This is a genomic window from Sphingobacterium sp. SGG-5, from assembly GCF_011043525.1.
Taxonomy (GTDB): Bacteria; Bacteroidota; Bacteroidia; order Sphingobacteriales; family Sphingobacteriaceae; genus Sphingobacterium.
This window is the reverse complement of the sequence record NZ_JAAKGO010000010.1, coordinates 1-115,343: the sequence shown is the minus strand read 5'-3', so window position 1 is coordinate 115,343 and position 115,343 is coordinate 1. Positions and strand designations below refer to the sequence as shown.

89 protein-coding genes and 1 tRNA gene (1 of these 90 running past the window's edge) are annotated in these 115,343 nt (G+C 44.9%); 45 read left to right on the top strand and 45 right to left on the bottom strand.

Features of this window, described 5'->3' with window-relative positions:
* The 5 genes in view from G5B30_RS15120 to G5B30_RS15100 are tightly spaced (at most 34 nt apart) and all read right to left on the bottom strand, a layout consistent with a single transcriptional unit that may run on beyond the window.
* Positions 1–595: the 5' portion of a lipopolysaccharide biosynthesis protein gene (locus G5B30_RS15120; protein ID WP_165320837.1), read on the bottom strand. It extends 851 nt beyond the left edge of the window; only the first 595 of its 1,446 coding nucleotides appear in the window; its start codon is at positions 593–595; its stop codon lies off the left edge, out of view.
* A 13-nt stretch (positions 596–608) separates the two neighbouring features.
* Complete coding sequence (locus G5B30_RS15115; RefSeq protein ID WP_165320836.1) at positions 609–1,352, bottom strand: hypothetical protein; 744 nt, start codon at positions 1,350–1,352, stop codon at positions 609–611.
* Between the two features lie 34 nt (positions 1,353–1,386).
* Positions 1,387–2,112 carry a YebC/PmpR family DNA-binding transcriptional regulator gene (locus G5B30_RS15110; protein WP_165320835.1) on the bottom strand — a complete coding sequence of 242 codons (726 nt, stop codon included), beginning with the start codon at positions 2,110–2,112 and terminating at the stop codon, positions 1,387–1,389.
* A 3-nt stretch (positions 2,113–2,115) separates the two neighbouring features.
* Complete coding sequence (locus tag G5B30_RS15105; RefSeq protein ID WP_165320834.1) at positions 2,116–3,066, bottom strand: NAD-dependent epimerase/dehydratase family protein; 951 nt, start codon at positions 3,064–3,066, stop codon at positions 2,116–2,118.
* 26 nt (positions 3,067–3,092) lie between these two features.
* Positions 3,093–4,007 carry a lamin tail domain-containing protein gene (locus tag G5B30_RS15100; protein WP_165320833.1) on the bottom strand — a complete coding sequence of 305 codons (915 nt, stop codon included), beginning with the start codon at positions 4,005–4,007 and terminating at the stop codon, positions 3,093–3,095.
* Positions 4,008–4,323: 316 nt separating this feature from the next.
* Here G5B30_RS15100 and G5B30_RS15095 point away from each other — a divergent pair, with 316 nt between their 5' ends.
* Positions 4,324–5,313, top strand: coding sequence for an aspartate-semialdehyde dehydrogenase (locus G5B30_RS15095; protein WP_165320832.1), 990 nt, complete (start codon positions 4,324–4,326; stop codon positions 5,311–5,313).
* A gap of 80 nt (positions 5,314–5,393) precedes the next feature.
* Here the strand turns inward: G5B30_RS15095 and G5B30_RS15090 are convergent, their stop codons facing one another.
* Complete coding sequence (locus G5B30_RS15090; RefSeq protein WP_165320831.1) at positions 5,394–6,392, bottom strand: Kelch repeat-containing protein; 999 nt, start codon at positions 6,390–6,392, stop codon at positions 5,394–5,396.
* 3 nt (positions 6,393–6,395) lie between these two features.
* Complete coding sequence (locus tag G5B30_RS15085; protein WP_165320830.1) at positions 6,396–7,766, bottom strand: DUF4270 family protein; 1,371 nt, start codon at positions 7,764–7,766, stop codon at positions 6,396–6,398.
* 116 nt (positions 7,767–7,882) lie between these two features.
* Between G5B30_RS15085 and G5B30_RS15080 the strand changes: the two genes are divergently transcribed.
* The gene (locus tag G5B30_RS15080; RefSeq protein WP_165320829.1) at positions 7,883–9,292 is read left to right on the top strand and encodes a sensor histidine kinase; all 1,410 of its coding nucleotides are present in this window, start codon (positions 7,883–7,885) and stop codon (positions 9,290–9,292) included.
* Positions 9,289–9,960 (top strand): response regulator transcription factor, encoded by a 672-nt coding sequence (locus G5B30_RS15075; protein ID WP_165320828.1) that lies wholly within the window; start codon positions 9,289–9,291, stop codon positions 9,958–9,960. The genes G5B30_RS15080 and G5B30_RS15075 overlap by 4 nt, the downstream gene beginning before the upstream one ends.
* 16 nt (positions 9,961–9,976) lie before the next feature.
* Here the strand turns inward: G5B30_RS15075 and G5B30_RS17575 are convergent, their stop codons facing one another.
* Positions 9,977–12,652, bottom strand: a complete 2,676-nt coding sequence (locus G5B30_RS17575; RefSeq protein WP_317164354.1) for an outer membrane beta-barrel protein — start codon at positions 12,650–12,652, stop codon at positions 9,977–9,979.
* Positions 12,653–12,894: 242 nt separating this feature from the next.
* On the opposite strand from G5B30_RS17575, the gene G5B30_RS15065 reads away from it, so the two are divergent.
* Genes G5B30_RS15065 through G5B30_RS15050 form a run of 4 tightly spaced genes read left to right on the top strand, consistent with a single transcriptional unit; the run spans position 12,895 to position 17,463 of the window.
* Complete coding sequence (locus G5B30_RS15065; protein WP_165320827.1) at positions 12,895–13,437, top strand: TetR/AcrR family transcriptional regulator; 543 nt, start codon at positions 12,895–12,897, stop codon at positions 13,435–13,437.
* Positions 13,438–13,461: 24 nt separating this feature from the next.
* Entirely contained in the window at positions 13,462–15,165 is a 1,704-nt protein-coding gene (locus G5B30_RS15060) for a glycoside hydrolase family 3 protein (RefSeq protein WP_206367155.1), read from the top strand.
* An 8-nt stretch (positions 15,166–15,173) separates the two neighbouring features.
* Positions 15,174–16,601, top strand: coding sequence for an L-serine ammonia-lyase (locus tag G5B30_RS15055; RefSeq protein WP_165320826.1), 1,428 nt, complete (start codon positions 15,174–15,176; stop codon positions 16,599–16,601).
* 31 nt (positions 16,602–16,632) lie between these two features.
* A complete protein-coding gene (locus tag G5B30_RS15050; RefSeq protein ID WP_165320825.1) occupies positions 16,633–17,463 on the top strand; it encodes an MBL fold metallo-hydrolase in 831 nt (276 codons plus the stop codon).
* Positions 17,464–17,472: 9 nt separating this feature from the next.
* On the opposite strand, the gene G5B30_RS15045 is transcribed toward G5B30_RS15050, so the two are convergent.
* The 8 genes from G5B30_RS15045 to G5B30_RS15010 all read right to left on the bottom strand — a co-directional run bounded on the left by G5B30_RS15045 (position 17,473) and on the right by G5B30_RS15010 (position 28,354).
* The gene (locus tag G5B30_RS15045) at positions 17,473–18,054 is read right to left on the bottom strand and encodes a helix-turn-helix domain-containing protein (protein ID WP_206367154.1); all 582 of its coding nucleotides are present in this window, start codon (positions 18,052–18,054) and stop codon (positions 17,473–17,475) included.
* A 122-nt stretch (positions 18,055–18,176) separates the two neighbouring features.
* Positions 18,177–19,439 carry a sialidase family protein gene (locus G5B30_RS15040; RefSeq protein ID WP_206367153.1) on the bottom strand — a complete coding sequence of 421 codons (1,263 nt, stop codon included), beginning with the start codon at positions 19,437–19,439 and terminating at the stop codon, positions 18,177–18,179.
* 9 nt (positions 19,440–19,448) lie between these two features.
* Positions 19,449–20,444 (bottom strand): metallophosphoesterase family protein, encoded by a 996-nt coding sequence (locus G5B30_RS15035; RefSeq protein WP_165320824.1) that lies wholly within the window; start codon positions 20,442–20,444, stop codon positions 19,449–19,451.
* A 28-nt stretch (positions 20,445–20,472) separates the two neighbouring features.
* The gene (locus tag G5B30_RS15030) at positions 20,473–21,387 is read right to left on the bottom strand and encodes an endonuclease/exonuclease/phosphatase family protein (protein ID WP_165320823.1); all 915 of its coding nucleotides are present in this window, start codon (positions 21,385–21,387) and stop codon (positions 20,473–20,475) included.
* A gap of 11 nt (positions 21,388–21,398) precedes the next feature.
* Positions 21,399–22,340, bottom strand: coding sequence for a DUF5017 domain-containing protein (locus G5B30_RS15025; protein WP_165320822.1), 942 nt, complete (start codon positions 22,338–22,340; stop codon positions 21,399–21,401).
* 16 nt (positions 22,341–22,356) lie between these two features.
* Positions 22,357–23,379 carry a DUF5017 domain-containing protein gene (locus G5B30_RS15020; protein ID WP_165320821.1) on the bottom strand — a complete coding sequence of 341 codons (1,023 nt, stop codon included), beginning with the start codon at positions 23,377–23,379 and terminating at the stop codon, positions 22,357–22,359.
* A 59-nt stretch (positions 23,380–23,438) separates the two neighbouring features.
* Complete coding sequence (locus tag G5B30_RS15015; RefSeq protein WP_165320820.1) at positions 23,439–25,019, bottom strand: RagB/SusD family nutrient uptake outer membrane protein; 1,581 nt, start codon at positions 25,017–25,019, stop codon at positions 23,439–23,441.
* Between the two features lie 47 nt (positions 25,020–25,066).
* Positions 25,067–28,354, bottom strand: coding sequence for a SusC/RagA family TonB-linked outer membrane protein (locus G5B30_RS15010; RefSeq protein WP_240903232.1), 3,288 nt, complete (start codon positions 28,352–28,354; stop codon positions 25,067–25,069).
* 543 nt (positions 28,355–28,897) lie between these two features.
* On the opposite strand from G5B30_RS15010, the gene G5B30_RS15005 reads away from it, so the two are divergent.
* The 5 genes from G5B30_RS15005 (at position 28,898) to phnY (ending at position 36,602) form a co-directional block, all read left to right on the top strand.
* A complete protein-coding gene (locus G5B30_RS15005) occupies positions 28,898–31,444 on the top strand; it encodes a phosphocholine-specific phospholipase C (RefSeq protein ID WP_165320818.1) in 2,547 nt (848 codons plus the stop codon).
* A gap of 41 nt (positions 31,445–31,485) precedes the next feature.
* Entirely contained in the window at positions 31,486–32,574 is a 1,089-nt protein-coding gene (locus G5B30_RS15000) for a zinc-binding dehydrogenase (RefSeq protein ID WP_165320817.1), read from the top strand.
* A 15-nt stretch (positions 32,575–32,589) separates the two neighbouring features.
* On the top strand, positions 32,590–33,843 hold the full coding sequence (locus tag G5B30_RS14995) for an MFS transporter (RefSeq protein ID WP_317164353.1): 1,254 nt from the start codon (positions 32,590–32,592) through the stop codon (positions 33,841–33,843).
* A gap of 68 nt (positions 33,844–33,911) precedes the next feature.
* A complete protein-coding gene (gene phnA, locus G5B30_RS14990; RefSeq protein ID WP_165320816.1) occupies positions 33,912–35,153 on the top strand; it encodes a phosphonoacetate hydrolase in 1,242 nt (413 codons plus the stop codon).
* A 12-nt stretch (positions 35,154–35,165) separates the two neighbouring features.
* Positions 35,166–36,602, top strand: coding sequence for a phosphonoacetaldehyde dehydrogenase (gene phnY / locus G5B30_RS14985; protein ID WP_165320815.1), 1,437 nt, complete (start codon positions 35,166–35,168; stop codon positions 36,600–36,602).
* An 81-nt stretch (positions 36,603–36,683) separates the two neighbouring features.
* On the opposite strand, the gene G5B30_RS14980 is transcribed toward phnY, so the two are convergent.
* Positions 36,684–38,552: a M1 family metallopeptidase gene (locus tag G5B30_RS14980; protein ID WP_165320814.1), complete on the bottom strand. Its 1,869-nt coding sequence runs from the start codon at positions 38,550–38,552 to the stop codon at positions 36,684–36,686.
* A gap of 180 nt (positions 38,553–38,732) precedes the next feature.
* On the opposite strand from G5B30_RS14980, the gene G5B30_RS14975 reads away from it, so the two are divergent.
* A complete protein-coding gene (locus tag G5B30_RS14975; RefSeq protein ID WP_165320813.1) occupies positions 38,733–40,250 on the top strand; it encodes a sulfatase in 1,518 nt (505 codons plus the stop codon).
* 3 nt (positions 40,251–40,253) lie between these two features.
* Here G5B30_RS14975 and G5B30_RS14970 read toward each other — a convergent pair whose 3' ends face one another.
* Genes G5B30_RS14970 through G5B30_RS14935 form a run of 8 tightly spaced genes read right to left on the bottom strand, consistent with a single transcriptional unit; the run spans position 40,254 to position 53,753 of the window.
* Positions 40,254–41,186 (bottom strand): DUF6528 family protein, encoded by a 933-nt coding sequence (locus G5B30_RS14970; protein WP_165320812.1) that lies wholly within the window; start codon positions 41,184–41,186, stop codon positions 40,254–40,256.
* 6 nt (positions 41,187–41,192) lie between these two features.
* Positions 41,193–42,617, bottom strand: coding sequence for an FAD-dependent oxidoreductase (locus G5B30_RS14965; RefSeq protein WP_165320811.1), 1,425 nt, complete (start codon positions 42,615–42,617; stop codon positions 41,193–41,195).
* A gap of 45 nt (positions 42,618–42,662) precedes the next feature.
* On the bottom strand, positions 42,663–43,895 hold the full coding sequence (locus G5B30_RS14960; RefSeq protein WP_165320810.1) for an MFS transporter: 1,233 nt from the start codon (positions 43,893–43,895) through the stop codon (positions 42,663–42,665).
* Positions 43,896–43,904: 9 nt separating this feature from the next.
* Positions 43,905–46,481 (bottom strand): phosphocholine-specific phospholipase C, encoded by a 2,577-nt coding sequence (locus G5B30_RS14955; RefSeq protein ID WP_165320809.1) that lies wholly within the window; start codon positions 46,479–46,481, stop codon positions 43,905–43,907.
* Positions 46,482–46,517: 36 nt separating this feature from the next.
* Positions 46,518–47,420 (bottom strand): hypothetical protein, encoded by a 903-nt coding sequence (locus tag G5B30_RS14950; RefSeq protein ID WP_165320808.1) that lies wholly within the window; start codon positions 47,418–47,420, stop codon positions 46,518–46,520.
* A 25-nt stretch (positions 47,421–47,445) separates the two neighbouring features.
* A complete protein-coding gene (locus G5B30_RS14945; protein ID WP_165320807.1) occupies positions 47,446–49,086 on the bottom strand; it encodes a DUF5689 domain-containing protein in 1,641 nt (546 codons plus the stop codon).
* A gap of 12 nt (positions 49,087–49,098) precedes the next feature.
* Positions 49,099–50,535 carry a SusD/RagB family nutrient-binding outer membrane lipoprotein gene (locus G5B30_RS14940; protein WP_165320806.1) on the bottom strand — a complete coding sequence of 479 codons (1,437 nt, stop codon included), beginning with the start codon at positions 50,533–50,535 and terminating at the stop codon, positions 49,099–49,101.
* Between the two features lie 20 nt (positions 50,536–50,555).
* The gene (locus tag G5B30_RS14935; RefSeq protein WP_165320805.1) at positions 50,556–53,753 is read right to left on the bottom strand and encodes a SusC/RagA family TonB-linked outer membrane protein; all 3,198 of its coding nucleotides are present in this window, start codon (positions 53,751–53,753) and stop codon (positions 50,556–50,558) included.
* A 241-nt stretch (positions 53,754–53,994) separates the two neighbouring features.
* On the opposite strand from G5B30_RS14935, the gene G5B30_RS14930 reads away from it, so the two are divergent.
* On the top strand, positions 53,995–55,170 hold the full coding sequence (locus G5B30_RS14930) for a LacI family DNA-binding transcriptional regulator (protein ID WP_165320804.1): 1,176 nt from the start codon (positions 53,995–53,997) through the stop codon (positions 55,168–55,170).
* On the opposite strand, the gene G5B30_RS14925 is transcribed toward G5B30_RS14930, so the two are convergent.
* Both G5B30_RS14925 and G5B30_RS14920 read right to left on the bottom strand, forming a co-directional pair.
* Positions 55,158–55,544 (bottom strand): hypothetical protein, encoded by a 387-nt coding sequence (locus G5B30_RS14925; RefSeq protein WP_165320803.1) that lies wholly within the window; start codon positions 55,542–55,544, stop codon positions 55,158–55,160. The two genes, G5B30_RS14930 and G5B30_RS14925, sit on opposite strands and share 13 nt — an antisense overlap.
* A 45-nt stretch (positions 55,545–55,589) precedes the next feature.
* Positions 55,590–56,441 (bottom strand): M23 family metallopeptidase, encoded by an 852-nt coding sequence (locus G5B30_RS14920; protein ID WP_165320802.1) that lies wholly within the window; start codon positions 56,439–56,441, stop codon positions 55,590–55,592.
* Between the two features lie 129 nt (positions 56,442–56,570).
* Between G5B30_RS14920 and mutY the strand changes: the two genes are divergently transcribed.
* From mutY to groL, 16 genes are all read left to right on the top strand, one after another.
* Positions 56,571–57,620, top strand: a complete 1,050-nt coding sequence (mutY, locus tag G5B30_RS14915) for an A/G-specific adenine glycosylase (RefSeq protein ID WP_165320801.1) — start codon at positions 56,571–56,573, stop codon at positions 57,618–57,620.
* A gap of 15 nt (positions 57,621–57,635) precedes the next feature.
* Positions 57,636–58,085 (top strand): single-stranded DNA-binding protein, encoded by a 450-nt coding sequence (locus tag G5B30_RS14910; protein WP_165320800.1) that lies wholly within the window; start codon positions 57,636–57,638, stop codon positions 58,083–58,085.
* 30 nt (positions 58,086–58,115) lie between these two features.
* Positions 58,116–59,153, top strand: a complete 1,038-nt coding sequence (gene pheS, locus G5B30_RS14905; RefSeq protein ID WP_165320799.1) for a phenylalanine--tRNA ligase subunit alpha — start codon at positions 58,116–58,118, stop codon at positions 59,151–59,153.
* Complete coding sequence (locus tag G5B30_RS14900) at positions 59,150–59,557, top strand: hypothetical protein (RefSeq protein WP_165320798.1); 408 nt, start codon at positions 59,150–59,152, stop codon at positions 59,555–59,557. The genes pheS and G5B30_RS14900 overlap by 4 nt, the downstream gene beginning before the upstream one ends.
* A 3-nt stretch (positions 59,558–59,560) precedes the next feature.
* Positions 59,561–60,136 (top strand): TetR/AcrR family transcriptional regulator, encoded by a 576-nt coding sequence (locus G5B30_RS14895; RefSeq protein ID WP_165320797.1) that lies wholly within the window; start codon positions 59,561–59,563, stop codon positions 60,134–60,136.
* Between the two features lie 574 nt (positions 60,137–60,710).
* Complete coding sequence (gene rlmD / locus G5B30_RS14890) at positions 60,711–62,120, top strand: 23S rRNA (uracil(1939)-C(5))-methyltransferase RlmD (protein ID WP_165320796.1); 1,410 nt, start codon at positions 60,711–60,713, stop codon at positions 62,118–62,120.
* Positions 62,121–62,125: 5 nt separating this feature from the next.
* The gene (locus G5B30_RS14885) at positions 62,126–62,527 is read left to right on the top strand and encodes a hypothetical protein (protein WP_165320795.1); all 402 of its coding nucleotides are present in this window, start codon (positions 62,126–62,128) and stop codon (positions 62,525–62,527) included.
* Positions 62,528–62,590: 63 nt separating this feature from the next.
* The gene (locus G5B30_RS14880) at positions 62,591–63,346 is read left to right on the top strand and encodes a hypothetical protein (RefSeq protein WP_165320794.1); all 756 of its coding nucleotides are present in this window, start codon (positions 62,591–62,593) and stop codon (positions 63,344–63,346) included.
* A 106-nt stretch (positions 63,347–63,452) separates the two neighbouring features.
* The gene (locus G5B30_RS14875) at positions 63,453–64,142 is read left to right on the top strand and encodes an OmpA family protein (protein ID WP_317164352.1); all 690 of its coding nucleotides are present in this window, start codon (positions 63,453–63,455) and stop codon (positions 64,140–64,142) included.
* Positions 64,143–64,556: 414 nt separating this feature from the next.
* Positions 64,557–65,990 carry a tRNA (N6-isopentenyl adenosine(37)-C2)-methylthiotransferase MiaB gene (gene miaB, locus G5B30_RS14870; protein ID WP_165320792.1) on the top strand — a complete coding sequence of 478 codons (1,434 nt, stop codon included), beginning with the start codon at positions 64,557–64,559 and terminating at the stop codon, positions 65,988–65,990.
* Positions 65,991–66,047: 57 nt separating this feature from the next.
* Positions 66,048–67,310: a sigma-54 interaction domain-containing protein gene (locus G5B30_RS14865; RefSeq protein WP_165320791.1), complete on the top strand. Its 1,263-nt coding sequence runs from the start codon at positions 66,048–66,050 to the stop codon at positions 67,308–67,310.
* The gene (locus G5B30_RS14860; RefSeq protein WP_240903231.1) at positions 67,311–67,850 is read left to right on the top strand and encodes an LptE family protein; all 540 of its coding nucleotides are present in this window, start codon (positions 67,311–67,313) and stop codon (positions 67,848–67,850) included. It begins immediately after the preceding gene.
* 6 nt (positions 67,851–67,856) lie between these two features.
* On the top strand, positions 67,857–68,840 hold the full coding sequence (locus tag G5B30_RS14855; protein WP_165320790.1) for a hypothetical protein: 984 nt from the start codon (positions 67,857–67,859) through the stop codon (positions 68,838–68,840).
* A gap of 17 nt (positions 68,841–68,857) precedes the next feature.
* The gene (gene secG / locus G5B30_RS14850) at positions 68,858–69,208 is read left to right on the top strand and encodes a preprotein translocase subunit SecG (protein WP_165320789.1); all 351 of its coding nucleotides are present in this window, start codon (positions 68,858–68,860) and stop codon (positions 69,206–69,208) included.
* A 211-nt stretch (positions 69,209–69,419) separates the two neighbouring features.
* On the top strand, positions 69,420–69,695 hold the full coding sequence (groES, locus tag G5B30_RS14845) for a co-chaperone GroES (RefSeq protein ID WP_165320788.1): 276 nt from the start codon (positions 69,420–69,422) through the stop codon (positions 69,693–69,695).
* Between the two features lie 137 nt (positions 69,696–69,832).
* Entirely contained in the window at positions 69,833–71,470 is a 1,638-nt protein-coding gene (groL, locus tag G5B30_RS14840) for a chaperonin GroEL (protein ID WP_165320787.1), read from the top strand.
* A 58-nt stretch (positions 71,471–71,528) separates the two neighbouring features.
* Here the strand turns inward: groL and G5B30_RS14835 are convergent, their stop codons facing one another.
* Both G5B30_RS14835 and G5B30_RS14830 read right to left on the bottom strand, forming a co-directional pair.
* Positions 71,529–72,140: a response regulator gene (locus G5B30_RS14835; RefSeq protein WP_165320786.1), complete on the bottom strand. Its 612-nt coding sequence runs from the start codon at positions 72,138–72,140 to the stop codon at positions 71,529–71,531.
* A complete protein-coding gene (locus G5B30_RS14830) occupies positions 72,133–74,070 on the bottom strand; it encodes a tetratricopeptide repeat protein (protein ID WP_165320785.1) in 1,938 nt (645 codons plus the stop codon). Before G5B30_RS14830 ends, G5B30_RS14835 begins: the two co-directional genes overlap by 8 nt.
* A gap of 198 nt (positions 74,071–74,268) precedes the next feature.
* Between G5B30_RS14830 and G5B30_RS14825 the strand changes: the two genes are divergently transcribed.
* Both G5B30_RS14825 and G5B30_RS14820 read left to right on the top strand, forming a co-directional pair.
* A complete protein-coding gene (locus G5B30_RS14825; protein ID WP_165320784.1) occupies positions 74,269–75,426 on the top strand; it encodes a hypothetical protein in 1,158 nt (385 codons plus the stop codon).
* 46 nt (positions 75,427–75,472) lie between these two features.
* Positions 75,473–76,012: a hypothetical protein gene (locus G5B30_RS14820; RefSeq protein WP_165320783.1), complete on the top strand. Its 540-nt coding sequence runs from the start codon at positions 75,473–75,475 to the stop codon at positions 76,010–76,012.
* Here the strand turns inward: G5B30_RS14820 and G5B30_RS14815 are convergent.
* From G5B30_RS14815 to G5B30_RS14790, 6 genes are all read right to left on the bottom strand, one after another.
* Entirely contained in the window at positions 76,002–77,705 is a 1,704-nt protein-coding gene (locus tag G5B30_RS14815; RefSeq protein ID WP_165320782.1) for a sodium:solute symporter, read from the bottom strand. The genes G5B30_RS14820 and G5B30_RS14815 overlap by 11 nt on opposite strands.
* 111 nt (positions 77,706–77,816) lie before the next feature.
* A complete protein-coding gene (locus G5B30_RS14810; protein WP_165320781.1) occupies positions 77,817–78,014 on the bottom strand; it encodes a hypothetical protein in 198 nt (65 codons plus the stop codon).
* A 15-nt stretch (positions 78,015–78,029) separates the two neighbouring features.
* Positions 78,030–80,462 (bottom strand): PIG-L family deacetylase, encoded by a 2,433-nt coding sequence (locus tag G5B30_RS14805; RefSeq protein ID WP_165320780.1) that lies wholly within the window; start codon positions 80,460–80,462, stop codon positions 78,030–78,032.
* Between the two features lie 301 nt (positions 80,463–80,763).
* Positions 80,764–81,024, bottom strand: a complete 261-nt coding sequence (locus G5B30_RS14800; protein WP_165320779.1) for a DUF6952 family protein — start codon at positions 81,022–81,024, stop codon at positions 80,764–80,766.
* Complete coding sequence (locus tag G5B30_RS14795; RefSeq protein WP_165320778.1) at positions 81,005–81,319, bottom strand: thioredoxin family protein; 315 nt, start codon at positions 81,317–81,319, stop codon at positions 81,005–81,007. Before G5B30_RS14795 ends, G5B30_RS14800 begins: the two co-directional genes overlap by 20 nt.
* A gap of 63 nt (positions 81,320–81,382) precedes the next feature.
* The gene (locus G5B30_RS14790; RefSeq protein WP_165320777.1) at positions 81,383–82,015 is read right to left on the bottom strand and encodes a peroxiredoxin; all 633 of its coding nucleotides are present in this window, start codon (positions 82,013–82,015) and stop codon (positions 81,383–81,385) included.
* Positions 82,016–82,214: 199 nt separating this feature from the next.
* Between G5B30_RS14790 and G5B30_RS14785 the strand changes: the two genes are divergently transcribed.
* Positions 82,215–82,286 (top strand) — tRNA-Arg (locus G5B30_RS14785).
* Here G5B30_RS14785 and G5B30_RS14780 read toward each other — a convergent pair.
* From G5B30_RS14780 to G5B30_RS14740, 9 genes are all read right to left on the bottom strand, one after another.
* Positions 82,284–83,618 carry a GH1 family beta-glucosidase gene (locus G5B30_RS14780; protein WP_165320776.1) on the bottom strand — a complete coding sequence of 445 codons (1,335 nt, stop codon included), beginning with the start codon at positions 83,616–83,618 and terminating at the stop codon, positions 82,284–82,286. The genes G5B30_RS14785 and G5B30_RS14780 overlap by 3 nt on opposite strands.
* Positions 83,619–83,636: 18 nt before the next feature.
* The gene (locus G5B30_RS14775; protein WP_165320775.1) at positions 83,637–84,488 is read right to left on the bottom strand and encodes a UDP-2,3-diacylglucosamine diphosphatase; all 852 of its coding nucleotides are present in this window, start codon (positions 84,486–84,488) and stop codon (positions 83,637–83,639) included.
* A gap of 224 nt (positions 84,489–84,712) precedes the next feature.
* Positions 84,713–86,386 carry a hypothetical protein gene (locus G5B30_RS14770; protein ID WP_206367152.1) on the bottom strand — a complete coding sequence of 558 codons (1,674 nt, stop codon included), beginning with the start codon at positions 86,384–86,386 and terminating at the stop codon, positions 84,713–84,715.
* 79 nt (positions 86,387–86,465) lie between these two features.
* Positions 86,466–88,340, bottom strand: a complete 1,875-nt coding sequence (locus tag G5B30_RS14765; protein ID WP_165320774.1) for a hypothetical protein — start codon at positions 88,338–88,340, stop codon at positions 86,466–86,468.
* Between the two features lie 3 nt (positions 88,341–88,343).
* Positions 88,344–89,801 (bottom strand): DUF3823 domain-containing protein, encoded by a 1,458-nt coding sequence (locus tag G5B30_RS14760; protein ID WP_206367151.1) that lies wholly within the window; start codon positions 89,799–89,801, stop codon positions 88,344–88,346.
* Positions 89,802–89,831: 30 nt separating this feature from the next.
* Positions 89,832–91,682: a RagB/SusD family nutrient uptake outer membrane protein gene (locus G5B30_RS14755; RefSeq protein WP_165320772.1), complete on the bottom strand. Its 1,851-nt coding sequence runs from the start codon at positions 91,680–91,682 to the stop codon at positions 89,832–89,834.
* 4 nt (positions 91,683–91,686) lie between these two features.
* Positions 91,687–95,061 (bottom strand): TonB-dependent receptor, encoded by a 3,375-nt coding sequence (locus G5B30_RS14750; RefSeq protein ID WP_165320771.1) that lies wholly within the window; start codon positions 95,059–95,061, stop codon positions 91,687–91,689.
* A gap of 220 nt (positions 95,062–95,281) precedes the next feature.
* A complete protein-coding gene (locus G5B30_RS14745) occupies positions 95,282–96,283 on the bottom strand; it encodes a FecR family protein (protein ID WP_165320770.1) in 1,002 nt (333 codons plus the stop codon).
* A gap of 73 nt (positions 96,284–96,356) precedes the next feature.
* The gene (locus G5B30_RS14740) at positions 96,357–96,923 is read right to left on the bottom strand and encodes an RNA polymerase sigma factor (protein WP_165320769.1); all 567 of its coding nucleotides are present in this window, start codon (positions 96,921–96,923) and stop codon (positions 96,357–96,359) included.
* 157 nt (positions 96,924–97,080) lie between these two features.
* Here G5B30_RS14740 and G5B30_RS14735 point away from each other — a divergent pair, with 157 nt between their 5' ends.
* Complete coding sequence (locus G5B30_RS14735; RefSeq protein WP_206367150.1) at positions 97,081–98,049, top strand: D-2-hydroxyacid dehydrogenase; 969 nt, start codon at positions 97,081–97,083, stop codon at positions 98,047–98,049.
* Positions 98,050–98,067: 18 nt separating this feature from the next.
* Here G5B30_RS14735 and rsgA read toward each other — a convergent pair whose 3' ends face one another.
* Entirely contained in the window at positions 98,068–98,988 is a 921-nt protein-coding gene (rsgA, locus tag G5B30_RS14730; protein WP_165320768.1) for a ribosome small subunit-dependent GTPase A, read from the bottom strand.
* Between the two features lie 166 nt (positions 98,989–99,154).
* Here rsgA and G5B30_RS14725 point away from each other — a divergent pair, with 166 nt between their 5' ends.
* The 11 genes from G5B30_RS14725 to G5B30_RS14675 all read left to right on the top strand — a co-directional run.
* Positions 99,155–99,553, top strand: coding sequence for a RidA family protein (locus G5B30_RS14725; RefSeq protein WP_165320767.1), 399 nt, complete (start codon positions 99,155–99,157; stop codon positions 99,551–99,553).
* Complete coding sequence (locus G5B30_RS14720) at positions 99,546–100,550, top strand: 3-hydroxyacyl-CoA dehydrogenase family protein (RefSeq protein WP_165320766.1); 1,005 nt, start codon at positions 99,546–99,548, stop codon at positions 100,548–100,550. The genes G5B30_RS14725 and G5B30_RS14720 overlap by 8 nt, the downstream gene beginning before the upstream one ends.
* On the top strand, positions 100,522–101,829 hold the full coding sequence (locus G5B30_RS14715) for an aspartate aminotransferase family protein (RefSeq protein WP_165320765.1): 1,308 nt from the start codon (positions 100,522–100,524) through the stop codon (positions 101,827–101,829). The genes G5B30_RS14720 and G5B30_RS14715 overlap by 29 nt, the downstream gene beginning before the upstream one ends.
* A gap of 5 nt (positions 101,830–101,834) precedes the next feature.
* Complete coding sequence (locus tag G5B30_RS14710) at positions 101,835–102,767, top strand: 3-hydroxyacyl-CoA dehydrogenase NAD-binding domain-containing protein (protein WP_165320764.1); 933 nt, start codon at positions 101,835–101,837, stop codon at positions 102,765–102,767.
* A complete protein-coding gene (locus tag G5B30_RS14705; RefSeq protein WP_165320763.1) occupies positions 102,748–103,824 on the top strand; it encodes a dipeptidase in 1,077 nt (358 codons plus the stop codon). The genes G5B30_RS14710 and G5B30_RS14705 overlap by 20 nt, the downstream gene beginning before the upstream one ends.
* A 606-nt stretch (positions 103,825–104,430) precedes the next feature.
* Entirely contained in the window at positions 104,431–105,525 is a 1,095-nt protein-coding gene (locus G5B30_RS14700) for a D-TA family PLP-dependent enzyme (protein WP_165320762.1), read from the top strand.
* A gap of 632 nt (positions 105,526–106,157) precedes the next feature.
* Positions 106,158–108,299, top strand: coding sequence for a carboxy terminal-processing peptidase (locus tag G5B30_RS14695; protein ID WP_165320761.1), 2,142 nt, complete (start codon positions 106,158–106,160; stop codon positions 108,297–108,299).
* Positions 108,300–108,315: 16 nt separating this feature from the next.
* A complete protein-coding gene (locus G5B30_RS14690) occupies positions 108,316–108,849 on the top strand; it encodes a 3'-5' exonuclease (protein ID WP_165320760.1) in 534 nt (177 codons plus the stop codon).
* A gap of 8 nt (positions 108,850–108,857) precedes the next feature.
* The gene (locus tag G5B30_RS14685) at positions 108,858–109,847 is read left to right on the top strand and encodes a mannose-1-phosphate guanylyltransferase (RefSeq protein WP_165320759.1); all 990 of its coding nucleotides are present in this window, start codon (positions 108,858–108,860) and stop codon (positions 109,845–109,847) included.
* A gap of 3 nt (positions 109,848–109,850) precedes the next feature.
* Entirely contained in the window at positions 109,851–110,705 is an 855-nt protein-coding gene (gene rfbD / locus G5B30_RS14680; protein ID WP_165320758.1) for a dTDP-4-dehydrorhamnose reductase, read from the top strand.
* Between the two features lie 123 nt (positions 110,706–110,828).
* A partial coding sequence (locus tag G5B30_RS14675) for a LamG-like jellyroll fold domain-containing protein (protein ID WP_317164351.1) occupies positions 110,829–115,343 on the top strand: 4,515 nt, incomplete at its 3' end.

The following is a 115,343-nucleotide window of genomic DNA, read 5'->3' as shown; positions in this document are numbered from 1 at the left end:
ATGGCCTAAAACCTGAAAAGAAAAAGCAAAAGATCGAGAAGCTTAAACTATATAAGACAGATTGAGCGACCAAGCTCCAGTAAGCGAAGTTGTAATAGACGAGGATAACTGCCGTAATCCCTGAGATAAGAACACTTAATGTCGTGGATAAATAACGTTCTTTAACCTTTAAGTTTCTAAAAAGATAAGCATTGTGAGCTATTCCAAAACTGCTACACACGAAACTTAAGAATAAGAATCTTGCTAAAAGAGTTAATTCGGGCATTTGAAAAAAAAGGCTAAGCAGCGGTGCTGTCAAGAATAAAATGAGGTATAACGCGAAGCTAATTAACAAGCTCGCCCAAAATACAGCATTGTAATCTTTAAATTCAACATTCTTTTTATTCGCCAATGCGGTTATGAAACCCGCTTCTTGGGTAGATGAGGCTATGAGTGAAAAGATGGCCAACACTCCCACTAAACCATAATCTTCGGCTGAAAGATTACGCGACAGGTATATGCCGAAAATCAATCCTAATAACTGTTGAACTCCTGTAGCGGCTCCCCCCCACAATATCCCTTTTACCGTTTTCGATTTTAGTGATTCGTTTGTCATTTAGATCAACATATTAATCCGACGAATCGCCATCTCCCTGATCATTTTTCGTTATTTTTGTTTTGAATCTTGGCGTAAAGCCCGTTGGTTTATTTTCTGTTGGAGAGCGCTCTTCTGATTTTTTATCTGTGTCTACTTCTGTTGCAGAATTCTCAGTTTTAGTTACTCCGGCCTTGAAGCGGGGTTTAAATCCAGCAGGTTTATTAGAGACTTCCTGATCAATAGGTGTTGTCTGCTGTGGTGTATTAGAGTTTGTATTTTCTGTTTTTGTCACTCCCGTTTTGAATCGTGGCTTGAACCCCGCCGGTTTGCTCGTGTTTTCTTCGGTTGTAGACGTCTCCGGTGGAGTTTTGGAGCCTGGATCTGCGGTTTTTGTTACCCCAGCTTTGAATCGTGGCTTGAAGCCAGTAGGTTTATTCTCTTGGGTAGATGCCGTTGGTTCCTTCTCGGTCTCCACATTTGCGTTTTCTGGCGTCGCCGGTGGAGTATTCGTTTTAAATTTGGACTTGAAGCCCAACGAAGCCGATACAGATGTTGGTTTTGCGGTACTATCTGTTTTCTCTACAGTTAGTTCGGGCTCATTTAATTTGTAGCTCTTCCGCAGCCTGTTGAACCAGAACTTTTTGGTATGGTCAAAACTTTTTTCACCCATAGCATAATAATGCGAATGGAACTCTGTATATAGTTCCGGCTTATCACGCTGTAGCGCTTGAAGGTCTATTTTCTTCTTTGCAAAAAAATCCTCAAAAGTCACCATATACAAACATAGGCAAAATTGCTTTATATTACTATTACTCCATATTATGGTACACGGCCTGGACGTCGTCGTCTTCTTCGATCTTGTCGACCATTTTCAATACATCAGCTGCCTGCTCTTCACTTAGAGGGGTGTGAGATAACGCAATGCGCTCCAACTTTGCGGAAGTTGTCTCTACGCCCTTTTCCTCCAGAAGACGTTGCATATTTCCAAAATCTTCAAATGAAGTTTGGACGACGACCTGATCGTTCCCTTCTTCGTCTGCCTCTACATATAACTCCTCCAAACCTCCATCAATCAGCTCTAGCTCCAGTTCGTCCATGTCGATCCCGTCATTTGCCGGAAAACGAAAGATAGACTTCCGTTGAAAAATAAAATCTAGGGATCCAGTTTTCCCCAGCGATCCGCCCGCTTTTGTGAAATAACTACGGATATTTGCTACAGTACGGTTTGTGTTGTCTGTCGCGGTTTCGATAAGTACCGGTACACCATGTGGGCCGTAACCTTCATATACATATTCCTCATATCCTTTCGCGTCTTTCTCCGATGCTCTTTTTATCGCTGCTTCTACCCGGTCTTTTGGCATATTGACCGCTTTGGCATTTTGTATAGCTGTGCGTAGACGGGAATTGTTTTCCGGGTGAGGGCCACCTTCTTTTACCGCTATTGCGATTTCTTTTCCTAAACGCGTGAACTGGACCGCCATTTTGGCCCAGCGTTTAAATTTTCTTTCTTTCCTGAATTCAAAAGCTCTACCCATTGTTTATGCCTGTTTATTTTTAAGATTATCAATCATATCTTTCGTCATCGTGGGTAGATCAAACGTTAAAGACCAATTCCAATCCTTACGGGCATATTCGTCATTGATGCTTTGCGGCCATGAGTCCGCTATAGCTTGTCGTGGATCTCCTTCGATGTAAGACATCTCAAAATTAGGAAGAATTTTTTTAATTTCTTGGGCCAACATCGCCGGAGTGAATGAAACTCCTGCTAAATTATAGCTGGAACGTATGGTAATATTTTCGCTGGGAGCATCCATTAACTGTATCGTTGCACGGACCGCATCTTCCATGTACATCATCGGTAGGGCTGTATCTGCCGAAAGGAAAGAGCTATATTGGCCTTTGGCCAGCGCTTCAAAAAAAATGTGAACCGCATAATCCGTTGTTCCACCACCCGGAACGGTTTTCCAGGAGATTACTCCCGGATAACGTATACTGCGAATATCCAGCCCGTATTTCGTATGGTAATATTCGCACAACCTTTCACCCGCCAATTTACTTATGCCATAAATACTATTGGGGTCCATAATACAATGCTGCGGAGTATCTGATTTTGGAGAATGTGGCCCGAACACGGCAATGGAGCTTGGCCAGAAGACTTTCTTTATCCCCAGGACCAGACAAAGATCCAATACATTCAGGAGACCATTCATATTCAGATCCCAGGCCTTTTGAGGATACTGTTCTCCTACAGCTGAAAGCATGGCTGCTAACAAATAGATTTGCGTCGGTTGGTGTTTCACAAAAAGTGATTTCAGCCCCTCCTTATCCAATACGTTAACCTGTTCGAATATTTCGTCGCTTTGAAGATTTTCCGGCTTTCTGATGTCCGAAGTAATCACGCTGGAAGCGCCGAATTTCTTACGTAAAGCTATAGCTAATTCGGTTCCGATCTGGCCATTTGATCCAATGATTAGTATTGTCTCTTTCATAGAGGCAAAGATAGGCTATTTCATTTCTATTTGTCAATAGATAATGGTGCTCCGGCAATCACAAAAGCACCCTTATAAAGCTCTCTGTCACCTTTCCCGTTATAAATTTCAGTTAGAAAAATGTAAATACCGTTAGGAGCTACGACACCATTTTCACCTCGACAATCCCAGATGATTTTCCCCGATGAACCTGCACTTTGATGCCGAATCAATCGGTTGACTGGTCGACCATTTTCAGCAAAGATAGAGACGCTCATCTGGTAATCCGGCTGTGAAAATTCATAATTTATCTCCAAAAAATCTTCAAATCCGTCCTGATTGGGCGAGACAGTTTTTGAGGTCAAAAAAAAGTTATTTTTTTTGCGGAGTATATCTTTTTGTATGGAATTTTTATATCCAGGAGTCGCCCCTCCGCTCCATGTTGACGCAGAAAGAAAATTATCTGGGCTATTGGTCGGTTCGTCCGGAGATAGCCTTTCGAGTGAAATTCCTTTTGTATTCTTGAGAAGAGGCATGTGCATCCCTGCATAGTAGTACAGTGAATCCATTCTTCCTTCCGGAGAAAATAACGTGACTGCCCCTTGTTCATTTGGATACGCAGGTAAACGATCCATGGCATGGATACATTGATTTTCTCCTTTTTTATATTGTCTATATAAAGCGTTTGGGTCGGTTGTTAGTGCCAGATATTGCCCCGCTTCTAAAAGAAGAACCTCACTGCTGATTGGGTACTTGCCTAACTTCCAATGCTGCAGGTTGATGGGATGTCCACTTCGGTTGTATATTTCCACAAAGTCTACACCGCCTTTCACCGGATTAAAAAGAACTTCATTGATAATAACATCCGTTTGAGCCATTAGAAACGACATGGGCCAAAAACAGGCTATGCAACAGACGACAGTAGATATAGAAAGGTGACTTAATATGTATAGAATTTTCATATATCAAAAATAATAAAATTTCTTTAAAAATAAAATTAATATTGTTTAGATATAATTTTTATACAGATAACATAGGGCGTCATTTTACTCGGGAGCTTAGGTCGTCAAAATTCTTATCTCTAAATGACAGAAGTTATTAATTGATTATTGACAAAATCATAAAAAAATCACTTAATCTGACAGTATTAAAGTCAAAATGGTGTTATTATTTTAAAAATTTTCAAAATAATGCAATAATGAACCGATAAATTTGCTATGTTTGGCATCTCATAAAGGAGTAAAAAGTAAAAATGAATTTTAAATTAATTTTAGTACAATGAAAGTAGCAGTAGTAGGCGCGACAGGTCTTGTCGGGTCAGAAATGTTGAATGTATTAGCGGAACGTAATTTCCCAGTAACCGAATTAATTCCTGTTGCGTCAGAACGTAGCAAGGGAAAAGAAATCGAGTTTAAAGGAAAGAAGTTCAAGGTTGTTACTCCTACGGAAGCTATTGCCATGAAACCGGATGTTGCGTTATTCTCTGCTGGGGGAGGTACTTCGACAGCATATGCTCCTTTGTTTGCAGAGGCAGGAATTACTGTCATCGACAATTCATCGGCTTGGCGGATGGATCCGACAAAAAAGCTCGTCGTACCCGAGGTAAATGGCGATGTATTAACCGCAGAAGACAAAATCATTGCAAATCCCAACTGTTCGACCGTTCAGATGGTCGTCGTGTTGAAGCCTTTGCATGACAAATATAAAATCAAACGTGTTGTTGTTTCTACCTATCAGTCGGTCACGGGTACAGGTGTTAAGGCCGTACAGCAGTTGAACGACGAACGGGCAGGAGTAGAGGGAGAGAAAGCATATCCTTATCCGATTGATCTGAATGTTATCCCACATATTGACGTATTCCAGGACAATGGATATACGAAAGAAGAGATGAAGATGATCTTAGAGACGAATAAGATCATGCAAGATGACAGCATTAAGGTCACAGCGACGACAGTGCGTATTCCGGTGATAGGTGGGCATTCCGAGTCGGTGAACATTGAATTTGAGCATGATTTCGATCTGGATGAACTTCGCCAAGTGTTGGGAAGCCAGGAAGGGCTTGTTGTTGTCGACAATCCTGCTAATCTCGAATACCCGATGCCAAAAGATGCACATGGTAAAGACGAGGTATTCGTCGGTCGTATTCGTAGAGATGAGACACAGCCGAATACGGTCAACCTGTGGATTGTAGCCGACAACCTAAGAAAGGGAGCAGCGACAAATGCAGTACAAGTGGCTGAATTGTTGAATAAGAAATCCCTTATTTAGTCGAGTACGGATTATATGAAAAAGAGAGCGGCTTTGAAATTTTCAAAGCCGCTCTCTTTTTGTATAATACTATCTGTCGACTAGCGTACTGGCGTAAACACCCAGTTGTCGTCATATCTAGCTGTGTTATTCTTTCCTGTTGCGACATAACCTTTTCCACCAATTGAGAATGCTACAGCACCATCACGGTACGAACCTTGGAATACTTGATGTTTGTTTGTCCAGCTATCCGAAGCCGGCTCATATTTCCAAACCGTACCTAATGCAACGCCTTTGTTACCAACAGCGACATAACCATAATCGCCGATAGCAAATGCGGCAGCACTTTGGCGCGTAACGTCATACGTGTAGCTGTCATCATTCCTGTTGATGGTATTCAATTCCTTCCAGTTTTCGCCGTCGAAAGAATAGAAATCATCTGGATACTGGCTATTGTCAAATCCTCCACCGATATATGCTTTACTGCCAATAACAAAAGCGAAAGCATTTACACGTTTTGACTTGAACTGAGCAGGTACTGGAGTCCAGCTCCCGTCGGCAGGGTCAAATTCGTAGAAATCACTTAAATTTTTGGCGTTTGCCGTTGCGCCTAATCCAACATACCCATGACCATTCAAAGCAAAAGCTACAGCACCGGAACGAGCTGCGTTCGTTGGGAGTGTTTCTGTAAGTTCTGTCCAAGTATCATCTGATGGATCGTATTCCCAAAAATCACTCAATGCATCAGTGCCGTTGTGGCCCAAGCCCACATATCCTTTACCATCTACGGAGAAGCCTACCGCACTATAGCGTGCTTCACCCGGAAACTCAGCAATAGAAGTCCATTGTGCATCAGAGAAAGACCAGGCATCCTTTAATGCCGTGTTATTTTTAAGTAGACCACCTACGATATAGCCTGTCTCTCCAATCTGGAAAGAGGCTGCATTGCTTCTTGGGTCCCCAGTAAAGACAGTAGACTTTACCCATTCTGTAGGTCCCGTATCCGTTGTGGAGTCCGTATCCTCACTTTTCTTACATGCATTGAACGTCAAAGTAAACGCACAGGCTAAAAAAAGAAATAGCCAATTTTTCTTGTTCATAAATTATTTAAATTTAGTATATAGAATGTTTAATTTTATTTTGGGTTGATTAAATTCATCTTTCGCAATCACTGCCATATCTGTTGTTCCGAACAGACTAGGAGAAGAGGCCGCAAGATATAAACACGTTTCGGCATAAGCTGCATCATTAATCGTTTTTATATAGTCGATCAGATTAAAAGTGTATTTCGTCTTTTTCCCGAAGGCATCTCCCGGAACCATCGTGGCCGTCTGAATACTCGTCGATAGCGGCGAACGAACGAACGAAATAGGAACACCCGTATACTTATTGGCGATGAACAGCATCAAGGCATTGGGGTTTGGAAAAACACCGTAATTATATCCTGTAGTCTCTATTTCCAATTCAATCTTGTTAATGGCCATATTAGGCTCGTTTAAAAACTGTCTTAACGAAGTAAACTCCAATTTTGCTACAACCCCTGCCCCTGCCTGAAGAAAAATATCGCCGTTGGTACTGCTACTTTTCAGTTCCCTATTGTCCCGATCCAATGCCTCAAAAGCGGTTCCTGATCTATCGTACTCGATGTTGTTGTATTGATAAGCGCTGGAGCCCGTTGTTATCGTCTTCTTACCCGTTTTAGTAAAACCATCACTTCCAGGATAGGTGTAGTTCAGGTTTACATATACGGTATCATTTAGTCCGAGTATAGCCGTATTATCCACATCCGGTACGACCACCAGCCCTTTTAGATATCGTTGAAAGTTATCGTTCGATAACACGGCGGGGTCTCCCGATTGAATTTTCTCGAATAAATCTTCTCCAAAAGCATAATCCAAGGGAATGCGAATGGTATCTCCAGAATTTACCCGGGGATTGAAAGCTAAAGTCCCCAATGCGATTGCGTCATAACCAAACTCCTGATCCGAAAAGATGGTAGCCCCCGTTACATATACCGGTGTGTTAACGATGCCCGGTATAGTAGGGATAGTTTTTGTCTCTATGGTTTCCGTCACCTCATGTACATGGAATGTCTGAGGCTGCAAGGTATCTCCATAGTAGTATTTTGACGCATGTGGGGTTAAGACTAAGTCAACAGACTCAAATTCGGCATTTTCTGGAATATCATTCGTAAAGGAGGTTAATGCTAGTCTGAAATAGGTCGAAGCAATTGTTTCGCCAATAACAGGTTGGTTAGTTTTACCTACCAGCAAGACACCCGTATTAGCCGTAGGGAGGTATTCCAGCTGTACTGTCGATGTACTTATAGAAAGCGAATCCACCAAGGTGACACTCAGATTTTCATCCGGATTACCGAGCGACATACCCATCTCCTTATTACAGCTACTGAAGGTAAGAACCAAAAGCCCTAAGAAAGAAAACAGAATATAGCTAAGTCGTGTTAATTGCTTCATAAATTTTTGCTATCTGCAAATGTAGTTAATCCACACTGTTAATATGTGTTATAATATGTTAAAAGTCACTAAAACAGTGCGCGGTGCAAATCTAACAATTTAAATTTGTTTTAATCATGTTAAAAAAGTATAAAATACTGACAGCACTGATCGTACTGATATGGCTTGGAATCGTCGTCGTCATATCCATATGGTTATATGGTATTTACAAAACCAAACAAGAGGCTCTTGTATCTGACGTGGAAAGATCTCTGTTTAATACCGTTCAGTCTTACCTACAGTCCGAAGAAAGGATAAAAGAAAATAATAGCCGACCCTTCGATCGGGACGGAACAGTCTTCATTACAGAAGTACATAAATATTATCCAAATGTCGATCAGCAGAAGCTAAAAACAGTGTGGGATAGCTTGCGCAATGAAAGAAAAGGGTATTGGAGTAAGCGATTTAAAGGCCGTGAAAAGGGAAGGACACCTTTTTTCATGTTACAGAATTTGGATTTTGGTGAAAGCGACCGGGCGGAAATTGCCGCACAGCTTGATACATCTCTTAAGGTGAAAGGTATGATCGCCAAAGTGAATGTCAATATGGTAACGGTCGACGACGATACGGTTGGAGTTGGGCGTAGACGGTATGAGGTTATGCCCGATGGAGATATCCAGACACGACCTATATTAATCAATCCGGACGAAAATCTGCTGTTATTTGCGACCATCAAACGGCCTTTTATCGACGTGATATGGCGAATGGCACTACAGGCGACTATGTCCGCTATATTGATCCTGGCGTTGATAGCCATATTCGGCTACCTACTTTACACCATCAATAGACAAAATAAGATGGCCGTCTTGCGGAAATCTTTCGTCAATAATATGACGCATGAGCTCAAGACGCCCGTAGCCACGGTCATGGCAGCCATTGAAGCCGTGCAGCGTTATGGTGCCAGGGATGACAAGGAGAAAATGGCCCGGTATCTGGCCATATCCCACCGAGAACTGGAACATCTGTCAAGATTGATCGAACGCGTATTGCAGTTGGATATGGATGGTGTCCATAACCTTGTATTGGATAAGGTAAAATTCGATCTTACCCTTTTGATGCAGCAATGCATAGATACGGCAAGGCTGAGTTGTCCTAAACAGATGTCAATTGATTTGATTGCCGATAATCCTATATCTTATTTTGGCGATCGCTCGCATATCAAAAATGTATTCAGCAACCTGTTGGACAATGCTATAAAATATTCACCCGAAGAAGTAGATATCATCGTTCATATCCAAGAGACGGAAGATAAAATAACGGTTACCGTTAAAGATCATGGGCTGGGAATTGCAGAAAAATACAAAAATGATATATTTGATATGTTTTTTCGGGTCCCAGCAGGAAATTTACATCCTGTGAAGGGATTTGGGTTGGGGTTGTCTTATGTGCGACTCATCGTTGATAAACATAGTGGAAGTATCGCCGTGCAAAGTAAACCGGGAGCAGGATCGACTTTTAAAATTACATTACCAAAATTGTCTGTATGATCAAGGTGTTATATGTCGAAGACGAGCAAAGTCTTGCGCTGATTGTCGCAGACAGCCTGGAAGACTATGGCTTCGAGGTTATACACCGTGAGAATGGCCAGGATGCGCTGGCCCTATTCCGAAAAGATAAAGCCGATATTCTGGTGATCGATATCATGATGCCACTGATGGACGGCTTTACGCTTGCTGCTGAAATTCGAAAGATTGATATGCAAGTGCCCATTCTCTTTCTCTCGGCGATGACGCAGACGGAAGATGTTGTCAAGGGATTCCATCTGGGTGCTAATGATTATGTACGAAAACCCTTTAAAATCGAAGAGCTCATTGTCCGTATTGAGGCGCTGACTAAGAGAACACGAAAAATAGGTCCCCAGATACTCCAGATTGGAAACTACATATTGGACACCAACCGAAATACCCTTACTTTCGACGGCAAAAAGGAAAGTCTTTCCTTTCGGGAATGCGAATTAATGCGGCGGCTGTTTGAAAATAAGGATACCGTAGTGGCACGGGAAGATATCGTCCGGGCATATTGGAGCGACGATACCTATTTTACGGGGAGGAGTCTCGATGTATTTATCAGCCGTATCCGTAAATACCTGGCGCAGGACGAAAGGATCAAAATCACCAATGTACGCGGTATAGGATATACGATGAGTATACGATAGGAAAAGCTACTCCTATCTACTTTCCTTTTCTATTTTGAGCACCGCCAAACTGTCTCAGGTTGTAGGAAAAAGATAGGATGAAATAACGAGTTAACGTATTGGAAACTATATCGGTGACAGCATCATTATTGACGCTCCTTCTTACATTCTGGGCATTATTTAACAGATCAAATCCCCTAATAGCAAGCTCAGCATTCTGTTTCCTGAACAACTTGTATCCTATAGAAGCACTCCACAATGCCATTTTAATAGGCTTGCTTTCCTCAAAACCGGTATCAAAAAAGTAAGAAAAATTAGAACTGACCACAAATCTCTTCGGTAACTCAATCGTTGTATTATTCGTGACACGGTGTACGTACACGTTGTATTTTGTCACCCGTGCAGCCATATTTTCATAATAATTAGCATTGATATGATAACTCAGTCCAATAACGTATTTCTTCTTGATATTTGAATTAAAGCCAAAACTTTGTGAGAACCCGTAGGAGAGGTCTTTCAGCAATTCCTCGTTGAGGATGACATAGTTATTGTTATAGAATACATTCGTATTAAAATTGAGGTTCAATTTCCATTTCTTTATCGGCAGCCCATAGCTGTTGCGTGCCCGAAAGGTATAGGCTCCATCTTGATTCTCTGGTGCTATAAATCTTCCGCCCTCCCGAAGGGTAATTTTGGGGGTTGTTTCTGTTTCCGGGAAAAGTACCGTGTCCTTATCGGGTCTTAGAATAGAGTTGATGATTTTATTATTGAAGTAGTCAAATTGTATGTTCGTATGGAGACTTCTGCCCGTCTTCTTGTTAACATCTCTGTATTGAAATTTGACCAAATGTGCGTATTCCTGGTTCAAGTTGGGATTTCCATTGGTGATGTTTAGCTCATTCGCATTATTGATAAAATCCTGCAGCTGACCGATGGTGGGTGTTCGCGTTTCCGTATGATAGTTGATCTCCAGATTTTTTGCCTTCGAGAAGTGATAGACCAAGGTAAGACTTGGCAGAAAGCTATCGAAGTCAGCCTTGGTATAGATGGGGTAGGGTACGGTCCTGTCATTTTTTCGCACGCCCTGCTCATAGTTGATCCCCGCCTGTACACGTATCTTGTCCTTTTTGTTGTAGATATATGCAAGACCGCCTCCATGATAAATATAATCGTTTCTGAACGCGTTTGACAGTCGATCCCTCAACTCCCCCAACTGTCCCGTTTCTGCCAGAAATTCATACGTCTCCCGATTCGAATAGCTTACCGTATTTCTGAGCGAATAATTTGCTTGTAAGCGACTAGCTCTGGAAAGCGTTTCTGTAAAGGCCAGGCGGCTACGGAGCCCCGATCCATAGCCGTCTGTCAGACTCTGGTTATTGTTGGTATCTCTACGAGAAATAACCTCATTTTTGTAATAAGAGGTCACAGCCAGGTTAAGGGACTCCGCCTCATTATTGCTCGCGTTGCCCGACATACTCAATGAAATAGTCCTTCCCTGTTTCTTAAAACGGTGCATATAGGTCAGGGATCCGCCGAAATTAAAATTTGACGTGTTACTGTGGCTTGACCGGTCGGAGCTATTTAGCGTATCCACCTCTTTTAACGTTATGAAATCCGTGATGATTTCCCTGTCATTTGCCCGATATCGAATATTAGGTGCAATATCTAAGCGGTTGTCCGCGTCTATTTTCCACCTTAGGCGGGCATTAAGTTTGTGGTCGCTTTGCAATATATCCGAAAACTGGTTCTGATCTCTAAACTGATTAACCTTTTTGGTGGAGATGTATTCAATATTGGATAAAGATGTGGTTGCCGTAGACAGTGAGCGATAATTATAATCTGCACTTAGTTCCAGATTTTTGTCCAAATATGTGTTTGTAAAGTTGACTGCTGCAGCATACGTATCCGATAGCCCCCTATCCGTATTGCTGTTGCCCCGACGTACGCCTCCCCTTCCTTGTTCGGCAAAATTTGTTTCGTTGATGTTGTTCGCCATCGTGTTGATTGCTAACTTTTTGTCGCCGGCAAACTGATTGACATTTGCATTCAAACCAAACTTTTCTGCTGCCCCCACACCGGCATTAGCCTTTCCAAAGTATCCATGCCGTCGTTCGGGTTTCGTGACGATATTGATGACCTTATTCCGTGTCCCATCGTCAAAGCCCGAAAATCGTGCTTGTTCGCTCTTTTCATCAATAATCTGGATTTTCGATATGATTTCGGCTGGAAGTGATTTAAGCGCGATGCGCGGATCGCTACTGAAGAATTCTTTACCATCCACAACAATTTTAGTGACCTGCTCTCCATGTGCCGACACATTGCCGTCTTCATCGATCATTACACCTGGCACTTGTGCGATTAACTCATCCGCATCGGCAAACTCACGTGTCGAGAAGTTTTTCGCGTCGAACTCCATTGTATCCTCTCGCAATGAAACCATCTGCGGAGCTGTAATATCGACCTCTTCCAATGCAATTTCCGAAGGTTCCAGTCTGAAAAGCACATGCACAGGTTTTCCCGCGAAAGTTATCTGTCTCATCTCGGCCTTGTAGCCGATAAACGCACTGCCTATTGTATAGCGCCCGGCTTTGATATTTGCCCGGTTGAAAACCCCTTTTGCATTGGATGACATCACATACTTTGCTGAATCCGTCAGGCTTTCGACAACGATAGTGACCCCTTGGATGGGTGTAGCCGTCGTCTTGTCAATCACATGACCAGATAGGTTATTTTGCCCATAAAGGTGATGTTTACAACATAAAAGGACAATACATAATATAGATATACGGTAAAAATGTGTCACACGCTCGGATAATATTAGCTTGTAAGTATAATAAATTTATACAATTACCGCACATATATGTCGAAAATGATACAAAGTAAATATCACGTCATTATCATTATATTGTATATAAAAGGAAGTTTATCTAAGTTTGTTCCTTATAAGGAGGAGGTATGAAAGAGGATACATATAGTCGAAAAGAAAAAATTTTACAATCCGCGTTGAATTTATTTGCAGAGAAGGGTTTTTCGGATACCTCAACAAAAGAAATTGCTGTTCATGCCAGTGTATCCGAGGCTTTGATTTTCAAGCACTTTGGCAATAAGGATGCCTTATTGACACATTTAATCAAGGCGGGATATAGGCGTGTTTTACAGCAGCATCGCGGTATGATCACCTACAAAAATGCAAAAGATTTTTTGAGAAATATGATTTCATTGCCGCACAAGCTTGTCACCGAAGAACCTACATTCTGGAAGATGCAGCGGCGTCTTGCGCACATGCCTTTTTCAAAACTACAGCACGATCAATTTATCAAGCCCGTGCAGCCTGTGCTTTTGAGAGCTTTCACCGAGCTGGGATACAGTAAGCCTGAAATGGAAACGGAGTTTCTGCTGCTTGTCATTGACATGCTTTGGAAGAAAGAAGCTTGTGGTGAGTTGGACCATCCAAAAGAAATGGTATCCTTATTGGAGGGAAAGTATAATCTCCAGTAAACGAGGATTTTTTATATAAAAATTATGCATAGAATATTCCTGATAGCTGTACTGTATATCCTGCTTGGCGGGCATGCAGAAGCACAAAATAAACCTGATTTTGTCCCTTTTATCCATCAGCAGCACCGTTGGGTCGACTCCGTATTTTCATCGCTTTCTGCAAAAGAACGTATAGCGCAGCTTTTCTTAGTAAGAGCCCATACCAATTTAGGGGAAAAATATATAGACTCCGTAGCAAAGGTTATTGCAAACGAGCAGCTGGGAGGTTTGGTTGTTTTTCAGGGTGGACCAGTGCGCCACGTCGATATGTTCAACCGTTACCAGAAACTGGCCAAGGTTCCTTTGCTGATTACCTGTGATGGCGAGTGGGGGTTGGGCATGCGCCTGCCGGATTCTACCCTTTCGTTTCCCTATCAGATGACCTTGGGTGCCATACAGGACAATCGTCTGTTGTACGACATGGGACGGGAGGTAGCTAAAGACTTTTTACGAATGGGCATGCATTTTAACTTTGCTCCGGTCGTTGATATTAACAATAACCCTAAAAATCCAGTTATCAATTTCCGTTCTTTTGGTGACAATAAATTCAACGTGACCAATAAAGGCAGGATGTATATGAAAGGCATGCTCGACGGTGGGATTATTGCCTCGCTAAAACATTTTCCGGGGCATGGCGACACCGATGTGGACTCGCATTATGATCTTCCGCAGCTCAACTTTTCACGGGAAAGACTGGAATCATTGGAGATGTATCCCTTCAAAGAGCTGATCCAATCCGGTGCCCCGGCAGTTATGGTGGCCCATATGCATATTCCCGCACTCGATGCCACGAAGAATATCCCTTCATCGATTTCGAAGAAGGTCGTTACTGATATATTGCGGGGTGAAATGGGCTTCAAAGGGCTTGCAGTCACCGATGCCATGAATATGAAAGGGGTGACAAAATTCTTTCCCCGTGGTGAAGCGGATATTAAAGCCATTGAAGCAGGAAACGATCTGTTGGAACTTTCGGAAAACAGTGCCCGGGCGATCGCATTGGTCGAGCAATCGATAAAAGCCGGACGTCTCAAGCAAAGTGACATCGATGCCCGCGTAAAAAAGATATTGGCGACAAAATATTGGTTGGGACTTCATCAGTATAAGCCCGTCAATAGAAATCGTCTGATTGAAGATCTCAACCGGCCATCGACAAAATCTTTAATCCAACGGATGGCCGATGCTGCTGTTACTTTACTTCGTTCGGACAAAGGTATACTGCGCTTCAATACACAGCACAATACCGCTGTAGTAAGCGTCGGTATCTCGAAGCCTCAAGCCTTTGAAGACGGCCTGGCTTTACAGCTGCGAGATTCAAAAAATTTTTATGTCACAGGAGTAGAAACGGAGGAGCAACTCAAAGAATTATTGAAAGAGGTGCGTGATTACAAGCAGATTATATTAGCTATTCATGACAATAGATCCCGACCGGGCAATGAGCTCCATGTACAAGAGCCTATCCGGGTGTTTATTGATAAATTGGCGGGGAGACGAACAGTTTCTGTCTTATTTACAAACCCGTATGTGCTCGATGATATCGATGTAGGGCGAAGTAATGCCATTGTGATGGCTTATCAAAACGACGACTTTATGCAACGCGCGGCGTTGAAAGTATTGCTGAAACAAATCAAACCCATTGGAAAATTGCCCGTCACGATCAACAAAACCTTTTCGTATGGTGACGGTATATAAAAATAATCATGGCAGAAGAGCGGATTTCTATATTTGATATGTTCAAAATCGGTATCGGACCATCTAGTTCGCATACCTTAGGCCCTTGGCGGGCTGCACAGCGCTTTGTGCAGACACTTGACGATAGGCAGGTGCTCACCAAAGTACACCAGGTCAATATTCTGCTGTACGGGTCATTGGCCAAGACTGGCGTTGGGCATGGTACCGATATTGCCGTACTGCTTGGCCTTAGCGGTGACGATCCGGTTACGTTTTCAGTTGAGGACGTCCTGCCGAAAGTGGAGTCTATAAAAAGTGCCGGAAAACTGTTGCTAGCAGGAAGGCAGGAAGTTGATTTCAGCTATAACGAACATCTCCTGTTTCTCTTTGATCAGAGCCTGTCTTTCCATCCCAATGCCGTTACTTTTCAGGTGTTTTTGGACGATGGAACCGCCATGAGCGAGACCTACTATTCCATCGGAGGCGGTTTTGTCGTCCAGGAAAATGACACGGAGTCCGTTCTGACCGAAGTAGACCTGCCTTTTCCGATCGATACGGCCGAAGAGCTGATGAAATGGTGTATGCGTACGGGGCTAAAGGTTTCCGAACTCGTTCTCGAAAATGAATTGTCGTGGCGGCCTGAACAAGAGACCAAGGAAGGCATATTAAAAATATTCGCCACGATTAAGGAGTGCATCTATAAAGGATGTCATACGGAGGGGCTACTGCCCGGAGGACTCAAGGTCGAGCGACGTGCGGCAAAGTTGAATAAGCGGATGGTAAAAGGGCGGCCTTACTCGGACTATGATTCCTGGATCGTCGCCATCCGGGAGGGAGGCAAAGATTTTGGCTATATTCTGGATTGTGTAAGCTGTTTTGCATTGGCCGTCAACGAGGAAAATGCGTCCTTCGGCCGAGTGGTAACCGCACCTACGAACGGTGCCGCAGGCGTCATACCGGCGGTACTCCAGTATTATATTGCATTTCACGATGCTTATCAGGAAGACAAAATCATTCAATTTATAGCAACTGCTTCCGAAATCGGAGCGATATTTAAGAAGGGAGCTACTATATCGGCTGCCATGGGTGGCTGTCAGGCAGAGATCGGTGTTTCCTCCGCTATGGCTGCCGGTGCGCTGACTGAATGCTTAGGAGGCTCACAACGGCAAGTCTTGATGGCGGCAGAGATTGCGATGGAGCACCATCTCGGGTTGACGTGCGATCCTATTGGCGGACTCGTACAGATACCCTGTATTGAGCGGAACACCATGGGTGCTGTCAAAGCGATTACCGCAGCGCAGCTTGCCCTGCAGTCTAATCCGGATAAAGCAAAAGTAAGCTTAGACGCTGTCGTCAGCACGATGTGGGAAACTGCACAGGATATGAACGTGAAATATAAGGAAACGGCCGATGGTGGACTGGCAGTCAAAGTCCCGTTAAGCCTGCCCGAATGTTAATGATGAAATCGACAAGACTAAAATATAACCGATGAAGTATTGTGCACTAGCTTCTGGAAGTAACGGAAACTGCTATTATATCGCCAAAGGTAGTGATGCGGTATTGATCGATGTAGGGATCAATACCAAACATGTGGAACTTCGTATGGCCAATCTGGGCATACAACCGCGGGCCATTAGCGCCATTTTCATCACCCACGAACATACCGACCATATCAAAGGTCTTTCCGTCTTTTGCAAACGTTACCAGATTCCTGTGTATCTTACCGAAGGCACCTTCAATGGATCTCGACTGCGTCTACCCGATCATCTTGTACGTTTTATTCCAGCTGATGCCAAAATTGCAGTGGGCGCATTGAAGGTGCTTGGTATTCCGAAATATCACGATGCCCGGGAACCCTGTAGCTTCGTCGTCACCGACGGACAGACAAATATCGGCATATTGACCGATCTGGGTAGGGGGTGTGCGAATGTGAAGCATGTCGTCCAACATACGGATGTGCTTTTGCTGGAGAGTAACTACGATGAGGAGATGCTCGAAAGAGGACGGTATTCCTTTTATTTGAAAAACCGTATCCGCAGTGGTTGGGGGCATATTTCGAATAGCACAGCGTTAGCGCTTTTTCTAGAAAACAAGACCGATCGGCTGAAGCATCTTATTTTGGGACATCTTTCCGGTGAAAACAATACCGTGGAAAAAGTCTTAGCTACTTTTTCACCCCATTGCCAAGAGATAAAACTATCGGTGGCAACACGTCTTGTCGAAACCGAGCTTTTTGATGTGGTGCAGCTTGGTGTGGATACTCCTGCTGTTGTCTTGCGGGAGGATTATGATAGGGCAGCGGAGAGAGAAGTCTCTTAACCACGCCTCTTAAGCCTCGTTAAAAAGATAGAAGACAAGTAATGTAGCGATTTTGTCCGATTTATTCAGGGGAACATGCGGAATGTTGCCGTCAAAGAACAATGAATCGCCTTCACGCATGTGAAATGTTTGATCTCCGAGTGCATATTCAATAGTGCCCGATATCAGATAAATATATTCGTATGCATGTGTCGTTACCACTTTCCGCTTGGCACCGGGGTCAAGATGGAGAAGAGAGATTTGCAATGATGTTCCTTCAATATGGTGTTCCAGAATGGAAAAATAATGAAAACCTTTTGCATTTTCCTCTTTAACAAAAGAGGCATATTCCGTCTTAGGGATAAAAACATACCCTGGAAATGTATTGTGTCTCCCAAGCTCGCTAAAGAAGGTGTCAGGTGCAATACCAAGCGCACCGATGACAGCAAATAGCGTAGGTATTGTAGGCAGCATTCGACCGTTCTCTATTTTAGATAACATGGCGATACTGACCCCTGATGTCTCAGCAAGGCTTGTTAGCCTTAACTTCTTCCCTTTCCTATGCTTGCGGATAATATTTCCGATCTCGTTATATGCGAATTTCTTTTCCAAATCGGATGTTATAAAAGTGATTGACAAAAATAACAATATGGCCGGTTATTTTGCAAACTTTTATATCCGTTGGTAACAATAAGCGATGTTTCCTGCATTCATGCAGGCTGTGTTTTATAAACTCATTTTTGGTTGGCTCTATTTCCTGCGTGTAATGCGTCGCTATCCTTGAACGCACGGAATTTCAATATCCGATGAAAAGTAATAAAATTCGAATCATGGCAGTTATTCGCCCCGCCCATGTCGTCCTTATATGCTGTGCGGGATAAGAAAATGATATCGTCTCCCTCAAATTGCCAGTCTACGTATTGAAAGCCGTGTTTAGCGACACTGGTATCCTGCAGGGCGATTTTGTTTACTGTCCAATCGATGAGATCAGAGGAACTGCAGAGGGCCAATGTATTACGCACTCGCGATGAGCGCAACTTTGGAGACTGCTGGTAAAGTTGTTGTTTCAGCGAATCGGGGATATAATTGGTCAGCGTCCAATACAATTTGGTCGCACTATCATAACGGATAACAAATTTTTTGCTCCCCCCGGGAAAAGGTATAAACCCAATATCATCATCAAATGTGGCTGTCTTACCATCCTCACTTACGGATACGATGGCAGCCTTTTCTTCAAATGTCGTACGATCATCTACCCGCAACACATTCACTATATTTCCATGCGGACCCACAACTGCATTCCCTTCCAACCAACCATTGAAATGACCGTTCAAGTAGGTCGAATCATACAATAGGGAATTGCTACATGTCCAACTTTTAGCTTTCAGCAAGTCCGCATCCACCGGCACAGACATCATCATAGCGCCATAGCGCTTACCCCATTGTAAGATAGGACCATGGGCGGTTTCCATCGCACGCCACAGCCGTCCATTATGTTCGATAACAGGCATTGGTGCGCAGTGATATAAACCATCCAGCAATAGCCCGTTTTGTTTATTGGTTGGTCTTGTCCAGGTTTCTCCACCATTTAAGGATTTGCGGATAAGTAATGTTCCGTGGTGCCGATCCGGGCCTAAAAAATATAATGTTCCGTGATGTACAAACAGCTTACTCCAAAAAGCACCACTGATTTCAGCAATTTGTGTCCAGTTGGCTCCTTTGTCAGTAGATCGATAAATCCGGGATACGGCCTGAACCCATTCGGAGCTTTCTGGTCCAAATGTATCATGCGATGCCACATAGTCTCCATTCGGCAAAATAGCCAAACTAGGAGATCCTAAATAAATCCCCGTCGATGCTGGGCTGTATGCCACCACGGAACCGGATACGCCGTTGATATTGATCGAATCAGATTTCACCGAATGTGCGGCCCGGCAATTTATATGGAAGCCGATACATAGCAATAAAACAGTACTGATACACAAAGAATTCATCATAATAAGTCGTTAGGTGAATAATAAATTAAACTTTCGATCAGAGACATAGGGAACAGCAGGATAAATATCTTTAAATCGCGATACGCCTCGCTCCTTTGGAGAAGGGCCAATAAACGTAGATTTTTGACCAATCAGTGTAAATGTGCCGTCTGGCGCAATATCAATCTTAGCCCATAACGGATCACGATATGGAGTTACCTCCCATAGTTTCGGATATTTGGTGAGGATATCCGGCGGATAAGATGCTGCCTTATAATTCTTCCCTAGAAAATGATTCGACATACTGTTGATCTGAATATAATGGATTCCATTGATGACATTATGATAATCCTTATGATGGTGACCGGAAAAAACAACATGTACTTTCTGCCGCCCATATTTTATATTAGCTTCTTGTAATATATACCGGACTTTGGTCGCGTTCTGTACACCAGAATCGCTGTCCAGTCCCTGATGTATAAAGACAATGACTGGTAATGAAGTCTGATCCAAATCTTTCTCCAACCAAGCTAACTGTGTATTCGATAAGGTAGACGGGTATCTCCGACAATCCGTACGCTTACCTTCATTGCCATCGAGGATAATAAAATGATAACCCTTGACATCGAACGAATAATACCTGCCGTCTGACTTCCAGAACTCCACAACCTGCTCCTCGGTAAATCCACCATCCATATCGTGATTGCCTATAACGTGGTAACGTGGCCCATTAAATTTGTTCCATTCATCAAGTAAGGGACGATTGTAGTCATAACACTTGCAAAAATCCCCCATTTGGATAATGAAGTCAGCTTTTTCAGCATTCATGGTAGATACAAATGCTTTAATCCGATCCAGTCCGTCCGGCATGATGTCATAATGCAAATCAGTACAGATTCCAAATCGTATATTGGCCGAGGTATTAAATTGTTCAACCTCGGTCTTGGCACCTAACACAGGTACATCTAAGGTCGCTGCAGCAGCGGCGATCAATGAGGTATTTCTGATAAAAAATCTTCTATTCATAGTCTATATATTTTGCTCAGGATGGATATTAGTTCAGATCAAGATCAATGAAAACAGGATAGTGGTCTGAGGCCCAATTTCCATTAAAGTTATCAATAACGCACTGCCATAGCTTAACCTTTTTTGGAAATAACTTGGAAATCAATACATGATCAATGCGTAAACTACCCTCCTCAGGTGGGATGACGGTATACCCATGATTCGTCTTATAGTCATCATTTACCATTTTTTCTGCAATCGGATGTGTATCTATTAGCACATCACTTGTCGTTAAGGTAGCAAATGCAGTTGTATTCTGGTTTGTATTAAAATCGCCTGTACAAAGGGTTAAATGTGCGCCAGCTATCGCTTTCACTTTATCGACTAATAGACCGGCACTATTATTCCTGGCTACTGTACTTTCATGATCAAAGTGTACATTGAAGACGAAGAGGGAAAGTTTATATTCGTTGTCATATAACTTTACCCAAACACAGTTTCGTGCCTGAGAGGCATCCCAACTGACGGAACCCTCCACTTCAGGTGTCGTAGAAAACCAAAAAACACCTTTATCCTGTAACGTGAAACGGGATTTTCGCCAAAAGACAGGATTACTATGTGACACACCGCCCCCGACGACATTGCCGGTATTGACCACATAATAGTCATAGGTATCTCCATATAATTCCATCAAATCATCGATTTGGCGCTGGTAAGGCTCTTGAACACCGATAATGTCAAAATTATACTTTTGGAATAACGCATCCAAGGATGCTAACCGGGTGTCCCAATCCTGCGTGTCTGATCCGAAATTTGATCGGATATTGTAAGTTGCTAACCGAATTGTGGTCGCCTCTTCCATTGAAGTATCTGATTCGCCTTTAGGCTGTTGTGTCTTAGTACAGGCCCCTCCGACACAGAGAAACAAACAGAGGCAGCTTAAAATAAAACTATTGTGTTTCATATATATTCTCTTTATGGTATAACTGTAATATCGATATGTTTGACTACTTCACTTTTCCCGTATGCATTGGCATCGGCTGCGACAAATGTAACCCTATAATTTCCTGGTTTCCGATAGACATAGCCATGACTTAAAAGTCTTGCATCCAAGGCTGATTTAATACCAACACCATAATCTCTGCCAAGATTGACTTCAGTTGTGGGATAAATCGGAAGGGAAACAGCCCATCCCTCCTTAAACGAAGTATTTGCAAATACGCCATCCCATAGGATCATTGCTTCGGTGACCCGGGGAGTCGTGGTTTCATGATCCTGGATTTCGAAACCCTCACCTTTAATCATTTGAAATCCACAAGAAAGAAAATCATAGGTAACGCCCGACACGTCTGGATCGTCCGTGACTATGCCTTTTACCTCAAAATCTCTAATCTGGAAACGTGTACGACCAGAATTCTCGTTCGTTGTAAAGAACCAAGCAAAATAAACCGGTGTCGTTTCATCTGGAAATATATCGGATATATCCTTTTCACCTGATGGCTCCAACACAGCCGCCGTACCATTAATGGGAGGAATATGAAACCGATCCGTAATATCCACCCAAGTCGCTTGACGTATCGCTTCCGGTGTATATACACCGGTATAGTCAGTAGAATATTTCAACGCTGCACATTCCGGATTATCTCCCGCGTACATCGCGCTATAAAACGAGAGTCCTGTTGTTGCTGCATACACCCTTTCTTGGCCTTTAAATGAGTAAGCTGCACCGTTTTCTCCCGAATAGAAGGTAATGACGTCGGGGTTTCCCTCCAGATTAAAAATGATACTATCCCCAACTTTATAAATAGAGGAAGGAACCTTTGCATCAAATTCGGGAGCCTTAGGCACTGTTGTTTTCTCACAAGAAAACCAGGTACAACTGATAAACAGGGAAACTAATATATAATTTGCTTTCATAGCTTTATTTTTATTCTTATTCTTCAATATTGATGGTTATTGTCTTGATAATCTCCTGTTCCGAGCCGAGGTGGGAAGCAATAAAGGCGACTTCATATTCACCAGCCTTGTCGTAGGTAAAGGTATGCTTCATCGTTTTGTTATTCCATCGTCCGACGATGGACATCGGTGTGTCCCGGCCGGCATTAAATTGAGGCAACTCAAGCGGTTCACTAATAGCATATCCTTCTTTAAATGGCCCCGAAAGATTATTATACACACCGTCCCATTGTAGTACTGTAGCAGACGTATACTCATCGGGTAGACGCGATCCCTGATTCGCTGCTGCCGGATTTAACACCCATTGAAAATTAAGTTGACTTTGATTATACAGTTCGGTAGACAACGTGGGATTGTCGGTCACAATCCCTTGAATGCTTGATTCGATCACATTAAATTGTACCCGATTGGATGCTGCCTGAGTGGTGCAGTGCCAAGCCAAATAAACAGGTCCACCGCCTTCAAAAATGTCAGATATATCTTCCATACCCGAATTGACATAGGCTGCAAGGCCCTGAGGCGTACCTCTTGGTAATTCGAAGCGGTCTGTAAGAGGTAGCCATGTCGCGGCCTTCACATTAGTATAAGCGTTTGGGCTACTTCTATCACCATTGAAATCTGTAGAATAGAATAATTCAGCGGGTTCCCAATTGGGTTGGGTGTTTGAGGAGCTGGGCGACTTGGACGATTGAAAACTTAAGCTAGCACCAACGTCATAAAACCGATCCTGATCCCGATACGCATAAGCGTTGCCAAAAGTACCGGAATAAAACGCAATGACCTCGGCATTCCCGGTGAACTGAAAGGTGACCTTCTCACCTACTTTCAACAGACTACTGGGATCAACGGTTACATTAAACTCCAAAGCTCCAGGTTTTTCTTCGACATCCATAGGCAATTCACTTGTATTGGTCAAGAAGCTTTCTGGCATATCCTTACACGACACGACAGTGCAAAGTATGCACAATATCGGGAGATATTTTTTAAATAATTCTTTCATGTCTAATTTACTCTTATGTATGATTGACTTTATTTTAACTTAACATACTGCTGTCACTGTTACCAGCCGGGATTTTGTACCAAATGAGGATTCAGCCCGAGTTCATAGGTCGGGATCGGCCAAAGGGTATGCCGTTCGGTTACCGATCCGAAAGTTCTCCTCGGGAAGTCATAAAAATCCCCGGATATCGGTGCGACATCCTGTGCGACATACTGCATATTTCGGACATAAATCCCCCATCGGACCAGGTCACTTTTCCGTAACCCCTCAAATGCCAATTCTCGTGACCGTTCGTCTTGAATATATTCTAAAAATTCCTGGTAAGACAGATCGGCCTCATCGATAGTCGGATTGGATGTGTATTGGTCGTATCCATAAGCTCTTCGCTTCACCTGATTCACCGCTTCGTAAGCGGCATCTGTAGGTTCACCATGCACTTCATTTTCAGCTTCTGCAAACATGAGTAATACGTCAGAATACCGCAACAAGGGAAAATTCGTTGCTGTCCGGGTGGTTGAGCGAGGTAAGATTAATTCATATATCCGCCGCCACTTGCCACAGTACCGCTGGTAGAGTTGGCTCGGTTCCCAATATACAGTATCTGCCTTTTCCTTTCCGACATAGCGGAAAGGTGCGATTGCCCAATCTCTGCGGAGATCATCGGATGTAAATTTGAAATACAACGGTCGGGCGATACGGGTTGCTCCTACGGCATACCCCACTGTTGGATCTTCCGTGTTACCTATTCCGTTGTTCCGTCCTACATACCCCCCTAAATTGGCATATATACCCGTACCATTCCCCCAGAATTCCACTTCCCATATGCTTTCCTCAATATCATATATATCTTGTACATGGTTGATAAATATCTGTGGGAAAGAGGGGTTCAGACGGTGTACACCTGTTTCTATTACTTTTTCTGCCCAATCTCTAGCTTCCTTGTATCGAGATACATCGTTGATTGGATTCCCCGCAACATAGAGACACGTTCTGGCCATGATACCCCAGATAGCAGATTTGCTGACGCGTCCGCCATATCCAATAGCTGTTATATCGTCCACCATTTCGGCTGCCTCTTCCATATCCGCTAATATTTTGTCATAAATCTGTTTTGCTGGCGTCTGTGGTATTTGAAGACTCTCCACATCACTCGTTTTTATACTTTCCAAAATAAGAGGAACATCACCAAATCGATTCACCAACATGAGGTAGAAATAGGCCCGTAAAAACAGTGCTTCACCAATCATACTCTGCTTCTTGGCCTCATCCATAGCGACCCGGTCAATGTTCTCCAGAAAGATATTGGCACGGTTTATACCCCCATACCATTCCCGCCAATTCGCCAATATTCGAGATTCGTTGGGTCCGTAATTATTGTCTGCAACAGTAAAACGATCTCCCGTATAGTGATTCCACGACTCGTCTCCTTCCAATCCCATTCGCCCCAACATGTAAGAGGCATAGGTCGCATTTTGTGTCAAGGTTGAATAAATGCCGGCCAAAGCGAAATTGGCCTCTTCTTCAGTCTGAAAATAGTTTTCCGGACTGACAAAATCCTTGGGCACTACATCGAGGAATTTATCGCACGATGTTAGCAGTGTTAATCCCAGTACAACGATATATATAAGTTCTTTTTTCATTTTTTCACAATTTTATCGGTGTGTTACCCCACTATCTATCAATACCATTAAAATTTAGCCTTGACACCAAACACTAAGGTTTTTGCCATTGGATAGGCTGAATAATCAAACCCTGGTGTGAGCGTCGAATGCCTGACGGATACCTCAGGATCCATGCCCGAATAATTTGTCCAGGTATATAGATTCTGGGCCGAAGCATAGAGTTCCAAACCGTTCATTTTTAATTTTCCCACAAGAGATTGAGACAAGTTGTACGACAAAGCCACTGTCTTTAGGCGCAGATAAGACCCATCTTCAACATATTTGGAGGAATAAACTCCCCGGGGACCTTGCCCACCGGCACGATAATTTCGACTATCTTGATTGTCGGGCGACCAACGATCGACATAGGAAGCGTATTGATTCAAATGTCCTCTGCCTTCTGAATTCCCTTCAAACATAATTCGATTGGTATTGAAGATATCATTGCCATAGGACCATTGGAAAAAGACATTCAGGCTAAACCCCTTATAGCTAAAGTTGTTATTAAATCCACCGATATGAACCGGAATTCCCCGGCCAATCTCCACGATATCCTGCTCGTTCATAATTCCATCATCGTTGATATCCACGTATTTCATATCTCCCGGCTGTATGGCTTCACGATCCAGTCCATTGGTCGGTACGCCATTCTTCAGCACGTACGTCCCATTTAGCAATACATTAAAATCCGAATATTGATACACCCCATCCCACACGTATCCAATAAACGAAGCTGCACTGCCGCCCAGCTTAGCCATATACAAGGGTTGGCTATTGTAGGTTGATGTCCAGCTCACGTCGGAGAGTATCTGTTCTTCATCGTCCGTCAACCCCAATACTTTGTTTCTATTAAAGCTGATATTGAAATCCGTCGTCCATATGAAATGTTTCTTCTTCAGGTTTGTTGTGCTCAAGGAGATCTCGAGACCCTCATTCCGTATCAATCCGATATTTTTGTAGATCGTAGAATAGCCCGAACTATAGGGCACGTTTGCATTTAACAATAAGTCGTGTGTATTTTTACGATATACATCGACGGTTAAATTCAGTTTGTTTTTGAATAGTGCTAAATCCAGTCCAATGTCAGTCTGTTTTGTTGTTTCCCATCTCAGGTTTTCGTTACCAAATCGATTCGTATTAACTGAGGCCGTAGGCGTATTATTAAAAGGGTAGTATCGGGGATAATCCGTGCTTAAGGAGGAAAACCGTACAAAATCCCCAATTCTGTTATTTCCGGTTTCCCCATAACTAAATCTGAATTTAGCATCTGAAAACAGCGGTAATGACTTCATAAACTTCTCCCGGGAAATCCGCCATGCCAAGCCCATGGAAGGGAAATATCCCCATCTGTTCTGGGGCGAGAATTTCGATGAGCCATCTGCTCGGAATGTAGCTGTCACCAAATATTTAGAGCGATAACTGTAGTTTCCACGTGTCAGAAAAGAAACCAAGGTATGACCAGTGTGGAGCGCATCCAGTGGGCCGGGCTCACCATTATCCATCCCGCTTAGCCCTAAGTTTTCATTTAGTAACTCATATGCCTCGTAACCGTATCGAGACTGATCCCGTGCTTGCATAGTCATTCCAACAACCGCATTGATGGAATGGCGCTTATTTGCTGTTCGCTTTTTATACGTTAAGGTATTTTCATTCATCCAATCCGTTCGCTCAACCTGTCCAAATATCCCATTCACGCCCTTGAAGTTACTCAGACTCGGATATCCTCGAGCGGTCCGGGAATTATAGAACTCTTCATCTTTGACCCACCTGGAGTTGACCCCTCCCCGAATATCCAGTTCGAGATCATCCGTAATTTTGTACTTCACATATGCATTTCCGATAAGTGTATTTCTTGACTGTTCACGTATCTCGTTTTCCGCTGACATTACCGGGTTAACACGTGCATCGGCAAAAGACACAAGACCCTCATCATCCATTATTTCATCTACTAAATCGGCAGCGCTCCCTACACCTGTGATCGGTCTGTATCCCCATATCCGATATAACATATAGGTAGAATAACCCGTGGACACTCCCTGTGATGCAGACGACAAACTTCCATAGTTTTTGTCCCTGGAATAATTGAATTGCAAACCCACGGTCAATTTATTCGTCACCGTCTGATCCAATCCAATCCGAGCTTGCGCACGTCCATAGCCCGAATTAACAACAATTCCTTCACGATCAAACAGCGAAGCTGCTATCCGATAGCGTGTTTCTTTTGTTCCCCCAGTGACAGACAAGTTGTGGTTATGCATCGGCGATTGTCGGAACATCAAGTCCTGCCAATTAACTCCAGGAAGGTTCCGGTAATCTTCCAACGTACGTCCGGGACGCGTTAAATATACGATCGGGCTAACTTCCGGGTTCATTTCAAGTTGATATTTCACAAAATCATAGGGAGACATCATTTCCATCTTGTTTGTGACCTGTTGAAATCCAATGGAGCCATCGTATCGGATAACCGGCCGGCCGATCTGTCCTTTCTTAGACTCAATAATCACCACGCCATTGGCCCCTCTTGATCCGTAAATAGCGGTTGCTGAAGCGTCTTTTAGGATACTGATGGATTCGATGTCACCGGGGTTGATCACCGCGGCACCCGGATCTTCAATGGGAAACCCATCAATAACATATAGGGGGTCATTACTCTGCGTAAGAGAATTTCCGCCTCGAATGACAATATTCATTTCCGTTCCGGGCTGTCCTTCGTTGGCGGAGACCTGCACACCGGCAACGCGCCCTGCCAACGCCTCATCAAATGAAGCAACAGGTGCTTTGCTTAGATCCTCCATGTTGACTTGTGCTACCGACCCTGTCAGGTCACTTTTGTCCACTGTTCCGTAACCTATATTGACCGTAACTTCTTCGATCGCCGTAGAAATAGGAGTCATTTCTATCGTGTATTCCAAGCTACTTCCCACTTGTTGAATAAGCGTTTCATATCCTAACATTGTGAAGGTTAGGTAATCTCCTTCCGTAGCTCGGATAGAAAAGTTGCCCGATCCATCGGTGATAGCCTGTACGCCGGTAGAGACTACACGTATTGTCACTCCCGGCAGCGGCTTGCCGCGCTCATCGCTTACCTTACCCTTTAATGTCTTTACTTGTTGATGGGGCCTGAAAGTACTATTCTTCAACGTCGCAGTCGATTTGGCCGCTTTGCTTTTTGAAGCGGCAAGGCTCAGCGGTTGGCTGCGTGCCAATCCCGTATTGACACATGTGCCGAATACAATAGATAGATAAAATAATCCTAAACCTTTCTTTATTCGCATAAGAAAGTGAGAATTCGTGCGTAATTTATACCTTTGCATTGTTTAAATTGATTGATAATTTAAATGAGTTACTTTAGTAGCTAAATAATAGGGGTGTTCACAGCATCCCTATTTTATGCTTGACACTTATTCATACATTATAATTCCACTTTACATATACGTTACCTCCTTTTCTTTTTGACGTTTCCATCTGATATTTGATGACGCAAAGAGATTTAGACGAACCTCTGAGGGAAAATAATCTTTCCAGGGATTGCTCTTACTATCCCCCTTTCTTCATTTACAGCGTCAAGGCAACTGTCTCGATCAAAATTTGATAATTTATCGTAATCACAATTGTTTATAATTCTAACTGTTTAGTAAGACAAACATAAATACTTTTTTTCATAATGCAAAAAAAATAAACTTATATTATTTTGATGTTAAGGATGTGTTTTATTAATATTAACATTGATATTCAGAATATTACAATGAATTCATGAAAAAACAAAAAAAATTTAATTTTCATAATGTGAAAATAAACATATATTTGTAACAGCAATTCAAGAATGCATAAGACGATATAAACCAACATTCTCAAGCATGGAAAATACACGTAGAGAATTCATCAAAAAATCATTACTGCTGTCGGGTGCAGCGGGATTGTCAACCTTTTTGCCTGCTTCTGTCCAACGGGCTTTAGCTATCGACCCCCAGCCCGGAAGTACTTACTTGGACGCCGAACATGTTGTTATTCTGATGCAGGAAAACCGTTCGTTTGACCATTGTTTTGGCACGTTGCAAGGTGTGCGTGGATTTAACGACCCTCGGGCCATAAGTCTGCCCAATGGCAATCCGGTCTGGTTGCAAAGTAATGCGATAGGAAAGACATATGCACCGTTCCGCCTAGATATAAAAGGCAGTAAAGCAACCTGGATGGGTGCCTTGCCGCACGGCAGGCACGATCAGGTCGATGCGGGCAACGGTGGTAAGCATAACCAATGGCTGGAAGCAAAGAAATCCCGCCGGAAAAAAGAATATGCAGATCTTCCTTTAACTATGGGCTATTACAATCGACAGGACATCCCTTTTAATTATGCTTTTGCGGATGCCTTTACGGTTTGTGACCATAACTTTTGTTCGGTCAATACCAGCACCTTTCCGAATAGGCTTTACCTCATGTCCGGTGCGATACGTGAACAACCCGGACATGAGAATCAGGCACATATCCGCAATCCGGATGTTACGAGGGGAGGACTCCAATGGGAGGTGTTCCCCGAAGTCCTGGAGAAAAACCAGATCTCTTGGCGGATCTATCAGAATGATCTGAGCACAGGAGGAGGGTATAAGGGAGAAGAAAAATCTTGGCTGGCCAACTACGACTGTAATGTCATCGAATATTTTTCCCGTTATCATGTACAGTTCAATGCGCGGTACATCCGTAGCATAAAAGCCCAAATACATAAACTTCCCGACGAAATAGCCGCATTTCAGTCCAAATTAGGCAAGCTGAGTAGCGATTCCGATCAATATAGAAAAATTCAACAAACCATACAGGTGAAGCAGGAAGTACTGGACAAGGCGTATGAAGACATAAAGAAATACACCGCGGCGAATTTTGAGAAGCTGTCTCCAGAAGAAAAGAATCTCTACCACAAGGCCTTTACAATCAATAAAAACGATCCAGATTACGATAAACTGGACTCTTTGGTGTATGAGGATGACGGTCAACAGTACACTGTCGAAGTCCCAAAAGGCGATGTATTGCACCAGTTCCGCACAGATGTCAATAACGGCACGTTGCCTACGGTATCGTGGTTAGTTGGTCCGGCTAAATTTTCAGACCACCCGAGCTCGCCCTGGTACGGAGCCTGGTATGTATCGGAAATACTGGATATCCTCACTAAGAACCCCGAAGTTTGGAAAAAGACAATATTCATCTTGACCTATGACGAGAATGATGGATATTTTGATCATATTCCGCCCTTCGAACCCCCATCACCCATACATCCTGATTCGGGCAAAACATCTCGAGGAATAGATGTGGATACGGAATTTGTCCGGCTCGAAGATGAGTTAAAAGCAGGTGTTGCAAAAAAGTATGCCCGGCAAGCCCCCATTGGTTTGGGTTATCGGGTGCCCATGGTTGTTGCTTCGCCATGGAGCCGGGGCGGAAAAGTCTGCTCACAGGTTTTTGACCATACATCTACTTTACAATTTCTGGAGGGCTTTCTCAGCCAGAAGACAGGAAAAGATATAAAATGTCATAACATCAGCGAATGGCGGAGGACAGTCTGCGGTGATTTAACGTCGGTATTCAGGCCTTACCATCCCGATGCTAAGAAACCTAAGATTGATTTTTTGTCCCGAAATAGCCAGATCGAAAGCATACACAAAGCACAGTTTAAAGATGTGCCTTCCGGATTTAGAGAAGTGACAGATTTATCTATCCCTTTTATGTCCAAGCAAGAGCGGGGAATACGTACGGCCTGTGCGCTGCCATATCAATTGCAGGTCGCCGGTAAATTGAGCCCCGATAAAAAAGCCTTTGAAATCCATCTCGGTGCGGGCAATGAAGTGTTTGGCAAAAAGGCGGCAGGTGCACCTTTTAAAATCTATGTCCCCGGCAAATACAGGGAAGAGACTTCAAAAAATAATTTTGAGACCGCCCGGAGCTGGAATTATGCCGTTACTCCCGGCGATCTTATCAGCGATAAATGGTCGATCGGCTCATTTGAAGATCAGACCTATCACCTCCGTGTCTATGCCCCTAATGGATTTTATCGTGAATTTATAGGAAATGTCAAGGATCCGGATATTACAGTTAATGTCAGCGATGAACGTAACCCTGCATCAGGGAAGCCTACGGGCAATCTCGTCGTACGTATAAAAAGCCTGCGCAAGGGGGAGGGGTATACGGTACAGATAAAGGACAACGCCTATAACACCGGAACTATCCAAAAGAAGATCCCATCAAAAGACATGAGGCCGGGAAATCTAAGCGTCGTACTGCCGCTCGAAAAAAGTTTCGGATGGTATGATTTTACCGTTCGCATAACCGGTTTCGACATATTTGAACAGCGTTTTGCGGGACATATCGAGACTGGCGAGGAAACGTATACCGACCCCTTTATGGGACGTATGATTTAAAAAGTAACAATGAAAATGCAACTATGATTTAAAAACAAACAATGAGAAAAGGAACACTTATAGCATTCAACGGGAGTGGTCAGCACCTGGTTGCGGAAGAGCACCCTCTTCCCGCTTTGAGAACCGGAGAGATATTAGTTAAAAACCGTTATACCACCCTTTGTGGCAGCGATATGCACACCTATTGTGGTGTACGGCAGGAAGCATGTCCTACCGTGCTGGGGCATGAAATTGTGGGCGAGATTGTCGAAATAGATGCCGCACATACCGGTGTGGACGACAATGGCCGGGCACTCCACGTCGGTGATACCGTTACCTGGTCTATTTTTTCCAGCAATCCGCAATCGGTCCTCGCAAAAGAGGGTATACCCCAAAAAGGCGATGACCTCTTCAAATATGGCCATGCAAAGATCACCGACGGGGATGCTTTCCACGGAGGGTTGGCCGAATATTGCGTATTGCGTCGCAATACGGGGGTGTTAAAATTACCTGCAACACTACCGTTGCCGATCGCAGCAACCTTAAACTGTGCCATCTCTACGGTGGCCGCTTCCTTACGTGTAGCCGGCGATCTTACGGGCAAAAATGTCTTGGTCTTTGGTATGGGATTATTGGGTGTTGCCTGTCTCGCTATGTGCCGCGAAGCAGGTGCTACATGGGTTGGTGCTGCGGATATTGCAGACGACCGGTTGCTTCACGCTCAACATTTTGGAGCAGACTATGGTCTCAATCTGCGCAAATCTAATGCAGAAGACATTCAGGCGTTGAAACAGCAGTTTACAAAAAAAGGTATAGACGTGGTGTTCGATATGAGTGGTTCGCCCGATGCGATGGAATTGGGGATGGAGGTATTGGGCATAGGCGGCACGGCGGTGTGGGTAGGCGCTGTATTCAAAAGCCGAAAGATTGAGATCGATGCCGAACAAGTTATCCGTAACCTCCATACGATCAAGGGGGTTCATAATTATAATTTTGATGATTTCAAATATGCCCTGGATTTTCTGGAGAAGAGTTGGCAGAAATACCCTTTTGACACAGTGGTCGAAAAAGAGTTCGATTTAAAAGATGCCGAACAGGCTTTTGAATATGCCGTTGCTCATAAGCCACTGCGTGTGGGCATCCGCATATAAACAACACTAATTGAAATGGATATGAAGAATTTCAGAAAAGATCAATGGCTCATGTTGTTGGTAACGATGTTTTGTTACCTGTTCTTTTACACCGGGCGTCACAATTTCGGTTGGGCGGCGAAAGATATGGCCGCCGAATTGCACATATCGTACACCACCATCGGCTGGATCAGCTTTTCCATGCTGATCGGATATGCAATCGGGCAGCTGATCAATGGCAATCTCGCGGATCATTTTGGTGCCCGGCGCATGGTGCCGCTTGGCGCGTTCTTATCGATCGGTGCCAATATTGGAATCAGCTATGCGACAGATGTATCGGTAGTCTTGGTGCTGTGGGCGCTGAACGGCTATTTCCAGTCGATGGCATGGGCACCGGGCAGCCGGCTCATTTCTAACTGGTGGCGCCCTGAAGAACGGGGCAAGGCTTTCGGATTTTATACCATGGCTGCCGGCAGTTCATCGGCAGTCACCTATCTGCTCTCTATACTGCTGCTCCATCAGGATCAATCTTGGCGCTACTTGTTTCGTTTGCCCGTCCTTCTGCTCTTGGTCGCTGCTATTATTTTTGCCATTGTGGCTCGTGATAAGCCCAGTGACAAGGGTTATCCCGATACCGTAGAACATGGCGAAGATGATGCCGAAACATCTTGGAAGGATCGATACAAAACTGTACTCAGTAACCGCAAATTCATGATTGCTTCTCTCGCCATAGGTTTTCAGAATATGGCGCGCTATGGGTTGATTTTCTGGGCACCGGTGCATTTTCTGGGTGAAAATTGGAAAATCTCCCCAAACAGTCTATGGGTCACCTTGCTGATGCCCATAGGTATGGCAATTGGTGCATTGACCTTTGGCAATCTGTCCGACAGTGTCTTCAAAGGCAACAGGCCACGATCCATTGCGGTTGGTATGACAGCCAGCGCCATTGTTGCCCTACTGATCTTCTTCACCCATTCCCATCATATCGTGCTCAACAGCATATTGATGTTTTGTGCCGGTTTCTTTGCCTACGGTGTGCAGGCCAATTTCTGGCCGATGAGTCCCGACCTATTGGGTCGCAAGTACACAGGTACCGGCATTGGTATCATGAACATGAGCGCTTACCTGTTTGCGGCGATGGGCGAACCCATATTGGGCAAGATCCTTGACCTCACCAAAAACACATCTTATGTCTTCTTGGCGATTGCAGTCATCTCGCTCATATGTACCATCGTCATATCCTTTGTAGGCTATACAAAGAAAGAGATCATCCCCAATATAAAAAGATAGTTCGCACATGGATATGCTGTGTGCTTTCTTCATACATGGAATACAAAAACGTTAAACATAAAAAATACATGAATACAATTTCAACCAACAGTTTTCAAGCAAACGGAAAAACGTATCGTCCGTCCAACAAACCCATCGTCGTCATCTGTATCGACGGATCAGCCGATGAATATCTTGATGTCACCGCGGCACATGGCCGCCTGAAAGCGCTGACGCACATGAGCAAAACCGGTTACCGGGGGATGGTACGGGGCGCTTTGCCTTCTTTTACCAATGTCAATAACTCCTCCATCGTGACGGGTGTATCTCCTGCCGTTCACGGTATCTGCGGTAATTTCTTTTACGATACCACCAAAGATGAGGAAGTAATGATGAACTCCGCGGAGTACCTGCGTGCCGAGAACCTGCTCGCTGCCGCCGCCAATGCGGGCCGCAAAGTGGCCGTCGTGACCGCCAAGGAAAAACTACGTGATATACTGTCCCATAAGCTTACGGGTATTGCCATTTCGGCAGAAAAAGCAAACCAGGCCAAGATAGAAACACATGGCATCGATGATGTAGAAGCAAAAGTAGGCTATCACACACCGATTATTTACAGTCCCGAAGCTAGCTTATTCGTACTTCGGGCAGGAACAACATTGATACAACAGGGCTTGGCCGATTTTCTGTACCTGTCGTTGACAGATTACATGCAGCACACCTATGCGCCCGATACAGAAGAGTCCTTGGCTTTTTACGAAGAGATGGACAAAGAAATAGGCAAGATGTTGGAGCTGGGCGCTGTGATCGGCGCCACAGCAGACCACGGCATGAACGCCAAGATAAAATCCGATGGATCGCCCAACGTATTGTACGTAGAAGATATGCTGGAACAGCAGTTTGGCTCAGGCTTTAGAGTGATCTGCCCGATCACAGATCCTTATGTCAAACATCACGGCGCACTCGGCTCTTACGTCGTTGTCCATGTAGACGACAAATCCCGCCTCGAAGAGATCAAAACGTGGCTGTCCCTACAACCGGGTATCACCGAAGTCCACGACAGACTATCTGCCGTGCGCAATCTGGAACAGCCCGAAGACCGTACCGGTGACCTCGTTGTCCTATCCGGCCGGGATGTAGTCGTCGGTCGCCGTCCACAGTACCATAACCTGGCAGCCCTTGACGGTACGCTGCGTTCACACGGCGGACGCTATGAGGAAATGGTGCCCATGGTTATCTCGCATTCATTGAATAGCGAATACCGTATCAAAGCGGCCGGCGATCCGCGCAACTTTGACATTTTTGACTTTACCGTAAACGGAACACATTAATACGCATATATCATGACAGAAATATCCACAGAAGTGATCCAGGCGACCAGTTACGTCGCCGGGACACCGATACACGCATCACAAGTATTGGAGGTACACAGCCCCTACGACAACAGGCTTGTGGGGACTGTGACCATGGCTAGTGCCGAAGATACCCAGAATGCAATTAAACAAGCCTTGGAAAATAAGGTGTCGCTCACCCGATACGAGCGCTATCAGATCTTGGACAATGTGCGCAAGCTCTTGCTGGAACGTAAGGAAGAATTTGCGCAAACCATCTGTGCTGAAGCCGGGCTGGCCATACGTGAGGCCCACTACGAAACCGGAAGAGCACACGATGTACTCTTTTTTGCCGCTTCGGAATGCCTAAAAGATGATGGACAGATATTCTCCTGTGACATATCACCACAGGGCAAAGCCCGCAAGATATTCACGCAAAGGGAGCCACTCAATCTGGCAGCCTGTATCACGCCGTTCAACCATCCGTTGAACCAAGTCCTGCACAAGATTGCCCCGGCCCTCGCTGCAGGTACCCCGGTAATCCTGAAACCATCCGAAAAAACACCGCTGTCGGCGGTCAAGATTACGGAGCTGTTTTACGAAGCAGGACTACCCAAGAGCATGCTGAGTGTCCTCCTCGGCAAAACGGCCGATGTAGCCGAAGCCCTGGTGAAGGATCCACGCATTGATATTGTATCATTCACGGGCAGTGTGGCCGTTGGAAAGCGCATTGCCTCCACTGCCGGTTACAAAAAAGTAATCCTTGAGCTCGGTGGCAATTCACCGTTGATCATTATGGAAGATGCCGATATGGACAAGGCTGTACTTTTAGCAGCCGAGGGTTCATTCCGCAATAGCGGACAACGCTGTACAGCTGTGAAGCGTATCCTCGTACACGAGAAGATCAAAGATGAATTTGTCACACGATTCGTCGAAAAAGCCAAGGAATACAACTGTGGAGATCCCGCTGATCCAGAAACAAAGGTCGGTACGGTTATCGATGAAGCTGCGGCTACCCATTTGGAGAGTGTTGTGCAGAAAGCTGTTGCCCAAGGTGCCAAAGTACTGTTGGGCGGCAAGCGTACGGGAGCCTTGCTTGAACCTACAGTCATCGACGATGTGCCCCGCGATGCCGAGATGATCGTTAAGGAGTCATTTGGTCCGTTAGCCCCTATTCTATCGTTTAAGGATATCGATGATGCAATCGCCCTGGCCAATGCCACAGATTTTGGCCTATCTTCGGGTATAGTGACCAATAATATGGCGTATGCGATACGATTTATCAAAGAACTGAAAACCGGAACAGTGAATATCAATGAAGTACCGGGATACCGCATCGAATGTTCACCATTCGGTGGTATTAAAGACTCGGGCTTAGGTATCAAAGAAGGGGTTATAGAAGCGATCAAGTGCTTCAGTTATGTGAAGACATTTTCTATGCCTTGGTAGATAGTCGTACTTCAATTAACAAAGGTGTCACAAATAGAGGCTGCCTTTGTTAATTGAAGCACGCTCGTGTAGTCTATATTATTATCTTTCGTAAGCATTATTCCCCGATTCCACATCCGCCAGACGTTGTGTCGGGTCGAGCTGTACCCGGCTTACTTTTTTGCGCACCGGAAAAGTATACGTCGGCTTCGTCCAGAACCAGTCTTCTAACGTCGTGCGCTTCACCCCCTCGTATAGCGTATAGTTTTCTGCAGGTTTCTCCCCCCGCATTTCGCGCAGCGGAATATAAAAAAGCTCTTTGGAGCCGTCTGCATACTCCACCAGCACATCAAGGGGCATCGGGAAGTTGGACTTATTTGTAATCGTAATCGCGCTATCCGTCACATCCGTTACCGCATAATCAATCTTTCGTGTCGTGTTGATAAACAGGTTAAAATACCATTTCAGGTTGATGCCCGAAACCTCCTCCGCCACACGTTTGAAGTCGTTCGGCGTAGGATGTTTGAATTTCCACAAGTCATAGAAGGTTAAAAATGTCTGCTCCAGGTTTTCCCGGCCGATGATATAACCCAACTGCTCGACCAGCACAGCTCCTTTGTTGTATGCCTCATTGCTGTAGCCATAGTTGGTATGGTAATAGTCCGCCAATAAACTCATAGGCTCTTCCTTGTCCGACAACGCCAACTTATAATACGCACGATAGGCATCTATTGTCGGATTGGTTGCCACCCCACCCTTTTTGTGAAAAAGATGCTGCATCCCCAGTTCGGCCACATACGAGGTAAAACCCTCGTCAAACCACTCGTCGACGGTTTCGTTGATACCAAAAAGCTGCTGATACCAGGAATGGGCTGCCTCATGAAAAATCACGCCCACGAGGCTTCTAATATTTCTATTGCCCGTAACTAATGTGGCGGTACCGTACTCCATGCCACCATCACCTCCCTGCACAATCGTGTAAGTCGGCCAGGGATAGGGGCCAAAACGCGTCGCGCAAAAATCAAAAAATTCGGTAGCTAAGCCTAAGGCCTGCTTCCAGTTGGATGTATTTTCCTTGCCCAAAGGGATGAATACGGTATAGATACTTACCCCTCTTTCGGTTTTTGCCGAGTCGACAACAAATTTGGGATCCGCAGCCCAAGCGAAGTCATGGATGTTTTTGGCGATATAGTGCCACGATACCTTATTGTTCGTCGCCTGAACCTTTGCCCGTTTGTCGTAACCTTTGACAGCCTGTGGGTTTTGCAGTACGCCCGATGCACCGATGACATAATCCTTATGTATATTGATCGTTACATCAAAATCGCCAAAAGGAGCGATAAACTCCCGGGCAATATATTCGTCAAGATGCCAGCCAAACTCGTCGAAATGAGCCATCTTGGGGTACCATTGTGCCATAGACAAGGCCACACCTTCTTGAGAGTTGCGGCCGCTCCGACGTATCTGCTCGGGCACCTGGGCCCGCCAGGTCATCTCGAAGACCGCCTCGTCGCCATCACCGATGGGATGGGGCAAAGTTACTTCCATCAGGGTACCGTCGACTTTGAAAGAAGTGTTCAGTCCATTGTAGGTGAGTATCTCTATCTTTTGATAGCCGATCTGCTCGGGTGTCAGCGAAGCGATCTTGCTGATCCAGACCGGCTTTTCCTCCGTCCCGGTATTGACAATCATCCGCTTGTCCGGGTCGGCAATATGAGCCAACCGGTAGTCCATCATGCTGCCCGGCTGGAAGGCGTTAAAATACAGATGGAAGTACACCTTTGATAAAGGACGACCGGAGTTATTGGTGTATTTCAAGGTCATTTTGCCCGTATATTGATAGGCTTTTTCGTCGACATCGATATACATTTTGTAGTCTACTTTTTGTTGCCAGTAGCCTTTGCGTTGTGCAGATACCCTTAGCGTAGTGATCACAATCGCTATAAATAGGAGGAAGAAATATCTATTCATGATTCAAACTTAGATAAATACATTTTTATATGCAATATAATTACGCCTGCATATAAAATGGATTTATCGTTCCCTGCCTACCGGCAGGCAGGTCTCCTCAGCCATTGAAAACATTTTAATAGAGGAAAACATACGAAATTTGTGTCGACCACTTGTGCCGAAAATTCTATATTTGTTTTTATGAAGAGACTTACCCACCTGACGTATACGTTTTGTTTTCTTTTATTGTGGAGTGCAGTCAGTGCACAAAAGCGACCGAATATCGTTATCATCATTTCGGACGATCACGCCTATCAGACCATCGGTGCTTATGGTTCGACGACTGGCCATACCCCTCAGATAGACCGCATAGCGAATGGAGGTGCGGTGTTTAACCGGGCCTATGTGACGAACTCCATCTGTGGCCCCAGTCGTGCAACCTTATTGACGGGGAAATATAGCCACATCAATGGCTTTAAAGATAATGAGACATCCAATTTTGATCACGGACAGGATACTTTTCTCAAACAGCTGACAAAAAATGGCTATAAAACAGCCTGGATCGGCAAAATTCATTTAGGCAACAACCTGCAGGGGGTTACCGATTACGATATCCTCGTTGGCCAAGGACATTATTTCAATTCGGACTTTATCAGTCCGCAAGGTACCGTACGTTCGGAGGGCTATGTTTCCGATGTCGTCACTGACAAAGCCTTAACGTGGCTGAAGACACATCATGATGATCCGTTTTGCATCGTCATCGGACATAAGGCGACACACCGGACATGGATGCCCGATCCGCAGGATTTCGGCAAAAACGATGATAAAGAGTTTACTCTTCCGGCAACCTTCTATGACAACTATGAAGGGAGACCTGCTGCTGCCCAGCAGGAAATGAGTATTGCCAAGCATCTGCGGATGGGCTACGACTTAAAGATGTATGATTCGGTGGAACAGATGAGAAAGAGTGGTAACTTCAAACGGATGACAGATGCCCAGTTCCAAGCCTACGTCGATTACTACCGGCCGATTTATGAAGAATTAAAACAGAAAAATCTTTCTGGAAAAGCCCTGGCTGAATGGAAATATAAGCGGTACATGATCGATTACCTGAATACGGCAGAATCGATGGACCGAAATATCGGTCGGGTGCTGGATTACCTGGAAGAAAACAATCTGGAAGACAATACCTTGGTGCTGTACCTTTCCGATCAGGGATTTTATATGGGCGAACATGGATGGTTTGATAAGCGCTGGATGTACGAGGAATCGTTCCGCACACCCATGATTGCCAAGCTTCCGGGTGTTATCAGGCCGCATTCGACAATAGACAATATGGTGATGAATATAGACTTAGCACCGACGTTTTTGGAACTGGCCGGTGTGGCTGTACCGAAAGATATGCAGGGGCAGTCTATCTTACCTTTATGGAAAGGTGAAAAGAAAGATATACGGAAAGCAGCTTATTACCATTATTATGAAAATGGAGAACATGCCGTCTCCCCGCATTTTGGAGTCAGCGACGGAAGGTATAAACTGATCCGTTTTTATAAAAGAGTTGACGGATGGGAGTTTTATGACCTGCAAAGCGATCCTTCGGAGTTGAAGAATGTGTATGACGATCCGAAGTATAAAAAGGAGGTCGAGAGGATGAAGAAGCTGCTAAAAGCAGAGGCCACCAAGTATAAAGATACGGAGGCGCTCCAACTGTTGCGATAAAAGCTATCTCGTTATCACCCTGACCTTGTACAGGTTCAATTCCGGTATGGGAATAACTTTATCCGGATTCAGGAAATGAATCTGATGTGTCCACCATCTGACTTCTCCTTTCGTGTACACAATTTCCTGGGTACGCTCATTATAGTAGATAGACTTGACCAACCGTTCTTTCGCGAGTGGAGCAAAAGGACTGAAGCGAGCTGCATCGATATCAAACTCCCACACGGCCCTGTTGGTCGACAGCAGGAGCTTATCTGCGGAAGGAGCAAATAAATCATGTCCGCCGGTTGTAGGCAACTTCCATTCCTGCTCCAGGACCAATTCGGGCGAGCGGCTTGACCAGTTCTTTAAAGCATAAGCGCGCAGCTTGTCAAACCCCAGTGCATACAGCAGCTGACGTTCCTTATTCCAGCTTAATCCATGGCCCGAGTAGAGCGAGTCGGTAAATAATGGACGTTTTGATCGCCGGGGATCATAGAGTTCAATCCGATCACCCCCTTTTGCTGTCGACAACGCGGCGGCTATACGGCCACCGGGGAGATAGGCGATGGAATGCGCATTCGGAGCCTTAGCATAAAAAAGACATTTTTTTGTCTTCCGGTCGATCAGCGCAATTCCTCCACCCGAAGAGCTGATCAATAGCTTTCGATTCTTGTCTACGGACTTGGCATCATCCAGCTTCCTGAAATACTTGTGAAAAGCGGCGGGGAGGCCGCTTAGCTCGGATGTTTTAAGTTGCCAGACAATGTGTTTATGGCTTGCTGTCGTTTTCGAATAATCGAGAATAATCAATCTATCCTCCCCGATGAGTATGATTTCCTGGATGGAAGAAGACTGAACCGCAGCCTTGCCCTGATCCGGTCCGATGTTTGAATCCGTATCGGTTCCTTGGTTGTAAGGGAATAAGACAAATAAAAGCCAGGATAACAATAGCATTCCCTTTTAACTTAAAGACATAACTTTCTCCACTTTTTGCTGATTCAGGTCGGAAGCTGTTGTCGAAACAATCGCTCCATTCGCTTCCAATATATTCCGTAGTTCTCTGACATCGATCTCGGCCAGAGGAGTGTTATTTTTTACGGCCCATGCAGCTGCAGTACCCGCAGCCTCACCGATTGCCATGCAGGTTGCCATGGCTCTCGTCAGACCAAAGGGATAAGGTTCGACGGAAATACATCTTCCGCTTGTCAACAGACCCTCGATATTTTTCGAAACCAAACAGCCATACGGAATACCGATGGCATGTGCTGATGGCAAGAGATGAAGGCCTACACCGGATTGATGTATATCTACATTATATCCCGCCAGTGCGATCGAATCGTCGGGAACAAGCAGTTCGTCGATATTGGCTTTTGTTATCGTTTTTATCCCGACTACCCTGCGGCTTTCTCGGGCATAAGTCCCCGATGCGGTATGGGCAAGAAAAGCGTCTTTAAAGCCCGGGCAGTATTTCTTAAAGAATTGGAGCAAGACCTGTACCTGCCGGTGACCTTCGATCTCCGCAAGACTTAAACTTTCAGGATCTGTAGGATCTACATTGATCATCCGGGTCGCATTGATAACCACTTCATTTTTATTAGGTTGCTTCGCAAAGATAACACGGTCTCTCGGCACGTCAAAGTCGCCGTTGGCTTTCGCCATAGCGATAAATTCGGAAAATCCGGTAAAATAAAAGGATTCGGAATGGAGAAAATAATCCAACGTGTAATCGATGCCCTCCCCATAAGTATCAGGAGTAGTAAAGGTTTCGGGATGTTCTTTTATATAGGCCAGCATTTCAGCGATATCCACATTCCCTAAGCTAAAAACAAGCGATACCGGCTGTATATTTTTGTCGTTTGGCGTACCTACCTCATACAGGGCACCCGCCAGATAGGCAGCCGTTCCGTCACCCGTTGCATCGATGACAACCTTACAGTTGACTTCCATGACGGTACTTCTTGAAAAGAGGACTACGCCTGTGACTTTGCCATTCTCCACGACGACATCTTGGATTTCTGTCGAAAACAGCATATCGACTCCCGCTTCTTTACAGGTTGCCACGGCCACATTTCTGAACATATGTGGGTTGACCGGTGTAAACGAATTGTGGATCGGACAGGGGATATGACCGCTGAAACTGCCTCCAAGGGGAATAAGTTTTTGTATCAGCTCGTCGCCTATTCCTCCGACAACCTGTCTTCCTGTACGATCGTAAAATGCCAGTATCGGCAAACCTGTTGCCGCTACCCCCCCAAGGAATGCATTTCGCTCTACCAACAGCGTTTTCATTCCTGACCTTGCTGATGCTATTGCTGCAGGAATACCGCCCGGACCTCCACCTATGACGATGACGTCGTAGTCCGCTAATCTTTTTACACTATTCATTTTCTTAATTGCTCTTTTTTATTTTTATATTCTTATTAAAATTTATTATTCCGGTTTCTCTCTCTTTATCATCGTCCACAGCAAGACTGCCGCGATAGGATGGAGAACAGCCATACCCATAAAGATCTTTTCCGCACCAAGTGTACCTATATATTGCCCCACAAAGTAATTGAGCAATACAGCTCCTGCAGCACCAAAACCTCCGGCAATGCCGAGTACGCTCGCTACATTTCTTACCGGAAAGGCTTCGGCCACGACGACATTGATATTGAATAACCAGGTCAGGCAGGTGATGGCCACCAAACTAAAGATGGCGAGTGTGGCAAATGCATTGGGCAGGTAAGGTGTCAATACACACAATGGCGCAACACAAGCCAGACAGGTCATCATGATCCTTCGCGCACGAAGGGGTTCCTTTCCCCGTTTTACCATCCGGTCTGACCAAGCGGATGCACATATCGCTCCGATATCGGCAACTAAAAACGGAATCCAGCCAAATAGACCCATCTGTACCAGCGACAGACCCGACTCTTCCTGTAAATAGCCCGGTAGCCAGAAGAGACAGAAGTACCAAAGCGGATCACTTACAAAGCGGATCAACAGCACACCCCACAAACTCCTCTTGGTCCATAATTGCCCCCAGCTGAATGATACACTTTCTTCTATCACCGCACTGCCTGTTGCTTCCTGTGCAATGTCTTTCGGTGGGTTGCGGTATACCAGCAGCCATAACAGGGCGATGATAAGGCCGGCGATACCACCGACGATAAACACGGTATGCCAATTGAATGTGATGGCAAGCCATGCGGCCACGGGAGGTGCAAGGATAGCGCCGATCGAACTTCCCGCCTCGCAGAGACTATTTGCAGTAGCACGCAGCTTCGGAGGAAACCACACGGTGGCGACATGGAGTTTCACCGGGAAGTTGGAAGGCTCAGAGATTCCCAGGAGACCACGGAAGAAGGCAAACTGCCCGAATGTCCGGGACAATCCGCCACCGATGCTGGCCGTGGCCCACCCCAAAATACCCATCAACATAATAAGGCGCGGACCAAAACGGTCGACCAACCAGCCCGAAACGGGATACATCAGTGCATAGCATACCGTAAAAATGTTGACGATCAAGGCATAGCCATCATCTCCCATATGGAATTCATCCTTGAGAATGGGCTTGAGAACAGCCAATATCTGTCTATCGAAATAGTTGAATACGGTGGCCAGAAAAATCACGAAAGCGATTACCCAGCGCCGACGTTCAGGTTTTGAAAGCTGGAACATATGTTTTTATTAAATAACTCCTCCCATTAACGGATCACTGAATCCTTCTTTGCCGGTTTCTACCCGACCCGCATAACGCTTTTCAAACACATCATTCCCGACAATACGTACAGTGAAATCGTACCATCCGTGGCTCTTGTTCAAATCCAATACGATGTTGGCCGAGGCTCCTTTGTCCAACACTTTCTTTTGTGAACCGCTTTTATAGGCATTGTCGACAATCTCCACCGTATACGCTTGCGCCGCATTACGGTTTGCCAACTTCAGCGCGATATTTCCGGTAGGTGCTTTGCCGTTTTGTCCTGTGGTTTCGTAAGCACAGTTGATAGATACATCGGGATTGCTGGCATTACCTTTATGTGCCCGATAAAAACCATTCGGGCCATATATTTCCAAGTGATATTTTCTATCCGTAAAATCTTCTATAGCCCATTGATCTTGGACGCTTTTGCCTGCAGCCACGGCGTACTGCCTGTTTTCGGGTGACTCACCTTTTTGCAGCCCCCAAGCATATACCGTAAAAGGTGAGCCGGCGGCTTGTTGACCGAAAACTTTATTACGTGCCTCAAAGGTTAAATCTACCGCGGTTTTGTCTGATGCCAGATCCATTTCGGCATACAACTCATAAGGCAGTGCGCAAGAAGCTTTGACGCCCTTTTCCTGTAGCGGTGCTATGCCCATAGACCATTCTTTTCTTGCCTGTTGTATTTCTTCTTCGGACAACGCTTTGTAGCCGGTAGGTTCTCCTTTAAACCGGGCATTCTGGATCTTTTTCATAAAAGCCTCGCGATCCAGGAAGGGTAGATTGTCCGCTTGCGGATTGTAAGGTGTAAAAGAAGAGGTAAGATCGCCACAAACGGTACGCCTCCACGGACTGATATTTTCTTCTTTGATCTGCAATCCGAATTTTTTGTTTAAAAACGTTTCGAGGAATTGCAATGAAGACGTGTGGTCGAAAACCTCAGAGCATACTTTACCGCCACGGCTCCAAGGCGACGCGATCAACAAAGGCACCCGGTATCCGAGACCAATAGGAGCAGGGCGAGGCTTACCCCCGTCAAACACTTCATTTGGATCCGCATCGGGATCGAGTTTGCCACCCGTCTTTAGATATTTCTTTTCCTGACTGAGGGAAATGTATTCATCCTCTACGTTTATCCCTTCCGAACATTTGCCCGAATTGGGCTTCGTTATGTCATACGGCATAAAGGGAGGCACGTGATCGAAATAACCATCATTTTCATCGTAGGTGATGATAAAGATCGTTTTCTTCCATACTTCGGGGTTTTTTGTGAGAATATCCAGCACCTCCGAAAAATACCAGGGACCGTACATCGGTACACTGGGATGGTCAATGAAATAATGTGGCGGAACCAGCCACGACACCGTAGGCAGCTTGTCCTCCGTGACATCTTTTCTAAACTGATAGAGAATATCGCCCTTCGGCAGGGTGATCTCATGTTCGTTATTACCGTCCAGGTAGGCGATGGTTTCCAGCGAATGGTAATCCGGATCGCCCTTGTTGATGGTAAAAGCTTTTTGATGGAGATTTTTTTCCTTCTGCGATAGTTTGTCAAAATTGGCCTCCGAGTAGGTCTCCAGTTCTTTCCGGGTATTGGATAATACGCTCTGCTTTTTCTTGAGGGCTTTTTGGTGTTTCACATATTCCGCACTGCCTTCTTCCGATGACGCCAGCTGCGCTTCGAGCTTACTGATCGCTTTAGGGAGATCATCCGCGAGTTTTTTCAAACTCTTGATATTCCGCTCCGTAAAGTTGACATGATACTGATCGAAGTATTCCAGTGAGTTGCAGTTGTAGTTGGACAACCAATCCCTTTCTTCTCCCTTAAAGCCACCACCGGCGCGTACGTCGTTCTGGTACACTTTCCATGATATGTTATTTTCTTCGAGCCGCTCCGGAAAGGTCTTCCAATTTTTATACACTTCTTTTGCCTCCTGATTTCGGATGAGCGCCCGGGATTGCGGATCCTTGGGATCCCGGATCGTTCCGGTCCAGAAGTAATGTCGGTTCGGGTGTGTACTGGAATTCGCCGAACAGAAATTCTGATCGCATATCGTAAAGGCGTCTGCCAATGCGTAGTTAAACGGCAAATCTTCCCGGTCATAGTAGCCCATGGTGAGCGGCATGTCACGGTATTTCTTATTAGACGGCCGTTTGGCGAACAGCCACTTGTCGTATTTACCTTCGTTGAAAGCATCGACCTGACTTTCACGGGAATGCGGAAGCGATCCCATCCAGGTTATCCGGGTATCATTGATATTGAGCCGAAAAGGCGGGTAGGTCAGTCCGGCCGCGTTCTTCTGCAACCAAACGGGGTTTCCATCGGGTAGCCTCACGGCTCTTGGATCATTAAATCCACGGACACCCTGCAACGTGCCGTAGCAATGGTCAAACGAGCGGTTTTCCTGCATCAATAACACGACATGCTCGGCATCCAGAAAAGTGCTCCCCGGTGCAGGATCAATAGCCAAGGCACGTTGTATAGAGGGAGGCAAGACCGACGAAAGTCCGGCTAACCCCGATATATAAATAGATTTCTTTATAAATTCTCTGCGCGTATCCATAAGATAATATTAAAAGTCAAAAACATACCCCGTGTGCTAAGGCGCCAGCTGTGTGATGTTTAATCCTGTTTCAATATCGGGTAATGTCGATGCTTTACCCGATAATTTCTTGTTAATTGCTTTCCGCGGGGTATCCCAGTTATTCTTTTCGGCATGATATGCGCCCCCCAGTTTGATAAACACGTTGGAGCTTGGGCTGGTTTGCTCAAAGAAGAATGTATTTCCCGGTTCGCCATAGCAACTCTTACCCGTTTGGTTTTTGTAATGGTCATTGGTCGGCAAAATATAACCTGAACCCCGTTCGCCTTTGGCAACACCTACAGCGTTTCCATAAAATATCGCATCAATAGGTACTGTGAGCGGAGTTACTTTTGTCCCCTTAAAAACAGCGATACCATCGGCGTCCGTATTGGAGTCTCCTTTGTAAGGATCCCCTAAGATACCCGTACCTCCGATGGCATTTCCAAAACCATCACCTAACACTTTTTTACTTTTGGAATTTGACGCTATTGTACGTATCCAGTTCGCTTGGCTTATATCGGCGCTTTTCCCCTTGGAATGATATCCGGCTATTACTTTGGACGGCGAACCAACATAAAAGAAGGTGCCCTTGGCAGCTTTGCCTTCTGTAAGATCGAACTTAAAGGTAGTTTTCCCCCCTTCGGCCCAGCCGTTGGTTGTCGCTACCCGATCGCCACCATTGTTAGCGGTGACGACCGAGTAGGGTGTTTTTGAAAAATCGATATCTTCTGTTGCCATAAGCTGGATATATTCGTAACCTCCGTTGTGGGTGTATTCAACCGATCCTTTTTTATATTTCGTACCGGGAGTGGGGTTGTCGGTACCCCAAGGATTGGCCATAAAACCGGTAATGATAATCTGGGCATTCAAACTGCCTACTATAAACGTCGTTATACCTACTAATAAAATCTTCTTCATCTGCTTATATATTTTTTAGTTTACATTATTCTCTTACTTTAGTTACCGTCGTTCCTGTTTCTATATCAGAAAGTTGAGGTTGATTTGGAGGTGTTCCTGTCGGCAGCAACGTACTATAACTAATCGTTCTCGGTGCTATCCATACACGTGCACTCAAACTGTATACTCCGCCCAAGCTTGCCCAGTTGCCACTATCGGCAGTAGGCTGGACACCGCCGTATATGAAGGTATTGTCACCTTGCTTATAATAGGGTTGAGGGCCTTCAAGACCAGTTGTATTATACCAATCGTTATTCGGAATCAGATAACCCGTTGAAGTTGTGGCATCGAATAAACGGAAACTTGCATACCCCGAGTCACCATAGAAAATGGCGTCTATCGGTGCAGTTGTCGCGGTCACCGTTGTGCCGTCGAAAACAGCAATACTTTGGAAATAAGAGGACCTGTTATAGAGCCAATCGTTTGTGGATCCTCCGAAATCATCTCCATATGGAGCTGTTGCAGAGTTGGAACCTGTACCCATCGGTATGGCACGTATCCAGTTTGCCCGATTTGCCTCAATTGGTGCTGTCTCGCTGATATCCGTTGTTTTTTCTGTACCCGAAATAGACCCCGCTATCCGCTTTTCAGGCCCACCTACATAGAAAAAGGTGCCTTTGACGGCTGTACCCGATGTAAGGTTAAACTTAAACGAACGTGTTCCACCGGTTGCCCAGCCTTCTCCCGGAGCCGTTGAACTTGGTGCATTTCTCGCAAAGACGACGGAATATGGGTGTGTGGAAAAATCGATATCCTTCGTAGCCATCAACTGAACGTATTCGAACCCGCCTAAGTAGCCATCCGTTACAGAAATATCCGTACCTGCCGGATCACTCATAAAACCGGTAATAAGAATAGCTGATTCATGCGGAATGCTGGTTATTGTCACATCATCCGTATTCCGTATACGGATTTGCTTTGTGTCATTAACAGAAGTCGCAATACCCCTAAAATTCGCGTTTGTGGGCATCTCTTCCGAAGCAAATGTAGCATCCGGCGAGGTGTATATATTGACATTATTAACCCCCGATCCATCATTGAGTCTTTTTGTACCCTCATATTTGGTGCCACCATCTATCGGCAAGACATCGGCTGCTGTAATTTGTACCAGCATACTTTCATACTTGTCAAAATCAGCTGAAAGTTCAGCTAATGTTAATGATATAGGCTCTACGACGCAGTTGGAGCGTATTTTGTATATAGCAGCAGAGCGGATACCTTGTACCTCTAAGCTTCCATTCTCTCGTGTCAAGGTGGCGCCACGTATATCAAACACGACGGAATCGCCCTTTGCGAAAGTTACAGGTTCGGCGCTTTCAAGCGAAACCGTAATGCCGGCTGTAACAATGACATCATTGCGCTCATCGGCGAAGTTTTGTACCATGACGAACTTTCCAGGTTCTACGTTTCCTGAACTAATATCGGAAATTATCGTTCCTGAAAGAGGAGTGATACCTACATTTTGTTCGTTAAGTGTAATAGTTTGCCCCTCATACAGCTCCCGCAATGACGCTACTGATAGTCTTTTTGTAGGGAGAGCTTCGGTAAGAGAAGGATCTTTAAAACAAGAAACTAAGGCTACTGCTGCAATTAACAGGCTTGAAGCCATATAAATTATTCTTTTCATCTGTTTATTTTTTTACAACTGGTCTTCCCACCAGCATCTTACATTAATATTATCTCCACCTATCCAACTAACGGCTTCATCGTAGTTTGCACGGTTATATTTCTGCGTGGTAGTCGGATACAATAAACGGCGAGGTATATTTCCATTGTTATACGCTTGTTCGTGTACCGTTAAAACAGGGTAGCCCGTGCGGCGATGTTCATACCAGGCTTCCTGTCCTACAAAGAATAACGATAGATATTTTTGTAGCATGATTGTCGAAAGCTGATCATCATAAGCTACACCAATTTGTGTAAGGTACCCTGAAGGTACTGAAACTCCCCAGAAACTCATGCTGGCCTTAATACCATTTTCATAATAGGTCTTTGCGTCTGCCGGGCTACCTGTCCAGCCTTTGAGAGCTGCTTCGGCCAAAATGAACTGTAATTCTGCATAGCTCATGACCATACCTAATTTGGGCGAGGTTCTATACCCATTTTTTAAATAGGAAGTTTTTCCGATTTCATCTGCCATTCCGATCGGGAAACCTGCCGGTGCCCCGGTATATTCACTGAGACTTTTTGTATACCAGGCGCCTAATCTCGGGTCACTAAAGCCTTGCAGAATATTGAGAATGAATGTACTAGGTGATCGCTGGCTGCCGAACTCTCCGGTAGTCGAATTATAGTAGGGGTTATAATAAGGTGCTTCATTAGTGAAAGGCAGATAAGCCTGCTCATCGGCGTTGGTAAAAATTGGAAATAGAGACGGATTGCTGATAATCTCATCAATCTTGATCGGACTCTCCATTTCAGGCCGGTTGCTTACCCGAAGATATAGACGTAACCGTAGTGAGTTGCAAAATTTCATCCATTTGGTCACATCTCCTTGATAAAGCAAGTCTCCACCGGCATTCAGTTCTGCATTTTTGTCGAATAGCAGGGCAGCTCGTTCGAGGTCTTCAAGTAAGCTGGCATAGATTTCTTCCTGTTTATCGTATTTCGGCAAGAAGTTGACTACCGGACCGCGCGAGTGCAATGCCTCGAAATAAGGGATATTCCCGTATGTGTCTGTCAATCGAGAAAATACTAACGCCTTTAAAGTCAGTGCAATGGCAAGATAATTTGGTTGGTCGAGCGCTTCTGCTTTTTCCTCCATATCCGCAATGTTATTGGCACAGGTATAGAGATAACCCCACATGGAATCGCCTGCAGAGACCCGTATGTCGTAACGCTGTACATACGAATTGTTGACCGTATATATGGTGTATTGCATCAGCTCATTACCCACTCGGAATGCCTGTTTAACATCGGTTGTTACGATGTCATATAATACCGGTGAAAGTAAATTTTTTGGTAAAGCCTCCTGTACCCCATTGGGATTATGGAGAAGCTCATCAAATCCCTTGGTACAACCTCCTGCTGTCCATATGAGCAGGATCAGCAGCAATTTAAAAGACATCTGTTTCATTATATATAGATTTCAATTGTTTAAAAAGATACTTTAATTGTCGCTCCTATGGACCGGGTGGAAGGAAACTGCCCTATATCTAACCCACGTATCAATAGTCCTTCATCCAATGTGCCGCTTTCGGGATCAAACACAGGCCACTTGGTCCAGATAAATAAGTCGCGGCCATAAATACCGATTGACGGATTTTGTACGCCTATTGCCGACAGGTATTTGGATTTGATGGTATAATCCAAGGCGACTTCGCGCAACTTTATAAAGGAGGCGTCCATGATGTTGGCTTCCGCATTGGAGCGCTGATAAGTGGTTGGATAAAAAACCGATGGCATGAGGGCTATATCGTTCGGCCGGTACGAACCGTCGTCATTTTGTACGACCCCTACACCAATTAAAGCTCCTTCTTCCCGACCGGGCAGGGTTTGCTTAAGCTTGCCCGTGGTCATCATCCTTGAAAAGGATAAGGAATATTTGTCATGACCAAATTCTGCATCAACTAGTACTTTCATGCTCCAGTTCTTATAGCGGAATTGGTTCATTATACCGCCTTTCCATTTCGGTATAGCGTTTCCTCGCTTAGCGATTTCCGTTGTTAATACGGGTAGGCCACCATCGTATACAACAGCGCCTTCAGCGTTGCGTACATACCCCAATCCGTAGATGTCACCCATGTTACCGCCTTCAACACCAAGTATTGTCGCTCCTCCCGGTCCTGAATACATGGCTATACTTTCAATGTTATCGGATAATTCCAAAATCTTACCCCGATTGATAGCGGCATTTAAGGTTACGCGCCATTTGAGTTTCTTATAAATAGGTCTGAACCATACTTGCATTTCCAATCCTTGATTGCGAACAGTCCCGGCGTTCATGACGGCATTATAGTATCCACTGGCTCGCTCGACAGGTACATTCAGTATTTGGTCATAGGTGTCCGCTCGATAAACAGCGACATCAAGTCCAATCCGATTGCGTAATAACACAGCTTCAGCACCTGCCTCATAGCTGCGCGTGCGTTCAGGCCTTAGATCGGCATCTGGTCTTGTCGTAGGATTATTCAGGCTATATGCAAAACTGCTCGGCTCATAATAATTTTCGGTTCGATAGGGGTGTGTATCATTTCCTACTTCTGCATAAGAGAGTCTCAACTTCGCATAATTCACCGTAGTTCCATGCCAGTCGAACAGATCGGAAAGTACGATACTGGTGTTAACAGAAGGATAGAAATAAGAATTATTATGTAGAGGTAACGAACTTGACCAATCGTTACGTCCTGTTACTTCAAGAAACAGGTAATCTCTGTATGATAAGTTGGCGAAACCGTACAAACTGTTGATTGCTTTCGTCGATTTATACGGTGTCAGTATGGGGCGTTCTATACCATTGGCTAAGGTATATTGGCCGGGTACATCCAGTTGATTAATATATGCCCGGGTACGGTTATAATTATAACGCATTTGATTTCCTCCCGCAGATATACCTAAATTGAAATCATCGCTTAACGATTTTTTATAGGATAGAAGGAAGTCCGAGTTAATTTCATAACGAAATACATTTTGTTCTTTATAGAAACCATTCGTATATCTGCGGCTACTTATTGGTTGACGGCTGGAACTTATATCCTGATACATATCCATACCACTTTTCGCTGTTAAGGTTAACTCAGGGGTGATTGTATAGGTGAAATTGACGTTTCCAAAGACACCATGACGTGACATCGGATTCAATTCTTCATACAGAGCGAGATATGGGTTCTCTAAAATTCCCGAAAAGATCCGCCGTTGCCTGACGTCTTTTGTGATCCAATAATCTTTAAACCATTCCGAATCCATATTGGGGCTTATTTGCATAATAAAGTAGGTAATGGATTTGTTGTCGTAACCACTGCTCGGCAGGTTGTCCGAAGACTTGTTGTTGTAATTGACTTTTGCACCCAATTTAATCTTGTTGCTTAAGGTGTGATTTAGCGATAGGCTGACCGATGTACGTTGATAGCCCGTATTTGGCAGGATAAATTTATTTTGCAGATTGCTAAAAGATAACCGTGCTTTTGTTGAATTATTTCCACCTTCTACAGAAATGGAATTCGTTGTCGTAATACCGGTTCGGAAAAAGTCTTGTCTATTGTGTGGATGGGATACCCATGGCAACCGTTCTGCGCTTTGTTCATGTGTTGCGGGGTCATATTGATAATATTTTACGCCAGTATTTAACTTAGCTCCCCAATCCGATAAACTATTAATACCTCTTCCGTCTTCCGAATCGCCAAAAGAATAGTAATCAAAAGAGGAAATTCCGCTCTGGCCGTATTCACTTTGATAGTCCGGCCAACGGTTGACGGTGGCGATCCGGGTGTTTGAGCTAAAAGTAATACCTAGGCCTTTACGGGCCCCTCCCGATTTAGTCGTGATAATGACGGCACCATTAGCACCTCTGGAGCCATATAACGCTGTCGCGCCGGGACCCTTTAATACGCTGATATTATCGATATCTTCGGGGTTTATATCACTCATCGTGCTTCCGAAATCGACGGGTGACTCATTGCTGGAATAGGCTGCACCATCATTTCCACTGGTCTCATTGCTGATAATGACTCCGTCCACAACAATTAGTGCTCCACTGGATCCTAAGGAGAGTGATTTATCTCCTCGTAGAATGATATCCGAAGAGCCCATTGGGCCGTCTGCCGTGTTCAGCATCATGCCGGGCACTTTACCATTTAGTGCATTTACCCAGTTGTTTGTGGGTGCGTCCTGTACTTCCGAACCGTCTATTTGCTGGGCCGCATACCCTAAAGATTTTTTCGCTCGCTCAATCCCTAATGCAGTCACGACAAGCTCGTCGAGTTCACTGCTCGATTCCTGCAAGACGATCCGAAGATTTTTCTCCGCTTTCGAGACCGTCGTCGTATAGGTGCGATGGCTTAAATACGAAAAGCTGACCTGTGTTCCGGAAGCGATCTTGAAGGCGAACTTTCCTTCTGCATCGGTCAGGGCAATCGTGCGGTTGTTCGCAAAGATATTCACTCCGGCTAATGCTGCGCCAGATGAATTGGTGACGACGCCTTGAACCTCGAGATTCGTCTGTTGTTGCGACGTCAATAGTTGTCCGTCGCCCTTGTGGTCATCCTTACTGTAAAATAAGGTGATGTTATGTGCTGATACTGTCGTGGCAGCACAAAAAAACATACATGTTATCCACGAAAAAAAAGCTAATTTCATAATAAAAAAATAGATTTTAATTAGTTTTAAGTGTTGTGTAAAAAGTCATAAAAAAAGATCCTTTATAGATAGTTTTAATTTTTTTATAATCGATTTTTTGTCTTGTTTATGAAGCTAAAGTATTACATTTGAGGTATGAAACAAAATATTCAGCCGATAATAAATCATTTTATATATCACAAGCGTTTCCACAATCGATTGTGATATATAAGCTTAACATCTTATTAATATTCGCTTAATTATGCCACGTGTCAAATGTCCCAAATGTCTTAAAGTTGAAACGGTACTCCGTGCCGGATTCTTAAGAGGTCGTCAACGTTTCTTATGTAAAGAGTGTGCTTATCATTTTACTATCCACCATGATCGGGAGAGTGATAAGCCAACAAGACGGAAAAATCATGAAACGACTATTATTGATATTGCGAAAGCCATGGGCCTTGCGGTATCTACGGTCTCGCGCGCCTTGCGGGATCATCCGGATACCAGTATGCAGACCCGGCGGGCGGTGAAGAAAATTGCCGAAGAGCTTAATTATCGCCCCAACTCCCTGGCGCAGCGCTTGAGTAAGCGGGAGACACAGACTATTGGGGTTATTATGCCGGATATCGAGACCTACTTTTATTCATCGATATTGACTGGGATACAACAGGTGGCGTCGAAAGCGGGGTATAAGGTGATGGTCTGTTGGTCGAACGAGTCGCATACGGATGAAGTGGCGAATACCCATGCGTTTATGACAAACTGGGTGGATGGCTTGATTATTTGTCACTCGAAGGAGACGAAGACGTTTGATCATATCAAGATGTACCTCAAAAAAGACATTCCTATCGTACATTTTAATCGGGTGTGTGAAGAAGTGGATACATCCAAGGTGCTGCTTGAAGATAGCAACGGAAGTTTTCAGGTAACGGAGCATCTGATCCAACAAGGATGCCGGCGTATCGCCGCGATTGGGGGCCCCGAACATCTGTATGTGTCGAAGATGAGGCTTGACGGTTATTTAAGGGCACTTAAAAAATATAATATCGAACCGGATCCGAAGTTGATTTTTCATAGTGATCTGACCATTCCATCGGTATTGGGTGTCGTGGATCGGATTCTCGAAAGTGATATTCCTGTAGACGCGATATTTTCGATATATGATGCGGGTGCTATTCGTGTCCTTGCCCATCTGAAGCAACGGGGAATAAAGATCCCGGAAGATATGTGTGTGGCGAGCTTTGGTAATGAACCTATGGGGGAGTTTATCGAACCGAGCTTGACGTCGTTTGATCCACATACGTTTAAAATGGGTGAAACCGCAGCGCAGCTTTTTCTGGATCAGATTATCGAAGGGGAGAACTTTGTGGCTAAAACCAAAGTAGTAAAAGGGAATCTGGTCGTTCGGCAGTCGACGCTGCGGAATCAAAACTTATAAAACTCGACGGGGCTTTCCAACAATGCTTCATGAAGGAGCTGATGATCGTCGTCTTTCTGGAATAGCTTATTGCGCCAATAGCGCCGAGGTGACTTCTTTTTGAAATAGATAACATAGAGGTTGCCACCCGAACGCGTCAGGCTGCGGATATGATCGATGTCAGCGTAAAGATACGTGATGCTTTTGTTCTTAAAAGATAGCGTCAATTTGTCCTCCTCCAATATCCATTGTGAAGGGCTTTGGCTGAACTTTACGGCGCAATACAGTATAATCGGAATGAAAAATAGGACGGTGATGATCTTAACAATCTCCGGCGCCGGAACCAAAGAGCTTATCCCTCCTGCTGCGAAAAGTAGTGCAAAAAAACAAAGCATATATTTGCCCCGGTGTAGGGTATGAAGGGAGAAAGTCTGATGCATTTAAAAACTAAAATACTTCTGTGGATTTATTTTTTTGTTGTTTTTGAGTATCTCGTAATGAAGATGAGGACCCGTACTGCGTCCTGTGCTTCCCATAAGACCGATAATATCACCGGCAGCAACACGCGCTCCTTTTCGTACTAAGGGTCTGGACAGGTGCGCATAGCGCGTCTCGTAGCGGTTGGCATGTCTAATCTTTACCACATAACCGTAATCGCCTTCATAGCCTGCAAAACTCACGACCCCTTTTGCTGTAGATTTGATGCGGTCGCCGGTTCTTCCTTTCAGATCAACCCCTGAATGCATTTCCCGTCCGCGGTTGGTGAATGGATTTCGTCGGTATCCAAATTTCGATGTGATCCTGCCGGGATGAGGAATGCCAATAGGAAGGTTTTCAAGTTTTTTTTCCAGTTCGGTCAATGCTTCCTCATAATAGGAACTCATCAGCTCGATATTTTCCTCGTCGGCCTCAACAGGACCTCCGGCATTTTCCAGTACGATGGTCTTCAACCCCCTTTTCTTCATTTTTTTGTTGATGCTCTCTAAGGTACTGTCAATCTTATTGAACGATTTCTTGGCTTCGCCGATCTCTTTTTCACTTTCGCTCTTGCGCATGCTTAACAGCTTGTTTTTTTGACGCACTTCGTGTAAAGCTTCCGTATATTGCGATGTAATGGCTTCTTCTTTCTGTTTTGTGGCCAGGTAGACAATAACACCAAAAAGAGCTACGATTAAACCCAGTGAAGAAAAAGCTAATTTCTTCCAGTACTTCACGAAGAAAGAAGGCACGACAAAGCTTTTATCTCCCTTTCCTTCGATGCTGATCTGAATAGACAGTTTGTTTTTTAACATGGCTGGTTCCTCATTTTTCTTTTCGAACGTTGACAAAAGTATGAAAATAAACCTTTAGTAGCCAATTCATTATTATTGATAATCAACATCTTGTTGTTAATGTTTGTTAAAAATACACATATTTGCGCTATGACATTTGCCGAAACTCTGGTGTCTTGGTATAGACAGTATGGAAGAAATCTGCCGTGGCGTGAGACTGTCGATCCTTATATAATCTGGCTCTCGGAGGTTATTTTGCAGCAAACCCGTGTGGACCAGGGGCTCCCTTATTACCATCGGTTTGTCGAGCGGTTCCCGACGGTGGAAGACTTTGCTTCAGCAGAGGAGGAAGAGGTGCTACGCTTGTGGCAGGGTCTGGGATATTATTCCAGAGCACGCAATATGCATAAAGCCGCGAAAGAGGTGATATCCCGTTTTGGAGGAATTTTCCCCGCACAATACGACGAACTCATTACCTTGCCGGGCGTGGGCGATTATACCGCCGCTGCCATCGCATCGTTTTCCTCCAATGAGCATAGAGCCGTATTAGACGGCAATGTCTTCCGGGTCTTGTCCCGGATTTTCGGTATTGACACGCCCATTAATTCGACGGAAGGTAAAAAAGTGTTTAAGGAGCTGGCCGACGAGCTGCTTCCTGTGGGCAATCCCGGTGAATACAATCATGCCATTATGGATTTTGGTGCCATCCATTGTAAGCCGAAGGCACCCTTGTGTGCGACCTGTGTCTTTCGGTTGGAATGCCGGGCTTTCCTGGAGGAAAAGGTGCATGCACTTCCGGTGAAGCTAAAGGGGCGGGCCAGCAGAAATCGTTATTTTCATTACTTTATCGTCGAAGCTGATAATCATATTCTCCTATCGAAGCGTGGCGAAGGGGATGTGTGGACCAATCTGTACGAGTTTCCGATGATAGAAACATCCGAAGATTACCCGATAGGGGATATCGCCCACCATGCGGATTATCAGCGGTATTTTGGCGATGCCGCTATAGAACCTGTGGGTGGTGTCATCAAGCACATCCTGAGCCATCAAAATATTTTTGCACGGTTTTATCGATTGGAGGAGGGTGTAGCAATAAAAGAAAAAAAAACCCAATGGAACTATTTTTTGTTAGAAAAAATAGATACATTAGCTAAACATAAACTTATTTTCACCTTTTGGGATAAGTATAGGAAAAGCTAATTAACCATAAATTATATGTCGAGCGTAAACAAAGTAATCTTAGTAGGTCATCTGGGGAAGGATCCGGAATTACGTTACCTGGAAGGTAATGTAAGTGTAGCCAGCTTCCCGTTGGCAACATCTGAAACATTTAATAAAGACGGCAAAAAGGTCGAGCAGACGGAATGGCACAATATTGTCATGTGGCGTGGATTGGCGGATGTCGCTGCGAAATACCTTTCCAAAGGCCGCCTGGTGTACATCGAAGGCAAATTGCGTACCCGGTCGTACGAGGATAAAGAAGGTATACGGCGGTATACGACAGAAATTGTCGCGGAAAGCTTTAATCTTTTAGGCCGGCGTTCGGACTTCGAAGGACCATCCAACGCGGGTCAGACAACATCCAGTACAACCGCAACAGATACGAAGGAACAAACCGTTGATTTTAAAGAAAATGATGAGGAGAATGACGGCTTGCCGTTCTAAATTTTAATATTTTGCTGTATCTTTGGCGGTATGTTGCAAGAGAAGATTAAGCAGTATACCCAAGAGATTACGCAGTTCAAGCCTACGTCGGCAGCAGATGTCGAGAGCTTCAGATTAAAGTTTTTAGTTTCAAAAGGTGTTGTAAAGAATTTATTCGAAGCGTTTAAAACCGTCTCCGGTGAGGAGAAACGTGTTTTAGGCAAGGCCTTGAATGAGTTTAAGCAGCTGGCGGAGCGGACGTTTCAGGAAGCTACAGCGGCTTTCGGGAAAGGAGATGCGACACCGCAACGCCGGGAGGGTGATCTTACCTTGCCGGGGGAGGGGTTTCAGTTGGGATCCAGACACCCGCTTTCTCTGGTACGCAAAGAAATCGTTGAAATATTCAAAAAGTTAGGTTTTGTGGTTGCTGAAGGCCCGGAGATTGAAGACGATTGGCATAACTTCTCGGCATTAAATTTCCCACCGGAACACCCGGCCCGGGATATGCAGGATACTTTTTTCATCAAGAAGCAGGAAGGCAACGATATTGCTCTACGCACACATACCTCTTCTGTGCAAGTAAGACTGATGGAAATGGGTAAGCCACCGTTCCGTGCGATTATGCCCGGAAGGGTGTACCGCAACGAGGCTATATCAGCTCGCGCACATTGTTTCTTCCATCAGGTGGAGGGACTGTATGTGGATGAGAATGTGTCTTTTGCAGATCTGAAACAGACGTTGTTCCATTTCGTTCAGGAACTCTATGGTGAAGGTACTAAAGTGCGGTTCCGTCCGTCGTATTTCCCGTTCACCGAACCCTCTGCCGAGATGGACATTTCCTGTACGATATGTAAAGGAGTGGGCTGTAATCTATGTAAGGGATCGGGTTGGGTAGAGATTCTGGGGTGTGGTATGGTTGACCCCAATGTGTTGGAAAACTGCGGTATTGATAGCAAAAAGTACAGTGGCTTTGCTTTTGGTATGGGAATCGAGCGTATTACCAACCTGAAATACGAGATCAAAGATCTACGTTTATTCTCGGAGAATGATGTGCGTTTCTTATCCCAGTTTGAAAGCGAAGTGATATGATCAATCTCGTTCGATATGGCGTCGTATGCATTTGCTGTCTTTTTTGCAGTATAGGATGCGGCGATGGCGCATGTAATGTCATACCGAACGTAACATTCCGCACGAATATCAATCGAGGTGAACATCTGAATGTCTATTCGCCGGGTGGATGGAGCAATGCCTCCGGTGGCGTAAGAGGCTTGATCGTGTATAATACAGGTGACGGTCTGATTGCCTATGACCGCTGTAGTACCGTAAATCCAGAGCAACAAAACCGAGTGGAAGTAGATGGATTATCGATTATTGATCCGGCGTCGGGAGCGAAGTGGCTATTAATGGACGGTTCGCCTACCCATATCGCCGAATGTTCACTGAAACGGTACAACGTACGGAAAGATGGTGATAGTTATTATGTATCGAACTAACCCATGGAGCAAGACAAAATAACGATAGCAATAAAAAAGGCAGCGAGGGAGCTCTTCCGTAAATACGGTTACAATAAAACCAGTGTCAATGAGCTGGCTAAACAAGCCGGTATCTCGAAGGCTACGTTCTACAAGCATTTTGATTCGAAAGAGTTAATTCTGCACGAAGTGCTCATGGACTACATACGCGAGAACGTAGAAGATATCTTAAATAAAGGTGTACGCGAAAGAGACCTCCCTACTTTTTTGGCAAATACCATTCTGCGGGTTAGCCGTGTGACCTATACCGTCTGTAATGAATTCGTTGGCTGGGAATTTATCCGAGAGTCCACCAATGCGCAGGAATACCTCAAAACGTTGTCCGATGACCTGGAGTTTTTATTATTGAGTTCCTTCATAAAAAACGCCACTATCGGCAGTACCATTTCGGAAGAAAAACTGACCTTCCTCATCAAAACAAGCAAGAGTATTGTGTTTTCATTTGCCTTCACCGCAGTGACCGATGGTGACGTGCGCAAGAATTTTATTTCTTTCCAAAAAGAAATGCTTCCTTATCTGGTGCAGGCGACTTTAGCATAATAGTGCTTGAGCCACGAGAGGGCTGTTACTTTTTATTCAATCTATTCCAAACAGTCTCATTTTCTGGATAACAAATTCGCTCTTTAGACAGAGCTTGTTCAGTGCTCGTTCAGTGCTTACTCAGTGCTTGTTCAGTCACAACTGAATAAACACTGTCTAATATCTGTTCAAACAATGTCGTTACACTGTCTTAAATTATATGTTCCATCACTTGATATCCGCTTCCGCGCTTGAGTTACAATAGGGTCTTTGTTCTCTGCGGCTAAAAGGTTTGTTCAGACTTGTGTACGTACATATTTTCTGTGAAAATGTGAGGTTTTAAAGCTTGCACGATCTGTACATTTATATAAATTGTCGCCTGTGGAGATTTAGCTTGGCTGAGCTCCACTTTGTTCCGGTTTGGCAATAGCAGGAAGAGGCACTATCCATACAGCCAAAAGGTCCGAGCGACACGCTTTTGTTTACTTTATGGATGAATGTTTATTTTCAATGGTATCCATGAGCTCGCTGCGTTCGGTTTGGCAAGACAAAAGTAAAAGCTAATTTCAAATAATAACCGTATTTTTGCCCACATATGGGCAGAAGAATACCACAAGAGAAAAAGTTCCTGAACGATATCCAGATTATCGACATAGCAGAAGAAGGCAAGGGGGTTGCACGATACGAAGATTTAGTGCTGTTTATCGAAAAAGCCGTGCCGGGAGATGTTGTCCATGTCGAACTGCAAAGGAAAAAGAAAAACTTTGCCGAAGGAAGGGTGGTCGATATCCAACAGGCATCACCTTATCGCGTGGATGCTTTTTGTCCACATTTTGGAACTTGTGGAGGCTGTAAGTGGCAACATATGACCTATGCAGCACAATTGAAATTCAAGCAACAGTATGTAGATAATGTATTGACACGTATCGGCAAAGTGGATACTTCCGATATGGAAGAAATCTTGCCTTCCGCTGAAACGACGTATTACCGCAACAAATTGGAGTTTACTTTTTCCAACAGGCGGTGGCTGACTGACAAAGACGAAGAAGTTGCCCCCGAGCATATGAGCGCACTGGGCTTTCACGTACCGGGCCGGTTTGATAAAATTCTGGATATTGACCATTGTTTTCTGCAACAGGACCCATCGAACGATCTCCGAAATCAGGTCAGAAACTTTGCGATTGCGCAAGGTATTTCGTTTTACGATTTAAGGGAGCATGCGGGGGCCTTACGCAATCTCATTATACGTACATCCTCTACAGGTGAGGTTATGGTCATCGTGGTATTCGCATATCCCGAAGAAGGGCAGGTAGATCTGTTGATGAGTTATATCGATAAGCAATTTCCGGATTTGACATCGCTGTTGTATATCGTCAACCAAAAACGTAACGACACGATTTTCGATCAGGATATACACGTCTACAATGGCCGTGACTTTATCTATGAAGAGATGGAGGGCTTAAAATTTAAAGTAGGTCCAAAATCTTTTTATCAGACAAATTCGGCACAAGCCTATGAATTGTATAAAATTACCCGGGAGTTTGCCGGGCTGAAAGGAGATGAGTTGGTGTATGACCTCTATACAGGGGCGGGAACGATTGCTAACTTTGTGGCAAAGACAGCTCGGGAGGTCATCGGGATAGAATACGTACCTTCAGCCATAGAAGATGCGAAGGTCAATTCCGCAATTAATAATATCACCAATACAAAATTTTATGCGGGGGATATGAAGGATGTGCTGACGGCGGAGTTTGTTGCGGAGCACGGGAAGCCCGAGGTCGTGATTACCGATCCGCCGCGCGCGGGAATGCACCCGCAGGTGGTTACCCGCATTTTGGAGATGGAAGCGCCCAAAATTGTCTATGTATCCTGCAATGCGGCGACACAAGCTCGGGATATACAGCTGTTGTCTGAAAAATATGAGGTCAGCCGTATCAAGCCAGTCGATATGTTCCCGCACACCCAGCATGTCGAAAATGTCGTATTATTTACGCTTAAGCCTTAAACTACATGGATTTTCAAGACCTGTTCAATCGAGCATCCTCCGATGGAGATGGGCAAAAGCCCTCGACACCAAGTCCTCTGACCAGTTTAAAAACGGATTTGGATTTCTATAATGAATCTATTCGAGAGGTGGCTTCCGAAATGATTGCGGAAGGCTATACGCTTTATCCGATTTTTATTGCACATCAGCATGAGGTGAGCCTCGGTGAACCTATATTGGTAAAAGAGGAATTAGGCACAAACTGGTCTATCCATGCGAGTTCCTTGGAGGAATTTATAGAAAAAGGTGTAATCAACGACGCGAAAAGGAAACATTTTGAGAAACAATATAAAACGGCTAATGAATTTATGTGCCTATTTGTTGTCGTTCCCGAAGGAGCCAATTTTGTCTATTATCCATATAAATAAACACGTCATCTTTAAAACTTTTTAACATTCGAGTAGTCCAATATTTGTTTACATTCGTGCAGAATGAGTAAATTTCTAATAAAGATAATAGGATGCGTGTTGGGTGTAGTAATATTGCTGCCCTCCTTACAGGCGCAGCAACTACCGACTATTTCCGGTCTTGTGATGGAGAAGGGTACGGGTACACGCTTGGGCGATGTCAATGTCATCAACCTGCGGACGAATAAGTCCACACGGACGAATGTCTATGGTGTATTCTATATAGAAGCAACTATTGGCGACAGCCTATCGGTTTCCAAAACCGGTTATGGACCGTTAAAGACCATCCTGTATACGACGGAAGATGTTTTGCTGGAAATGCAGGCGGGTCTGCAGATTGAGACAGTTGTCGTTTCGCGCCGCACGAGAGAGCAGCAAATGGAAGATATCTTAAAGGATTACGAAAAAAAGGGTATATATAATGGTGGGAAAAATAGGGTAGGTACGTATCTGAACAGTCCCGCGACGGCATTATATAACTTATTTGGCCGCGAAGCCAAAAATATGAAGCGGTTTGAAAAATTTATGGACCGTGAGGTGGAAGAAATGGCTGTTGACCGCATTTTTTCAAAAGCAGCGGTGTCCCAAGCTACAGGTCTGAAAGGGGAAGAACTGCAAAATTTTATGGATCTTTATCGGCCTTCATTTGGTCAGGTCGAGCGGTGGGGGCAATATGATTTGCTGGCCTATATTGATCGTTCGCTTAAATCATGGGACGAACAGGGACGTCCGGCCCCGCAAAAACTGCCTAAATTAGAAATTCCGCTACAAAATAAATAAAAAATACCTTACTTTTAAGATACAGTATATTGTTTTTGTCTAATTTTGGCATTAGCTTTGATAATCATCTAATAACAACAATTAAAGAATATAAAATTTAATGCATATGAAAATGAATAAAAGACTGGCTGTATATGGTCTCTCGTTGGCTACATCAGCGATGTTATTGGGAAGTTGTACTGCGGTACAAAATACAAGCAACACAACAAAAGGTGCTGTCATCGGTACAGCCGCCGGAGCTGGATTAGGCGCATTGATCGGTAGCAAAGCCGGTAATACAGCCGTAGGTGCTATTGCAGGTGCCGTTATTGGTGGTGCAGCAGGTACACTGATCGGTAAGAAAATGGACAAGCAAGCGAAAGAGATTGAAAATACAGTAGCTGGAGCCGAAGTTGAACAGGTGGGTGAAGGTATATTGGTGAAGTTTGATTCAGGTATTTTATTCGATTTCAACAGTTCGGCTTTGAAAGCCAATGCAAAAGATAATGTTTCTAAATTGGTGGCAACGTTGAACAAGGAGCCGGATACTGAAATTTTAGTGCTGGGCCATACCGATAATATCGGTACGTTGGCAGCAAACCAGAAAGTTTCGGAAGCACGTGCAAAGTCGGTAAGAGATTATGCTGTTGCTCAAGGGCTCTCCGGTAGCCGTATAAGAACAGAAGGTAAGAATTACTCGGAACCTATTGCGTCGAACGAAACAGATGCAGGACGTGCAGAAAACCGTCGTGTAGAGATCGTCATCGTAGCGAGCAAGAAAATGCAAGAAGAAGCGAAAAGAGAAGTCGGTCAGTAAGCCGCAAGATAATAATGAGAAATCAAAGAGGCTATCCATATTCGGGTAGCCTTTTTGTTTATAAAGTGTACCCATGGAATCCTATCACCACTAATTACTTGTTTTTCTGCTTTTTATCGCTCAAGCCGCGATAGGGCTCCTACTTTTTTTCCGCAAAAAAGATAGGCAAAAAACTCGCTGCTTAAAACTTTTGACTGTATGGACAGTGCCTCCCACTGCTATTGCCAAAAGTTTTGAGGCAGCATTTCATTTTAATTGTACGGATATTGCTTTTCTTTTCTCAAATCTAACATCTCAAATCTAATATCCCCATTCATGTAACCTATCAGGTAACTGTTAAAATTTGGTCACCTCTGCCAAACTGGCATCGAAAGTCACTTTTTATTTTTAACTTTGTCTTCTTTAAAATTCGCTATGTTAGAATTAACACATACTACGAAAACCCATGATGAATCTCGTCAGGGAGAAGCATTGGAGATGGTGGCTACAGGGAAATCCAATGGTAGGAAGCTATATATAGAAAGCTATGGCTGTCAGATGAATTTCTCAGATAGTGAGATTGTTGCATCTATATTGACAGATCAGGGATTTGAAACCACCAAGGATTATAAGGAAGCTGATGTGGTATTTATCAACACCTGTTCCATTCGTGAAAATGCGGAGCAACGTGTTCGCAACCGCTTGAAAGAGTTTGAGTCGGCAAAAGCGAAAAACCCGGGTATGATCGTGGGCGTATTAGGGTGTATGGCGGAGCGGTTGAAGTCCAAATTTTTAGAAGAAGAGAAATTGGTCGATGTGGTGGTAGGCCCCGATGCCTATCGTGACCTCCCCAACTTAATCGATAAAGTCGACGATGGCAGTAAGGCCGTGAATGTATTGTTGTCACGTGAGGAAACATACGCGGATATCAGTCCGGTTCGGCTTAACTCAAACGGCGTATCGGCATTTATCTCTATTATGAGAGGTTGTGACAATATGTGCTCGTTCTGCGTCGTGCCGTTTACCAGAGGTCGTGAGCGTAGCCGGGATCCACAGTCTATTGTGAAAGAGGCTACCTACTTGTTTCACGCAGGATATCGAGAAGTCACCCTATTGGGGCAAAATGTCGATTCGTATAAATATACCCCTGTGGTGGAGGAAGGAAAAGAAACTTCGGCGACGGTCAATTTTGCAAATCTGCTGGCCTTGGTAGCAGATGTAAGCCCGGAACTGCGGGTGCGTTTTTCGACATCTCATCCGAAAGATATCACCGATGAGGTGTTATATACTATGGCCCGCTATGAAAATATCTGCAAATACATTCATTTGCCGGTGCAGTCGGGCAATTCCCGTGTATTGGAACTGATGAACAGAACCTATGATCGGGAATGGTACATCGACCGTGTAGACGCTATCCGTCGGATTATTCCGGAATGTGGTATCTCTACCGATGTCATTACCGGCTTCTGTACGGAGACGGAAGACGAGCATCAGGAGACACTGTCCATGATGGATTATGTGAAATATGATTTTGCGTATATGTTTGCCTACTCTGAACGTCCAGGAACGTTGGCGGCAAAGCGCTACGAAGATGATGTACCGGAAGAGGTGAAGAAAAGAAGGTTGACTGAGGTGGTCAACAAGCAGCAGGAACATAGCTTGTACCGTGTGCAGAATTTTGTGGGTAAAACACATAAGGTATTGATCGAAGGATTCTCGAAACGTTCGGATCAGGATTACTGTGGCCGAAATGACCAAAACACGATGGTGGTCTTTCCGGTAGATCCGCGGTATAAAGTGGGGCAGTATGTCCATGTTTTGGGAGAAAGCTGTACTTCGGCAACATTAATAGGAAGAATCATTGATTAGTATAGCGATACGATAGTCGCAATACCCACTACGCAATACTCCATACGAGAATAGAGAATGGACAATCAGGATATAAAGAATAGATTTGGGATTATCGGTAATTCGCCTTTGCTCAATCGTGCTATTGATATCGCGAGACAGGTTGCGCCAACGGATATTTCTGTGCTTATTCAGGGTGAAAGTGGGGCAGGAAAGGAAGTCTTTTCTCATATTATCCATCAGTTGAGTGTTCGTAAACACAATCCCTTTATCGCGGTCAACTGTGGGGCTATCCCGGAAGGAACGATTGATTCGGAACTTTTTGGGCATGAGAAAGGCTCATTCACCGGAGCACATGAGGCGCGTAAAGGATATTTTGAGGTCGTCGATGGCGGTACTATATTCTTGGACGAAGTCGGTGAGTTGCCGCTGAGTACACAGGCCCGGCTCCTTCGGGTATTGGAATCAGGGGAATATATACGTGTTGGATCTTCTAAAGTTCAGAAAACGAATGTACGTATTGTGGCCGCGACAAATGTCGATGTCTATGAGGCGGTAAAAAAGGGGAAGTTCCGAGAGGATTTGTATTATCGTTTGAATACGGTGCCCTTACGTATTCCTTCCTTGCGGGAGCGTAAGGAAGATATCTACTTGCTGTTTCGGAAGTTTATTGCTGATTTTTCGGATAAGTATCGCTCGCCAAGTGTTCAGCTGACACCGGATGCACAACAGTTGCTGGCAAATTATAGCTGGCCGGGGAATGTCCGTCAGCTAAAGAATATTGCAGAACAGATTGCTGTTTTGGAAAAGGAACGTGTTGTGGATGCCGGAATACTCCATAAATACCTGCCGGCAGAACATACCATGAACACCTTGCCGGTATCTGTGAAGGATCAAGGGAAGGAGGATTTTTCAGAAAGGGATATCTTGTACAAGGTGCTTTTTGATATGAAGAAAGATATGGTGGATCTGAAAAAGCTTGTAGTGGAACTTTTACAGCATGGTGCGGATGGCGATAATTTTGACCAACATACGCCTTATATCAACCAGCTCTACCGAGAAGTTCAACCGGCTACACCACAGTTGTATCAGGAGGATAATAACACCTCTCCTACGATTACGATACATAGCCCCGCCCGTGAAGGGGGCAATAATTATATGCCTTTAGATACACAGGAGGCTGAAGAGGTGGAAGAGTCGTTGTCCTTGGTGGAGAAGGAATCGGATTTGATTAAGAAAGCGTTGAAGAAACATAGGGGCAAGCGGAAAGCTGCGGCGCTCGAACTGGGCATTTCGGAGCGGACTTTATATAGAAAAATTAAAGACTTGAATTTAGAATAGATGATGGGTCCTACGCACAATAATGCTATAAAATTAGGTGTACTGCTGGCCCTTATGCTATCGGGAATTGTACATGGCTGTGGGGTGAAATATAGTTTTACCGGCGGATCGATTCCCAAAGACATGAAGACATATACGGTGCTGTTCTTCGAGAATATTGCACCCATGGTATATACGACATTGAGCCAGGATTTTACGGAAGGACTGAAAGAACGTATCCGTACGCAATCCAGCTTGAGTCAGGTAAATAGCGATGGGGATGCTATTTTTGAAGGAACGATAACAAATTACTCGATCACACCTGCATCCGTTCAAGCAGGAGGAATAGACCGTGCTGCAAATAGCCGGCTGACCATAACGGTAAAGGTAAAATACACCAATCGGCTGGATGAGACAGGGGAAAGCAATTTCGAGGAAACTTTCACACAGTTTAAAGAGTTTCCGGGGAGTGATGTCACTTCTTATGAGGCGGCGTTGAACCAAGACCTCATCAAGATGCTGACGGAAGATGTTTATAATAGGGCATTTGCAAACTGGTAGAGAAGTATGGATACACAGATGCAGGAATATCAACTATATTATAAAGCCGTCGCCAATCCGCTGGAGGTAGATGATATGCAACTCCTGCGATTGATCGATAAGTATCCCTATTCACAGCCTTTACGTTACGCTTTACTCCGTAAAAAAATGCTTTTAACACAAGAGTATGCCGGTCTGGAAAGCACTTTACTCTATGCACCTGATGCAGGTTGGCTGTGGCAGTATGCGCATACGCCTGTAGAACACATCGAGGAATTGGAGACGGTATCTGAGGACTATGTACCTTTCGAAGAGCTCCAAAAAGAGACGGAAGCACCTGTAGCGGATGACGAAATAGAAAAGCTCGCTTATGAGGGAAGTATGGGTGATTACTTCGTTTTTGAACAAAAAGAGAAAGAGACCTTAGAAGAGGCTTCTATCGAGGCCGATAGCGAAGGTGGCGATGCATTGGTAGATGAAGAGAATATAAGTCTGTATAACGATGAGTTGATGCCTTATAGCTTTAGGTGGTGGTTGCATAAGACCCGCTTGGAGCATGCCGATACCTATCAACCTTTTGCCACACCGGTATTACCCCAACCGCAAAAAGGACAGTTCGACCCACAGAAACTGGATGAGGCGATTTTAGATCAACAGATCAAAGAGAATATCATTCGTTTTCAAGATCCGGAATTGAAGTTGAGTGACGCGGCAAAGAAGCAATCGGAGGAAATAACTGAGCCCCAAAAAGGCAATGAGATCATTGACAAATTTATTCGGGAAGAGCCTGTTATTCACCCGCCGTCGCCGGAGCAGTTGAACACGGAAAATATGGCCCGTCGTAGTGCGGAGGACAATTATATGTTGGTTACGGAGACGTTGGCTAATATTTATGTCGACCAGGGATTGTATTTAAAAGGTATAGAGGTCTTCAAAAAATTAATTTTGAAATATCCAGAAAAAAAATCGTATTTTGCGGCCCGAATTCAAGAATTAGAACGAAATTTATAGTATAATAGCATAAAGAAATGACTACATTATTGATTATCCTGATTATTATAACAAGTGCAATTTTAGGGTTTTTTGTATTAATTCAGAATCCTAAAGGTGGAGGGTTGTCATCGGGATTTGCCGGAGGAAGTAATTTGATGGGTGTAAAACGTACAGGTGATTTCCTCGAAAAGGGGACCTGGACATTGGTTATCGCACTAATGGTATTTAGCTTAGCGATCAATCTCTTGGGACCATCGTCAGGTAACCGAGGTGGGCTGTCTGACCAAGTGGAAGCTCCGGCACAGTCATCGCCTTTGAACTTAAATAATCTGGCTCCTGCGGAAGGGCAGCAACCGGCAGCAGCCGCACCCGATTCATCTAACTAAGGATAGTGCAAAAATTAGAGAAGTCCTGCGAGCAAAAGCTTTGTAGGACTTTTTTGTTGACTGTCATCCTGACACGATGAGAATGTGATTTTTTGGCATTGTTTGCTGAAAAAAATGAAAAATTGGCAAGAAAAAAGAGGGATTATAATTTGGCATAGTTGCTGATAAGAGTATTGCATATTTAATTAAAACATATAAACAAGACATAATTATGGCATTAAGTATTAAACCTATCGGAGACAGAGTGGTTGTAGAAGCCGCTCCCGCAGAAGAAAAAACGGCATCAGGTATCTATATTCCAGATACGGCAAAAGAAAAACCTTCGCAAGGTGTTGTTGTGGCAGTGGGCACCGGAAAGCCTGAAGAGCCCCTTACTGTACAAGTAGGCGACAAAGTATTGTACGGCAAATACGCAGGTACGGAAATCACCTATGAGGGTAAAGAATATTTAATTATGCGTGAGTCTGATATTTACGCTGTTCTTTAAGAAGTATAGCGATATGCGACATGCACCTGCCTGCGGTAGGCAGGTATTGCGAAGACAAGATTATTTCAAAATTAACAAATGACAATTGAGCGTTGGAGATCTTCATCTCAATACTCAGTACTCAATACTAAATAAAAATGGCAAAACAAGTAAAATATAATGTTGAAGCACGTGACGCCCTTAAGAAAGGTGTAGACACGTTGGCAAATGCGGTAAAGGTAACTTTAGGGCCAAAAGGTCGTAATGTGATTATCGAGAAAAAATTTGGATCTCCGGCTATCACAAAAGATGGTGTTACGGTAGCGAAAGAGATCGAATTGAAAGATGCTTTGGAGAACATGGGTGCGCAGATGGTTAAGGAAGTAGCCTCAAAAACTGCCGATCAGGCGGGAGATGGCACAACCACGGCTACTGTATTGGCACAAGCTATCGTTGCTCCAGGTATCAAATCTGTTGCTGCCGGAGCTAACCCGATGGATCTGAAACGTGGTATCGACAAAGCTGTTGCTGCTGTTGTGGCTAATTTACAGACACAGTCCCAAACTGTAGGACAGGATACGAAAAAAATAAAACAAGTTGCTTCGATTTCAGCTAACAATGACGAGGTCATCGGTGCGTTGATTGCAGAAGCAATGGAAAAAGTTGGTAATGACGGTGTTATCACAGTAGAAGAGGCAAAAGGTACAGAGACCGAAGTGAAAACTGTAGAAGGTATGCAGTTTGACCGTGGTTATTTATCACCTTATTTTGTCACCAACTCTGACAAAATGGAAGCGGAGCTGGAAAGCCCTTATATCTTGATCTACGATAAGAAGATCAGTAACATGAAAGAACTGTTGCCGGTTTTGGAAAAACAAGTACAAACAGGCAAGCCGCTTTTGATTATTGCTGAAGATTTGGACGGTGAAGCGTTGGCAACTTTGGTTGTGAACAAAATCCGTGGCTCACTGAAAGTAGCTGCAGTGAAAGCTCCCGGCTTCGGTGACCGCCGTAAAGCGATGTTGGAAGATATCGCGATCTTAACTGGAGGAACCGTAATCTCCGAAGAAAGAGGCTATAAATTGGAAAATGCCGAGCTTTCTTACCTAGGTCAGGCAGAAAAAGTCGTTATTGACAAAGATAATACAACTGTTATCAACGGTGCAGGTAATGCGGATGATATCAAAGCACGGGTATCGCAAATCCGTTCACAAATCGAAACAACGACATCCGATTACGATCGCGAGAAATTGCAAGAGCGTTTGGCTAAATTGTCTGGTGGTGTTGCAGTACTTTACGTCGGTGCGACAACTGAAGTAGAGATGAAAGAGAAGAAAGATCGTGTAGATGATGCATTGCACGCTACTCGCGCAGCTGTAGAAGAAGGTATCGTTGCTGGTGGTGGTGTTGCCTTTATCCGTGCAACAGAAGCTTTAGCAGATTTGAAAGGTGAAAACGAAGATGAGCAGATCGGTATTGATATTATCAAACGTGCTATCGAAGAACCCCTTCGTCAAATCTGTGACAATGCAGGCATCGAAGGTGCTGTGATTGTACAAAAAGTAAAAGAAGGTTCAGCGGACTACGGTTATAACGCACGCACTGATGTTTTTGAAAACTTAATTGGTGCAGGTGTTATCGATCCTACAAAGGTATCTCGTGTAGCATTGGAAAATGCAGCTTCTATCGCATCCATGTTGTTGACAACGGAATGTGTATTAGCTGATGAGCCGGAAGAAGCAGGTGCTGGTGCCGGTGCTCCACCAATGGGTGGCGGCATGGGTGGAATGATGTAATCATTATTCTGTCTTTATATAAAAAGATCCCTTTCCTATTCCGGAAGGGGATCTTTTGTTATATCAATTTTTGTTCGAATGCCATTTTGACCAATACCGCAGTGTTCTTAGCACCTAATTTTAATAGTAGATTTTTGCGGTAACCTTTTATTGTTTCGGGGCTGAGGAAAATTTTATCGGCGATTTCACCGTTGGTTAAGCCCTCCGATACTAATCTCAGTAGTTCTCTTTCCCGTTCCGTCAGCCAGATATTTTTCCCCGAAGGTCTTTTCATCAATAGATCTATTTCATGACAAAGAAAGGTCTGTCCGGCGGCAACAGCTTCAATACCGGCCAGTATTTCGTCGGGCAGTGCATTTTTGATCACGTAGCCGGAGGCACCGTTGTCCAGCATCTGCCGTACAACGCTGTATTCATCGTGTGTGGTTAATGCAAGTATAGCGATGTCGGGAAATTCTTGTTTGAGTTCTTTACAGAAGTCTATACCACTGATATCTGGTAGTCCTACGTCCAATAACAAGACATCGGGTTTCCAAAATCCGATAGACAGGCGACACTGCCCAGCGCTATGTGCAACACCGACTACCGTTGCCAGCCCCGAATCGGTAATCAACCCCTGTAATCCTTCGGTCAAAATCTTGTGGTCGTCAACGATAGCTACTTTAATCATGTTGTTCTTTTTTTGTCAATTCCAGTTCCACATGGATTTCCGTTCCCTGCCCTGAAGAGTAGATGTTTAGTTTTCCCTGAAAAGCTTCTACGCGCTGTCGTATATTGCGTAGACCCATTCCTTCGGTCACTGTATTTTGGTCAAAGCCTACGCCGTCGTCCTGTACCGTGAAAGATATACGGTCTGGTTCCTGGACGAGCTGTACATTGATATGGGTAGCCTGAGCATGCTTTAAAGCATTGTTGACCAGCTCGTGGATACAGCGATAAATCATGATTTCCAATTTTTCCGGTAAGCGTGCTTCATCTCCAAAATAGTGGAAGTCAACAATAGGGATTGCCGTACAGAAGTCGGATAAAGAAACCTTTAGGCCATACCGTAAGAGCGATTCGGGCATCATGTGGTGTGCCACCCGGCGAAGTTCTTGAATGGAGTCATCCAGCATACCCAAGGCCATCTTGAACCGAGATACATCTACGGATTCTAATATAGCTCCACCTTTCATATCGGGCAGATTGAATTTGACGACCGAGAGCATGCTGCCCAGACCATCGTGTAAGTCTTTAGCCAAACGCGTGCGTTCGGCTGCCTCTCCGTCTAGGGTAGCCTGTACAGCGACGAGCTGTTTCTCTTGTTGGAGGCGTATAGTCTGTTGCTCTGCGAGTTTTCTCCTGCTGATGGCGAGTCGGTAACGGATCACGGCAAAAGCCAAAGCGATTAACATAATAACTCCTCCAGCAATGCCCAACCAGATATAGAGCTGCCGTTGTTTTTCTAATGCTTCGATTTTTAGTTCTTTTTTCTCGGTTTGATACATGGTTTCCAAAAACGCAGTTTGTTGCTGATTGTTTTCATTGAAAAGCGTATCCTTAAGTAGATATGCCGAATGTAACTGCTGATAAGCAGATTCGAAATCACGCCTGTTCGCGTTGACGCGTGCCATTACAGAAAGTGCTATTTCCATCTTATCTTTCGACTCTAATTTTTTACCTATTTGAAGTGCTTTATGTGCTGAGGTATACGCTTTTTCATTTTGTCTGTTCGCAAAGTATGCTTCGGACAGGGCTGAATTGTGCCTCATGATCTCCCATTCATCTCCGATCGATTCGGCAAGTTGATGCGCCTTTTCGAGTTCCTGAACCGCCAAAGGATAATCTTTTTTATGATCCATCAGATAGTTCCCGTAGTTGAGATGATATAGGAATACTTTATATGGATCATTTTTTGCTTTTCCATATTCCAAAGCCACCTCCAGCGGAGGAAGAGCTTCATCGAATCGACCTTGTTCCATCAAAGCGTCAGACAGGGCTATACTACCGGTGGCCTTCATGAACTCATCATCCGCCTGTTGTGACAGTTCGATACATTCTCGCGCATATTTTTCTGCTTTCCGATAATCTTTCGCAAGTGCATACAGCGTAGAGATATTGTTCAAGGTATAAGGACGGACTCTCATATCACCCGTTTCATCAAATAATTTCAAAGCCTGAATATAATAGTCAATAGCTTCGGCATATTCACCATTAACTTGCCGGATCGTGCCGAAGTTGTGAAAAACCATGGCTTTACCTTCGGTAGCTTCTTTTGTGTCCAGTGTGTTGTAAAGCTCTTCTGCCTGGTGTAGATAATAGGAAGCCGAGTCATAATCTGCCTTTACTTGGAAATAGCAGGATCCCATAAATTGATAACTCTGTGCGAGCGCCAACGGCGCCTTTTGTCGTTCTGCAATGCTGACGATATTTTTTACAACCTTAAACACTGCGGCAGGTTGATTATAAATATGTGCTTTACTGGCATCTAGTACTGATTTTATGTCAACTCTTCCTTTTTTGTCAGTGTGCTTTAGAATCAAGGAATCTAACGACTGTCCGAATAGCATTAGCGGAAGCCCGAATGACGATAGGGCTACCAACAACAACCATAATTTCATTTTATTTATGTGTCCTTTTATCATGTTTTTCTAAAATAAGGTCCGTCAATTTAATAGTGTGCACTATAACAAAGATAAATGATTTCTTTCCAATAAAAACCCCCTTTGGGGGGTAAGCTGGGGACGGTTGTGCAGGTAACTTTGTCATCATAAGCTGCAAGAAGCGGCGATAACTATTAATAAACTAAAAAAAGAGCTATGAAAAAAAACGTGAACACGAGCCGAAAGAATGAAGCGCGTAACTTAAAGACAAACAGTGCTGCGAAAGCACTACGCCTGAGCGCCGTAGTCCTATTATCCTGTGGGATGATGGCCTGCGAAAAAAGTGATCCTTCGCCTGATGAGGAGGTTTTGCAGAACTGTAATGTAGTTCTGGTCGAGGACGATATTCAGGAGCCAACGACATGGACGTATGGAAATGTATATGTTATCAAACGCGGTATTTCGGTGGAAAGTGTCTTAACTATCGAGCCAGGCGTCGTCGTAAAACTGAAAGATGCAAGCATCGATGTCGTCGGAGGAAAAATACTAGCCGTAGGGACAGCCCAAAGACGTATTGTGTTTACATCTATTGGTGATGATAGATATTGTGGGGATAGTAATGGAGATGGTGCGGCAACGACACCCGCAAAAGGTGACTGGCAACAAATTTATCTCAATGGTACGACAGAAACGACATTTAAATATGTAGATATATTCTATGCCGGAAAAAATCGAGGAGGATCGAGTAATGCCGTCAGAATATCCGGACCAAATTCGGTGTCGTTTACCTTTGACCACTGTAGGATCGCTCACACTTTGTACCAAGAGTCTTCTTATGATAGCTCCTGTGCATTTTATGGTACGAGTTCTATGATGGATGCAACGATAAGTAAATTCACCAATAATGCATTATATGATAATGGAAAGCCTTTGTTGGTCAATGTGTATTATACGTTAGACCCCAGTAATAAATTCCATAACCCTGAAAAGCCATCACAAACAAACACACACAATGGCATTTACATTCATCATTCTTCTGGCGGATTTGACGTAACCGTGAATTGGAACAATACGGAAGTGCCTTATGTCTTGGATGAATGGCTTCAGGTTCATCCATCGGCTACTATAAATATCGGAGCCAATGCTATCGTGAAATTTAAAAGGCCAACTGCGGGGCTTAACTCGCGATATGGGAACGTACATCTTAATGCGGCAGCATTTCTCACTTCATATAAAGATGATGCGCATGGGGGAGATACTAACGGAGATGGGAACAATTCAACACCTGCTGTAGGCGATTGGGAAGGTTTTGCTAATACAGATGTATATAGCGAGTGGATAAATGGTGCAAATATTTTATATGCAGCTAATTAATAGCCTGAAACTTTTACAATCTTATTTAAACAATAATTTACAATCGATGAAAAAATCAATCATTATTCTCTTCACAGTTTTTATTGCAGTAGCAACCTATGCACAACCTTTTCAACAAGGTACAACAGCGGCCAATATCGGCATTGGCTTGGGAACTGCTTTGGGTGGCCTTGGGAAATCCCGGCCGGCCATCAGTGCTTCGCTTGACCACGGTATGTGGGAAGTCGGCGGCCCAGGCGTCATCAGCTTGGGTGGCTATGTTGGCAACACGGGCTATAAATACACAGCACCAAGTTATACCGCGAAATGGAATTATATCGTTGTCGGCGCCCGTGGGGCATACCACTACAATGGTTTTACCGACGTACCCAATCTGGATGTTTACGGCGGTGTAATGATGGGTTACAACATCGTCTCCTATACTGTCGACGGCAGTGATATGGGGATGGGGAACAACTATGGCAGTGGACTGGGGTTCTCCGGGTTTCTTGGAGGCCGTTGGTTTTTCAGCGAGAACGTAGGTGCTTATGCGGAATTGGGTTATGGTGTATCCGTGCTGAATGTTGGTGCCACTTTTAAATTCTGATGTCTTTCGGTTTATTCGGCAGGAACTGTTGTATCAGGAGACCGTTAATAATGACTAGCATACATCCGATGAGGTTGAGCCAGAGGAAGGCGACAACGTCTAACGACCAAATGCCCACAACGAGGATCTCAGAAAGAACAGCGCTCCAAAATACAGCTTTTCCGCCGATGCGTCTGACATAAAAAGCGACGAGAAATATGCCGAGAATAGTTCCATAAAATAAGGATCCGAGAATATTGACGGCTTCCAGCAGATTGCCCAGCTTATTGGCGTATAAGGCAATAAGTACGGTAAATACGCCCCATGCGAGCGTGAGGATACGGGAGGCTTGGAGGTAATTTTTCTCGGATCCATTTTTGTGGACAAATCTTTTATAAATGTCAATCACGGTGGTGGACGCTAAGGAGTTGATCGCACTGGCCGTTGCGCCCATAGAAGCCAACATGATAATGGCGACCAATAAACCAATAAAACCTTTGGGAAACGTCGAGGTTACAAAGGATAAAAAGATATAATTGTTATCGTTGGTTTCTGCATCGGGATTGTTCTTTTTAATCAGCGCGATCGCGTCCTCCCTTAACGCACCCGCCTGGCTATTCAGTTCCGCCAACGCTTCACGGTCCTGTTCTATTCGGGTCTGGTCCTTCGTCGCGAGGCTGTTTGTCAGATCATCGATTACTACCTGCTTTTTATCACTAAGCAGTTGCTGTTCCCGAAGAAGCTGTTGATAGGATTCGTTGTACTCACTTTGTTCCAGTTTTTGTGTTTCTACCGTATTGAAAAATAAAGGTGGAGTGTGATATTGATAGTAGGCAAAGACCAATATACCTATGAATAGGATGCAGAATTGCATGGGTACTTTTAACAAGCCGTTCATCAGGAGACCGATACGGCTGTCGCGGATAGAAGAACCTGTCAAATATCGTCCTACCTGACTTTGATCCGTGCCAAAATAAGAAAGTTGTAGAAAGAAACCACCGATCAATCCTGTCCACACCGTGTATTGATTGTTAAAGTCAAGCGAAAAATCAATGGCATTTGTTTTTCCTGATTTCCCGGCTATATGTAATGCCTCCTGAAGGCCAATGTTGTCCGGTAAGAGATGGATGACCATAAAGCCCGCGGCGAGCAGTCCACCGAAGATAATACCCATTTGTAACAGTTGCGTATAGGACACTGCTTTCGTCCCCCCGTAGGCTGTATATAGGATAACAGATCCGCCGATGACGAGGGTAGTATACGTCACGTCGATATGCAAAATGGTGGAAAGTATAATAGAAGGCGCAAAAATCGTGATGCCTGTGGAGATTCCCCGTTGGATTAAAAACAGGAAAGCCGTAAGTGCGCGTGTTTTGACATCAAAGCGCTTCTCAAGAAACTCATAAGCCGTGAATACCCGCAGCCGATGAAATATCGGTACGAAAGTAATACACAGGACAATCATGGCAAGAGGAAGTCCAAAATAGAACTGGACGAAACTCATTCCGGATGAATAAGCCAAGCCCGGCGCCGATAAGAACGTGATGGCACTGGCTTGTGTCGCCATGACGGAGAGCCCAACAGTATACCAGGGGAGAGAGCGGTTACCCAGAAGATAACCGTCGATATTTTTGATATTTCTACTCTTATATAGCCCGTAGAGAACGATACAGAGTAGCGTTAAGAAGAGTACTATCCAGTCAATAGTACTCATGAAGAATAAAAGACAGTAAATAGATACATGAAAAGAATACACACCAATAACCAGAGCACGACTACTATATAAAAGTGTCGCCAGCTACGTATAAAAGGTGGCAGTCCTCTCTTATCTGTCATGTGATCTATGCGGTAATAAAAAGGTGTTAAAAAAAACAGCGAAAAGGAACCCGCCGATAAGACCTCCGACGATACTTAAAAAAGAACCACATGTAGCGAAAGCAATCAATGCTCCAAAAACAGTTCCGATTAATAAGATGAGGCCTTTTACATTCAAGGGTTTCGTTTCGTTTATTTGATTTTCCATGTTATAAATATAGTTTTATTTTTCTTTCGCTAGCAAATTTACAAATAATCTATAAGCTCCCGGCACTCCGGCAGGCAATTGCCGGAAAAAAGAAAGTGAGGTATAGACAAATTTCCCTTTGCCGTATTTGCCGATCAGCAGCGACCCTGCTTTTGGAGACTCATTCGTGTCGTGCATCCGGATCGGCGTACGATAAGCCTTGTCGATCTGCCCGGCGAAATATAAGCCACGTTCCTGCACCCAATCGTCAAAATCGCTTGCCGTGATTTTATTGGGGTAGTTGAATACCGGATCGCTCGGATCGAAGTCGACCGAAGCATCCTCCTCGGTGACACGATCCCGTGTGAGGTTAAACGGATAAGGACCCAGTTTGGAAGACTGCAGACGCTGGTTCACGTTGTATTGTACCAATACGACACCACCGTTGTTGACATAATCCAATAGCTTGTCCATCACCTTCCCGCTCTGCTTTTCGACATTAAAAAAACGAACACCTACGATGATGGCATCAAACGGGGTCAGATTATCGTTTTGCACCTGCTGTGGCGTCAACATCTGGACGTCCATACCGATAAGGCGCAAAGATTGGGGTATCAAATCCCCCGCACCAGATAAATAGCCTACTTGCTGCACGGGGTTGTGGAGGTCGAGCGATCGACCTTCGAGCACAAATGTAGGAAACCAAGTAATGGCTGGAATATGTGTGTAGTGGATTGCCCGCAGCGAACGCAACGTGTCACCTTTCCATTTCAGGACAATGGATGCTTTTCCAACCGGATGCCCGAGTGGTTTGATGGTAACGTTTTGATCCATCGTATTTGAGGTGGTAAAATCCAGATCGATCCGTTTAGGCGATGCTTCCCAGCCTTCAGGTGCCAAGACATCGATCGTATATTGTTTGTTCCCGACATCATGGTTCTGGAAAGTCAGTCGTACCGCTTTGCTCTCTCCTTTTGGCACTAAGACAGTCTGTTGGTCCGAAGCCACCGTTAATGGCGGCTGCACAGCCAAAGGCTGATACACCTCTCCCTGTACCGGATCAACAAAACGATAGGTAATATCGCGTTGTATCTCTATTTTCTCTTGCCCAATCTGGAAGGAGAATGTGACATGGGGCTTTTCCGGATTCAGAGGGTATCCCACAAACCGCTTGTCCATATAAAACTTCCCCAACGTCGGCGTGCGATGCAGCCAGTAGGGTTGGGTCGTCGCATTCCATGTCACGTTTTGCTGACCTCGCCAAAGTACATTATACGTCATAGGCTGATTTATGTTGTGTCCATCAACATGCGTCAATACGGCCGATATATCCGGATTTCGAACAATGGCTTCCAGCTGTATGGGAACTTCCTGAGAGACGGTATATGCAGGGGCAGGCGCGACTGCATCGATCCATATACCCGAGCATGCCACAATAAGATCATCTATTTCTTTGGTCTTTTGTGTTTTCCAATAGGTGTCGGTTATTTTTTGCACCTCTTTTTTTAAGGCAAACAGGTTTGCTATACTTTTCTCCGGATGATTCGGGTCGAAAGCCGTGTTTATTTTTTGCACCAGACCGGGGATGTTTTGCGCATTCGGAATCCGTTCCCATGTTGTGGTTACATTGTCGAGTAGCTTATGCGTAGCTTCTTTTCCGGCAACGTGTTCAAAATATTCAATTGCGCGTCCACGGGTAGCTGCCGATCCGAAACCCTGAGACTTGTGCTGGGAACGGCTATGTGCAGCAATCTCGCCATACGATTGTCCAAGCAAGGGATTGTAGGCGCCGATATCAATTTTCAGCTGGCTTTCTGAGGTGTTATTCATCCCACCGAAATTGGCCGTATTCCAAACCAACCGGGTGGCCTGCCAGGTTTCCATCTCCGCTAACTGTTCTGGAAATCGTGTCGGATCGGCCGCAGCCACAAAAGCCTCGTGGGCAAGAATAGCGGAGGCCTGATGATGCCCATGCCCGCCCCTTGGGTCGGGCGGAAAACGTGTAATGATGACGTCCGGGCGAAATTTGCGGATGATATATACAGCGTCTCCCAGCACCGCCTCTTTGTCCCAAAATCGGAATGTCTCCGCATGTGTTTTTGAGAAACCGAAGTCTACCGCAGAAGAAAAAAATTGTTCACCTTTATCAATACCTCGCGCCGCCAACAGTTCGTTGGTGCGGATCAGCCCTAATTCCAGGCTCAGGTTAGTACCAATAAGGTTTTGTCCTCCCTCACCACGTGTTAAAGAAAGATAACCCGTTCTGTATTTTTTCTCTTGTGCCAGCCAGGCGATTAATCGTGTATTCTCATCATCAGGATGTGCAGCAAAATATAATACCGAACCCAGTACATTCAACTTTTCAAGTCCAATTTTGATATCGGCGGAGCTCCATGTCCGTTGTTGACCCCATGAATATGTCGTAGAAATGCAAATTGCAAATAAGCTTAACAGCAGTTTGTTTAACATGCCTAAAAATACATAAATATGTGGAATAGCCGGAAGGGAGGAGTGGGTTTATTGTAATATTGTCTATACAAAAAAGAGCTGTATGATAACAGCTCTTTCTCCAACAATTAAAAATCTTTGAGTCTTAAAACAGTGTGCGATTAATGTTATTAAAAAGGATACAAAGTATTAAACCCACATGTGTTTAAGTTTATAACCTAACAACCCAGTAGTAAAAGTATAATAAAAAGTCCAGATATTGAAAGTATTATAAAAAAAGATTTCCACAACACGGGAGTTCTCAACAACGAAGAGATGTGGTTTATCCTTTATCGATAGAACCCAGCACGCGTCCCATGAAGTTGTTCAAGGCTTCTTTTTTTGGTGTACCCTCCTTGATGAGTTTGTCCACCTCTATGGCACCATACATATTGGAGATCAGCTCTCCGATAACATCAAGTTCTTCATCTTTTAGCGAAGGTACCTCAGTCAAAGATTCTAATGTTTCAATGGCTTCCAGTACGAAATCAGCGTCGTTCTCGGCGATGAATTCCGTGAGATGTTTAATTATGGGTAACTTCATTTAACAAGTCGATTAATCCTTCAATTTTATTCGTTTGAACCTGGTTCACGAGTTTTCCGTTTCTGAAAGCGGCGAACGTCGGTAAGTTGTCTACGGTAGCCAATTTTCTGGATTCAGGGAATTTCTCCGCGTCCACGATAAGGAATTTTACACCTTCATTTTCATTCGCCAATTTCTTGAATTTAGGTTTCATGATCCGGCAGTTGCCACACCATGAGGCTGCATACTGAACCATGACGGTTTCATTTTCTGCCACCAACTCTTGTAGCGTATCATTTTCTAATTCTTGTAGCATTGCTGAATATTTTAAAATTTTTGATGAAGGGATGGGATTTTCCCATCCCTAAGGGAGATATTATTAATTCATGGAAAGGTAGGATGCTACACCCTCACGTGTTGCATTCATGGCTTTCTTGCCTTCTTCCCAGTTGGCCGGACATACTTCACCATGTTTCTGTACGTGCGCATAAGCATCGATCAAGCGGATGTATTCCTTTACATTACGGCCCAAAGGCATGTCATTGACCGACTCGTGGAAAACCTTTCCGGTCTCGTCGATCAGATACGTTGCACGATAAGAAACAGCAGACCCTTCAACCAAAGTTCCATATTCCGGGTGTTCTACCTCTTTCATTTCGAGAATACCTAATACACTGGAAAGGTTGCGGTTCGTATCCGCGATGATAGGGTATTCTACACCTTCGATTCCACCGTTGTCTTTCGCAGTATTCAACCAAGCAAAATGAACTTCATTGGAGTCGCATGAAGCGCCGATAACGATTGTATTCCGTTTCTCAAATTCCGGAAGCGCCTCTTGGAATGCATGAAGCTCGGTAGGACATACAAAAGTAAAATCTTTCGGGTACCAGAATAAAAGAACTTTTTTGTTCTCCTGTTGGGCTTTTTCAAAAATGTTGATCGAAAGGTTGTCGCCTAAATAATCGATCGCGTCAACTGTAATGTTTGGGAAATTTTTACCTGTAAAACTCATATTATATTTTTTAATTTTTTCTTACCACAAAGATAAGGCTTTTGTTGACGGAAAGATATCGAATTTACTGATATGTCATTGATGAAATCTATAGATATATTGAGGTAATATTATTATATTCTATACTTTATTTTCTTTTTTGTAACTCCGATTTGTTTGGAAGCAAACAGAATAATACATTTGCTCTCGGATTATAAATGGCCCCGTAGTTCAACGGATAGAATAGATGTTTCCTAAACATTTGATAGCAGTTCGATTCTGCTCGGGGCTACTTCAAAAAATCGGCATACCATTGTCCTGAGGACTTTACGATACGCTGCTGGGTTTTGAAATCAACATATACTAGTCCGAATCGGGGATGATATCCTTCCGCCCACTCGAAGTTGTCGAGAAATGTCCATACAAAATACCCATCGACCTTTACTCCTTCTTGTTTTGCCCGGAGTACCTGCCCGATGGTCCGTTGGAGATAATCCAACCTTTTCGGGTCATCCACCTGACCGTTCTCGACCAGATCTGGAAAAGCTGCGCCGTTCTCCGTAACGATTAATGGCGGCATATTCGGGTAGGCGCTGAATTTTTTTAAGATATGGTAGATCGACTCTGGATAAACCTCCCAATGCATAGACGTCATTTCTACCCTGCGTTTTTTAGCACTTACAATTTTCGCTTTCACAAAAGGAACGAAAGATGCATAGCGTATCATCTCGCGCGTGTAATTCTGCACGCCGATAAAGTCCATGTTGAACGCTAAGTCACGTTCATCGTGCTGCTCCATGTATTTCTCGATCCTACCCAAGATCTTAATATCATCCGTCGGGTATCCCAACCCCAATAATGGTTCAATAAATAGCCGGTTGAGCAATGCATCCGCTTTTTTAGCTGCTAGCATATCCTTATCTCGCATTCGGAACGGCTCGATATGTGAGCATGAAAAAGTAGTACCTACGATACTGTCGTTCTGCATCCCTTTTATCACCCTTGCACCATGCGTCTGGGCAAGGGCGGCGTGATGCGTGGCTGCCAAAAAATTATCCAACCCTTTTTTCCCTGGTGCATGCACACCCAAAAAATAACCCGCAGCTGTAAACACCATCGGTTCATTTAGGATCATCCAGTTTTTTACCCGGTCACCAAAATGCGTGACACAGGTGGATACAAAATCGCCGAACCACGCTGTGATATCACGGTTCACCCAACCACCTTTTCTCTCCAGCGCATGAGGGAGGTCCCAATGATACAGCGTAATCCACGGCGTAATGCCCAGCTCCAGAGAAAAATCAATGAGCCTGTTATAGAAATCGATTCCACTCTTGTTGATTTCACCGATTCCATTTGGAAAAATACGGCTCCAGGAAATTGAAAATCGATGATTCGGAATATTTAAGCGGTACATCAGACACAGGTCCCGGTGGTAACGGTTGTAAAAATCACAAGCCGCATCACCATGATGTCCCAAGAATATCTTGTTTTTTTTCTTCACGAAAATGTCCCAGATCGAAGGCCCCTTTCCATCCTGATCGTGCGCTCCCTCAATCTGGTAAGCCGCAGTAGAAACACCCCAGATAAAATCCTTCCCGAAAGCTTCTTTCTTTAGCAACATTAATAGTAAACAGAGTTTTTATTTTACCGCCATCAATTTGAAATCCAAGACCATGTTTTCAAATAGCTTGTGGTTGGAAAGGACCATTTCTTCCGGTTGTTCGTCAATTTCGCCGTTCATTTCTGCATCGTTGTATCTATACAGGGACCACCTTCCATTGGTATATTCCAAGGCGGTCAGGTTCTCAATCCAATCACCGGAATTTAAGTACATAATAGATCCCTGTTGATTTGTTATTTTGCGCATCTCCGGTTGATGTATATGGCCGCATATCACATAATCATACTTGTTGGATATGCCAATATCAGCAGCCGTCATTTCAAAGCTGTTGATGAATTTCACTGCACCCTTTACGCTGTTTTTTATCCTTTTGGAAAAAGAGAGCTTCCCCCTTTTAAAGATATACTCCGAAATAAAGTTTGCAAATCGATTGACTTGGATCAATATGTCATAACCCACAGCACCGAGTTTTGCAAGCCATTTGGAATGCTGCATCGTGACGTCGAAAATATCGCCATGGAAGAACCAGGCTTTTTCATTGTTGTTCAGGTCCAGAATGACTTTGTCCACAATTTTCAGCGAACCGATCCTCAAGCCGCTGAATTTCCGTAGCATTTCATCATGGTTTCCCGTCACATAGTACACCGGCACCTTTTTGCTGATCAGATGCATAATATGCTTCACGACTTTCATATGGCTGCGCGGCCAATAGCGTTTACTAAACTGCCAGATATCGATGATATCACCATTCAGGACAACCGTTTTGGGGTTGATACTTTTCAAATAGCGCAGAAGACGTTTAGCTTCGCAACCGTAGGTGCCCAAGTGCACGTCACTCAATACCAGAATTTCAACCTTTCTCTTCTTCATTCGGATTACGTTTTGTGGAACTTCAACGGCGAATAAAAAGAAGAGAATTGGGTCAGAAACAGCCGGATGAAAACGCGTTGAAAGAAATAGTTGACCGTTTTCATAAGCTGAATTTTAATGTATGATAGGTAATTATATTTCATCTGTTTAAAATAACGGTTCTGTTATGAATGGCATATCAACAGGGCATTAAGTTATTGTGAAATTTATCTTTATATATAAACCTATTCCGGATTTAGCATAATTCCGGGCACCTGTTTTATCAAATTGTCCAGATCTTCCATCGTCAAGCTAACATGAGCTTTTATCTGTTCCTGATAAGCGGATATTCCCGAGCAAATAATATCATGGGCAATAAACTCACACGGAGCGTTGATACCATCCGCCATATTCCATATTTCCTCGATATGGTCTAGACGTTTTGTGGTATTGGAATAACCTCTGCTTTTCAATTCGTTTTCTAAATCATACTTCCCAATGCGGGCATTGATATGAATATTCTTTTCTTTTAATCTAATCTCTGGAAAATAATCGGCAGTCGCCGCGGTAATATAGTTATCCAGCGTATTTATCGTTGTTGCAGCAGGGGTAAACTGCCAATACAATAACGGGATTTTTCCGTGTGACAATTCATATTTCGGATGTGATATCAGGTATTCATTAAGTACCACCCCGTTCGCCACAATATCATTCTTTTTTAAATACGCTAAGGAAAGATTAACCGCCAGGTTATACATATGTCCCATATCCGATGGAGCTATCAATGTATACGGTTTCGCTAGCGTATGCTTATGTATGGTTGTTGAAAATGTCTTTATCTGGCGATCAACGATACCACTTTCCCAATCTGCTAAAAACTTTCCTTCTTCCAATTTCTGCTCATCATAATCCTTAAGATGTGATGATAAAGAAGCAATGTCGAATGGTGAACCGCTTTGCGTGTAGAGGATATAAAGTGAACCATCGGAATATTCCCCCTGTCGTTGTCCTGCATTTTTTAGTTTGCGGCAAAAAGACTCACTGTGTACGTCTTGCCCTACACCAGCTATTATCACATTTTTTACCTGATGATCGTTTATAAATTGCTTATATTCTTTCGGTATATCGAGCATTTTGATCCAAGCTACCCCTACGTCGTCCATTGATGCGTCGTAGCCTAATGTGGCATAAGAAGGATATCCATTTGCAGAGGAATAATTCAATATCGATTCAATTTCTTTTATCGCATTCACCGATACTAGAAAGTGCAGCGGGAGAACAACAGCATTTAACGTTGCCGACAAATACGGAATTACCGGAACGCCTGTGGAAATGATAACCGTCTCTATGGGTGTTGTTTTACCTAAATTTTCATTATAAAGCGAAATGGTTTTATCGATGGAAGACACTAAAAAGTCTGGAGTGCCCCACACCGGGTTGGGCCCACCACCTGGGCCTATTTTCCAGGTATGGCTGATTGCGCCGCATAAATCGGTCAATGACTTCTGAACAGCATATTCCGCACTCATTCCCCCGTCGAGCGTAAATACATTCAAGCCTTCGTGTTTCGTCTTTTCGATGTCATAAGTCGTTATCATTGTACTGTCTACGATGCGGAAATAACTCGAATAAGTGGTTTTTCCGGTATTGTCCTCTTTCAGATAAATGCCCATAGCGTGACGAGGTGCGTCAGCCGGGACGACCCACTGGCGCTGCGTTCCGATCTCCGCGACGACGGGTTCTCCTTTTATGGAGATATCCCGCAACTGTATCTTCATCGGCGACATGTTATGTTCGACGGAAAAGAAGATGGTATCCCCCGCCCGGTAGGTAAACCGATCTGTTCGAACATCGAAAGCCAAAAGATGCGCCGGGTTATAACATATGAAGACCAAAATAATGATAATAGTTTTTCTCATGATATGTATTTTAAGGTATAAAACACCTTGCTTCCCTTATGATACTAGGGGAAGGACAGGTGTTTTTGCGGTATAAAAATTAATATTTTAGAAAATGTAAGCCTTGAGCACTGTTGCCCACATTCCCGCAGATAGCTTCTAACTCTTCCACGGTAAGCGCATGGCTCTGTTTATGCATCTGCTGATAGGTTTCTACGCCTATGATGTTGGCGATAACCCAGGCATATACTTCGCAGAAAGAATTGCCGTTGCCCGTCCAGACATCATGCGAAGTTTCACGCATGTTGATATTTCCCGTTACCCCATAGTTCTGAAGAATGGATTTTAGTTCATTTTTCCCATAATTCGAGTTGAGGTAAAATTCTCTCGTTTTCAGCACGTCGGGTGTTATATCCGGATAATAACTGGTAATCGTATTTGCCAGGTAACCGTTGAAGATACGATCTACTGTCGACTGCGTGGGTACAAACTGCCAATATAGCAATGGTATCCGGCCAACTGTTATTTCAAATTGAGGATTGGACGTAAGATACTCGTTTAAAATCACAGCATCTACAGTAACGTTATCCAGAACACTGCCGTTTTTTTTCAGGTATGCCAGCGACAGGTGCGACGCTACATCGTAGATATGGATCATATCGCCAAAAGCCGTGACCCCGTAGACGTCAGCGGAGGTATTATTTTTAATGCCTGCGGTTATCCAACTGATCTGTTTGTTCGCTAAACCACTTTCCCAATCTGGTATATGGGTTTCGGCTTCCATCGCCGTCAGGTCATAATCATTGATACGTTTTTTCAGGTTCTGAACATCAGCTTCCGAACCATGTCCAGTATATTGCATATAAACGGAACCCGCACCAAATTCGCCCGAAGGGCTGTTCCTGATCACTTTTTTAGCCCATGTTTCGCCCAATACATTCTCCTCGACACCCCAGAGGATAACTTTTTCCACTTGGTGATCTTCTATAAATTTTCGATATTCCTCCGGTAGATCAAGTAGTTTTATCCAGGCTACAGCCGGGTCAGGCATTGAGCCATCGTAACCCAATGTCGCATAGCTCGCGCATACGTGCCTGTTGGAGTAATCCATAATGGCCTCTACTTCCGCCACACTATTGACTGAGGCCAGAAAGTGCACAGGTAAGTAAGCCGCATGCATTGCCGTCGCGATGTAGGGAACAGAAGGGACCCCGGTACCCAGTACGACCGTTTTCAGCTTCACTTTATCACCCCCAAGTACCGCGTTGTACATGTCCACGGTTTTCTTCAACGAAAGTTGTAGGAAATCCGGACTGGCCCACACGGGATAAGGACCATTGTTGTTTTCTGTAAACCAAGTATGTGATATTCCTGTACCCAACGACGTCAACGCCTTCTCTACACCGTATTCAGCACTCATTCCACCCGTCAATTTATAGATCGGAAGGCCCTGATAGTTATCCGTGTCGATTTGATAGGTAAACAACGTATTGTCATCAATAACACGGAAGAAAGTGCCAAACTCAGACGTTATGCTTCCATCCTCGAATATGTATTCTACAAATACACCACACGCTGTTTTTACCGGAATGTTTGCGGCTATCGTAAAGAAAGCAGGCGCGTCTACGGATGCCGCATTTCCTGGTTCGATCACGACATTTTCAGCCACGGTCTGCGATGCGCCCAGCACACGTAGTTGATCTGTTTTGTCCGTCAGATCCTTTACAGTAAGCCGCACTTCCCTGATTTCCAGTATGGCATTGCTCGTTGGGTTATCGATTGTAAAAGAACAAGATACATTTTCTCCTGTCTTATACATCGTTTTATCCGTTTCGATGCGCGTGAGGCTTTTTGCTTCCGTCTTAAAATCTCCTTCCACAACAACATCGTCCTTACAGCTACTAGTGAAGAACATCAGTAAGGAGCAGAGCATAATGATTGTAATACGATTAAATTTCATATGTATTGTATTCATCGGTTAATGTTTTATTATCGTCAGATGTGCGAGGCCTGCATCGTTAAAATCAGATTCCGTCAACGGTACCCCAGGGCCTATTTCTACGGTGCTCAACTTCTTCAGTTTTTTCAATACCGTAAGATCTACCTGTGGATCAATCGCCAGTCCCGTATCGAACAAGTCTTCTCCTCGCCTAATGGTCAGCGTTTCCAGATTTGTAAATGGAAGCAAATCGAGCAATGATTTAGTTTCGCCATACAAAGTGAACGCAGTATAGTTTTCTATATCTTGGTTTTTAGGCATATTTGTTGGATCCGCCCAACTGTTCCACCAATCAATAAACTCTACCCGAAAAGGACTTGTGACCCATCCCGGGTCGACAGACGGACCCTTTATTTCAGCATAACTCTTGGATAGCGACATCTTAAAAGCCCGGTCATTGAACAATGGAACATTTTCGGGCCTGCCTAGTTGGGTCGCCTTTACATAATAATCAGACAACGCGTTGGTTACTATCTGGATTGTTTTCACGCCGCTGCTTTCGCCTGTTTTGGTCAATAATTCTACGCTGACTGCTGTAGTGGAGTTGTAAGGCAGGTTGGCGATGTAAGAACTTTTACCTGGAGCAAATAAATCCGTGACAGTAGTGCCATCCTTGTCGGTATAGGATACTTTTATCTTGTCCACGATGGATTCAGGGAAGGTCCATTGTAAAACCGCTGAAGTAGCACTCGTTACGCCCTGCTTCATCGCTAAAGGTATACCACTGATATCCACATCCGAAGCGGAAATCACATGTTGTTTGGAGTAGTTCCAATAATCCCCGCTATTGTTGGTTTTACCGAGCGCCCGCAGGTAGTAGACCGTGTGGGGTTCCAGATAAATCGTTTCCGTAAATGTTCCCGTTTTTGCCGTCAGCCCCGTTGTTATTCTTTTGTACGTTTTTGCAGATTCCGTTTCATTCATTGCTGTACGAAATCCAGGATAGCGATCGGTTCCATATACGATGCCAATGTCACTACTGGTCGCGTAGGGGTTATACACTTCATACGCATAGGTCACCTCGGCAGCGATCCCAAACTTGAGTTCAATCTTTTCTATCGTCAGGCTGATATTCGGTGTTACCGTCAGATTCATGTTCTTCATCTGTTTTATATCACCAAAGATGGTGTCTTGTTGATAGAAAGGTCCTTCTGCCCAGATCTTATACTTCGATGGGTAGACCTTCGTATTTTTATATTCACCCGACGGTAAAATATTGTAAACCAAAGGCTGGGCGACCTCGCCATAGGCCATGTCCAATAATTTAATCTTCGCTCCGTAATATTCCGTGGAGACCGTGTCGCCGGTCAACTTATCGATGAGGATACCCTCATAACCGCCTGTCAGGTCGTCCATACGATCGTCCAGCTCACAACCGGAAAAGCTGAAAACCGATAAGAGGCAAAGCAAGCTGATGCTTGTATAGATATAATTCATTTTCATCATTATTCGTTTTTAGGTAAATAATTACTCCCAACCTATATTTTGCGTTATCCCCGGATTTTGGCTGGTCGGGATAGGACTGTAATAATCCCTTTCCTCGAACCATTTTACGCGTGTGGCTAAGGCAGGTGCATCCGCCATTTCCAATGTGTAAAATACCTGCACTGGAGACACAGTTTCATCAATGTTTAATACAGGATGCAAAGCTTTTAATGTGCTGTTGTGCATCTGCGTTCCTATACGCCAGCGTTTCAGATCCCAATACCGGAACCCTTCATACAGCAGATCAATCCGCCGTTCATGCCGCACGGATGTGATGGTGAGTGTTTTCGGCGGCAGACCTCCATGGGTAGCACGCAATTGGTCAAACTCAACCTGCGCTGACATCATATATTGCGGTTCCCCCAAATCGGCGAGTTCTATAGCCGCTTCGGCAAAATTCAATACCACTTCTCCATAACGCAATACCACTGCATCCTGGTCATTCTCATGATTGAGGTAGTCTTCTTGTCGCTTTACGCCATACAGCGTTTTCTTTAAGAAAAAGCCGAAATTCGTTGTTCCTGCACCGGAGTTGTTGAAAAAAATACCATCAAATCCACTTTTCATATACTGCTCATGTCCGGGAACTTTTCCGGCATCAGCCCATTCCTGCTGATTGTTGTAAAAATATTCCTTGGTAGCTCCACCAGCTTCCTTGACAACAGTTTTTTTGTAGATACTAAAGCGCTCACCCAAGAATTCCCCACCTGGATAAATAATACTCGCTGCCAACCTCTTATCCCTATTGGTAAAGAAATCTTCCATGTTATTTTTTGCTACTCCATATTCCAAAGGAACTATAGTGCCATCCAGGGTTTCGAACTGTTCGACGATATCCAGAGCGGGCACCATAAAGGCCGTGTACCCGGCTTTTTTCATCCGGTACGATTGATTCCAATAGTCGATAAACACTTGTGTCCCCGACTTGGCCGTGTTGCTAAAACGAAAGATAATCTCATTGTTATCTTCATCCTTTCCATTGAACAGGTCGCCGAAAGCTGCACTGAGTTTGTACTTATTGTTGCTGTGATTTATGATCTGATCCGCGGCTTCGGCGGCTTCCAGCAAGAATTCTTTGGCGCTGCTTTGCGGTATTCCTTGCAAGTTATTATTTAATACACTACCATATTTGGCAATAGTACCTGCATACAACATGGCTCTGGACTTCAGCGCCAGCGCAGTATACTTATTGGCTCTATCTTTGTCTTCGGCGATGATGGGCTGGGTATCAGGTAAAAGCAGTATAGCCGAGTCCACGCTGTTTTGGATAAAGCGCCATGACTCTTCCTCAGTTGCTCTTTTATTGATGGCCGACACGCCATCTAACGGCCCGGCAAACAGCGGAACCCCGCCATAACGTTTTACCATTTCGAAATACAGGTATGCGCGGATAAACAAGGCTTCACCCACCATATGCAATATTCTTTCATCCGTAGAATTGCTATACGCGTGGATAAATTTGTTGACGATATTGATCTGTTTGTAATTCCATACCGCGGTGAAACTTTCGCCACTGCTTTGTGAAAATATTCCACCAAAGACCAGTCCCGGAGAGTTGTTACGCATAACCCCTGCCTCCCAGTCTATATTACTTGCACCATCGTCGGTAAAAGATTCCAAATGATGCTGCCTGTAGGTCATTGCTCCATCGCCGATGGAATGAACCGTCTTGCGCAGTTCGGCATAATTGGACAAAAATTGCGCTTCCGCCAGCTCGGGATAGTTTTTAATATCTTCATCTGTAATAATAACCTTTGAATCAATATCGAGCCAATCACTACATCCAAAACAAGTGAAAGCTATACACCATAATAGGGTCAGTTTTATTTTCATGACTTTAAAATTTTAGATTAACACCTGCGTTGAAGGATTTTATCTGCGGATAGGAGGCAAACGACAAGATGGTTTCCGCTTGTTCAGGATCAAAATATTTCTGCGATGAGAATGTTAGGAAATTATAAAGATTACCATATACACGCAGCTGTTTTATCCTAGATCCGATGATACTCTTCGGAAACGTGTAGCCCAATTCAATGTTTTTTAATCGGATATAATTACCGTTCCACATCCAATAATTAGAGGGCTGACGGTTGATCGTTTGGGCATTCATGTCGCGTATAGCTGGGAAGTATCCCGGAATCCAAACCGCATTAGGATCTGTATAATCGGCTTTATACCAACGGTCACTAAAGTAATTCCATGCATTGCGGAAAGTTTTTCCTTCCTCGAAAGCATCCATATCAAATGCACTGATCTGGAAGTTCGATAATGCACCCCCTTGCCAAAACAGATTGATGTCGAAGCCCTTCCATGCAGCGCCCATATTAATACCAAACACGAGCTCCGGGTAGGATGTACGACCGATAGGGCGCATATCGTTGTCGTCTATATAGCCGTCGCCATTCCAATCTTCATATTTAAGGTCGCCCGGCAATATCACTGCATTATTATTCGAATTATTGTGCATAGGGGCATTGGCGATTTCATCATAAGACTGGTACTGCCCCACCTGATTTAATCCCCATCGCACATTATTCCATTGGTTTCCGTTATACCATTTCCATTGTTGATAGCCGCTTGTAAATTGCCCATGCTCCAAATGCCCGTTTTGTGTGCGGGACCAAGAGATATTTCCACCGACGAAGTAATCCAGCGTCCGAAACTTATTATGGTGGTTCAGCGTTATTTCAAATCCACGCGTGTTATCATTGTTCAGGTTGTACCAGGTAGCTAAGGCTCCTGCATTGTCGTTCGCTTTTTGTGCAGGAAGACCGGAACGATTGCGGCGGAATACTTCGGCCGAACCCCCTAATAATCCATTCCATAATTTAAAGTCAATCCCTAGGTTAACCATCGTCGACTTCGACCAGGTGAACGCCGTGTTGGCATTGACCGTAGGAGTCAATCCGTATATGGCCCGGTCACCAAAATTGATGATTTCTCCGGGATATCGGTACCCGCTCTGAAAATAGTATTGCTCATACGAATCATAATAACTTTTAGCAGCGGATAAATCCCCAAGCTGCCCCCAGGATGCCCGGATTTTTAATTCGCTGATTATCGGTTTTAAGGACGTCATGAAGTCCTCTTTTGTCAACATCCATCCTACAGCAGCAGACGGGAATAAGCCCCATTTATCTGCAAAATATTGAGCACCGTCATATCTAGCATTGAAGTCAACAAAATATTTAGCGGCATAGTCATAAGAAAAGCGACCGATGACAGATGCCGAACGGTACTCCCGCAGCCCCTCACTATTCGATACCTGCTTGTTATTCAGTCCCCCCGCCAACATATCCAATATTGTCGATGGAAACTCTCCCCGGGATGTTATCGTCGATTTATTTTGCGCTTGAGAGAATTCAAAAACCAGCCCTGAATTGAGATTATGCTGCCCGAAGGAATTTAAATAGTTTATGAATCCTTGTCCGGTTAAGTTCCAATTGTTTCCATCGCTGAGCGAAAGGCTGGCTTTATTGGTGTTAGAAGCAGAGGCACTCTGATAATATTCGTCTGCATCGACCCTATAGCCTGCATAGATGATATTCATATACCAATTTTTATTCCAGGCGTCCTCTGCCGTATAGCCGATATTCGCTTTCAACGAAAGCCCATCAACAAAAGGTATATCATATTTGAGTCCCAAATCCACATTCAGGTTTTTTCTGCGATGTCGGTTGTACCCCGATGTTGCGTCGTCCGCCATCGCCATCGGATTGTCCGTTCCCTCTCCGCCGAACGCATAATAATCTGGATAAGCATCCCACCGTACCGGGATATTCGGAGCCGTATTTTTTAGGCTTCGCGCGATTTCTGCGGCACCACGGCCCGGGTAATCCAGATTGTCGAGAAAAGCCCCCACTCCCATAGATAGGCTAAGGTCGTCCGACACATCTATATCCAGATTACTACGCAGATTGACCCGTTTTTTCGATGTCGAGTTTGTCGACCATATACCTTCCTGTTGCAAGAAACCGACAGAAAAGAAATAAGCCATTTTGTCCGACCCGCCCGACAAGTTGATGTTTGATTGCGAGATAGGCGCATTTTGGATCATTTCGTCGTACCAGTTTGTTTCATTAGGAAAATCCCGAATCATCAGTTCGCTGTCGTTGATGATTGCATTCTTATCGTTTATCAACTTCATGTTGGCATTGTATTCGTTTACCAAGCGTTGCCATGTTGCTGCATTCGTGACCTCCGGGTAGTTGTGTGGAATCTGCAGCCCATAACGTGTACTGATATCGATACTTGTCTTTTTCTGTTTTGAGCCCCGTTTCGTCGTGACCAATATCACTCCGTTCGCACCTTGCATACCATACACCGCGGCAGCCGATGCGTCTTTCAATACCGAAATCGATTCGATTTCGGAAGGATCAAGCTGGCTATAATTTCTTCCGGGAATGCCATCTACCACAACAAGTGCAGCGCCAAAGCCTCGAATTTGCAAGTTAGCGGCATCCGAACCCGGCTCTCCGCTCGATTGGCGGGAAAATACGCCGGATACGCGCCCGGTAAGGGCATTTTCTAAGTTAGGCGTGGTCGTTTTCACGAGCTCGGCATTATTTATCGTACTCACTGAGCTTATCAGTTTCTCTCTTGACCGCGTGCTGTACCCCACCACGACGATATCGTCCAATACTCGATCGTTCGCAACCAGCGTTACAGCTAGCGGACGGTTATCCCTGATGATTATTTCTTGCGTGATAAAGCCTACATAAGATATCTGGAGTATCTGTCCCTTAGCGATATTTAAGGAAAATTCACCCTTAGGATTCGTAAAGGTGCCTGCTGTTGTCCCCTTGATGGCGACGCTGGCTCCCACGACCGGCGTGTTCGAATGATCTTTGACAATACCCGAGACCTGCTGTCGCTGCTGTGCATTTTCAGACTGCAGGGCTGAATTTTGTGTTTTCAGCACAAGTAATATTTGCTTATTTTCTTTCATTTGATAGGCAATGTCCGTAGCCTGGAACAGGAGGTCTAAAGTTTCCTTTATCGATTTGTTGTCGACGGAAAGATCCTTTACAATATTCAGCCCAGACAATGCATTACTATAAAACAGATTATAGCCACTTTGCTTTTCGATTTCTGGAATGATCTGCCGGATAGCTTTATTTTTAACGGATAAAGTGATTTGGGCAAAAGTATTCCCATAGAAAAACAGCATGAAAGAGCCGATACAAATACATCGTATGATTTGATTTTTCATGTATTTAGATTTGGTGTTAGATTTTTATTAACTTTACGATTGGAGAAAGCGTATAAAAATAGCCCGCGTTAAGTAATAACAACGGCTAATAGGCTTGTACACTTCTTCAATTACTTTAATTACAAAGATTACGGGATCAGCTTTCTCAGGGATGATTCCGTATTTTTTTATTTCTTTTAAGGTTTTCTCATCACATCTTTTTTTAATATTAGTTCTCGATTTATTCTATTACGATCGTACTGTCTGACAACATTCTATATTTGATGGGAGCCGTTCGGCTTATAAATTCCATCACATTATCCAAACTGCTGTTTTTTATAATTCCCCGATAGGTATACCTTTTTGCATCTTCTGTTTTGAAAATGAAGTCGATATTATAAATGCGATGTAGCGTCTTACAGATTTCCTCAAGTGATTCGCCTTGGAACATGAGCTCTTTACTTCGCCATAGCAAGTAATTGGCATTCGGATGAAGCTCAGTTTTGGTAAAACGCTTATCGCTTTGTTTATAATCAAGCCTTTCGTAAGGATGCAGGATCTCTTCATTTTTACTATCGTTAACTTTTACTTTACCTTCAATCAGTATGACTGATACCGACTCATCCTGTGCATACGCTTTCACATTAAAACTCGTTCCTAACGCTTCTACATTTATTCCATTTGCCTTTACAACAAACGCTTTTTTGGCATCTTTGGCTACTTCAAAATAAGCCTCGCCTTCGAGGATTATCGTTCTTTCTTTCTTGTTGTACGATTCGTCATACGATATTCGGGAATCAGAATTGATGTACACCCGCGTTCCATCCGCCAACATCACATGCGATTTTTGCCCGTTATCGGCGGCAATCGTAACAATGCCCTTCCCAAGCATTGCATGACGATAGTTCTTTACCCAGAAGAATACGCCTATGCCAATCAACAATATAATAGATGCCGCGGCGGTATAAGAACCCCAGCGTATTCGCGGTGATCTTTTGGTTGATATATCCCGGATAGGCTCTTCGTTGGCACCTATTTTGTCCATGATCTGCGTTAACATAGATACTTGCTGTTGTGTGTTCATCACCGGTGATGCTTCTTCCCACTTTTTCTGAAAATGGGAATAGCAGATTTCTTTCGCCTCCGGGTGGGTAATCCACGCCTTGAGCTGATCAGTTTCCTCTTTTGTCGCTAAGCCCAAACGAAACCTCTCCAATAATTCGATATAATATCTGTCATCCATACGCACTGTACTTTATAGCTTTGTGAGAGAAAAAATACGCACAAGATAAGCGCTTTTTAACATAATTTAACATTTAGAGGTTTGCTCCAATCAGCAGCAAAATAAAATAATCCTTTAGATTGGACCGTAGATGTTTGAATGTGCGGTAGAGATGCGCTTCTACCGATCGCTCGGATAGATTTAAGCGCTCCGCAATTTCTTTGGAAGACCAGCCCTTTTCTTTTCGGAGACGGTAAATATTTTGTGCGATAACGGGTAGGGTCTCCAGCAATTTATTGATATGTGCTTCCAGATATTTCACATTTAGCTTTTCAAGGATATAATCGTCAAACTCCCGATCATCGGCATCTGTAAACTCATGCGTCAATAACTGTTTCTTTAGCTCTTTAAATGCAAAATTCCGGGCTATCGTAAATACATAATTTTTTATATTTTTATCCCCATCGATGTGTTTTGCCTTTTCCCATATTGTCAAAAAGCAGTTTTGCGTGATATCTTCGGCGAGATCAGGATTGTAGGTAATAGATAATACGAAGTTATAAACCTTGCCACTATATTTGTTGTAAAATAGCTCAAAAGCGCGCTCGTCTTTATCTTTTATTTGCTCGATCAGTAATTTATCATCATCATTAAACGGCATCTTGGTATACTTATTTAGTAAGGCAATTGCAAGTTAAGCGAAATTCTAGTATCCTGCTATGATTCAAGATAAAAACTTCATTATTCCATGTCGGGAGACAAGGAAAGCAATAAAATCCGTATTTTTACCCTATTCAGTAGATAAAAGCACAAAAATTATGGGCAATAAACGAATGAAGATAGTGATATTAGATGGATATGCGATGAATCCCGGTGATCTCGATTGGGCTGCGCTGCATGCGCTTGGTGATGTGGTCATCCATGATCGCACCGACGAAGCGCAGGTCATCGAGCAGGGAGAAGGGGCCGACGCGCTATTGACCAATAAAGTGCCGATAAGCCGGCAGGTCATAGATGCCTTACCCCAGCTCAAATATATTGGTGTCATGGCCACAGGCTATAATATTATTGCTCTTGATCGGGCAAAAGAAAGAGACATTGTCGTCACCAATGTGCCCGGGTACAGCACCACCTCTGTCGTTCAGCTGACATTCTCCCTGTTGTTGGAACTTTGCTTTCGGACACAGCGCCATAGCGATGCCGTAAAAAAAGGAAAATGGTCATCGAGTCCGGACTTTTGTTTTTGGGATTACCCCCTAGTGGAACTGTCCGGGAAGAAATTAGGAATCATCGGATTAGGGTCCATCGGACAGAAGGTCGCTGATGTCGCAAGCGCTTTTGGTATGGAGGTATTGGCATTTAGTCGCACCCAGACCGATCAGTCCCATCGGCAAAACTTCCGCTGGGTCTCGTTGGACGAATTATTCACCGAAGCCGATGTCGTCACTTTACATTGCCCTTTAACCGAAGCAACAGCGAATATGATCGACCGCAGGTCATTGGCACAAATGAAGTCATCCGCAGTGCTGATTAATACCTCGAGAGGAGGCTTGGTACATGCACAGGACTTAGCAGATGCTCTGAATGCCGGAAAGATCCGGGCGGCTGGACTTGATGTTTTGGAGAAAGAACCTCCCGTGGCAGATCACCCCTTGTTTACCGCAAAGAACTGTTTGATTACCCCGCATATCGCCTGGGCAACACACGAATCGAGGGTTCGCCTCATGGCAACGGTCGTCGATAATTTTAAAGCATTTTTGGAAGGGCATCCGGTCAATTTGGTGTAAACATCGGATAAAGGCAGATTATCCCCGGTTATCTTCGTTCGCGTAAATGCTCAGATAGCTCTCGTATCGGGAGGGTTCGATCAGCCCTTCCTCCACCGCAGCAAGTACACGGCAACCTGGCTCGTTGATATGTCGGCAATTGTTAAACCGGCACGTATTCAGCAAGGCTCGCATTTCGGGAAAAAAATGTGACAGTTCGTTTTTCTCGATGTCCACAACGCCCAGCTCCCGGATGCCGGGTGTGTCGATCAGCTTGCCACCGAAAGGCAAATCGATCATCTCGGCAAAAGTCGTTGTATGTTTCCCCCGGTCCGACCAGGACGATATATCTCCCGTGCGGAGCTCCGAGCCGGGGATCAGTGCATTGATAAAGGTCGATTTGCCTACACCTGAATGGCCGGACACCAAGGAGATTTTGTCTTTGAGCAGCCCTTGCAAAGTCTCCATATTCGTCTTTTCAAGCGCTGATACAGCAAGGCAACGGTAGCCGATGTTTTCATATATAGCGATGTATTCATCCAGAATTTTCAAGCCATCTTCGTGAAAGAGATCCAATTTGTTAAACACCAGAATGACCGGGATACCATAAGCCTCCGCGGTCACCAGAAAACGATCGATAAAGCCGAGGGAAGTCGGAGGTGAAGCTAACGTAACCACCAATAGTGCCTGATCCAGATTCGCTCCCAGGATTTGCGTCTGTTTGGAAAGATTGACCGACTTTCGGATAATATAGTTCCGACGAGGCTCAAGGGTGTGAATGACTGCACTTTCCTCATCTTCTTCCCAGTCAAAATGTACCCAATCACCCACCGCAATGGGGTTGGTCGTTTTTATACCTTTCGTACGAAATTTCCCCTTGATACGGCATTCATAGTTGTTGCCGTCCTCCCCCTGTACCTGATACCAGCTGCCCGTAGATTTTGTGACCAATCCTCTCATAGTTTCCAACATCAAACTTACGAAAAGTTTTTTAGTAGCGAATCTCAAATCGCAATACGCTTTAGCCCCCTGAAAAATAGTACTATAATTAGGAACAAATGTAATAGACCTACTCGAGCGGTGCATGTACCTTTGCTATACACGAGATAAATCAAATAAATTACACATGAGTAAGCAGAAAATTATACATCCCGACCGAGATGCCGCTTTCGTGACCGGCGCATATTCCGACGGTGTTATAGCAGGCGGATTTCTTTTTATCAGTGGGCAGGCATCCGTAGACTTCAAGACATCAACTTTTATCTTAGGTACAATCGAAGAAGAGACAGCACGCACGATGGATAATATCAAAGCCATTATCGAGGCAGCAGGGGCCACCATGGATGACGTCGTCAAAAGCACCGTACATTTGTCAAATATTAGCGATTTCGATCGATTCAATCATATATATGCCACCTATTTTGCGGGTATAAAGCCTGCACGGACTACGGTGCAATCGGTATTGGCCGAGGGTATCTGTGTCGAAATTGATTGCATCGTAAAGCTTCCTGCCGCCTATGAATAATGCAAGGCCAAACATGCCTGTGGCCGTAGTGGGATTAGGGCTTATGGGGAGCAGTATCGTGGTGTCTTTGCTGGCATCCGGCCATCCGGTTATTGCTTTGGCCCCCGTTCCTGGCGAGAAAGAACCGGCGCTCCAGCATATTGTGGATCTGTTGCGGCATGCGGAAGCTTCCGGTCTGCTGGTGAAGGGCTTAAACCATTATGTACAGCGCCTTCGCGTGACGGAGGACTACAATGAGATCGCTGCCTGCCACTTTGTGCAAGAATGCGTTATCGAAGACAAGGCGATAAAAAAAATGGTGTACCAAAAGATTGCTGCACACGTGGCCGACGACGCCATTATTGCATCCAACACCTCGGCCATACCCATTAGCGAATTGCAGGAATTTGTGCCTGCACCGCATCGCTTTGTGGGGGTGCATTGGGCCGAACCGGCCTATATGACGCGCTTTATGGAAGTCACCTGTGGTACCGCAACCGATCTTGGCATCGCCGAGCAGGTTGTACAGCTCGGAAAAAGCTGGGGTAAGGAGCCGACACTCCTGCGGAAAGATATCCGTGGATTCATCACCAACCGGTTGATGTATGCGGTCTATCGGGAGGCGTTGACGTTGGTGGAGAACGGCGACACGACATTAGCCGATGCCGATAAGGTCTTCCGCTACGATGTCGGCTCTTGGGTGACATTGATGGGTGTCTTCCGACGGATGGACTTTATGGGATTTGGAGACTATATTACATCATTCGAACGCCTCTTGAAGGAACTCTCCAACCGATCCGACGTACCCCGGCAGATGAGCCGCATGGTTGCCGAAGATGCAAAAGGGGTACACAATCGCCGTGGGCTGTATACCTATAACGAAGAGCAGGCAAAAGCGTGGGAGGAAGCCTTTGCACGATTCAACAAAGACATTTATGAACTGGCTTCCAAGTATAGTGAACAACAACTTATAGAAGCGATACCCTATTATGAAGAAAATAAGCTATCAAAAATCTGAAGCACTTCTGGCCCGGGCCAAAGCCGTTTTGGCAGGCGGGGTGTCTTCCGAGTTTCGGAAATATAATCATCCCCACGCCATCTTTTATACCCATGGCGAAGGGAGCAAGGTCTATGATGTCGATGGCAATGCCTATCTGGATTTTACCTTAAGCCAAGGCCCGTTGATCGTCGGCCATTCACACCCGCAGGTGCTGGATGCAGTCGATAGCTATTCCCGTCAGGGGCAACTGTTTGCCGGGCAGCATATCCAGGAAGTCGAGCTGGCAGAGAAATTGGCGCAATTGATCCCTTCGGCGGAACTGATGCGCTTTTGTCTGGATGGATCGGAAGCCGTACAAACGGCATTTCGTGTGGCCCGTTCCAAAACCGGAAAGCAGAAGTTCCTCCGCTTTGAAGGCCATTACCACGGCTGGCTCGACAACGTAGCCTGGGGTATCAGCACCCCTTCGGTGGAAGCCTTGGGGGATGCCGAAAACCCGAATGTATATGCCTGGTCACAAGGACTATCACCCCATAGCAAAGAGGATTTTATCACCCTGCCGTGGAATGATCTCGCATTGGTAGAAAAAGTCGTCGCTACAAGGCATACCGAGCTGGCGGCCATTATCACCGAACCGGTGATGTGTAATAATGGCTGTATCGTTCCCCAGGAAGGTTTCCTGCAAGGGTTACGTGCGATCTGTGACCGCTATGGCATTGCCCTGATTTTCGATGAAGTAATCACGGGATTTCGTTTGGGGCTGGGTGGTGCGCAACAGTATTATAACATTAAGCCTGACCTGGCCATCTTTGCAAAAGCCATCGCCAGCGGGTATCCCATCAGTGCTATTGTCGGCAAAAGGGAATGGATGGAAGAAATTGCGTCAGCACGGGTTATCCATGCCGGCACCATGAATACGAGCAACCCTACCGTGGCTGCAGCGCTGGCGACAATCCACGTGCTCGAACAAGATCCGGATACCTACAATCGCATGTTCCGCTTGGGAAACCGGTTGATGGAAGGGCTTCGTGCGGCGGCAAAGAAAGCCGGACAAGACCTGCTCGTGCAGGGGCCGGGGCCGATGTTGAACACTTCGTTTACGGCGCTCCCGGAAATCAAAAACTACCGGGACACCTTACAGACGGATAAGACAAAGCTGAAAAATTTTATTGCCGGGATGCACGACAAGGGCGTGCGGGTTATCGGCCGCGGACTATGGTATATCAGTGCTGTACATACCGAGGAGGAGATAGACCATGCCATTGCTGTCAGTGCCGAGGTACTTCAATCCATTTAAAAAAAATGCAGACAGATACGAGGAAAAGCAAGAAGGGAATAGCCGGTCCGATTATGGTAATCGGACAGGATCGCTTAGGCTATAGTGTGGCGAGCAGCTTATTGGTTTCGGGACATGAGGTGCTGTTGCTGACGGCAGATCGACAGCAGGCCGAGCAGGCTATCTATGAAGAAATCGGGTTGGGATACAAGACCTTGCAGGTCCAGACCGACTGGCCGGCTGTTATGACACAGAAATTGGTCATTCTCGTTACGGCCGATCAGGTGGAGGTCAAAGCCGACCTGATCCGCCGCGTCGAAGAAAGTGCCTCTGCCAAGCCGATCATCGCCACCAATATGGACGCTATTCATCTGGAAGAGCTACAGGCACATAGCCATAACCCGTCCAACATATTTGGTCTCAACTGGACCTATCCAGTGCATCGGACCTTTTTTGCCGAGATTGTGGCCAATGCGGTCAGCCATCCGGATAGCCTGGATGCCTTGCTGTATCAGGCAAGGGAAGGTTGGGGCAAAGACCCCTATGTTGTAAAGAGCGGATTCAGTACCCGAGCAAGGATGCTTGCCGCTCTCGTTCGGGAAGGATTACATTTGGTCGAAGAAGGATATGCGTCCATCGAAAGCGTAGACCGAGCCTGCCGCAATGATGCCGGCTATTATTTGCCCTTTGCAGGCAATTTCCGATATATGGACCTGATGGGGACATATGCTTATGGCATGGTCATGGAAGATCTTAACCGGGAATTGTCGTGTATGGATAGTCTTCCTGATACCCTGCTCGAAAAGAAGCATAGCGGAGCTGTAGGCATGGATGTGGGAGCGGGATTTTATCACTATTCTCCGGAAGAAAAGGCCCATTGGCATACCATTTTTAAAGAGTTTAGCCACGAAATACAACAACTCATTACGAAATATCCTCATGAGCCGCTTGATTATTGACGCCCACCTCGACCTGGCGATGAATGCCATCGAATGGAACCGCGATCTGTCGGCTCCGTTGGAAGAAATCCGTCTTCGCGAGCGGAATATGCAGGACAAGCCCGACCGTGGGAAGGGTACGGTATGCTTGCCTGAATTGCGTAAGGGTAAAATAGGACTCGTCGTAGCGACACAGCTCGCTCGTGTGAACCCGTTCAATAGTGCATTGACGGGCTGGAATTCACCCCAGCAGGCCTGGGCGATGACACAGGCACAATTGTCCTGGTACAGGGAGATGGAAAAGCAAGGGGAGATGGTTCAGATTAGAGACCGCAACGGCTTGGATGCACATATTGCTTTGTGGGACAATGCGGATATCGCTGATGCGGAAAAGCCTATTGGTTATATCCTGAGCCTCGAAGGTGCCGACTCGTTGGTCAGCTCCGACTATCTGTACGAGGCACACCGCTATGGATTACGGGCGTTGGGACCGTCGCACTTTGGCCGGGGGCGGTATGCCGACGGCACCAAAACGGCAGGACGTATTCATCCTGAAGGATTGGAACTGATGAAGATCATGGGCGAGCTGAATATGATATTGGATGTGACACACCTCACCGATGATGGATTCAATCAGGCACTCGAGCTGTACGAAGGCCCCATTTGGGCCAGCCATCACAACGTGCGGGCGCTTGTTCCCAATCAGCGGCAGCTGACCGACGCCCAGATCAGACAGTTAGTCGACAGAGGGGCAGTTATTGGCGGTATGTTAGACTGTTGGGCTATGGATATCCGTTTTATCGACACGGTTTCCGACCCTTGGCAGCTCGATATTCGGTTAGAGCGACTGATCGATCATTGGGACCATATATGCCAGATCGCCGGCAACGCGTTACATATCGGTATCGGAAGCGACCTCGACGGTATATTCGGCACCGAACAATCCCCTTGGGATATGGATTCCATTGCCGATCTACAAAAGTTTGATCACCTTCTGTCCCAAAGAGGCTATACGTCCGAAGACATCGATAACATCTTTCACGGCAACTGGCTGCGGTTTTTACGACAGGCGCTTTAGATTGCGATGGGGCATCGCTTCCCTTCTTTTTTCTTGACAAAAAAGAAGCAAAAAGTCAAGGCTTGGACGGTACGACGCTAAAAACAGTCCTTTTGCCCTAAACAGATCGGAGCCATTACGCTTTGCTCCATTTTTTCGATCTGTTTTATACGGGCACTCGGATGTTTTCTTAACGCTGTACAGTCCTAGGCCGTTTTCTACCGGCGTAGGATAATTGAGATTTGAGATTTAAGAAGCAGAGTCCGTACAAATAATTAAAGTGTCGCCTCAACGGGTCGCGGATAACAGGAAGCAAGAGAAGAATAAGGAGATAAGAAACAAGAAAGATAAGCAATATCCGCACAAATACAATAAATGCTGCCTCAAAGCTTTTGGCAACAGCAGTGGGATGCACTATCCCTACAGCCAAAAGGTTTAAGCAGCGAGTTTTTTTGTTACTTTTTTTGCGGAAAAAAAAGTAAAAGAGCCCCTTCGCGGCTCGAGCGATGAAAAAAGAGAGATAAGGAGTAGAGAAGAAGGAATAAAGAATAAGGATAAAAGGAAAAAGGAGTAGAGAGACAAGAAATAGAGGAAAAAGACAGACGGAATAAAGTAAAAAATAGAAATATGAACTGGTACGAATTAAAAACAACAGATATCATCGATTCACCGGCACTGTTGATATACCCCGACCGTATTCAATATAATATCGACAAGCTAAAAAGCATGATCGACAATCCCGATAGACTGCGCCCCCATGTCAAAACACATAAAACCAAAGAAATCACGCGGCTTCTGTTAAACGCCGGAATCCATAAATTCAAATGCGCCACCATCGCTGAGGCGGACATGCTCGGTGCATGCCGGGCACCCGATGTACTGCTTGCCTATCCCCTGCAAGGGCCAAAGATGCAACGCTTTGTAGCATTGATCCAAAAATACCCTCAGACCACCTATGCGACCCTCGTTGATAATAGTCAAGCCGCAGCTGCATTGTCCGCTATAGCCCTGCAAGAGCAGATCCGTATACCTGTATATATCGACCTCAATATCGGTATGGGCCGTACCGGCATTGCTCCTGGAGAAGCTACGCTGAACCTATACCGGCTTTGCCAGACCATGAAAGGGTTGGAAATACGAGGCTTTCATGCCTACGATGGACATGTCCGCGAGATCGATATCCAAAAGCGGAAAGCAATATGCGACCGTAATTTCGAACCTATTGCAACATTAGTCGACAAACTGCAAAAAGAAGGTTTTTACAAGCCCCAAATCGTTATTGGCGGCTCACCTTCCTTTCCCATTTATGCCCAATATCCCGAGGTCGAATGCAGCCCCGGAACCTTTGTCCTGTGGGATAAAGGCTACGGCGAAACCTTGCCCGAGCAAGCATTTTTGCCTGCCGCCGTTTTGCTCACCCGCGTCATTTCCCTCCCCACAGCCACCCATATCTGTGTCGATCTCGGCTATAAAGCCATTGCTGCTGAAAATCCCTTAGACCACCGCGTACACTTCCTGAACGCCCCCCAATTAACACCCGTAAGCCAAAGCGAAGAACACCTCGTGCTCCACGCCAGTGAAGATCATACCTTTCAAGTCGGCGACGTGTTGTATGCGCTGCCCATACACATCTGCCCCACCGTTGCCCTATACGATAAACTTCAAGTCGTGCAAGACCACTCCATTACCGACACCTGGGACGTCGTCGCCCGTGTACGTTGAATAGGGTATTGCGATGGAGCATCGCTTCCCTTCTTTTTTTGCTTGACCAAAAAAAGAAGCAAAAAAAGTCAAGGCTTGGACGGTACGACGCTAAAAACAGTCCTTTTGCCCTAAACAGCTCGGAGCCATTCCGCGTTGCTCCATTTTTTCGATCTGTTTTATACGGGCACTCGGATGTTTTCTTAACGCTGTACAGTCCTATGCCATTTTTCTACCGACGTGTTATATTTAAATATGTGTAGTGTAGGGTTAAATGGTTTACAAAGTTATACAGTTACAAGGTTATAGAGTCACGCAATAAAAAAGCAGAAATACAAGTGATTAGTTAGATTTGAGAAAAAAGCAGAATCCGTACAAGCTAAATAAAATGCTGCCTAAAAAATTTGGACAATAGCAGTGGGAGGCACTATCCATACAGTCCAAAGTTTTAAGCAGCGACTTTTTTGGTTACTTTTTTGAGAGAAAAAAGTAATAAAATTGTTACACCTCCAAAATTAATTTTCCTCCATCCTGACAATCTAATACCCAAAGCACCACTTTTTTTAGTATTTTAGCTTTTGAGAATATTTAAAAAAGAAAGATAAGAGACCAAAGTGGTACGTTTGTATATGATTTTTAACAGGACAGCATATATGTTTAGAAATTTAGTTTTTTGTTTAGCATTGATTTCAGTAATTGCCTGTGGTTCCAAGCCGCGGGTACAAATTGATGAAGGGGGGATACAGCTAAAGCCGACGCTGCAGCATGAAGTGATTGCGAAGGAAGTCGTCAATTTACTCGAAAACTACAGCTACAAGAAAGTACCTGCCAGTGACTCCCTATCCCATCTTGTTTTTGACAATCTGATCAAGACAGTCGATCAAGGTAGAATTTACCTGCTTCAATCCGATATCGACGCCTTGCAGCAATACCGCGATATTATCAGTCAGGATATGAAAAAAGGCGATTTATCCGCAGCGTTTCATATCTTCAATGTCTATACCGAGCGTTATTTGTCGTGCATGGAATACGCTTTAACGCAGGTCGATGCTCCCCATGATTTTACGGTAGATGAGACCTATACCAACTTCCGGGAAAAGCTCGACTGGTTTGCGAACGAAGCAGAACTTAAAGACCAATGGCGGCGACGCGTCAAATTTGATCTGCTCAGTCTGCGGCTGGCCAGTTCCGACCCTGCAGCCGATGAAGAGAAACACAAGGAAACGCTGAAAAAGCGGTATAACAACCTGCTGTCACAGGCCAAAAAGACAAATTCCAACGATGCCTTTCAGCTGATTATGTCAGCTTACACCGATGCGGTAGACCCCCATACCACGTATTACAATCCATCATTCGCACAGGCCTTCAATGAAGGCATGTCCAACACCTTTCAGGGTATCGGGGCGCGCCTTCAGATGGAAAACGAGATGGTCACCATCAAGGAGATTATCGCCGGCGGACCCGCCTTTCGCGATAAAAGCCTCCACATCGACGACCGCATTATCGGCGTAGCACAGGGTGACAGCGAGTTTGAAGATATCATAGGCTGGCGCCTTGATGCCGCCGTCACCAAGATCAAAGGCCCAAAAGGTACCGTCGTTCGTTTGAAGATCCTTCCTGCCGGACAAGATATTACCGCCCAGCCCGTCATTGTCTCGTTGACCCGCGATAAGATCGTGCTGGAAGAAGAATCCGCCCAGCGGCAGGTCAAGACCGTCATTGGTGACGATGGCAAGACCTATCGCATAGGTGTGATTACCCTGCCGAAATTTTACATCGACTTTGAGGCCTACCGCAAACGCGACCCCAACTATAAGAGTACCACCCGCGACGTACGCCTTATCCTGGACTCCTTAAATCAGGAGAAAGTTGACGCCGTTGTGCTGGACTTGCGCAACAATGGCGGAGGATCTTTACAGGAAGCGATTGAGCTCACCGGTCTTTTTATCGATAAAGGTCCCGTGGTGCAGGTGCGCAACGTCGACGATAGGGTCGAAGTCGAAAAAGACCAAGCCAGCGGTGCCAAGTGGACCGGACCTTTCGGTGTCATTATCAACCGTTTCTCTGCGTCGGCCTCTGAGATTTTTGCCGGTGCCATACAAGACTATGGCCGTGGTATTGTCATGGGTTCGACGACCTATGGAAAAGGTACCGTACAGTCTGCCGTCGATATGTCCCGCTTTATCAGTCCGACGAATCGCCTGTTGCTGAAAGCTGCAGGAGGTGAAGGTGAAGCTATCCCTGTGGGTGCACCCGAATTTGGTCAGATCAATATTACCATGGGTAAGTTTTATCGGATTACCGGTAGCAGCACCCAGCACAAAGGCGTGTCTGCAGATGTATCTTTCCCGACCCAATACAGTGCGGAGAAATTTGGCGAAAGTTCCGAGCCTGCCGCCCTACCTTGGGATCAGATTCAGAGTGCCTCTTTCCAAAAGCTTGCCGACCTCAACGAAACAACGAAGCTATTGAATGAAATGCACCAGACGCGGATGGAGAAATCACCCGAGTACAATTACCTGATGGAAGACATACAGGAGTTTAGCAAAATTGACTCCATTCCCAAGGCGACCTTAAACCAGGTTAAGCTGAAAAAAGAACGTGACGAGCAGAAAATTAAAAACAGAGAACGTGTCAATAAGGTGCTTGCTCTTCACGGTAAACCCCTGTGGAAAGAAGGAGAACCCCAGCCCAAGCTTGATTTCGATTTCATCCTTGATGAAAGCCTGCGCGTTATGGCCGATTTTATTCCGATGAACCAGATCAGTGCTGTAGCGTTGAATAGTCAGCTTTAATTGTTTACTTTTGTGCATGCATACATTTACGGCGATTGATTTTGAGTTGGCCACAGCAGCGTATAGCAGTGTCTGCTCGGTGGGGATTGTAAATGTCCAGGACGGCATTATCGTCAACGAATACTATTCTTTAGTGCGACCACCGGAGAACAAATACATGTGGCAGACGACACGTGTGCACGGCATCAAGCCGAAGGACACGCTGCATGCGCCGACATTTGCCGAACTTTTTCCAACCTTACAACGTTTATTGGAAGGGCAAAAGATGGTCGCCCACAATGAGGCCTTCGATCGGTCAGTTTTACAAAAGACCATGAACCATTATGGTCTCAACTATAAGCAGCTCCATCTGCCCGAAAAATGGGAGTGTACCAGCCAGCTGTATCGCGGCAAAGGATTTCCCAAAACTAAGCTCAGCATTTGCTGTGCCATCATGGGTATACAGTTGGATCATCACGACGCACTATCCGATGCACGGGGAAGCGCCTTACTCTATTTAAAGCAAGACGAAGTGCCAGTTACTGTCGTTGAAATGAACGAAGAGATTTAAGAAATACTATGGGAAACATTGTCAATGTTATATTGTCCGGAGGAATTGGGTCGAGGTTGTGGCCCTTGTCACGCAAAGCCATGCCCAAGCAGTACCTCCCAATTTTTGAAGGGAAATCCCTTTTTGAGCTCACCGTACAGCGCAACCAAAATGTAGCGACGCAATGTATTATGGTAGGGAGCATACAGAACGTCGATCAGGCCAAAGATTATCTGCCTGTCGAAAACAGCCGTACCATTGTCGAAGCTGTGCCCCGAAATACCGCTGCCGCCATTGCATTTGCAGCTTTCGCCTGTGACCCCGACGATATCCTGATTGTTTCTCCTTCCGACCATCTGATCGAAGATCAGCAGAAGTACGAACAAAGCTTAAAGCAAGGCATACAATACGCCGAAGAAGGCTTTCTGGCCACGTTCGGTATTCAGCCTACACGCCCCGAGACAGGCTACGGCTATATCGAACACCAGGACAATGATGTTCTTTCTTTCCGTGAAAAACCTAATCTCGATACCGCCAAAGAATTCCTGAAAAAAGGAAATTTCCTGTGGAACTCCGGTATTTTCTGCTTCAAAGCCTCCATATACTTGGAAGAGCTATTTCGCTTCGAACCCCGGGTTTTCCGGGCAGCCAAAGAAGCCTTTGAAGCCGCCGACAACGGTGTGCTTTCCGCCGAACTCTCCTCAAAGATACCCGCAAAAAGCATCGATTACGCGGTGATGGAGCGCAGCGAGCGGATTAAGGTGGTACCGTCCAATTTCATCTGGTCGGATATGGGCGCCTACGATTCCCTATACGACTATCTGCGGACCAAAGGGCACCCCGTGGATACCGCCGGCAATATGGCTATCGGTACCGACAAATACGTCGCCTTCATCGGTCTGTCCGACGCTATTCTCGTCCATGCTGATGATGCCATTCTGGTGGTACACAAGCAGCACGCGCAAGATGTGAAACACCTGTACGAAGAACTCGAGCAGGCCGAATCCACCTTACTGTAGACTATGCAAACCATCCTCATCACCGGTGCCAGCGGTCAATTAGGTTCCGAACTGCGCGACATATTGTCAAGCGATGGTGACAAAACCTGTTTTTTTCTCGATAGAAGACAACTGCCGTTGGACCAGACGATGATCATTACCGATATATTAGGCATGTATCAGCCCGATGTGATTATCCATGCCGGTGCCTATACGGCTGTCGATCAGGCCGAGAGTGAGGCCGAGCTTGCCGATAGGGTCAACCATCTTGCTTCCGAAGAAATTGCCCAATACTGCCGCTTGAACGGCTGCAAGCTGTTGGCCATTTCCACCGACTATGTCTTTAATGGGGAGGCCTCCGTACCCTTGGGGGAAGAAGCGCCGGTAGCACCGATTAATACGTACGGTTTTACAAAATTAAAAGGCGAACAGACCATCCAGAAATGGTGTCCCGATGCCATTATCATCCGCACATCCTGGGTATATTCCACCTATGGAAAAAACTTCGTTAAGACCATGTTACGCCTGATGACGGAGCGTGACGAAATCGCGGTTATCAACGATCAGATCGGTTCTCCCACTTATGCCAAAGATCTGGCACAAGCTATTGTAGATATCATCGATGGCAAGCAATGGGTGCCGGGCATATACCATTATTCCAACGAAGGCGAAACTTCCTGGTATGACTTTGCCGTAGCCATCCGGGATAGCAAAAACCTCGACTGCACCATCAAGCCTATTCCCACAACAGCCTATCCTACAGCCGCCAAGCGGCCTCGATACTCCTTACTCGATAAGGCCAAGATAAAAGCCACCTTCGGCGTAGATGTCCCACATTGGAAAGACAGCTTAGCGCGCATGCTGGGCACGATAAGGTAAGAGTAAAAAATATTTCACTTTTAGTTGAAAATATGTATTTTTGGCCAACCGCTTCTACTTTAGTGTGGGGTGGTTGTTAAATATGAATACTCCAAACCGGGGCTAAATGTGAAAACCAATAATATGAAAAACTATTTGAATGTATGTGCCATCTTGGTGTGCATGATACTGGGCGTGCAGAGTGCCGTAGCACAACTGAGTACTAATCCTACGTTAACTTTTTCTAGTACAAGTGGTTTGGGAGACTTTATTGCTAATGATGGTGACGGTGGATCTACTGCTATCTCTGATATTGATATCGAAATCTATGATATTTCGGATATAACAGGGACAAAGCTAAATACTTTAACATGGAAAGACAATAACTTTCTATATAGTAATGACGGCAGCTATTCTGGATTGACTACTGAAATTAATCCTGCTTCACCTTTGACAGATCAATCAGGATCCAAGGGTACATTAATAAAATCAGCGGACGGCAGCGAATTTAAACTTATTTCATTTCGATATTACAATTGGGGAGAAAGTTCTCCTTTTACAAACACCATAAAAGGGTATCGTAACGGGATTGAAGTGGTTTCAACAACGTTTCAGGGGTACGATGCGGATTACGACCCTATCACGGTAACCCTTCCGTCGACATTTTCAAATGTTGATGAAGTAAGAATGTACATATCTGCGGGTGGATACGTAGGCGATCAATCGCTCACTAATCATAGTATTAATAATATAAAAGTTGGATCAGCGGAAGCTTCTGTTGATGCTCCCACGGTCACCACCACGGCACCTTCTGCCATTACCGCTACCAGCGTAATTGTAGCCGGCAATGTCACCGCAGATGGTGGCGCAACGGTCACTGAACGGGGAATTGAATACAGCACTACAGAAGGTTTTACTGGCGGCACTGGCACACAGGTTGCTGCCGCAGCAGCCGGTATTGGTACATTTACGGTAAATGTAACTGGTCTGACCTCAGGGACGACCTATTATTACCGTGCTTACGCTACGAACAGCGAAGGTACCAGCTACGGAGATGAAGGGCTCATGGAGACATTTGCAGGAGGTACCGGAGATGCCATCGACCCCTACAAGATTGGCACATGGGGGCAGCTAAATAATTTACGTCTCGGCTTAACCTCCTATTATCAGTTGGTGCATACATTGGATAAAAATAGTCCGGGTTATGCTACTTATGCCGGTGCTGCAGCCAATAGTAATGCAGGCTGGTTGCCGATTGGCGACAATAGTCACCTTTTTTCGGCTACTTTTGATGGCAATGGACACGAAATTAACGATCTGACCATAAATACGAACCAGACCTATGTCGGTTTGTTCGGCGCAATAAGCGCCGTCGCCATTGTAGAAAACCTGGGGATGAATCAGGTAAGCATTTTGAACGGAGGCAGTAACACGGGAGCTATAGCGGGCAGAAGCTATGGTACCATCCGTAATGTGTATGTCAATGGTAGTGTGACTGCTGACAACGATCTGGGGTTAATTGCCGGTTACTTGTCAGGCGGTACCCTAACTAACGTATATGCTATTGGTGACGCTACCAGTACAGGAACTGGCACAGACAGGGTAGGAGGGATTGTCGGATCTATGGTGAGTAGTGCAACATTACAATATAGCTACGCTGCCGCGCAGGTATCTTCCGCGATAAACGCTCTAACGAGCGCAACAGTAGCAAATCGTGTTTCTGGGACGATTACTGCGGTATATTGGGATAATGAGGTGAGTGGGACGGTTACCAGAAACTGGGGGACAGGTCTCACCACTGCCCAAATGAAAAACAAATCGAACTATGACGATTGGAATTTTACATCGACATGGGATATCAAAGAAGGGGAGTACATTTCCTACCCATATCTTCGTAGTGTAGTTCAAGATCCTGCACCGGGTTTAGCATCTTCTCCTCCAATCAATACATTAAGTTTCGACGGGATCGACCAATACGTAACCGTGCCACATCATACTGCGTTCGACTTCACAACAGGTACCATAGAAATGTGGCTGAAGCCAAATTGGGAAAGCATTTCTCAAAATCCTTGTATTATATCCATGCGTACTCCCGGACAGACACGATTTAGTTTCCATATGGAGAAAACGAAAGATAAAATAGGACTGTGGAATGGGGGACTGTATTTGACACAAGACTATACGTTTACGAACAACACCTGGTATCATGTGGCTTTTGTGATGACACCGTCAAATACCCAGATATTTATCAATGGGCAATCGATTGGTTATACCGACAATGTTCTCAACGCCGCAGTAACGGGTCTAGACCTGAAGATCGGTATATCAGAGATCGCCGCTAGTTTTTCAGGTGAATATTTTAAAGGTGAGATGGACGAGATCCGGATTTGGAATACGGCACGTACAGCCGTCCAGATTCAGGACAATATGAACTATACTGTTAGCCCAGCGAGTCCGGGATTGATCGCGTATTATCCGGTGGATGCCGATGTGCTGGATAGCTCCAATGCGGTAGCTCGGGTTTTTAAGGATCACGGTTCCAATGGATTGGACGGTACATTGGTCAACTACTGGCAGATCAAGCCCGATATCAACGGTGTTCTCTATGTAAAAAAAGGAGGCGCGGGCAGCGAATCGGGATATGACTGGGATAATGCTGTTGGCGAATTGGCAGATGCCTTGAAAGCGGCAAAAACAAATACCGATATCAAGGAGATCTGGGTTGCAGGAGGAGTTTACAATCCGATGTACAGCCCTCGGGATGGTGCTAATTTTGAAGACGAGGGCAGGGATAACACCTTCTTGATGGTCAACAATGTCAAAGTCTATGGTGGTTTTGCAGGAACAGAAGACGAGTTGTCTGACCGAAATTTAAGTATAACCACTAATGCGAGTATCCTGAGCGGAGATATTGATAATAACGACCAATCGGATGGCACAATTATAGGTAATAACGCCTATCACGTTGTGGTCAGTTCCGGTGCTGTCGGAACAGCCGTTTTGGATGGTTTTACCATCAGTGGAGGAAAGGCAGATTCGAATACAGATATTACTGTAAATGGCAATACGGCAGAACGGGATAATGGGGCAGGCCTATCCATTATTCAAGACTCAGATCCCGTGCTGCGGCATTTGAAAATTACGCGGAACAACGGTTCATACGGTGCTGGAATTGCTATTAGTTCTTCTGACCCTGTTATTGAGTTTGCGGAAATCTCCGCTAATTGGGCGACGTTGGGAGGGGGTATTTGGAATAGCCGTTCCAACCCGAAAATAGTTAATTCAATCCTTCATCATAATGATGCCAGTGCATTTGGTGGTGCTTTTTTTAATATGTACACCGAATCTGCACCGGAATTAATCAATGTAACCGTTACAGCGAACACTACAGGATCTGCACGTGCGGCAATACATAACGACGGATCAGGTAGTTTCCTCATCAAAAACAGTATTATCTGGGGAAACAGTAACGGCGGAATCGAGAATGACCCCGTTACGGTAAGTCACAGTATCGTGCAGGGCGGATATGCAGGAACCCAGAATTTGAATGCTGATCCACTATTCACCGATGCTTCAAGTGGTGATTATGGCCTAACAGTCCCCAGTCCGGCAGTGAATGCAGGGAACAATAGTTTGTTCACTGGTTTAAGCGTGAATACCAAAGACTTAGCAGACAACGCTCGGGTCTATAAATATGACGATGGGGGTGTGATCGATATGGGTGCCTACGAGCTTCAGGCTATCGGCGGCACGGCGCCCGAATTCACGAGCACGCCAACGTTGACGGTACCTTATGGGCAGTTCTATAATTACAGCGTGACAACTACCGGGACGGAGGCCCTGCCCACCACTTTATCTCCCGAAGTGTCGCCTGACTGGTTGGATTTCTACCAGAATGACCAAACTCAGGCAGAACTATTTGGAGCAATTCCTCCGGGAAAAGTTATCAAAGGGGTAGCTGGTGATGATCAAGGAAATACGTATGCGGCTACTCCTTATGGTACGGAGATCTATAAGATCGCACCGGATGGTACAACAACGCTTTGGAAATCATCTTCTTATGGCGGCGATATCTTTGCACTCCATATTGTCGATGGGTACCTGTATATCCCTCGTCTTGGCAATGCGGCATACAGTATCACCCGTATCTCCCTTGCCGACCCGGATAGCCCCGAAGAGGTTTTCGTGACTCATGCTACCGGAGCAGTATCCCTGACAGACCATGAAGACTGGATCTATGTGGCAGATTATGATGGTCACAATATATATCGCGTACACAAGACCACTAAAGTAAAGGAAAATATATTGACAGGATTAAGCCCATCTCCTTACGGCTTGACTTTCGGTGCTGACGATAACCTGTATATAGCGATGGGGCCGTCCATTACGCGCTATGATGGAGCAGCGCTAACTCCTGTGTTAACAGGGCTGCCGAACTCTGCAAGTTCGATACGTCAGGATAAGCAGGGGGATTTTTATGTTTCCATGGTGGGCGGTGGTGTGCGAAAATATACTTCTGATTTTACTTCTTTCGTATCGGTTTCGGAAGAGGTCGGCGATAATGTTGTTAGTCTGTCGCTCACACCCAACGGATACTTGGTATATTCTATATATGGTACCAATCAAATCTATCGGTTACGGACTACAGCCATGATAAAC

Excerpts from the sequence above, each read along its gene's own strand:
- G5B30_RS14800 (WP_165320779.1), bottom strand. The coding sequence starts at position 81,024 with ATGAAGTTACCCATAATTAAACATCTCACGGAATTCATCGCCGAGAAC.
- G5B30_RS14805 (WP_165320780.1), bottom strand. The coding sequence starts at position 80,462 with ATGTTAAACAAACTGCTGTTAAGCTTATTTGCAATTTGCATTTCTACG.
- G5B30_RS14720 (WP_165320766.1), top strand. The coding sequence starts at position 99,546 with ATGAATAATGCAAGGCCAAACATGCCTGTGGCCGTAGTGGGATTAGGG.
- G5B30_RS15025 (WP_165320822.1), bottom strand. The coding sequence starts at position 22,340 with ATGAAAGCAAATTATATATTAGTTTCCCTGTTTATCAGTTGTACCTGG.
- G5B30_RS14995 (WP_317164353.1), top strand. The coding sequence starts at position 32,590 with ATGGATATGAAGAATTTCAGAAAAGATCAATGGCTCATGTTGTTGGTA.
- G5B30_RS14750 (WP_165320771.1), bottom strand. The coding sequence starts at position 95,061 with ATGAAAAATCAAATCATACGATGTATTTGTATCGGCTCTTTCATGCTG.
- groES (WP_165320788.1), top strand. The coding sequence starts at position 69,420 with ATGGCATTAAGTATTAAACCTATCGGAGACAGAGTGGTTGTAGAAGCC.
- G5B30_RS15005 (WP_165320818.1), top strand. The coding sequence starts at position 28,898 with ATGGAAAATACACGTAGAGAATTCATCAAAAAATCATTACTGCTGTCG.
- G5B30_RS14935 (WP_165320805.1), bottom strand. The coding sequence starts at position 53,753 with ATGAAATTAGCTTTTTTTTCGTGGATAACATGTATGTTTTTTTGTGCT.
- G5B30_RS15090 (WP_165320831.1), bottom strand. The coding sequence starts at position 6,392 with ATGAACAAGAAAAATTGGCTATTTCTTTTTTTAGCCTGTGCGTTTACT.
- G5B30_RS15040 (WP_206367153.1), bottom strand. The coding sequence starts at position 19,439 with ATGATGAATTCTTTGTGTATCAGTACTGTTTTATTGCTATGTATCGGC.
- G5B30_RS14825 (WP_165320784.1), top strand. The coding sequence starts at position 74,269 with ATGAAAAAAAACGTGAACACGAGCCGAAAGAATGAAGCGCGTAACTTA.
- phnA (WP_165320816.1), top strand. The coding sequence starts at position 33,912 with ATGAATACAATTTCAACCAACAGTTTTCAAGCAAACGGAAAAACGTAT.
- G5B30_RS14780 (WP_165320776.1), bottom strand. The coding sequence starts at position 83,618 with ATGTTGCTAAAGAAAGAAGCTTTCGGGAAGGATTTTATCTGGGGTGTT.
- phnY (WP_165320815.1), top strand. The coding sequence starts at position 35,166 with ATGACAGAAATATCCACAGAAGTGATCCAGGCGACCAGTTACGTCGCC.
- G5B30_RS14880 (WP_165320794.1), top strand. The coding sequence starts at position 62,591 with ATGAGTAAATTTCTAATAAAGATAATAGGATGCGTGTTGGGTGTAGTA.
- groL (WP_165320787.1), top strand. The coding sequence starts at position 69,833 with ATGGCAAAACAAGTAAAATATAATGTTGAAGCACGTGACGCCCTTAAG.
- G5B30_RS14685 (WP_165320759.1), top strand. The coding sequence starts at position 108,858 with ATGGGAAACATTGTCAATGTTATATTGTCCGGAGGAATTGGGTCGAGG.
- G5B30_RS14865 (WP_165320791.1), top strand. The coding sequence starts at position 66,048 with ATGGACAATCAGGATATAAAGAATAGATTTGGGATTATCGGTAATTCG.
- G5B30_RS14965 (WP_165320811.1), bottom strand. The coding sequence starts at position 42,617 with ATGAATAGTGTAAAAAGATTAGCGGACTACGACGTCATCGTCATAGGT.
- G5B30_RS14710 (WP_165320764.1), top strand. The coding sequence starts at position 101,835 with ATGCAGACAGATACGAGGAAAAGCAAGAAGGGAATAGCCGGTCCGATT.
- G5B30_RS14760 (WP_206367151.1), bottom strand. The coding sequence starts at position 89,801 with ATGAATTATATCTATACAAGCATCAGCTTGCTTTGCCTCTTATCGGTT.
- G5B30_RS15075 (WP_165320828.1), top strand. The coding sequence starts at position 9,289 with ATGATCAAGGTGTTATATGTCGAAGACGAGCAAAGTCTTGCGCTGATT.
- G5B30_RS15110 (WP_165320835.1), bottom strand. The coding sequence starts at position 2,112 with ATGGGTAGAGCTTTTGAATTCAGGAAAGAAAGAAAATTTAAACGCTGG.
- G5B30_RS14970 (WP_165320812.1), bottom strand. The coding sequence starts at position 41,186 with ATGCTATTGTTATCCTGGCTTTTATTTGTCTTATTCCCTTACAACCAA.
- secG (WP_165320789.1), top strand. The coding sequence starts at position 68,858 with ATGACTACATTATTGATTATCCTGATTATTATAACAAGTGCAATTTTA.
- G5B30_RS14920 (WP_165320802.1), bottom strand. The coding sequence starts at position 56,441 with ATGTTAAAAAACAAACTGTCTATTCAGATCAGCATCGAAGGAAAGGGA.
- G5B30_RS15060 (WP_206367155.1), top strand. The coding sequence starts at position 13,462 with ATGCATAGAATATTCCTGATAGCTGTACTGTATATCCTGCTTGGCGGG.
- G5B30_RS14810 (WP_165320781.1), bottom strand. The coding sequence starts at position 78,014 with ATGGAAAATCAAATAAACGAAACGAAACCCTTGAATGTAAAAGGCCTC.
- G5B30_RS14975 (WP_165320813.1), top strand. The coding sequence starts at position 38,733 with ATGAAGAGACTTACCCACCTGACGTATACGTTTTGTTTTCTTTTATTG.
- rlmD (WP_165320796.1), top strand. The coding sequence starts at position 60,711 with ATGGGCAGAAGAATACCACAAGAGAAAAAGTTCCTGAACGATATCCAG.
- G5B30_RS14875 (WP_317164352.1), top strand. The coding sequence starts at position 63,453 with ATGAAAATGAATAAAAGACTGGCTGTATATGGTCTCTCGTTGGCTACA.
- G5B30_RS15035 (WP_165320824.1), bottom strand. The coding sequence starts at position 20,444 with ATGAATAGAAGATTTTTTATCAGAAATACCTCATTGATCGCCGCTGCT.
- G5B30_RS14770 (WP_206367152.1), bottom strand. The coding sequence starts at position 86,386 with ATGAGAAAAACTATTATCATTATTTTGGTCTTCATATGTTATAACCCG.
- G5B30_RS14885 (WP_165320795.1), top strand. The coding sequence starts at position 62,126 with ATGGATTTTCAAGACCTGTTCAATCGAGCATCCTCCGATGGAGATGGG.
- G5B30_RS14835 (WP_165320786.1), bottom strand. The coding sequence starts at position 72,140 with ATGATTAAAGTAGCTATCGTTGACGACCACAAGATTTTGACCGAAGGA.
- G5B30_RS15020 (WP_165320821.1), bottom strand. The coding sequence starts at position 23,379 with ATGAAAGAATTATTTAAAAAATATCTCCCGATATTGTGCATACTTTGC.
- G5B30_RS15065 (WP_165320827.1), top strand. The coding sequence starts at position 12,895 with ATGAAAGAGGATACATATAGTCGAAAAGAAAAAATTTTACAATCCGCG.
- G5B30_RS14820 (WP_165320783.1), top strand. The coding sequence starts at position 75,473 with ATGAAAAAATCAATCATTATTCTCTTCACAGTTTTTATTGCAGTAGCA.
- G5B30_RS15010 (WP_240903232.1), bottom strand. The coding sequence starts at position 28,354 with ATGCAAAGGTATAAATTACGCACGAATTCTCACTTTCTTATGCGAATA.
- G5B30_RS14765 (WP_165320774.1), bottom strand. The coding sequence starts at position 88,340 with ATGAATACAATACATATGAAATTTAATCGTATTACAATCATTATGCTC.
- G5B30_RS15115 (WP_165320836.1), bottom strand. The coding sequence starts at position 1,352 with ATGGTGACTTTTGAGGATTTTTTTGCAAAGAAGAAAATAGACCTTCAA.
- G5B30_RS14795 (WP_165320778.1), bottom strand. The coding sequence starts at position 81,319 with ATGCTACAAGAATTAGAAAATGATACGCTACAAGAGTTGGTGGCAGAA.
- G5B30_RS15085 (WP_165320830.1), bottom strand. The coding sequence starts at position 7,766 with ATGAAGCAATTAACACGACTTAGCTATATTCTGTTTTCTTTCTTAGGG.
- G5B30_RS14950 (WP_165320808.1), bottom strand. The coding sequence starts at position 47,420 with ATGAAGAAGATTTTATTAGTAGGTATAACGACGTTTATAGTAGGCAGT.
- G5B30_RS14900 (WP_165320798.1), top strand. The coding sequence starts at position 59,150 with ATGATCAATCTCGTTCGATATGGCGTCGTATGCATTTGCTGTCTTTTT.
- G5B30_RS14715 (WP_165320765.1), top strand. The coding sequence starts at position 100,522 with ATGAAGAAAATAAGCTATCAAAAATCTGAAGCACTTCTGGCCCGGGCC.
- G5B30_RS14745 (WP_165320770.1), bottom strand. The coding sequence starts at position 96,283 with ATGGATGACAGATATTATATCGAATTATTGGAGAGGTTTCGTTTGGGC.
- pheS (WP_165320799.1), top strand. The coding sequence starts at position 58,116 with ATGTTGCAAGAGAAGATTAAGCAGTATACCCAAGAGATTACGCAGTTC.
- G5B30_RS14895 (WP_165320797.1), top strand. The coding sequence starts at position 59,561 with ATGGAGCAAGACAAAATAACGATAGCAATAAAAAAGGCAGCGAGGGAG.
- G5B30_RS14735 (WP_206367150.1), top strand. The coding sequence starts at position 97,081 with ATGGGCAATAAACGAATGAAGATAGTGATATTAGATGGATATGCGATG.
- G5B30_RS14775 (WP_165320775.1), bottom strand. The coding sequence starts at position 84,488 with ATGAAGAAGAGAAAGGTTGAAATTCTGGTATTGAGTGACGTGCACTTG.
- G5B30_RS14725 (WP_165320767.1), top strand. The coding sequence starts at position 99,155 with ATGAGTAAGCAGAAAATTATACATCCCGACCGAGATGCCGCTTTCGTG.
- rsgA (WP_165320768.1), bottom strand. The coding sequence starts at position 98,988 with ATGAGAGGATTGGTCACAAAATCTACGGGCAGCTGGTATCAGGTACAG.
- mutY (WP_165320801.1), top strand. The coding sequence starts at position 56,571 with ATGACATTTGCCGAAACTCTGGTGTCTTGGTATAGACAGTATGGAAGA.
- G5B30_RS14930 (WP_165320804.1), top strand. The coding sequence starts at position 53,995 with ATGCCACGTGTCAAATGTCCCAAATGTCTTAAAGTTGAAACGGTACTC.
- G5B30_RS14830 (WP_165320785.1), bottom strand. The coding sequence starts at position 74,070 with ATGAAATTATGGTTGTTGTTGGTAGCCCTATCGTCATTCGGGCTTCCG.
- miaB (WP_165320792.1), top strand. The coding sequence starts at position 64,557 with ATGTTAGAATTAACACATACTACGAAAACCCATGATGAATCTCGTCAG.
- G5B30_RS15095 (WP_165320832.1), top strand. The coding sequence starts at position 4,324 with ATGAAAGTAGCAGTAGTAGGCGCGACAGGTCTTGTCGGGTCAGAAATG.
- G5B30_RS14955 (WP_165320809.1), bottom strand. The coding sequence starts at position 46,481 with ATGGATACGCGCAGAGAATTTATAAAGAAATCTATTTATATATCGGGG.
- G5B30_RS14960 (WP_165320810.1), bottom strand. The coding sequence starts at position 43,895 with ATGTTCCAGCTTTCAAAACCTGAACGTCGGCGCTGGGTAATCGCTTTC.
- G5B30_RS14855 (WP_165320790.1), top strand. The coding sequence starts at position 67,857 with ATGGATACACAGATGCAGGAATATCAACTATATTATAAAGCCGTCGCC.
- G5B30_RS14815 (WP_165320782.1), bottom strand. The coding sequence starts at position 77,705 with ATGAGTACTATTGACTGGATAGTACTCTTCTTAACGCTACTCTGTATC.
- G5B30_RS15105 (WP_165320834.1), bottom strand. The coding sequence starts at position 3,066 with ATGAAAGAGACAATACTAATCATTGGATCAAATGGCCAGATCGGAACC.
- G5B30_RS14910 (WP_165320800.1), top strand. The coding sequence starts at position 57,636 with ATGTCGAGCGTAAACAAAGTAATCTTAGTAGGTCATCTGGGGAAGGAT.
- G5B30_RS14790 (WP_165320777.1), bottom strand. The coding sequence starts at position 82,015 with ATGAGTTTTACAGGTAAAAATTTCCCAAACATTACAGTTGACGCGATC.
- rfbD (WP_165320758.1), top strand. The coding sequence starts at position 109,851 with ATGCAAACCATCCTCATCACCGGTGCCAGCGGTCAATTAGGTTCCGAA.
- G5B30_RS14980 (WP_165320814.1), bottom strand. The coding sequence starts at position 38,552 with ATGAATAGATATTTCTTCCTCCTATTTATAGCGATTGTGATCACTACG.
- G5B30_RS14860 (WP_240903231.1), top strand. The coding sequence starts at position 67,311 with ATGATGGGTCCTACGCACAATAATGCTATAAAATTAGGTGTACTGCTG.
- G5B30_RS14740 (WP_165320769.1), bottom strand. The coding sequence starts at position 96,923 with ATGCCGTTTAATGATGATGATAAATTACTGATCGAGCAAATAAAAGAT.
- G5B30_RS14695 (WP_165320761.1), top strand. The coding sequence starts at position 106,158 with ATGTTTAGAAATTTAGTTTTTTGTTTAGCATTGATTTCAGTAATTGCC.
- G5B30_RS15080 (WP_165320829.1), top strand. The coding sequence starts at position 7,883 with ATGTTAAAAAAGTATAAAATACTGACAGCACTGATCGTACTGATATGG.
- G5B30_RS14700 (WP_165320762.1), top strand. The coding sequence starts at position 104,431 with ATGAACTGGTACGAATTAAAAACAACAGATATCATCGATTCACCGGCA.
- G5B30_RS14705 (WP_165320763.1), top strand. The coding sequence starts at position 102,748 with ATGAGCCGCTTGATTATTGACGCCCACCTCGACCTGGCGATGAATGCC.
- G5B30_RS14945 (WP_165320807.1), bottom strand. The coding sequence starts at position 49,086 with ATGAAAAGAATAATTTATATGGCTTCAAGCCTGTTAATTGCAGCAGTA.
- G5B30_RS14925 (WP_165320803.1), bottom strand. The coding sequence starts at position 55,544 with ATGCTTTGTTTTTTTGCACTACTTTTCGCAGCAGGAGGGATAAGCTCT.
- G5B30_RS15000 (WP_165320817.1), top strand. The coding sequence starts at position 31,486 with ATGAGAAAAGGAACACTTATAGCATTCAACGGGAGTGGTCAGCACCTG.
- G5B30_RS15015 (WP_165320820.1), bottom strand. The coding sequence starts at position 25,019 with ATGAAAAAAGAACTTATATATATCGTTGTACTGGGATTAACACTGCTA.
- G5B30_RS15100 (WP_165320833.1), bottom strand. The coding sequence starts at position 4,007 with ATGAAAATTCTATACATATTAAGTCACCTTTCTATATCTACTGTCGTC.
- G5B30_RS15050 (WP_165320825.1), top strand. The coding sequence starts at position 16,633 with ATGAAGTATTGTGCACTAGCTTCTGGAAGTAACGGAAACTGCTATTAT.
- G5B30_RS15055 (WP_165320826.1), top strand. The coding sequence starts at position 15,174 with ATGGCAGAAGAGCGGATTTCTATATTTGATATGTTCAAAATCGGTATC.
- G5B30_RS14755 (WP_165320772.1), bottom strand. The coding sequence starts at position 91,682 with ATGAAAATAAAACTGACCCTATTATGGTGTATAGCTTTCACTTGTTTT.
- G5B30_RS15030 (WP_165320823.1), bottom strand. The coding sequence starts at position 21,387 with ATGAAACACAATAGTTTTATTTTAAGCTGCCTCTGTTTGTTTCTCTGT.
- G5B30_RS14690 (WP_165320760.1), top strand. The coding sequence starts at position 108,316 with ATGCATACATTTACGGCGATTGATTTTGAGTTGGCCACAGCAGCGTAT.
- G5B30_RS14940 (WP_165320806.1), bottom strand. The coding sequence starts at position 50,535 with ATGAAACAGATGTCTTTTAAATTGCTGCTGATCCTGCTCATATGGACA.